The organism is Caulobacter sp. GW822-FHT01G02 (assembly GCF_058802865.1).
The window spans coordinates 507,309-618,924 of record NZ_JBXAON010000003.1 but is presented as its reverse complement, the minus strand read 5'-3'; the positions used below and the strand labels follow the sequence as shown (position 1 = coordinate 618,924).

The window sequence follows — 111,616 nt, the reverse complement described above, 5'->3', positions numbered from 1 at the left end:
GACCGAGCACGACCGGCTGAAGCAGATCCTCAAGTTCGTCGAGCGCAAGGCCGCCTACGTCGCTAAGGACGTGATCCAGGCCGCGGCCAATGTCTCCTCGGCGGTCGAGCTGGAAGCCTGCAAGGCGGGAGGGATCGCCTTCGTGCGCGGCCCCGCCGTCACCGACCTGCTGGAAAAGCCGGTCGCCAGCCCCGACGGCGCGACCCTGGCGGCGGCCAACGCCGCCTAGAGCCCGCTCATTTTAGGGCATTGACCCTCACGCCGCGTCAGACCTGACTGATCCTTCCATCGAAGAGGGAAGGTTCACCAAGGACACCGGATGAGCGTCTACACGGTCAAGCAGATGGCGAAGCTGTCGGGCGTCTCGGTGCGGGCTCTGCACCACTATGACGCCATCGGCCTGCTGCGGCCCCGCGCCGTCGGCGCCAACGGCTATCGCTACTATGACCGCCAGGATCTGCTGCGTCTGCAACAGATCCTGTTCCATCGCGCCCTGGAGACTCCGCTGAAGGACATCCAGGCCGCGCTGGACGACCCGGCCTTCGACCTCGCCGCCGCGCTTCGCGCCCATCGCGAACGCCTGGCGGCCGAGGCCGAACGCTACGCCAAGCTGGTGGACATCGTGGACCGCACCCTCGCCGACCTCACAGGAGACGAGACGATGGAAGACAAAGAGATGTTCAGGGGATTCGACCCGGCGAAGCAGGCCAGGCACGAGGCCGAGTTGGTCGAACGCTACGGCGACGGCATGGCGGAGAAGATCGCCCATTCGAAGGCGGGCATGGAAAGCTGGGGCAAGGGCGACTGGGCCGGCTTCCAGCAGGAAGCCCTGGCGATCGAGGCCGACATGGCCAAGGCGTTGGCTCAGGGCCTGCCCGCCGATAGCGCCGTCGTCAGCGCGATCATGCGCCGCCACTGGGCCTGGATCGCCAAGTCCTGGAACCGCGAACCGACCCCGGACGCGTTCATGGGGCTGGGGCGGTTGTACCTGGACAATCCGGAGTTCACGGCGCGCTACGAAGCGGTCGCGCCGGGACTGACCGAGTACTTGGCCGAGGCGATGCGCGCATTCGCGGAGAAGCGGGCAGCCTGAGGGGCCGAAAACCTCGTCCTTCGACAAGCTCAGGATGAGGTTTTCCACCGCGTCGACCCTGATCCTCACCCTGAGCTTGTCGAAGGGCGAGGATCATGCGCTACCGCCGTCCGAACAGCTTTTCGATGTCGGCCAGCTTCAGCTCGACATAGGTCGGCCGGCCATGGTTGCACTGGCCTGAGTGGGGCGTGGCCTCCATCTCGCGCAGCAGGGCGTTCATCTCGACCCCGTTGAGGCGGCGGCCGGCGCGGACGCTGCCGTGGCAGGCCATGGTCGAGCAGACCTCCTCCAGCCGCTCCTTCAGCGCCAGGGCCGCGCCGTTCTCGGCCAGGTCGTCGGCGATGTCGCGGACCAGGGCGGCGGCGTCGGTCTTGCCCAGCAGGGCCGGCGTCTCGCGCACCAGCACCGCGCCGGGGCCGAAGCTCTCGATGACGAGACCAAGGCTGGCCAACTCCTCGGACCGGGCGACCACGCGCTCGGCCTCGGCGGGATCGAGGTCGACCACCTCGGGCAGCAGCAGGGTCTGGCGGGAAACACCGCCGGCCGCCATCTCGCCCTTCATGCGCTCATAGACCAGGCGCTCGTGGGCGGCGTGCTGGTCGACGATGACCATGCCGTCGCGAGTCTGGGCGACGATATAGGTCTCGTGCACCTGGGCCCGGGCCGCGCCCAGCGGGAAATCCACGGGGTCGAATGGCGCGGCGGACGCGTAGTCCGGCGCGGGGCGGTCCTCGAAGGCGACATTGGCATAGGCCTCGCGCACCACCTCGGCCAGTTCGCCCCCCAAACCAGGCGAGTAGCTTGGCTCGACGCGGGCAGAGACCTCGTTCAGCCCCGGCAGATCCATCGGCCGCTGGGTCGGCGGCGTCCAGCCGCCTTCACGCCAGGCCGAGAATCCGGCGGGCGAGGGGCCGGGCTGGTATCCCGGTTGATAGCCAGGGAAGGGACTCTGCTGGGCGCGGATGCTGTCCAGCGCCTGGGTGGCGACGGTGGTCGAGGCCCGGTGGCCGGCCCCGGCCAGGGCGTGGCGCAGCGCCCCGACGATCAGGCCGCGCACCAGGGCCGGGTCGCGGAAGCGGACCTCGGCCTTGGCGGGGTGGACGTTGACGTCGACCTCGCTGGTGTCGAGCGTCACATACAGCGCCGCCGTCGGGTGGCGGTCCCTGGCGAGAAAGTCGGCATAGGCCGCGCGCAGGGCTCCTTGCAGCAGGCGGTCGCGCACCGGCCGGCCGTTGACGAACAGGTACTGGTGGGCCGCGTTGCCGCGGTTGTAGGTCGGCAGGCCCGCGAAGCCCGACAGCCGCACGCCGTCGCGCACCTGGTCGATTTCGATGGCGTTGTCCTGGAAGTCGCGGCCCAGCACGGCGGCCAGGCGCGCCAGTCGACCTTGCGGCCCCGGATGCTCGGGCGGCAGGCGCAGGATGCGGCGGCCGTCGATGTCCAGCGAGAAGCCGACGCTCTCGTTGGCCATGGCCTGGCGCTTGATCTCCTCGGTGATCGCCAGGGCCTCGGCGCGCTCGGACTTCATGAACTTCAGGCGCGCTGGCGTGGCGTAGAACAGGTCGCGCACCTCGATCCGCGCCCCATGCGGGCCGGGAAAGGCGGCGGGCGCGACATCGCCGACCTGACCGCCCTCGACCAGGATCGAATGGGCGTCGCTCGAACCCTTGGCGCGCGAGCTGATCTGGAGGCGCGCCACCGATCCGATCGACGGCAGGGCCTCGCCCCGGAAGCCCATGGTGTGGATGCGCAGAAGGTCCCAGAGACCATCCTCGTCGGGCGCCAGCTTCGAGGTCGCGTGGCGCTCAATGGCCACCGGCAGTTCCTCGGCCGACAGGCCACAGCCGTCGTCGGCGACCAGGATCCGGGTCAGGCCGCCGCCGTGGGCCTCGACCTCGATACGGGTCGCGCCGGCGTCGATGGCGTTGTCGACCAGCTCCTTGATCGCGCTCGCGGGCCGTTCGACCACCTCGCCGGCGGCGATGCGGTTGACGGTCTCGGGCGGCAGGCGACGGATGGGCATCACGGGGACTTTCACGAGGCAGGCCGGAGCGAAAGCGCCAGCATTGCAACTCCTTAAGTTGACCGACCTAACGCCGATCAGCCAACGACAGGGAGATCGCGGAGTTTATCTCGATTCCGCCGCCGTTCGAGGAAGACAGATAGTGACCCTTCGCCGTTTCGCCGCCGCCGGTCTCGCCCTTTCGCTGCTTTGCGGGGGATCGGCGCTGGCGCAGGCTCGCAATGAGGTGTCGATCCACCAGACGGCGCCGGTCGACCTGCACGCCGCCGACCCCGAAGGGACCTTGGTCGAGGAACTGGTCGTCAACGCCAAGCTGCCCGGCCCGGCCTGGTGGAAGGTGTCGGACGCCGACAGCACGGTCTATATCCTGGCCATCCCGGCCCTGTCGCCCAAGACCCTGACCTTCGACACCTCGGTGCTGGAGCGTCGCCTCGATGGCGCCAACCGCCTGATCATGGCGCCCGAGCCCGACGTCAGCGTCGTGCGGATCATCGCCCTGGCCGTGGGCGGCCGGCGCTATTTTCTGGCCGACAAGCCGATGCGCGACACGCTGCCGCCCGAACTGCGCGCCCGCCTGGAGACGCGCCTGGCCGACGGCGGCGAGAAGTTGGACAGCATGGACGACATCAAGCCGGCCTTCGCCGGTTTCCTGGTCGCCAACATGAAGAAGGGCGGTTCGATCAGCATCCAGAGCGGCGGCGTGGCCGACAAGGTCGAGGCGATCGCCAGGAAGAGCGACCTCAAGAAGCGGCCGCGCATCCAGAAGCTGGACGGCTACGACGTGATCGACGCCCTGAAATCGGTCGGTTCGCTGCCCAAGCCGATGCAGGAGTTCTGCCTGGACGCGGGCCTGCGCGAGGCCGACGCCGGCGGCTCCCGGACCGTCGAGACCGCTCAGCGCTGGGCCGAAGGCGACGTGGTCAAGCTCGCGGCGGCCGATCGCGGCTACCAGGCCTGCCTGTCGGCGACGCCGGGCGTGGCCTCGGAAATCCGCAAGACCATCGACCGCTCGACCAAGGCCATCGAGCAGGCCCTGAAGACGCCCGGCAAGTCGGTGGCGCTGGTCAACTTCCGACCGCTGCTGTCGGAGGAGGGCGTCTTGGCCAGGCTGAAGGCCAAGGGCTACACGATCACCACGCCGGCCGAAGTCCAGCCTTAGGGCGCCCGCTCAGGCCTTCGCCCCGGCCACGCGGCGACCCCTGTCCCGGCTCCGGGGGATTGACGCCGACACCGCTTCGGCCCGACATCATAACCTCACGTTGAGCCGTGGGGTCTCATGAGAGCCGTTCTGATCGCGTTGGCCTTGGCGCTAGCGGCCACGCCCGCCCTGGCCCAGGAGAGCAACGACGCCGTGCTGGTCGACGCCCTCGTCGTCAACGCCCGCACGCCCGGGCCGGCCTGGTGGAGCGTCAGCAAGGGCGACGCCAAGGTCTGGGTGCTAGGCGTCGGCGTCGCGGTGCCCGCCTCCGCGTCGTGGGACACCAGGGCGTTCGAACGCCGGGTTAAGGCCTCCAAGCGCGTCATCGCCATTCCGCGCAGCCAAACCAACTTCTCGCGAGAGTCCGTGCGGGCCGACCGCGACTGGCTGGCCGAACTGACCGACGCCGAACGCGCGCGCGTGGCCGATGTCGCCGCCATGGCCGGCCAGAAGGTCGAGGTCTACGGCAAGTTCCGGCCGAACTTCGCCGGCGTCCTGATCAAGACCGACCTGGAATCCCGTATCAAGCCCAAGCCTGGCCCATCCCAGGATCTCGAAGCCAAGGCGCGCCGCCTGGGCGCGAAGTTCGAGTTCGTCTCCGGTCAGGAGGCGCAGGCGATGAAGGCCGGGTTCAAGGCGGGCGGCAGCGACAATCTTAATTGCGTCCGCTGGGCGATCCGGCCGCGTGATCCTGTCGCCATGCGTGAGCAACGGGCTCAGGCCTGGATGCGCGGCGATGTGCGGACGCTGCTGATCGGCCCGGCGGCCTATGACCCTTGCGTTCAGGCGATGAAGACGCTGCAGGACGCGCTGGAGAACAATGAAACCGCCATGACCGACGCGATCGCCAACGTGTTGGACCGCAAGGAAGGGGCCGTGGCCTTCGTCACCCTGACGCCCTTGCTCCGCCAGGGCGGGGTGCTGGATCGGCTTCGCAAGCGCGGCTACGTCGTCGAGACGCCGGCGCAGCTGGAAGACGAGGACTGAAACGACAAACGGCCCAGAACCGCGAGGTTCCGGGCCGTTCGATTGTCTCGGCGCGCCTGAGCTTAGAGGCCCGGCAGCTTGATGCCGGTCTTCTTCTCGCGGCTGATGACCACGCCACCGGCGCCCACCAGCTTCTTCAGACGGGCTTCCTCGGCGGCGGCGTCGACCTCGGCCGGGGCGTTGGCGCCCGACTCGGCGGCGGTGGCGACGTTCGTCGTCTTGGGCTGGCCCTTCTTCCAGAACATCACCTTGCTGGCGAAGCTCTCGTCCTTGTGGGCCAGGTCGCCGTTCTCGTCGTCGACCACGAAGCGGATCAGCGGATCGGCCTTGTCGGTGCCGGCGCGGGCGACCAGCAGCTTTTCACCTTCCGAACGACCGGCGGCGTTGCTCTGGCCGATCAGGGCGGCGCGAGCGGCGCTTTCCGGCTGCAGTTCCTGCGGGCGCGGCTCGCCGGGCGCCGGCGGACGCAGGGCGTAGTCCGGCGGCACGACCAGCGGGGCCTTGCTGACGACGCGGAATTCGTCAGGCACGACCTTGTTCATGCCCAGGGCCTTTTTGGTCGAACCACAGCCGGCGAGGCCGATAACGGCCACGACGGTCAGGGCGCTCACGGTCGCGACCCGATTGAAACTCATCAAACCATGCTCCAGCAGGCCGACCCCCGGCCCAAATTTTGGACGCTCTCGATACGACATCCTCGCCCGGGCGCCAATCTCCCACGCGAATGCGGCGTCATTCGGTCTGAAGGCCTTGGCGGCTCTAAGTGTCTGTCGGCTCGGCCAGCTTCTTTTCACCATAGAGGAAGCTGTCGATCAGCAGCAGGGCCACCCCGATGTTGATCGCCGAGTCGGCGACGTTGAAAACCCACGGGAAGTTCAGGCGCGAGACGTCGATGAAGTCGACGACATAGCCGTACAGCACCCGGTCGATCAGGTTGTTGCCGATCGCCGCGCCGATGATCATGCCGACCCCGATGGCCGGCAGCAGCTTGTTGGCCTTGCGAGCCCAGAACGACAGGCCGATCACCACGAGAATTGAAAAGCCGATCAGCAGCCAGCGGCCCCAGTCGTGGTCGCGCAGCAGGCCAAAGCTCATGCCGTAGTTATGGACCATGGTCAGGCGCAGCGGGCCCAGCAGCGGCAGGGACGCGCCCTGCTCGCGGCCCAGCAGTCCCAGGACCCAGAGCTTGGAGATCTGGTCCAGAACCAGGGTGGCGGCGGCGACGGCGTAGGCGGTCCAGCCGAGGCGGGTGATCGATTTCATTCCGTTACCTAAGCCACGTTCCTAAAGCTTGTCATCCCGGCCGCAGCGAAGCGGAAAGCCGGGACCCAGGGGCCAATGCAGTGCGGTGGCCCCTGGGTCCCGGACAGCCTCTGCGAGGCTTCCGGGATGACAAGGATGGTTAGGCCGTCGCGTGCGTCGCGTCCCAATACGCCACAGCTTCGGCGTCGCGAAGGCTAAGCTCCGGATAGCGGGGATCGGTTCCCACCTCGGGGAGGATGCGCCACGAGCGGGCGCACTTGTTCCCCTCGGCCAGCTTGGGATCCACCGACACGCCCTTGACCTCGTCGGTCGTGAACGCGCCGCCTTCACCGGCGACCAGGGTCGCGGCGCTCGTGCGGAACACCTCGGCGGCGTCCAGGCCGTCGAAGGCGGCCAGCAGGTCGGCGTCGGCGACGTGGACGACCGGCGCCGCCTCCAGCGCCGAGCCGATCCGCTTTTCGCGCCGTTCGACTTCCAGGGCGCCGGTCACCACCGACATCACGGTCTCGACCTTGGCCCAGCGGGCGGCCTCGGCGTCGTTCTGCCACTCGGCCGGCGTCGCCGGGATCACCCGCAGGCTGTTGGAGCCCGCCTCGGGGAAGCGCGTCTGCCACGCCTCTTCCATGGTGAAGCTGGTCAGCGGCGACAGCCAGATGGTCAGGCGCTCGAACACATAGTCTAGCACCGTGCGATAGGCCCGCCGACGCAGGGCGTTCGGCGCGTCGCAATAGAGGCTGTCCTTGCGGATGTCGAAGAACAGGGTCGACAGATCGCCCTGGCAGAACTCGATCAGCGGACGGGTCACGTCGGAGAAGCGATAGGCCTCGTAGGCGGCGCGCACCTGGCCATCCAGTTCCCACAGGCGGTGCAGGATGTACTTCTCCAGCGGCGGGAAGTCGGCGTAGTCGGTGACCCGCTCGGCCTCATCGAAGCCGGCCAGGGCGCCCAGCAGGTAGCGCGTGGTGTTGCGCAGCTTGCGATAGGCGTCGGTCGTCGTCGCCAGGATGGTCTTGCCGATCCGCTGGTCTTCCGAATAGTCGACCATCGCCGCCCACAGACGCAGGATCTCGGCGCCGCTTTCCTTGGTGATGGTCTGCGGCTCGACGGTGTTGCCCTTGGACTTGGACATCTTCTCGCCGTTCTCGTCCTGGGTGAACCCGTGGGTGAGAACCGCCTTGTAAGGCGCGCGGCCGCGGGTGCCGCAGCCTTCGAGAAGCGACGACTGGAACCAGCCGCGATGCTGGTCCGAGCCTTCCAGATACAGATCCGCCGGCCAGTGACTGTCGGCCCGGCCCTCGATCGTGAAGGCGTGGGTGCAGCCGCTGTCGAACCAGACATCCAGGATGTCGCCGACCTTCTCGTACTGGGCTGGGTCATGGGCGTCGCCCAGGAAGTCGGCGTCGGGACGCGAGAACCAGGCGTCGGCCCCGCCCTCGCGGATGGCCGCCAGGATGCGGGCGTTGACCGCCGCGTCCATCAGCGGCGCGCCGGTCTCCTTGTCGACGAACATGGCCAGCGGCGTGCCCCAGGCGCGCTGACGGCTGACCAGCCAGTCGGGGCGCGTCTCGACCATCGAGCCGATGCGGTTGCGGCCGGCGTCGGGGTGGAAGGCGGTGTCGGCGATCGCCTGGATCGCCGTCTCGCGCAGGGTTTGGCCGCTCTCGAGCGGTTGATCCATGCGGATGAACCACTGTGGGGTGTTGCGGAAGATGATCGGGGCCTTCGAGCGCCAGCTGTGCGGATAGCTGTGCTCGACGCGGCCGCGCGCCAAGAGGGCGCCAGCCTCGATCAGCTTGTCCATCACCGCGGCGTTGGCGGGGCCGAACTTGCCGGCCTTCTTGCCCTCGGTCTCGATGACCTTCAGGCCCGCGAACAGCGGGACGTGCGGGTAGTAGGCCCCGTCCGGGTCGACGGTGTCGGGGATGGAGTCCAGCGCGTAGCCGCTCTTCAGCCAAACCAGATAGTCGTCCGCGCCGTGGCCCGGGGCGGTGTGGACAAAGCCCGTGCCGGCGTCGTCGGTGACGTGCTCGCCGGCGAGGAGGGGGACGTCGAAGCCGAAGCCCTCATCGAACTGGGCCAGCGGGTGGGCGCAGACCAGACCGGCAGGATCGACGGGCTCGACCCGGCGCCAGGTCGCGACCTTGGCGGCCTTGCGGACGTCCTCGGCCAGCTTGTCGGCGACGATCAGGCGGTCGCCGGCCTTCGACCACGGGGCGAACTCGAGGTTCTCCTCCATGGTTTCCACCTCATAGAGGCCGTACTCGACCTTGGGGTTGAAGCTGATGGCGCGGTTGGCGGGGATGGTCCACGGCGTGGTGGTCCAGATCACGACGCTGGCGTCGTTGGGGGCCAGACGGAAGATGTTATCGCCGGCCGGATTGCCCGACAGCGCGTAGTGCTCCTCGTCATAGACCTTGACCGGGAACTTCACCCAGATCGTGGGGCTGACGTGGTCGTGATACTCGATCTCGGCGTCGGCCAGGGCCGTGCGCTCGACCGGGCTCCACATCACCGGCTTGGAGCCGCGATAGAGCTGGCCGCTGGCGGCGAACTTGTGGAACTCGGCGACGATCGTGGCTTCCGAGGTGAAGTCCATGGTGGCGTAGCGGTTCCACCAGTCGCCCAGGACGCCCAGGCGCTGGAACTCGGTCTTCTGGGCCTCGACCCAGCCGCCGGCGTATTCGCGGCAGCGGGTGCGGAACTCCTCGGCCGGGACCTCGTCCTTGCGGCGGCCCTTGGCGCGGAACTCTTCCTCGATCTTCCACTCGATCGGCAGGCCGTGGCAGTCCCAGCCGGGCACGTAGTCGACATCGTAGCCCAGGGCGAAGCGCGAGCGGACCACGAAGTCCTTCAGCGTCTTGTTCAGGGCGTGGCCGATGTGGATCGCGCCATTGGCGTAGGGCGGGCCGTCATGCAGCACGAACAGCGGAGCGCCGTCGGCCTGGCGTTTGGCGCGCACGGCGCCGTAGAGGCCCTTGTCGGAGAGGGCGGCCCAGCCCTCCAGGATCTCGGGCTCCTTCTTGGGCAGGCCCCCGCGCATCGGGAACGGGGTGTCGGGAAGGAAGACGGTTTCGCGATAGTCGCGGGCGGTCGTGGCGTCGTCGGCCATGGAATAGGTGTCCGGCTTGAAAGGGGTCGGAAGAGGGCGGGAAAACCCGGCGCGCGCTGGAGGATCGTCCGGCGGCGTCACGCCGGGCGGATAATTCGCGAAATCTTCCGAACGAAATTCATGGCCAGCGGGATAGCAGAGGGCGGGCCGGGGCGCAAAGGCTTCGGCTAAGCCCCCGGCTTCCGCAGCTTCGGCGTGACGGTCACGGTCATCAGGCGGGCGTTGCGGATGATCAGAAACGCGGTGGCGCGGCCAATGCTGTGGTGGTCCAGCGCGCGCAGCAGGTCGTCGAGGCCGGTCAGGATCTGGTTTCCCGCCGCGACCAGCAGGTCGCCCTCCTTGATCCCCGCCTTGGCCGCTGGGCCGCCGAGATCGACATGGGCGACATAGACCGCATAGGGCTGCTGGACGCCCGTCGCCCGCGCCAGGGTCGGCGGGATCGGGGCCTGCTGGGCGATCAGGCCGATCGAGCCGCGTCGCACGTGGCCGTGCGCCAGCAGTTCGCCGATCACGAAGCGGGCGGTGTTGGCCGCCACCGCGAAGCACAGGCCCTGGTAGCCGGCGATGATGGCGGTGGCGATGCCGATCACCTCGCCAGTCGAATTGACCAGCGGGCCGCCGCTGTTGCCGGGATTGAGCGCCGCGTCGGTCTGGATCAGGTCCTCGATCAGCCGGCCGCGCTCGCCGCGCAAGGACCGGCCCATGGCCGAGACGACGCCGGTGGTCACCGTGGCCTCGAAGCCCAGCGGCGCGCCGATGGCGATGACCAACTGGCCGCGCCGCAGCTTCTTGGAGTCGCCCAGCCGGGCCACCGGGATGTCGGCGGCCTGGTCGATCTTGATGATGGCCAGGTCGGTGTCGGGATCGTCGCCGACGCAGCGGGCGGTGAAGTTGCGGCCCTCGGCCGTGATGACCACGAAGCGGCTGGCGCCCTGGATCACGTGGCTGTTGGTCAGGATCAGCCCGCCCCCAAGCTCCTTGTCGGCGCCGATGGCGAAGCCCGAGCCGACGCCGGACATCCGGGGGTCTTCCAGCATCGGATGGATGCGCACGACGCTGGGCCCGACTCGTTCGACGGCGCGGACCACGGCGTTGGAATAGGCGTCCAGCAAGTCACCGTCGGGCAGGGCGCAATAACCGCCCTCGATCTCGATGGCTTTGCCCGTGTCGAACACGAACTGCGCGCCCTCGGGATAGGCCAGGATCTCGTGGGCCCGCGCCTTCGCCGGCTGCCTGGCGCGCGCGAAATCCCGGTACTTGCGCCCCTTGAGCATGCGGTCCCCACCCAGCCGTTAAACAAGGTTAACGGGACGGGGGAAGAGGGGAAAGGGTTTCGTGCGCCGCGCGATCCCCCTCCACCGGCGTCCGCCGGTCCCCCTCCCCCAAAGGGGGAGGAGAGATTCTCCGCCACCCACTTTGGGGGCGGACAGACCACGCGGAGCGTGGTCAGGTGGGGGTTAGTGCTGAGTCAGAACCCCGGCGCCACGATCGCCCGCGCCGCCTGCTCGTCGCGGCGGATCTGTTCGATCATCAGCTCCAGGCTGTCGAACTTCAGTTCCGGTCGCAGGAAGGCGATCAGGTCGGTCTCGATGATCTGGCCGTACAGATCCTCGTCGAAGTCGAACAGCCAGGTCTCCAGCCGCGTCTCGACCATGCCGGTGGTGGGATTGTTGCCGAGATTGGCCACGCCGGGCACCTCGCGACCGTCGGGCAGACGGGTGCGGGTGGCGTAGACGCCCAGCTTGGGGACGACATAGTCTTCGACCTCGACATTGGCGGTGGGGAAGCCCAGTTGGCGGCCCAGTTGCTGGCCCCGGCGCACCACGCCCTCGATGGCGAAGGGGCGGCCCAGGATGCGGGCGGCCTGGGCCGGCTCGCCGTTGCGCAGCGCGTCGCGGACGCCCGTCGAGGAGAACTTGTCGCCGTCGCGGCTGGCCACGGGTTCGGCGATCGAAACGGTGAAGCCGTATTCGTCGCCATAGGTCTTCAGCAGGTCGGCGCTGCCGCTGCGGCCGCGGCCGAACGAGATGTCGAAGCCGGCGGCGACGTGCTTGACGCCCAGGCCCTCGACCAGCACCTTTTCGACGAATTCGCGGTCGCCGAAGCTGGCCATCTCGAAGTCGAACGGCAGCAGATAGAGCAGGTCGACGCCGAGGCCGCCCAACGCCCGGGCCTGCTGGCCGTGGGTCATTAGCTTGAAGGCCGGCTCGGTGGGCCGGAACAGGCGGCGCGGGTGCGGGTCGAAGGTGATCACCCCCAGCGGCGTGTGGTCGGCCAGCGCCGCTTTCGCGGCCTGGGCGATCACCTGCTGGTGGCCGCGATGCACGCCGTCGAAATTGCCCAGCGCCACGGCGGCGCCGCGCTCGTCGGCGGGGAGGTTCTTCCAGGCGTTGACAGTCTTGAGCGGCATCAGGCGGCCTTGCGCGGAACCATGACCACGGCCTCGCCGTCGACGACCGCCTTGCCGCCCACCTTGCAGACGGTGGCGAGGGTGACCTGGGCCTTGGCTTCGTTGATCTCGGAGATGGTGACCACGGCGGTGACCTCGTCGCCGATCCTGACCGGGCGTTTGAACTTCAGCGTCTGCGACAGGTAGATCGCGCCGGGCCCGGGCAGGGTGGTGCCCAGCACCGCCGAGATGTAGCCGGCCGACAGCATGCCGTGAGCGATGCGCCCGCCAAAGCTGGTCTTGGCCGCGTAGTCGGCGTCCAGGTGCACCGGATTGGTGTCGCCGGTCACCTGAGCGAAGGCGACGATGTCGGCCTCGCGCACCGTGCGGACCAGCTGCGCCGACTGACCGACGCTCAGCTCTTCGAGAAACTTGCCCTGCATGATGATCCCCTTGTTCTTGTTGCTTACCAGACCAGATCGCCGATGGCGTGGGTCGCGCCCACGGCCTCGGCGTCGAGCAGGGCCTGAACGGCCTCCGGGATCAGCAGGCCATCGGGCCCGACGGCCGCCTCGCCATGGATGCCCTTGGCGATGAACAGGCAGGCCAGCTTCTGGTCGCGGGCGCCCTTCACGTCGGTGATGACGCCGTCGCCGATGCACAGCACGCGGTCGCGATCGACGGGACGACCCAGCAGTTGCGCCGCCTCGGCCACGGCCAGGTCGTAGATCGCCGCATAGGGCTTGCCGGCCATGACCACCTTGCCGCCCAGGGTCTCATAGAGATCGGCCAGGGCCCCGGCGCAGAAGATCAGGCGCTCGCCGCGCTGCACGACGCGATCGGGATTGGCGCAGATGAACAGCAGGCCCCGGTCGGCGGCGACCTTCAGGCGATCGCGATAGTCCTCGGGGACTTCCTTTTCGTCCTCGTAGAGGCCCGAGCACAGGATGAAGTCGGCGTCCTCGGGGCCCGCCAGGGTCAGGTCGAAGCCCGCCCACAGCGGCCCGTCGCGCTCGGGGCCGATCTTCCAGACCTTGGTTCCCGTGTGCGGCGTCAGCAGCGCCCGGGTCGCGTCGCCCGAGGTGACGAAGCCCTGCCAGGCCGAGCGCGGTACGCCCAGGCCGTCAAGCTGCGCCACCACGTCGTACGAGGGCCGCGGCGAGTTGGAGATCAGCACCACCGGACCCTTGGTCTCACCCCATTGGGTCAGCGCCACACAGGCCTCGGGGAAGCTCTCCACCCCGTTGTGGATCACGCCCCAGACGTCGCACAGCACCACGTCGTAGCGGTCGGAAAGGTCGGAAAGGCCGGCGGGAAAGTCCATCATGGATTGGGCGGTAAAGCTCGCGGGAGTGGGCGTCAACCAGGAGCCATCTAGGCGCTCGCCCCCTCGGTCGCCAGGGCAAGGCTCATCTGTTCGGCCAGCCAGTCGTTCATGCGGGCGTCGATCACCAGGTGAACCCGGTCGATGTCGCCGCGATTGGCCACCGTATGAGGGTCGGACAGGCGCAGGTACCAGGCCTCGCCCGGAGCCAGTGGCACAGGGACGCCATTGACCTTGAACTCGACGTCCGGGTTGCTGGCGATCGGGACGTGGATACGCGCCTTGCCGTCCTCGGCGCACAGATCGAGGTCGGTATGCTCCTTGATCACCGAGCCGGGCGCCAGCTTCATCAGCCGCACGCTGGTCAGCGGGCATTCGAAAGCGGCCAGGACCGACTGGAAATAGGGGCAGGCCTCCAGGAACGGCGTGGGGACGTAGTCGGTGCGGACCGGGTCGGAATAGATCATCCGGATCGGATGGGTCTCGCCGGCCATGCAGCGCAGGGCGATGGCGCTCCAGTCGCCGTCATAGTTCTGGCGGACGAAATGCGAGACCCAGGTCGTGTCGGCTTCGACCCGCGCGAGATCCGCGCGCAGCCGGTCCGGATCGAAGGCCAAGGGCAAACGCACGCGGTCTGGAAAGCGCATGGTTTCAGCTTATGCTGGTGCTCCGCGTCGCCACAAGCGACGATCTGCCGGAGCCCGAATGACCCTCGCGCCGAGCCTGGCGGCCTTCGGGCGGCTGCTGTCCGATGCGGATCTTCGCGCGCGTCTCGCCGAGGAGCAGGACATCGGGGCGGCCGCGTTGGCGTTGGGTCTGGAGCAGCCCGGCTGGCAGGCTCAGCCGATCCGGCTCGACCAGGCGCCGCCGCCCGGCTGGCTGCCGGCCGCGATCGACGACGACCGGGTGTCTTGGCGGTGGTTCGGGCGCCGGGGGCTGCACGACGGCTTCTACGCGCACGAACTGCTGACGGCGGGTTTTCTGGCGATCAACCGGTTGTTCGCCGTCGAGACGCCGCTCTCGGCTTTGCCGTCGGGTTCGCGCGCGCCGGACGGTCTCGTCTTTCACATGTCCCGCTGCGGCTCGACCTTGATCGCGCGGATGCTGGCGGCCGATCGCGACGCCACCGTGATCTCGGAGGCCCAGCCGATCGACGCGGCGGCGCGGCGCGGCGATCCGGCCCTGCTGCGCGCCGTGGTCGCCGCCTTCGCCCGGCCGCGCGGGATCGGCGAGGCGCGGCTGTTCCTGAAGTTGGACTGCTGGAACAGCCGGGCGCTCCCGCTGTTTCGGGCGGCCTTTCCCGACACGCCCTGGATCTTCTCGTATCGCGAGCCCGTCGAGGTGATGGTCTCCCACGCCCGCCGCGCCGGAAGCCAGATGGTCCCCTCGCTGGTTCCGTCCTCGATCCTCGGGTTGGCGTGGGGGAACCCGCGGGATCCGCTCTATCATGCGGCCGTTCTGGCCAGCGTCTGCGAGGGCGCGCTGGACGGCTGGGCGGTCGGCGGCGGGATGCTGGTCGACTATCGCGACCTGCCGGAGGCGGTGTTCACGCGGGTGCTGCCGCATTTCGGACTGACGCCGGCTTGCGACGTCGAGGCGGCGACGCGGGCGGTCGCGGGCGTGAACGCCAAGGCTCCGGGCGAGGCCTTCAAGCCCGACAGCGAGGCCAAGCGCCGCGAGATCAGCCCCGCGATCCTGGCGGCGTGCGAGGGGCGCCTGGCGATCGCTCACGCGCGGTTGCGCCAGCTTTCGGAAATCGTCGTTCCGTGACTATGATCCCGGGATAAACGGGAGGGGCCGATGACGATACTGATCCTGGGGCTGATGCTGTTTCTGGGCGTCCATTCGGTGCGGATCCTGGCCGCGCCGTTCCGCAACGCCCAGGTCGCCGCCAATCCGGGGCGTTGGAAAGGGCTCTATTCGGTTATCTCGGCCGTCGGGCTGGGGCTGATCATCTGGGGCTGGATCCAGTTCCGGCCGATGGCGCCGCAGCTCTACGACCCGCCGCCCTGGGGCCTTCACGCCGCGATGGGCCTGGTCTGGATCGCTTTCGTGCTGCTGGCCGGCTCGAACGGGCCGGTCGGACGGATCAAGGCGACCGTGCGCCACCCGATGCTGCTGGGGACCATCCTGTGGTCGGCCGGCCACCTGCTGGCCAATGGCGACCAGGCCTCGGCGCTGCTGTTCGGGGCGTTTCTGGTCTGGGCGATCGTGGACCTGATCTCGGCCCTGGGGCGCGGAGAGCCGGCGCCGGTGGTGACCAAGCCGATCGCGGACGTGATCGCGGTCGTGGCGGGCACGGCGCTGTATGCGGTGTTCGTGGTCTTCCTGCACCGGCTGCTGTTCGGGGTCTCGCCGCTAGGCTAGGTCGCGTCGTGGAAGATGACGCCCAGGGTCCGCCGTCGGCCTGAGCGGATCTCGCTCACCCCATGCCGCAGCACGCGACGGTGGACGCCGCGCACGCCTTCGGCCGGCCGTTCGCGCACCGCGAAGATCACGGCCTCGCCTTGTCTCAGCGGCACGACCTGCGGCGCGCTCTGTTGGCGGGGCCGCTGCTCGACGATCACGAACTCGCCGCCGTCGAAGTCCCGGCCCGGCTCGTCCAGCAGGAACGCCGCCTGCAGCGGGAAGACGTGCTCGCCGTAGAGATCCTGGTGCAGGCAGTTGTAGTCGCCGGGGCCGTAGGTCAGCAGCAGGGGCGTGGGCCGCGCCTGGCCGGCCTCGCGGCAGCGCGCCAGCATGTCGTCCAGCGCTTCAGGGAAGCGGCGGTCTTCGTCCAGACGCTCGGCCCAGCGGTTAGCGATCGTCGACAACGGACCGTAGAGACCCTGCCGGAGCCGCTGCACGACGTCCGGCAGGGGATAGCTGAAGTATTTGTACTCGCCGCGTCCGAAGCCGTGGCGGGCCATGACCACCCGACTGCGGAAGCCCGCGTCCTGGAGATAGAGGTCGGCGATCCCCTGGCAGGTCTCGGGCTTCAGGATCGGACCGGTCAGGGCCCAGCCGCGCGCGTCGAGCTCGGCGCCGATGCGAATCCAGTCGAGTGTCACGCGGCCACGCGCGCCCCTTCACGCGCCAGGAGGGCCTGCTTGCGCTCGACGCCCCAGCGGTAGCCTGACAGGCCGCCGTCGGCGCGGACCACGCGGTGGCAGGGCGTGATCACCGCCAGCGGATTGGCCCCGCAGGCCTGGGCCACGGCGCGCGCGGCGCTGGGCCGGCCGATGGCGCGGGCGATCTCGGCATAGGAGGCGGTCCGGCCGGCCGGGATTTCGCGCAGGGCGGCCCAGACGGCCTTCTGCAGTTCGGTGCCCTGGGCGTCGATCGGCAGGTCCAGCGCGCGGTCGGGATGATCAACGATCCCGGCCACGGCCCCCAGGTCGGCGTTCAGGCCCTCATCGTCCGGCACGATCCGGGCGTGCTTGAAGCGTTTTTCCAGGTCGGCTCGCAGCGCCTCGACGTCGTCGCCCAGGGTGACCAGGCGCAGGCCGGCGTCCGATCGGGCCACGAGCGCCAGGCCCAGGCTGGTCTCGCCGACGGCCCAGCGCAGGGTCTCGCGATTGATGTCGGGCTTGCAGCGCAGGCAGGCGCGCAGGCCAGCGGCGCGGGCGTCTTCCCGGGTGGCGTAGAAGGCGACGTTCTTGCGCAGCGGACGGCCGCCGCAGCTGGCGACGCAATAGACGCCGGTGGTGCGCACGCCGATATAGAAGGCGCCCTCGGCGGCGCGGTCCTTGGCGCGCATGGCGTTCCAGCGCGCGTCATCATTGGGATAGGTCGAAGCGATCATGGGGATCTCCTTTCGTGAGGAGACCATGCGCCAGGCCACGCCGGCGATCATTCCGAAGCTTGCGGCCCAGCGCCCAAAGCTGTCAGCAGTCTAGTGTCCCGATTCCGAAGTTCGCAAGCGTTTGTGGCAAGCTCCGACGAACTTCGGAATCGATAAGGACACTAGTAAGTTTATGTTTCTAGTGTGCTTTTTTGGATTTGAAGTTCGCTCAGAGCCTGATCCAAGTACGGGCGAACTTCAAATCCAGCACACTAGGGGCCTACCAGCCGACGGCGCGACGGCGCAGGGCGCCGCGGATGAAGTCCTGCGGCGGCTCGGCCTCGGCCAGCACCGCGTCGCGGATGGCGCGCGGTTCGCCGAACAGGTGGCCCTGGCCGTAGCCGATATCGAGATCCAGGATGTCGACGATCTGCTTCTCGGCCTCGACCTTCTCGACGATGACCTCGATGCCATAGCGGCGGGTCAGGGCGGCGAAGTCGGCGGCGTTCAAGTCGGGCAGCGAGGCGATGACCAGCTTGCCGTCCTGCTCTTCCAGCTGGTCCAGCATCATCTGGGCGCCGACCTTCAGGTAACGGACGTCGGCGCGGGCCAGATCCTGGAAGTCCAGGTCCAGGTCGCTGACCTTGTCGAGGCTGAAGCTGAAGCCCAGGCTGGCCAGACGGGCCATGTGACGGGCCTCGACCGGACCCCGGCGATCGAACGCCGCCTGGCCCAGCTCGAAGATCACCGCGCCGGCCAGGTCCTTATTGGCCTGCATGAATTCGAGGAACTGCGGGAAGAAGCTCTCGTCGCCCAGGCTGGCCAGCGAGATGTTGCAGAAGATGCCGACCTTGCGGTCCTGCTTGGCCAGGCGACGGACGATCTGCACGCAGCGGAACAGCAGCAGGTTGTCGATGGCCGTCATCAGGCCCTCGGGCTCGGCCACGGCCAGGTACTCGGCCGGCATCATCACGCGGCCGGTCTCGTCGCGCAGGCGCGAGAAGCTTTCGTAGAAGACGGTGCGGCGCTGGGGCAGGCTGACGATCGGCTGCAGGTAGAGGTCGACGCGGTTCTCGGCCAAGGCGTCCTGCACGACCTGAAGCATGTGGCTGGCCTGCGGCGCGCGCTCGCGGCCCAGATTGTGGCTACGGGCCGAGGCGGCGGCGACCTGGTGGCTGAGCTGGTGCTCCAGCCGGTCGTTCATCTGTCCGATCAGGTCTTCCAGCTGATGGACCTCGGTCGACAGCTCTTCCGTACGGCGCTGGGCGTCGGCGGCGACCGATTCCACGAGGTCCGACACGCGGGCGTCGACCTTCTCGATCTGGTCCAGCAGGATGGCGTGAGCCTCGCGCACGGTGTCGATGTCGCCGCGCAGGGCGGCGGCCAGGAACGTCTGACCCAGCAGGCCGTGGAAGGCGAAACACAGGCCCAGCGCGCCGATGAAGGCCGAGACGCCGACAGCCGGGGTCGCGCCCATCCTCCAGAGGAAGAGGGAGACGATCAAAGCCAGACAAAGATAAGCCCCCGTCAGGAGCCCCAGCATCAGCCTACGCATCACTCGCCCACACGAATCGTAAGACGTAATCAGACCGGCCCACGGTCGAAGAGTCGAATCTATTAACGCCCCTGCGCCATTCGGTCCCAAAGCCCGCTAGCCTGCCCGGATCGGATGTTCCATCCGAGCCGGATAAGCAGGCGAGTTCTTCTCGGTCACGGATCTTCCGACCGCCGAACCGCGAACACTTCGGCGGAAGACCCTTAAGGACGATCATAACCCAAGACGCGCGGATCGCTGAATCGACATTGGTCTCTCCGACTGATAATCGTTCGCAATCTAATCGGAGCCATTATGTCCGAAGCGTTCGCGTTGTCCCCTCAATTCAACCCAGCCGATACTCTCGACGTGCGTCCCCTGGCCAAGGCCGGGCGGGGCGATCGCGGGGTGATCGTCAAGGTCACCGGCGCGTCCGGCGCGGCCGAGTCCGTGGCGGCGGAGGAGCTTGAGCGACGCCTGCTGGAGATGGGCTTCGTCGAGGGCGCGGCCATTGAGGTGCTGCACGAGGGCCTGTTCGGCCGCGACCCGATCGCCGTGCGCGTCGACGACACTCGGGTGGCCCTGCGCCGCCGCGAAGCCGGCGCCGTCACCGTGAAATTCGACGGACTCTAGACCTTGGCCCTAGACACCTCCTTGAGCCAGGACGGCGCGGCTGTTTCCGACGCCGCCGCCGAGCCCGCCCTGGTCGCCCTGGTCGGCAACCCCAACTCCGGCAAGACCGCGCTGTTCAACGCCCTGACCGGCAGCCGCCAGAAGGTGGCCAACTATGCCGGCGTCACGGTCGAGCGGAAGGAAGGCGTGCTGACCACGCCCTCCGGCCGACAGATGCGCGTGCTCGACCTGCCCGGCACCTATTCCCTGCGGGCCCGCAGCCCGGACGAGGTCGTCACCCGCGACGCGGTGATCGGCAAGCTGGAGGGCGAACTGGCTCCCGAGGTGCTGATCTGCGTGGCCGACGCCACCAACCTGCGCCTCGTTCTGCGCCTGGCTCTCGAACTGAAGCAGGTGGGCCGGCCGTTCGTGCTGGCCCTCAATATGTACGACATCGCCCAACGCCAGGGCTTGCGTATCGACCTGGAGCGCCTGTCCCAGGAACTGGGCGCGCCGATCGTCACCACGGTGGCGACCCGCAAGCGCGGCCTGCCCGAGCTCCTGGAAAAGGTCGAGGGCCTGGTCGCGGCCCGCAAGGTCGAGACCGAGAACGTCTGGCACGAGCCGGCCGCCGGGGAGATCCGGGCCGCCCACGCCGAGGCCCAGCGCATCTTCAAGGCCTGCGTGAAGCCGCCCGAGCGTCCGGACACCGTCACCGGCAAGATCGACGACGTGCTGCTGCACCCCGTCGCCGGCGTCCTGATCCTGATGACCCTGCTGTTCGTGATGTTCCAGGCGGTGTTCACCTGGGCCACGCCCGTCATGGACGGCATCGACGGGGCCTTCGCGGCTATCGCCGGCTGGACCAGCGCCCACCTGCCGGCGGGCCTGGTGACCAGCTTCATTTCCGACGGCCTGATCGCCGGCGTCGGCAGCGTGCTGGTGTTCCTGCCGCAGATCCTGATCCTGTTCTTCTTCATCCTGCTGCTGGAAGACAGCGGCTACATGGCCCGCGCGGCCTTCCTGATGGACAAGATCATGGGCGGGGCGGGCCTGCACGGCCGGGCGTTCATCCCGCTGCTGTCCAGTTTCGCCTGCGCCATTCCCGGCATCATGTCGACGCGGGTGATCGACAACAAGGAAGACCGGCTGACCACCATCCTGGTCGCGCCGCTGATGACCTGCTCGGCGCGGATCCCGGTCTACACCCTGATCATCGGCGCCTTCATTCCCAAGCAGACCGTCTGGGGCGTGCTGTCGCTGCAAGGCCTGGTCATGTTCGGCCTCTATGCCGGCGGCATCGTCAGCGCCCTGCTGGTCTCGTTCGTCATCCGCCGCGTGTTCTGGCGCGGCGCGGTCGAGCCCTTCATGATGGAGCTGCCGACCTATCGCTGGCCCGAGCCGCGTAACGTGCTGATGAACCTGTGGACCCGCGCCCGGATCTTCATGAGCCGCGCCGGCCGGATCATCCTGCCGCTGATGGTGCTGGTCTGGGTCCTGTCGACCTTCCCCTATCCGCCGGAAGGCGCGACGGGGCCGGCCATCGACTACAGCTTCGCCGGTCGCATCGGTAACTTCATCGCGCCCGTCATGGCCCCGATCGGCTTCAACTGGCAGATGACGGTGGCCCTGATCCCGGGCTTCGCGGCCCGCGAGGTCGCGGTGGCGGCGCTGGGCACGGTCTATGCGGTGGGCGGCGACGGCGACGCGGCCGCCACGACCCTGGGCTCGCTGCTGTCCCACCAGTGGTCGCTGGCCAGCGCCCTGTCGTTCCTGGCCTGGTACGTCTTCGCTCCGCAGTGCGCGGCGACCCTGGGCGTGGTCAAGCGCGAGACCAACGGCTGGACCTGGCCGACGGTGATGTTCGTCTACATGACCAGCCTGGCCTATCTGGCCTCGTTCGTGACCTATCACGTCGCCGTGGCGATGGGCGCGGGCTGAGGTCTGCTACAGGCCCTTTAGCCAGGCGAAGACATCGTCGGGGCGCTCCTGGGCCGACAGGCCCTCCTGGCGCGCCGCCTCGCCCAGCTTGCGCAGTCGGCCGGGCGTGACGCCGAACCGGGCCCGGAAGGCGCGACTGAAGTGGGCGTCCGACCGGAAGCCATGGCGATAGGCGACCTCTGCCAGCGTCATCTGCTCGGCGCGGTCCTGAAGGATCACGTCGAAGGCCTGGTCCAGTCGCCGCCGCTGGATGAAGGCGCTGACGCCGCCGGCGGGCTCGAACACCTTGTAGAGCTGGCTACGGGACACGCCCAGGTGCTCCCGCACCGTCTCCGGCGACAGGTCGGGATCGTCCAGCCGCCGCTCGACGAACTGCTGGCCAGCGATCAGCAGCACCTTCTCCAGCGGCCGCGGATCGGCGCCCATCGGTTCACCGCAGGCGAGTATCGCGCCGCTCACCAGGGCGGTCGTGGCCTTCGCGGCCATCGGCGTTTCAGCCGGTGTCATCGTCTCGATGGATTCCCACAGGGCGCGCAGATGCGAGGCCAGCATCCTCCCCGCCGGGGTGGCCTCCGAAACCACCCGGCCGTGGAAGTCGAGGCCGGCGGCCCGCGGGTCCAGCAGGCTGCGCGGCATCATGAGGTAAAGCGTGACGTAGGGGCTCTGGATCGTCGAGCGGTAGGGCCGCGCCATGTCCACCAGCCGGATCGCGCCCATGTCGCTGCTGGCCTCGCGGCCATCATAGTCGGCGCGCCAGACGTTCTTCCCCAGATCCAGCACCGCCATGACGGTGTCCGTCGCGTCGGCCATGATGTGGGTGAGCTTGCGCTCGAACCGCTGGGGAACGCCGACGCATCGCGCGAAGACGACATGGCCAAGCTGGTAGCCTTCCAGCCGGTTGTGGAAGTCGGCCTCGGGCGACAGCAGGGTGATGTCGAACAGATGCGCGCAGGCCTTGCGGTACAGTTCGACGGCGTCGGGCTGCTCGCGGGCGTCCAGCACCCATAGATCCCGACTCAGACGCTCATTCACGCAAAGGCCTCGCCGAACGGCCGAGACTCATCCCGGCGAAAATCCCAGAGCAATAGAATGTGGACCGTCGGTCAATGACAGAGCCACGACGCCGCGCGAGAACGAGGGGCATGTCGCGCGCCGGTGGGGTACAGGCGCGCCATGCCCAGAGCCTCCTCCTTCGCGGAACCCAGGAGGCGGTGGGGCGGTTCGTCGGCGCGCATACTGATCGCGCCGACGAAACGCTGGACCCTGTCGGGTCAAGCCTTGGCGGGTTTGGCCTTGGTGGCCCTAGCGGGTCGGAACCGGGACTTCGCCGCGATAGTCGTAGAAGCCGCGACCGGTCTTCTTGCCCAGCCAGCCGGCCTCGACATACTTCACCAGCAGCGGGCAGGGGCGGTACTTGCTGTCCGCCAGGCCTTCGTGGAGCACGTTCATGATGCTCAGCACGGTGTCCAGGCCGATGAAGTCGCCCAGTTCCAGCGGGCCCATCGGATGGTTGGCGCCCAGCTTCATCGCCGTGTCGATGGCGTCGACCGTGCCGACCCCTTCATACAGCGTGTAGATCGCCTCGTTGATCATCGGCACCAGCACGCGGTTGACGATGAAGGCGGGGAAGTCCTCGGCGTTGCTGGTGATCTTGCCCAGCGACTTGGCGAAGGCCACGGCCGTCTCGTAGGTCGGCACGTCGGTGGCAATGCCGCGGATGATCTCCACCAGCTTCATCAGTGGCACCGGGTTCATGAAGTGCAGGCCGATGAAGCGCTCGGGACGGTCCGTGGCCGAGGCCAGGCGCGTGATCGAGATCGACGAGGTGTTCGAGGCCAGCAGCGTGTCGGGCTTGAGGTGCGGCTGCAGGCTGCGGAAGATCGACTTCTTGACCTCCTCGTTCTCGGTGGCCGCCTCGATCGCCAGGTCGGTCGCGCCGATGGCCTCCAGGTTCTCGGCCGCCGAGATGCGGGCCAGGGCCGACTTCATCGCGGCGTCGTCGATGATGCCGCGGCCGACCTGACGGGCCATGTTCTTCTCGATCAGGGCCAGACCGGCGTCGATCCGCTCGCGCGAGACGTCATGGAGACGCACATCGTAGCCGGCGAGGGCGGCGACATGGGCGATGCCTGACCCCATCTGGCCGGCGCCGATGACGCCGACCGTCTTGATTTCACTCATAAAAGCCAAGCCTTCGCTTGAATTAGCGCCGGACCTGCGTGTCCGCGCCCTGGATGTGCCGACTTTTCTAGCACGAGAAACCGTGGCGCCGCCAAGGCTTTGCTGCGATGCAACGTGAGCTTGGTTGTCAGGCGGAGATCACGCTGTGGGCGGATAGGCGCGGACCGCGCCGTTCGGGTCCTCGACCGCGTCCCCTCCGGGTCCATGCGTGACATAGTTCGGTCCGACCGGGACCTTGCCGTGGCCGCCGGGGATGTCGAGGACATAGGTCGGCTGGGCCAGGCCCGAGACCGTTCCGCGCAGGGCTTTCATGATCGCCTGACCCTCGGCCAGCGTCGTGCGCAGGTGGGCGGTGCCCGGAGCGTGGTCGCCATGGTGCAGGTAGTAGGGGCGGATCCGCATCTCGACAAAGGCCCGCATCAGCGCGGCCAGCACCTCGGCGTCGTCGTTGACGCCCCGCAGCAGCACCGTCTGGCTCAGCATCGGGATCCCGGCGTCGACGATCCGGGCGCAGGCGGCGCGGGCGGCCGGGGTCAGTTCGCGGGCGTGGTTAGCGTGCAGGGCGACATAGACGGTCTTGGTCGTGCGTTTCAGCGCCGCGACCAGGTCGTCGGTCACCGCGTCCGGATCGACGGCGGGCACGCGCGTGTGGAAACGGACGATCCTGACGTGCGGGATCGCCTCCAGCCGGTCCATCAGATCGGCCAGGCGGCGGGGCGACAGGACGAAGGGGTCGCCGCCCGTGACGATGACCTCCCAGATCTCCGGCCGGCCGGCGATATAGGCGAAGGCGGCGTCCAGCTGGGCCGGGGTCAGGTTCGCCAGGCCCTCGGGGCCGACCATCTCGCGGCGGAAGCAGAACCGGCAATAGACCGCGCAGGTGTGGGTCGGCTTCAGCAGCACCCGGTCGCGATAGCGGTGGACGATCCCCTCGACGGGGCTGTGGACGGCATCACCGATCGGGTCGCCGTCCTCGCCGGGGCTGGCGACCAGTTCCTCGGGCGAGGGGATGAACTGGCGGGCGATCGGGTCGTCGGCGTCGGCGGGATCGATCAGCTCGGCCATGGCCGGGGTGATCGCCACGGCGTAGCGCGCCGCCACGGCCTCCAGCGCCGGCAGGCGCTCGGACGGGACCAGCCCGGCCTCGGTCAGGGACCGGACGTCGCGGTGGGTTTTCCCCGGGGGCGAAAAGGGGGGCGGCATGAGGCGCGGGGATATGCGGGATTTCCGGGCCGGAGGCAAATTACGGGTCTGTTCAACTCTGACCCTTAACCGTAGCCGCGAGGGAGAGGACCATCGTGACCCAGGACAGCGCGATCGCTCGCAATGTGACGCCACTGACGGCGGCCCTGGTCATGGCGATGGTCTTCCTGTTCCTGCCCCAGGTGCTGAACGACGGCGACACCTACTGGCACATGGCCACGGGCGAATGGATCCTGGCTCACGGCCGCGTCCCCGACCACGACGTCTTCTCCTACACCCAGGCCGGCCGGCCGTGGGTGGCGCACGAGTGGCTGTCCGAGACGCTGATGGCCCTGGCCGCGCGGCTGGCCGGCTGGGCCGGGGTGACGGCGTTGTTCGCGATCGCCGTCGGCGGGGCGACCTGGATGCTGGTCCGCCGGCTGTCCTTGCAACTGGGCGGCCTGACCCTGATCACGACGACGGTGCTGGCCCTGGCCTGCATGAGCGGCAGCCTGCTGGCGCGGCCGCACCTGTTCATGCTGCCGATGCTGATCGCCTGGACGATCGAGATGCTGGCGGCCCGCGACGAACATCGGGCGCCGCGCCTTTGGTTCGCCCTGCTGATGATCCTGTGGGCCAATCTGCACGGCAGCTGGGTGTTTGGCCTGGTGGTCGCCGGCGCCTTCGGGCTGGAGGCGCTGGCCGAGCCGAACGCCGACAAGCTGAAGGCGCTGCGCGGCTGGGGCCTGTTCGGCTTGCTCAGTCTGGTCTGCGCCGCGATCACCCCGCACGGGCCGGCGGCGTTGCTGTTCCCGTTCCAGGTGACCAGCATGGCGGTGCTGCCGCACATCACCGAGTGGCGGGCCGAGGACTTCTCGCACCTCTCGCCCTTCGCGATGGCGCTGCTGGCGACCCTGTTCGTCTGCCTGGGCCGTGGCGTGAAGGTTCCCACCTTCCGGCTTCTGCTGTTGCTGGCTCTGCTGTTGATGAGCTTGCAGCACATCCGCCATCAGTTGGTCTTGGCCGCCGTCGCGCCGCTGCTGCTGGCCGGGCCGTTGGCCGAAGCGCTGGGCCATGAGCCGGCCAAACCCAAGCTCTCACGGACTTTTCTGGCCGGCTTCGGCGTGGCCTGTGTCCTGCTGCTGGGCGTGCGTCTGGCCTGGCCGCTGCAACGGGTCGACGGCCTCAACAGCCCGGTCACGGCGCTCGACAGCGTGCCCGCCGAGTTGCGGAGTCAACCGGTGCTCAACGGTTACGGTCTGGGCGGTTACCTGATCTACAAGGGCGTGAAGCCCTTCATCGACGGCCGCGCCGACATGTACGGCGACGCGTTCAGCGCGCGCTATTTCGCAGCCGTCGAGCCCGACCCTGTCGCCCTGCGCAAGCTGCTGGCCGACTACGGCGTGGCCTGGACGATCTTCACGCCGGACGATCCGGTGGTGGCGCTGCTGGACAAGGATCCGGCCTGGCGTCGGATCCATGCGGACCCGTACGGCGTGGTCCACCGGCGGGTGAACTAGCCCTCCGCCACCAGCGTCCAGATCACGTCCTCGATCCGCCGGGCGCCCGTGGCCAGGAGGACCAGGCGGTCGAAGCCGAGCGCTGACCCCGACGCTTCGGGCATGTGCTCCAGGGCGGCCAGGAAGTCCTCGTCGAGCGGATAGCGCTCGCCGTAGATGCGGGCCTTCTCGTCCATCTCGATCATGAACCGGCGGCGCTGCTCGGCCGGGTCGGTGAGCTCCCCGAACGCGTTGGCCAGCTCGACCCCGCAGGCATAGAGCTCGAACCGCTCGGCCACCCGCGGGTCGGCGTCCTTCGGGCGGGCCAGGGCCGCTTCCGAGATCGGATATTCGCACAGCACCGTGGCGCGGCCTTTGCCCAGGCGGGGCTCGACCTTCTCGACGATGACGCGGCTAAAGACGTCGGCCCAGCCGTCGTCATCGGCCACCCGGATCCCAGCGGCGCGGGCGGCGGCGGCCAGGGCGTCACGGTCGGTCGAGCCATCGGTAGCGACGCTGGCCAGAAGATCGACGCCGGCGTGGCGCTGGAACGCCTCGGCCACCGACAGCCGCTCGGGCTCGGCGAAGGGATCGCAGGCCATGCCCCGGAAGTCGAAGCGCTTCGCGCCCGCCGTCTCGGCCGCCAGGGCCAGCAAGGTCGCGCAATCGTCCATCAGGGTCTGGTAGGGCGCGCCGGCCCGATACCACTCCAGCATGGTGAATTCCGGATGATGCAGCGGCCCGCGCTCCCGGTTGCGCCACACCTTGCCCAGGCTGAAGATCTTCTCCTCGCCCGCCGCCAGCAGCTTCTTGCAGGCGAACTCCGGCGAGGTGTGCAGGTAGAGCGGGCTGGCCTCGCCCGAGATCGTCAGGGCTTGCGTGGCGAAGGCGTGCAGATGCGCCTCGTTGCCAGGGGACACCTGCAGGGCGGCGGCCTCCACCTCCTCGAACCCTTCGGTCTCGAACCAGGCGCGGAACGCCTTGGTGATCCGGTTGCGGGCCAGCAGGAACGGACGGCGGTCGGCGTGGACGTCGGCGCGCCACCAGGTGGCGCCTGGGGGGGAAGAGCTCTGGGACAAGGACAGAAACCGAAGAAGCTGGAGATTTCGCCCCGTTCGCTATAGGAGGGCGGGCACGGATCAATAGCATGATCGCGCCCGCGGCCTCGCGCGCGCTTTCCACCGAGGACGAAATTTAAGTGAAGGTCGCAGCCAGCTCGCTCCGCAAAGGCGCCGTCGTCGACATGGACGGCAAGCTCTACGTCGTCCTGACGGTCGACAACATCCACCCCGGCAAGGGCACCCCGGTGACCCAGCTGAACATGCGCCGCATCTCGGACGGCGTGAAGGTTTCGGAACGCTACCGCACGACCGAGCAGGTCGAGCGCGCCTTCGTCGACCAGCGTGACCACACCTTCCTGTACCAGGATGGCGACGGCTATCACTTCATGAACCCGGAAACCTTCGATCAGGTCGTGGCCACCGAGGACGTGATCGGCGACGCCGCGCCGTACCTGCAGGAGAACATGACGGTCCAGCTGTCGACCCACAACGACGTGCCGATCGCCATCGAACTGCCGCGCACCATGATCCTCGAGATCGTCGACACCGAACCGTCGGTGAAGGGGCAGACCGCTTCGTCGTCCTATAAGCCAGCCCTGCTGAGCAACGGCGTCAAGACGACCGTCCCGCCGTACATCACGGTCGGCACCCGCGTCGTGATCCTGACGGAAGACAATTCGTATCAGGAACGCGCCAAGGACTAAGCGTCCTTCGGAGCCTTGAGACGCGAAAGGCCCGACGGGAAACCGCCGGGCCTTTTTGTTTGCGGGCTTCGGCCGGGCGGACCCGTCTCATAAGCCCAGGGGAGCGGCCTCCCGGGGCGTCTCGGTCGCTCGAGCTAGAGGCCGATGGCCTCCAGCTGCGCGACGCTCATGGCGTCCAGCTGGGCCGCGGTGAGCTTGTTGACCTGGGCGCGCGACAGGCCGCTCAGCTGGTTGGGACTGAAGGCGGCGATCTGCTCGCCGGTGAAGCCCGAGATCTGGCTGGGCATGATCTGGCCGATCTGCTCGCCGGTGAGGCTGCGAATGGCCACGGCGGGCAGCTGGCCGACCTGGGTGGTGGTCAGGGCCCCGAGCTGCGCGCCGGACAGCCGCGCCAGGCCCTCGGCCCCGAACGCCGTCAGCTGCTCTCCCGAGAAGCCGCGCACCTGGGTCGCCGACAGGCTGCCGAACTGTTCGTTGCTCATGCCGTTCACCGCCGCCAGCGACAGCGCGCTGATCTGGCTGTTGGTCAGGGCCGCGACCTGGGTGCGGTTGAGCTCGCCAATGTCGGCGGGCGTGAGGCCGCGCACCTGCACGGGTGTCAGCGCCGAGATCTGGCCGGCCGAGAGCGCCGCCACCTGGGTGACGTTCAGGGCCGAGATGTCGGCGGCCGAGAAGCCTTCCAGCTGGCCGGCGCCCAGGGCGCCGATCTGGCTGGCGGTGAACTCGCCGATGTCGGCGCTGCTGAACCGCTCGATCTGGCTGGTCGTCAGGCCGCGCACCTGGGCGGTGGTCAGGCGGGCGAACTGGGTGGCGTCCAGGGCCGAGAGAATGTCGCCGCTGACCGCGCCGATCTGGGTCCCGGACAGCACGGCCACCTGGGTGGTGCTCAGGGCCCCGAAGGCGGTGGCGTCGAGGCTGGCCACCTGGGTCGTCGACAGGCCCGTGATCTGGCTGGTGGTCAGGCTGGTCAGGCGCGAGGTCCCGAGGGCCGCGAAGGCCGTGGGCGACAGGGCGCCCAGCTGGGTCGGGTTCAGGTTGGCCACCTCGGTCGAGGTGAGGTTGGCGATGAACGTGCCGGAAAGGCCCGCCATCTGGGTGGCGCTGAGCGTGGGCAGCCGGCCCTTGAAGACGCTGTCGGGCAGCACCGCCAGTTGGGTGGGCGACAGGCCGGCGAACTGGGCGGCCGTGAGGTCCGCGATGGCGGTGGTCGACAGGCCGCCGATATTGGTCGTCGACAGCGCTCCCAACTGCGAGGGGGTCAGGCCGTCGACCTGGGTCGCGGACAGCTCGGCGAAGTCGGTGGTCGACAGGCTGGCGATCTGGGTGGTGCTCAGGCTCTGCACCTGCGCCGCCGACAGGCGGGCGACCTGGGTGGCGGTCAGGGCGGAGAAGGCCGTCGGCGTCAGGGCCGACAGGAACGCGCTCGAGAGGCTGCCGACCTGGGTGACGGCCAGGGCGGACAGCTGGTCGCCGGTCATGGATCCGGCCTGGGTGGTCGACAGGCCGGCCAACTGGGCGGAGGTGAACCCCGCCACCTGGGTGGCGCTCAACGCCGGCAGGGCTTCGCTGGCCAGGGCCCCGACCTGGATCGAGCTGAGCGCCGCCAGCTGGGTCGCCGACAGCCCGCCAACCTGGGTCGATTGCAGGGCCGAGATCTGCGACGGGACGAGCGCGCGGACCTGGGCGGTGCTCAGGGCGGCCAGCTGGTCCGGCTTGAGGGCCGCCACGTCGGTGGCCGAGAGGCCGCCCAACTGCGACGCGGCGATCGCGCCCACCTGGGTCGTGCTCAGCTCGCCCATGTCCTCGGCCGTCAGGCCGCGCAGCTGGGTGGCGTTCAGGCCGCCGATCTGTGTGGTCGTCAGGGCCGCGACTCGCGCGGCGTCCAGCGCCGAGAAGGCGGTCGCCGACAGGCCGCCGATCTGGGCGGGGCTCAGCGCGGTGAGGCGCGCGGTCTCGATCGCCGCCACCGCCGTACTGGTCAGGCCGGCCAGCTGGCTGGCGCGCAGGCCGGTCCACTGGGTGGTGTTGAGATAGGTGAGGTCGGTGGCGTCCAGGCCGCTCAGCTGGGTGGCGGTGAGACCCTGCACCTGGGTGACCGCCAGCCCCGCCCACTGGGTGGCGTTGAGATTGCCGATCGTCTCCGGCGACAGGGCGCCCAGCTGCATGCCGGTCAGGGCCGCGATCTGGGTGGGGGCCAGAACGCCGAACATCGTCGTGGCGAAGCCCTTCAGCTGCGTCGATGTCAGGCCGCGCAACTGAGAGGCGGTCAGCTGCCGCAGGCTTTCGGGGTTCAGGCGGCCCAGATTGGTTACCGACAGCGCGCCGAGCTGACTGGCGTTGAGGCTGCCCAGCTGGGTGGCGCTCAGGTTCGTGGCGATGTCGGACGGCAGGCCGGCCATCTGTTCGGTGGTGAGGCCGCGAAGCTGACCGGCGCCCAGGGCCGCGATCTGGGCGGCGCTGAGGCTGTCCAGCGCCGCGGTCGACATCTTGCTGATCTGGGTGCTGCCCAGCAGGCTCACGGCCGTGGTCGACAGGTGCGGAACCAGGACGCCCACCTGGGTCCCGGTCAGGGCGCCGATCTGGGCGCTGTTCAACTCGTCGACATCGTCGTCGGTCAGGCCCTTCAGCTGGGTGGTCGTCAGGCCGCGCATCTGCACGACGTTGAGCCGGGCCGTCTGGGTCGCGTCCAGGGCCGACAGCGACTCGGGCGTCAGGCCGCCGATCTGCGTGGCGCTCAACGCGGCGACCTCGGTGGCGGTCAGCCGGCCGATGTCGGTGGGCGTCAGCACCTTCATCTGCGTGGCGGTGACCCCCTTAAGCTGCAGGCTGCTGAGCGAGGCGACGCCGCGCAGCGTCGCGAACTGGGTCCCCGACAGCGCGCCGATCTGGTCGAAGGTCAGGGCCCCGACCTGCTCGGCCGTCATGGCGGCCAGGTCGCTGGTCGACAGGGCTTTCACCTGCAGCGGCAGCAGGGCCTTGATCTGGGTCGGGGTGAACGCGGCGAAGTCCTCGTCCGACAGGGTCGCCAGCCGCTCTGGCGGAAGCTCGCGGATCTGGGCGGCGGTGAAGGCCTTCAGCTGGGCGCGGGTGAACTCGTTGAAGTCGGCGCCGTTCAAGCCCTTCAGCTGATCGGGCCGCAGGCGGGCGATCTGGCTGGCGCTGAGCGCGGCCACGTGGGTGGCGTCGAGGCTGGAAAAGGCGGTGACCGACAGCCCGCCGACCGCCACCGGGTCCATGGCGGCCAGCAGTTCGGGCTTGAGGGCGTGGACCGCCGTCACCGACAGGCCGCCCGTGTGGTTGCCGGACAGCCCGGCGATCTGGGTCGGCGTCAGCTGGTTGAGGAAATCGGCGCCGGCGCGGCCGATCTCTACGGCGGGCAGGCTGCGGATCTGGGTCGGCTTCAGCGCGGCGATCCGCTCGGGACCAAGGGCGGTCAGCTGGGTGGCGGCGAGGGCCGACATCTGTAGGGCGCTGGCGCCGGCCCACTGTTCGGGAGTCGTCAGAGTGATGGCGTCGGCGCCCAGGCCTCTAAGGGTCTGCACCGACAGGCCCGCGAACTGGGTTGGGCTCAGCGCGCCGACTTGATCGGCGGACAGGCCGGCGAACTGGGTCTGGGTCAGGCCGCCGATCTGGGCGGCGGTGAGGGCCGACAGCTGCTGGTTGGTGAACTCGCGGATGTCGGATGCGGGCAGCTGTCGCAGCTGGGTCGGGGTCAGGGACCGCACCTGGGCCAGGGACAGGCTCTGGACCTGGTCGCGCGACAGGGCCGAGACCGCCGACGACGACAGGGCGACGATCTGGGTCAGGGCCAGGCTATCCAGGGTGGTGGTGCTGAGCTGCGCGATCGTCGTGCCCGACAGGGCCTGCACCTGGACGGCGTTCAGCAGCTTCAGCTGCTCGGCGCTGAAGGCGACGGCCGACGACAGGCGCGGCAGCTGGGCGGTGGTCAGGGCCGACAGCTGGGTCTTGTTGAACCTGGCGAACTGCTCGGCGGTCAGGCCGCTGATCGCCGTGGCCGAGATCGCCGCGACCTGGGCCTTGGTCAGCTTGGCGAATTCGGACGGCGGCGCCTCGGCCAGCGCCGCGGCGCTCAGCGTGGCGATGCGGGCGGCGGGCAGGCTGGACAGGGCCGAGGTATCGGAAACGCCGGCGACCATCTCTACTCCACCCACTCCGCGCGCCAGAGGCGCCGCCAGCACGATCGCACGAATCGCAAATCCACTTTAAGTGGAAATTCGTACAGTTTAAACTATATTTCCAATTCGCGCGTAGCGGGTCAAGCCTTCGACCAGGGCGTCGAAGACCAGGCGGACCCGGCGAACGTCCTTCAGGTCCTCGTGGGTGACCACGAAGGTCTCCAGGTCGATGGCGAACAGATCGGCCATTACACGCTCCAGCATCGGATCGCGCGCGGCCAGGCCGACCTGGCAGATGCCCAGCCCCAGGCCGGCGCGGATCGCCGCCAGCTGGGCCACGTCGTTGTCGGTGCGGAAGGAAAAGTCCTCGACCCGCAGGTCGAGACCCAGGCCCATGGCCTTGACCGCCCGCACGCCGATCGTCTCGCTCTCATAGCCGATCAGCGGCATTCGGCGAGCGTCTTCCATCGTCGTCGGCCGGCCCCAGGCGTCCAGCACGCGCTTGTGGGCGAACATGCCGAGGCTGATATTGCCGATCCGCTTGGCGACCAGGGCCTCCTGGGTGGGCCGCACCATTCGCACGGCGATGTCGGCCTCGCGGCGCAGCAGGTCCTCGCTGCGGTTGGTCAGGGCCAGCTCGAAGACCAGGCCCGGATGGGTCTCGCGCAGCTCCGCCAGCATCGCCGGCAGCACCTCCATGCCGACTACCTCGCTGGCGGTGATCCGCACCACGCCCGAGGCGGCGCCCGCCTCGGCCGAGGCGGCGCGGGCCAGGGAGGCGGCGGCCAGCGCCATGGCCCGGGCGTGCTGCGCCAGGTCCTTGCCCAGCGCCGTGGGCGTCAGGCCCGAGGGCGAGCGGGTGAAGAGGGCCACGCCCAGTTGGGCCTCCAGGTCCTCGATCCGTCGCCGCACCGTGGGCTGAGCCGCGCCCAGCTGGCGGGCGGCGGCCGACAGGCTGCCAGTGTCGATCACGGCCAGGAAGGCGCGCTGGCGCTCCCAGTCTACGGCGATGGGCGGCTCGAGGCTCATTCATTTTTGATAAGCCAATCAATCATTCTTAGCAATTTCTATCGAGGTGTGCGCGGCGCATCTTCCGGTCATCGACTTTCACGGAGACCCTGATGACCCCCTCCAATCGCATCGCTCTCGTCCTCGGCGCCAATGGCGGCGTGGGCGGAGAGACCGCCGCCGCCCTTGTCCGCCACGGCTGGACCATCCGCGCCCTGGTCCGCGACCTGGCCAAGACCGCCCGTCCGGGCTTCGACTACATCCAGGGCGACGCCCTCGACCGCGACGCCGTGGTCTCCGCCGCGAAAGGCGCGTCGATCATCGTCCACGCCGTCAATCCGCCCGGCTATCGCGGCTGGAAAAAGCTCGTCCTGCCGATGATCGACAACAGCATCGCCGCCGCCCGCGCCAGCGGCGCGCGGATCCTGCTGCCGGGCACGATCTACAACTACGATCCCGCCGCCCACGCGCTGATCGACGAGACCACGCCGCAGCGCGCCTTCACCCGCAAGGGCAAGATCCGCGTCCAGATGGAGGCGCGCCTGGAAGCGGCCGCCGCCCCAGGGAGCGAAAATGGCGGCGTGCGGTCGCTGACCCTGCGGGCCGGCGACTATTTCGGGCCGCGTTCGACGACGAACAGCTGGTTCGCGTCGGGCCTGGTCACGCCCGGCAAGCCGGTGAAGACTATCCTCTATCCCGGTGACTGGGGTGTCGGTCACGCCTGGGCCTATCTGCCCGACGTCGGCGAGACCTTCGCGCGGCTGGCCGATCGCGAGGCCGAGCTGCCGGCCTTCGCCCGCTTCCACTTCGGCGGGGTCTGGGACGCCGACGGGACCGCCATGGTCCGCGCCATCGCCCGCGCCGTCGGCGACGAACGCCCGAACGTCCGCCGCCTGCCCTGGGGGCTGCTGCCGTTGGCCGCGCCGTTCAACGAAACCCTGCGCGAACTCCTCGAGATGAGGCCGTTCTGGCGCGAACCTGTCCGCCTCGACAACCGCCGTCTCGTCGCCTTCCTCGGCGAGGAGCCGCGCACCCCGCTAGACGTGGCCGTGGCGGCGACCATGCGCGGCCTGGACGTGCCGGTGGCGGAGCAGGGCGCGCCGTCGCGGTTGGCGCGGGCCGCCTAAGCCCGCGCGAGCCGCCGGTCGAACTGTCCGATGGTCGAGACCAGGGTCGCCATCTCGATCGGCTTCTCGATGAAGGCGTTCATGCCGGCCGAGAGGGCTTCGGAGCGCTCGTCGTCCATGACGCCGGCTGTCAGGCAGATGATCGGCAGTCGCTCCCAGCGGGGCTCGGCGCGGATGCGGCGGGTGGCTTCCAGCCCGCCCATCCTGGGCATGTTGAAGTCGATCAGCACGATGTCGAAGTCGGCCTTGCCCAAGGCGTCGATCGCGGCCTGGCCGTCGCCGGCCTCGACGATCTCGCAGCCCAGAGGAGCCAGCATCATGCCGATGACCTTGCGATTGACCGGATAGTCGTCGACGACCAGCAGCCTCAGCGGCGGTCCCGCCGGCGTCCCGCTGGGCTCGACCACGGCGGCGGGCGGGTCGCAGAGGAAGGTCAGGACGAAAGTCGAGCCCTTGCCGACTTCGCTTCGGGCCGTGACCGCGCCGCCCATCATCTGCGCCAGGCGGCGCGTTATGTTCAGGCCCAGGCCCGTGCCGCCCGTGCGTCGCGCCGTGGTCGGATCGGCCTGGACAAAGGGCATGAACAGCCGCTCCAGCACCTCGGGGCGGATGCCGACGCCCGTGTCGGAGACGGTGATTTTCACCCGTAGGCGACCCACCTCGGGCGCGGGCGCGCAGCCGACCCGCACCAGGATCTGTCCGAAGGGGGTGAACTTCACGGCGTTGGAGATCAGGTTGGTCAGGCACTGGCGCACCCGCAGCGGGTCGAAAGTCAGGGCCGCGGGCACGGCGTCGTCGACCTGCAGGATGATGCTCGAACCCTTCTCGCGGGCCTGCGACTGGTTCAGTCGAACCACGCGGTCGGCCAACTGGGCCAGGTCGCCGACGATCGGAGCGATCTCCAGCTTGCCGGCCTCGATCTTGGCGAAGTCCAGCACGTCGTTGAGAAGGGCCAGCAGGGTGCGGCCGGACTCTTCCAGCAGTTCGACCTGCTCGCGCTCGCCGGGCTCCAGAGGCTCCAGCTTCAGGGCCTGGGAGAGGCCAAGCATGCCGTTCAGCGGGGTGCGCAATTCGTGGCTCATCAGGGCCAGGAACTCGGACTTGGCCTGGCTGGCGATCTCGGCCCGAGCCTTGGCCTCCTCCAGGGCGCGACCGTTGCGCATGCTGGTCAGGGAGGCCTGGGCGGTGTAGGCGGTCAGCATCAGCGCGGCGAGGAACAGCACCAGCCGCTGGCCCGGCGGGAACGGGTTGAAGACTGCGGTCAGGGCCAGCAGCAGCAGGGCCGCGCCACCGCCGACGATCAGCAGCAGGAGCTTGGATCGCGCCGTGAACGCCTGGGCGTGGACCAGCAGGGCCGACAGCAGGCACACGGCCGCCAGGCGCATGACCTCCTGGTCCAGGGTCCACAGCAGAACGACCAGCGCCCACCAGACCAGGTTCATCCAGACGACGGCCGCGACATAGGCCTGGCGCTGTCTGGCGGTGGTCGCCTGGTCGGCGCGCTGGGGCTTGCTGGCGACCCAGACCGCGGCCTCGGCGCTGGCGAAGACCAGGCCCCAAAGCAGGCCTGCAAGCGGATCGACGAACAGGGCGTAGCACGTCGCGCTAAGCGCCCCGATGGCCAAGCGCAGGCCCAGCGTCGGCAGGCTGCGCACCGTGACCGTGGTGACGCCTTCATCGAACCATTTCGACCAGCCCGGCACGATCGTTCTCCCCCGCTGCCCGCGCCCCTCGGGTTGCGGTCACGCTTTCGCACCCGAGCGCGGCGTGAGGCAACCGGCGGCGCCGGGAGCGGAACCGAAATTGGGTGTTTCGCTCAGCGGGTCCGCTCGTATCACCGCGCAACAAGAAAGGCCCGGAGTCTCCTCCGGGCCTTTCCGATGTTCGCGAGCCAGGGAGGCTGGGCTTATTTGCCCGCCGCCGTCAGGGCGTCCATCAGTTCCGGGACGGCCGTCTTGTAGTCGGCGACCAAGCCGAAGTCGGCGACCTGGAAGATCGGCGCGTCGGCGTCCTTGTTGATCGCGACGATCACCTTGGAGTCCTTCATGCCGGCCAGGTGCTGGATGGCGCCCGAGATGCCGATGGCGACGTAGAGCTGCGGGGCCACGACCTTGCCCGTCTGGCCGACCTGGTAGTCGTTCGGGGCGTAGCCGGCGTCGACGGCCGCGCGCGAGGCGCCGACAGCGGCGCCCAGCTTGTCGGCCAGCGGCTCGATCACGCGCTGGAACTCTTCGGCCGAACCCATGGCGCGACCGCCCGAGACGACGATCTTGGCCGCGGCCAGTTCCGGACGGTCGGACTTGACCATCTCTTCGCTGACGAAGCGGGTCTTGGCCGCATCGGCGCCGCCGACCGTTTCGACCGAGGCCGAGCCGCCTTCCGCCGCCGCCGCGAAGGCGGTCGGACGGACGGTGATGACCTTCTTGGCGTCCGACGACTGGACGGTCTCCAGCGCGTTGCCGGCGTAGATCGGGCGCGTGAAGGTGTCGGCCGAGACGACCTCGACGATGTCCGAGATCGGGGCCACGTCCAGCTTGGCCGCGACGCGCGGGGCGAAGTTCTTGCCGCCCGAGGTGGCCGGAACCAGGATCGCGTCATAATTGCCGGCCAGCGCCAGGACGGCGTCGGCCTGGGCTTCGGCGATGCCGTGACCGAGGGCGTCGCTCTCGGCCAGCAGCACCTTGCGGACGCCGGCGATCTTGGCCGCTTGGTCGGCCACGCCCTTGGCGCCCTTGCCCAGGACCAGGACGTCGACGTCGCCCGAGATCTTCAGGGCGGCGGTGACGGTCTTGTGGGTGGCGTCGCGCAGGTGCGCGTTGTCGTTATCGGCGACGACGAGAACAGCCATTACAGCACCCCCGCGGTGTTGAGCTTGGAGACCAGATCGGCGGCGGTTTCGACCTTGATGCCGGCCGAGCGCTTGGCCGGCTCGGCGACCTTGATCACCTTCAGGCGCGGCGCGATGTCGACGCCGTAGTCGGCGACCGTCTTGCTGACGATCTCCTTCTTCTTGGCCTTCATGATGTTGGGCAGAGACGCATAGCGCGGCTCGTTCAGGCGAAGGTCGGCGGTGATGATCGCCGGCAGGTCGACGTCGAGGACCTGCAGGCCGCCGTCGACTTCGCGGGTGACCTTGGCGGTCGAGCCCGAGACTTCCACCGCCGAGGCGTAGGTCGCCTGCGGCCAGCCCAGCAGGGCCGACAGCATCTGGCCGACGGCGTTGTTGTCGCCGTCGATCGCCTGCTTGCCCATCAGGACCAGGTTGGGGTTCTCTTCAGCCATGACGGCCGCCAGCAGCTTGGCCACGGCCAGCGGCTCGGGATCGGCGTCGGTGGTGATCAGGATCCCGCGGTCGCCGCCCATGGCCAGCGCCGTGCGGATCGTCTCCTGGGCTTGCGCCGGACCGATGCTGACGATGACGACCTCGGTCGCCACGCCCTTCTCCTTGAGACGCACGGCTTCTTCGACCGCGATCTCGCAGAAGGGATTCATCGACATCTTGACGTTCGCAAGGTCGACACCGGTCTGGTCCGCCTTTACGCGGGCCTTGACGTTGTAATCGATAACCCGTTTGACCGGGACTAGGACCTTCATCGGTTTCCACCGCCTCCAGGCTGCTTTTTATCCTGCTTGGCCTCCGACTTACCGTTTCGGCGCCGCAATGCAAGTTTCCCTTTGCGTAAGCGTAATGCATTAGGTCGGGCAGGGTTCAAACAGTTGTACGATTTCCGGCGCTTCGCTGCCCGATGACGCCGGCGACGCCAATTCCCTTACGCGCGGAAAGACGGTAAGGGGCGCCCATGAACAAGACTTTCACGCGCCTGAAGTACATCTTCCTCGGCCTGTTCGTGCTGCTGAGCGGCGCCGCCCTGACCTACCACGTCGTGTGGGTATGGCCGAAGGAGAAGTGCGAGAAGCAGGGTCGCCCCTGGGCGGGCAAGTGGATGAAGTGCGGGCGGGTCTATTCGATCGAGACCCTGACGCGCCGCCCGTTGAACGTGCCGCCGATCAATGGCGAGGCGGCGGTTCCGGCTCCCGCGGCTGCTCCGGAAAAGAAGTAGGCTCTACCGCGTCGCGCCCGGCTTCCACAGGACGTCGGCGCGCCCCTGATCGTTGCTCCACCGCGCCGCGACGAACAGAAGGTCCGACAGCCGGTTCAGATACTTGATCGCCGGCTTGCCCACGATCTCGCCCTCCATCTCCGACAACGCCACGCAGGTCCGCTCGGCTCGGCGGCAGACGGTGCGCGCCACGTGCAGGGCCGCCGCCGCCGGCGACCCAGCGGGAAGCACGAACGACGTCAAAGGCGCCATCTCGCCGTTCAGCAGGTCGATCTCGCGCTCCAGACGTTCGACCTGGCCGTCGAGGATGCGCAGGGGCTCCCAATCCGGCTTGCCGTGCTGCTCGGGCGTGGCCAGATCCGCGCCCAGGTCGAAAAGGTCGTTCTGGATGCGCTCCAGCATGGCGTCGAGCTGGGGATCGTTCGCCGTGTGCTGGCGAGCCATCCCGATCGTGGCGTTGGTCTCGTCCACCCCGCCATAGGCTTCCACCCGCGCGGAGGCCTTGCTGACCGGCGCGCCGGTGGCCAGCCGCGTCGAGCCGCCGTCGCCCGTGCGGGTATAGATGCGATTGAGCGTGACCATAGGTCGCGGACTCCGGTTCGACGAAGCAGGTTACCTACGCGCCGCCACGCCGCCACCAGAATGCGGCGGCGACCAGCACGATGATGGCGATGAACTGCAGCAGCACGCGCAGGCGCATCAGCTTGTTCGAATAGGAGCGGCCGAAGTCGCCGCCGCGGAACAGGGCGTAAAGCCCGGCGGCCAGAGCGATCAGGACCGCCAGCAGGGCGGCGGGAACGAGGAAATCGAACAGGTGGCTCATGGCCTCGGAGAATAAGGCGTCGCGTCAAGTCGCGCCATAGAGGCCGGAGCCGTAAGGGCGTCCGTGGCGAGGCGTCGCGCGTTCACCCGCTCCAGGGCGAGGACTTGGTTCGATGACTGTCGTCCGTTGAGCCAATTCGCCGAACCTGTTCGGTGAGCGAATTTGTCGCAGTGACGCTCTGAGAGCGCTCCCATATCTATACCATACGCCTTTGTCCGGCGATTTGAGTTCGCTTTTGCGGTTGCAATGGCCTCCCCCTAGCGTTATTGCGCCCGCTTCCTATTTTTCAGTGTGCGTTCGTTGAACATGATCAACCTCCCCCACCGCGGATCGTTCAACGCCTTTCACTCACCCCAGCGGGGGTAGGAGTTACCTGCAATGGCCCAGAGCGCTCTGCTCTCGACCAACGCTGCGCTCTCCGCGTCCGATCGCGAAGAAGCCATGGCCGAAGTCCGCCAACTGATCACCGACCTGCGCGACGCCGCGCAGGATGGCCGTCAGCTGGCCCGCCGTTACGCCGACGTCCTTCAGAACGTCGTCGATGAGTACTGCATTGAGTTCGAGAAGCGCGCTGAAGCCGCTCTCGCCCGCCTGGAGGCCGCCGCATGAGCTTTGTGTCCGTTAATATCGAGTCCGCCACCGACTCTCCGGTGAAGCTGACCCGCCGGGCCCTGGCCAAGCAGCGCACCCGCGAACGCGTCCTGGCCGCCGCCCGCAGTCTGTTCAGCGAGCGCGGCTATGAAGGCGCGACCATCAGGGATATCGCCCAGGTCGCCGGCATGTCGACCGGCGCCGTGTTCGCCAGCTTCGCCGACAAGTCGGAGCTGTTCGAAGAGATCCTGACCGCCGACTACGAGGTCATCTACGCCCAGATGATCCAGGCCTCGCGCAACGCCAAGACGGTCGACGAAGCCCTGCTGGGCCTGTTCGGCGTCGCCTACGGCTTCCACGTCGAGCAACTGCCGCTGCTGCGCGCCAGCATCGCGGTGTCCTGGACCCGGTCGGAAGCCGCCGAGCGCCGCGCGCGCGGCGATATCAAGCACCTGTTCCATCTGATCGCCGACGCTCTGCAACGGGCCATCGATCAGGGCCAGTTGAAGAAAGATATCGACGTCAAACTCTTGGCTGAAATGAGCTGGGACGTGTATGTCGCCAACTATCGCCGCGCCGTCTACGACGGTTGGTCGGTGGAAGCTCTGCTGGCGCGGCTTTCGGATCAACTGAAGGTGATCTTCGCGGGCGCTCGCGCCTGACGAACGAAACTGGGCGCTCCGTTCGGGGGAACGGAGCGCCTTTGTCACAGCGACGCTAGCGTGTTCGAGGGGGACGTGCGTGGGCGTAAGAGATGATCAGAAGGCGGCGACCCGGGAACGGGTGCTTGAGGCCGCCAGGGACCTCTTCAATGAGGTCGGCTACGACGAGACGACGATCCGCGCCATTGCTGAGCGCGCGGGGGTCTCCGTCGGGAGCGTGTTCACCACCTTCGCCTCCAAGGCCGAGGTGTTGAGCCATGTGATGAACCACCGGCTGGCCGAGCTCTATGCCGAGCTCGACCGCGTGGCGCCGCTCCTGCGCGGCGGCACCGCCGACAAGCTGTGCTCGATCTTCGCCATCCACTACGAGTTCGAGACCCGGCGAGTGAAGCTGTTCCTGGCCCACATCGCCGCCTCATACAATCCGAACAACGATCCGGGCGTTACGCCCTATGGCCGCAATCCGCGTCTGTCCCAGATGCTGCTCGACGTCCTGGAAGAGGGCGTGCGCAAGGGCGAGGTGCGGGGCGACCTGGATCTGCGCCTGATCATCGACACCCTGAAGGCCTCGTACGCCTGGAATTACCGCATGGCCGCCGCGGCTGGCGGGAACATGCCAGCGGCCGAGATGTCGGCGGTCATGGACAAGCAGATCGCGGTGATCGCCGAGGGATGGAAGCCACGGTAACGGGGCGCTTTTTGATCTAGATCATCCGGAACAGGGTGTCCGTCTGGGAATTGTTAACGCGCCACCCAGGAGCGTCGGCATGCGTGTCCCGATCTCGTCCGCCGTCTCTTTCGCCCTTCCGCTGATGGTCGCGGTTCTGGCCGCGACGCCGGCCCTGGCTTGTTCGGCGCGGGCGGCGGCGGGAGACACCATCGCCGGGCCGGTGCTCGAGGTTCCCGCCGCTGGCGTAATCTGCGTGGCCTTGGGCCCCGAGCCGTCGGACTGGGTGCTGGTGCGCCTGGGCGGCGGCGCATCGATCGACCGCAAGGTCCTGATGGCCGCGGTCTTCGCCCGACGGGTGGAGTGCGTGATGGGCGCCGAGGGCCGGGGCCATTGCCGCCTCGACGGCGCCGACGTCGTGAGCCTGGCCCAGACGCCGACCGTGCAGCAGGCCGCGCTCAGCTGGCGCTGAGCACTCCTTTTTTCCTACTGCGGTCCCGCCCCTGGGTTCTGGAACTCGAAGCCGGGATCCTTGCGTCCCTTGCCCGTTCCGAAGGTCCAGGCCAGGGTGATGCGGATATTGCGGGCGTCGGGATCGCGGACGACCAGGCTCTTCAGCGACGGGGTGTCGATCACCTGCTTATCGCGGTAGAGGCCGAGGGCGTCCTGGACGGAGACCAGAAGCGACAGCTGCTCGCTGATCTTGCGGCGGTAGCCGAGGTCTATGCCCGCGAACGGCTTGGCGTAGCCTTGCGGCGTCAGGCGCTTGCCGACCAGGAAGCCGTTGACCTGCAGAAGATCCTTGGGCGTGGCCTGCCAGCTCAGGCTGGCGCGGCCCTGGGCCGTCGTGCCGGTGCGTTTGTCGGTGAAACCCAGGTTGGAGCCGTCCAACTGCGCCCAGAACAGGGTGCTGCTGAGGTTATAGGTCAGCTTGGGCGTCAGCTTGCCGTTCAGGACCAGCTCCAGGCCGCCGTTGCGGGTCTGGGCGACATTGGCCTTGGTGGTGACGAAGACGCCGCCGCCCCGGTCGGTGACCACGTCGGTGACCACCTTGTCGTTCTCGCGGTAGAACAAAGTCGCCAGGGCCATCATCGGCGCCTTGCGGTATTGCCAGCCAAGCTCGAACGAGTGGGTCTGCTGGGGCTTCAGGTTCGGATTGCCGATCCGGTAGTTCAGCGGGTCCAGCAGGAACGGCGCGGGATTGAGGTCGAACGGACCGGGACGCTGCAGCCGCTCGCTGTAGCTGGCGGTTAGTTTCTGCTGGTCGTTCAGCTTGTACGACAGGTGCAGGCTTGGCATCAGCCGGGTGGTGTCGTTGTCGTCCTTGCGGCCGGTCGAGGTCAGATCCAGCTTCGACTGCTCGTAGCGCAGGCCGGCCAGCATCGTCAGGTCGCCGAGCGGGCGCTCGTAAGTGACATAGGCCTGGCTCAGCCGCTGTTCGTAGAAGAACGTGTTGGTCAGGCCAGGATCGATCGCGAGGCCGCTCAGCGCGCCGCCGCGCAGGCCGATATTGTCATAGACGTTGTCGTCGAACTGCAGATCAAAGCCCAGCTTCAGCGTCTGGCCCGGACCCATCGGCCGGACATAGTCGCCCTTGAGGTCGGTCTGGCGGGTGTCGTAGCCCAGCCGCTGCTGGTCGTAGGCGCTGGACGCCGCCGGCGCGGTCGCCGAGGTGTGGCCCGTGCGCGTGCGGTTGTCGTCGGTGACGTCGTAGCTGAGCCTCAGCGAAAGCTCGTGGCCGTCGCCGTCGAACTTGCGGCGCAGACTGCCGACGATCGCGGCGTTGTCGCGGCGCTGACGGAGCGTCATATCGCGCCGATAGGCCTGGATGAGCGCTCCATTGGCGTCCTCGCGCGTGGTGTCGGCGGCGCTGTCGAGCGCCAGGTTGAAGCGCGACAGCCGCGCCTCGCCGCCGATCCGCAGCTTGTCTGAGACGTCGTAGTCGACCGTGGCCTGGCCGGTGACGCCATCGATGTCGAAGTCGGTGGTCCCCTGGGTTTCGCTGTCGAGATTGGCCTGCCGGCGGCGCTCGTAGTCGACCTCGTCGAAGACGTCGCGGCGATAGTTGATGTCGCCGGCGGCCGACAGCTTGCCGCTGTTGTAGCCGATATTGCCCGAAAGGCCGTTGCGGCCGTGGTCGCCGCCCGTGACGCGGATCGAGCTGGTCCGGCCCGCGCCCTTGGCCTTCTTGGTGATCAGATTGATGACCCCGCCCGTGCCGTCGGCGCGGAACTCGGCCGAGGGGTTGGTGATCACCTCGACGCGATCGATGCGCTCGGCCGGCATCTGCTGCAGCGCCTGGCCGCGACCGTCGCCCTGGAACAGGCCCGAGGGCTTGCCGTCGATCAGGATGGTGACGTTGGGATCGCCGCGCATGCTCACATTGCCCTGCACGTCGACCTCGACGGACGGGACGTTGCGCAGGGCGTCGGCGATGCCGCCGGACTGAGCGGCCAGATCGCCCGAGACGCTGTAGCTGCGGCGATCGATCGAGGTGCGCACCGCCGGAGCGTCGGCGGTGATGGTCACGGCGCTGACGCCGTTGGCGGCCTCGGCGGCGGGGGACTTCGCGGCCGGCGCCTGGGAAACGGGCGGTTGCGCGGCGGGGGAGGCCGCGGCGGCGGCTTGGGCGGCGAGCGCGATCCAGACGGTAGGCACTTGAAATTTCCCCTTAGGTCGTTGGCGTCAGCGACGGACTTGGCTAGGATACAGCTGTATTCTGCCTTAGAATACAAGTGTACTTTCGGTAATGGAGTTGGGCGCATGCGGATTTCGGGCGCCGAGAGCCAGATCATGGAAGCGCTGTGGCGCCGCGGTCCGTTGACGCCCGAGGGCGTCGTCGCCGAAGTGGGCGTGGCCCACGACTGGGCGCCGGGCACGGTAAAGACCCTGATCACCCGCCTCCTGAAGAAGGGCGCGATCGCCGGGGCGCGTGAGGCGGGCGGCTATCTCTATCGGCCGCTGGTGTCGCGCGATGACTACGTGCAGTCCGAGAGCCAGAACCTGGTCGACCGGCTTTTCGGCGGCGAGGTAGCGCCCTTGGTCGCACACTTCGCGCAGCACCGGGCGTTGACGGCTAAGGACGTCAAGCTGCTGAAGGACCTGATCGCGGACATCGAGGACGATGGCTGAGCTGTTCGCCGACCTGCTGGACATGAACCTCGCCCTGGCCGTCGCGGTCGCGGCGGTGATGGTCCTGCGCCTGCCGGCGCGGCGGCTGTTCGGGGCGCGAGTGGCGTATGGTCTGTGGAACCTGCCGGTGTTGGCCGTGCTGGCCATGCTGCTCCCCGCGCGAGTGCTGACGGTCCGGGTTCCGGCGGCGTCGGTCGAGGCGGGGCAGACCTCGGTCATGTCCGGAATGACCTCGGCCAATGCTCCGGTCGACATCCGGCCCTATCTGGCGGGGCTGTGGCTGCTGGGCGTGGCCGCCAGCCTGGCCTGGCTGGCCTGGAACCAGCTCCAGTTCGCCCGCGCGGCGAAGGCGGGGAAGGCCGGGCCGGCGGTGATCGGCGTGCTGCGGCCGCGCGTGGTGGTTCCCGACGACTTCGAGGGCCGCTACACCCCGCGCGAGCGCGAGGTGGTGCTGGCCCACGAGCACGCCCACCTCCAGCGCCGCGACCCGCCGGTCAACGCCCTGGTGGCGCTGGCGACCTGCATCAACTGGTTCAACCCGGCCGTCCACGTGATGGGCCGCTGGCTGCGCATCGACCAGGAACTGGCCTGTGACGCCGGCGTGGTCGCCGCCTATCCGAAGGCGCGCCGCGCCTATGCCGAGGCGATGCTGAAGACCCAGCTGGCCGCCCGACCGCTGCCGCTGGGGTGCCACTGGGCGACCCATCCGCTGGCCCAGCGCGTACGGCTGCTGTCGCGCCCGACGCCCAGCCGCTTCCACCGCCTGGCGGGTCTTTCCTGTATCGCCCTGCTGGTCGCGGGCGGCGCCGCGGCCGTCTGGGCCTCGCGGCCGCCGGAGGTGGTGATGGCCTTCGACCCGCCGCGCGTCGTCGAACCGCCACGGCAGGCCCCGCGTCCGGCCAGCGCTCCGGTCGCGCCGCTCGCGCCCAAGGCCGCGCCGCATCGTCCCGTCGCGCCCCCCGCGCAAGTCGCCGTCACCGAGCCGATCCTGGAGCCCGTGGCCGAGCCGCCGCCGGTCGCGATCGAGCTGCCGATGCAGATGCGCCGTGTACGGATCATCCGCGCCGTGGCCGACCGTTCGCAGGTGCGGCCTGGCTCGGCGGTGCGGGTGGTGGCCAGCGGCGTCGCGCCGGACGGCGCCCACCTTTGGGCCGACTTCACCGCCTTCGGCTCGCAGCGGCTCTATCGCAAGGGCGCCTATGAGCGGGGCGGCAGCCGCTATTCGCTGTTCACCAGCGTCGTCCAGCAGGGCGAGCGCCTGCTGGTCACGGTCAGCCTGGGCCGGGGCTTCCGGCCCGACCAGACGGGCTCGATCGATCTCCTGCCCAACCAGACCGGCGTGGTGCGTCTGCCGACCGGCCAGGACATCGTCGTCACTACCAGTGTCCGCGCCGAGACGCCGGACGAGATCGAGGAGGGCCGCCAGCTGACGGCCTACCAGGCGATGTTCGAAGGAATGCGGCGCCCTGAACGGGGTTAGGCTTCCTTGGTCAGCCGCAGGTCCTGGTAGTCGAAGCTGAAGTCGGCCAGCGGCGAGACCGCCTTGACCAGGGCCGAGACCACCTTGCCGTCCTTGAGGTCGAAGGTGAGGAAGGCGTCCTCCTGGGTGCGGTCGTCGAAGACCGTCTTGAAGGTCTCGCCGTCGAAGACCTCCAGCTTGCCCTTCAGGAGCGGGGTCTTGTCGAAGGCGACGTGCAGGCCCTGCTTCTTGCCCCCTTTTCCCTTGGTTGGGCCGACGACCGTAATCGTCACCGTGCCGTACCAGGGGTCGCGATAGACCCCGGCATAGGCGGCCAGCGGCAGGCTGGGTTTGGCGCCGGACGATGGCGTCGTGGCCTTGGCCGCGTCCTTGATCGTATCGGCGTCGGCCTGGGCCTGGACACGCTTGGACGAGGCGATCCAGTCGAAGTCGCCGCGGCCCTGCAGGCGGTCCGGCCCGCCGTAGCGCATCGAGCGCAGGACCGGGTTCTCCTCGGCGTTGGTCATGACCATGATGCCGGATTTCCGGCCCGGCAGCAGGCCCGTGTAGGAGATGAAGCCGGCCAGGCCGCCGGTGTGCCACAACAGGCGCTCGCCGCGATGATCCTGCACGAACCAGCCCAGGGCGTAGGCCTGGATCGACGGACGGACCGGGTTCTCCGTGATCGGACCATCGGTCGAGGTGGTGATGGTCTGCGGCTTCCACATCTCCCTGGCCGAGGCCTCGCTCCACAGGCGCTTGCCGTTGGGCGACAGCCCCAGGCCCAGCTGGACCATCAGCCACTGGGCGATGTCCTTGGGCGTGGAATTGACCCCGCCGGCCGGACCCGCCGCGTCGAAGCTGCCGTCGAACGGCAGCACGGTCTGCGGACCCAGGCCCCGCACGGGCGGGCCCAGGCGGCAGTGCGGCTCGGCGCGGCGGGCGCGGTCGACCAGGGCCGGGCTCGAGACGGTGTCGTTCATGGTCAGCGGCTGGAAGATCCGGGTCTTGATGACCTCTTCCCACCTCGTCCCGGTGACGGTCTCGATCAGCACGCCGGCGGCCACATACAGCACGTTGTCATAGGCGTAGCCGCCCCGGAACTGGCCGCCGATCGGCAGGTACTTCAGCCCCGCCACGATGTCGGCGCGGGTGTGGGTGGGCGAGGGCCAGATCATCAGGTCGCCGGCCCCCAGCGTAAGCCCGCTGCGGTGGACCAGAAGGTCGCGGACGGTCATCAGCTTGGTGACCACCGGATCGCTCATCTGGAACGACGGCATGTACTTGGTGACCGGCGCGTCCCACTCCAGCTTGCCTTCCTCGACCAGCATGGCGATCAGGGCGGCGGTCATGGCCTTGGTGTTGGAAGCGATGCCGAAAGCGGTGTTTTCGTCGACCTTGTCCTGGCCCCCTAGGCGCTTGACGCCATAGCCCTTGGCCAGGGTGACCTTGCCGTTCTCTACCACCGTGACACCCAGACCCGGCTGATCGGGGAAGGCGGCCATGACCTCCTGGGCGAACTTGTCGACCGCCGCGCCGACCGCGCCGGTGTCCTGGGCAAGGGCGCGGTTGCCGAACGCCGCCAGACCCCCGGTCGCGAGCGCGGAGACGAGGGCGGTGCGTCGGGTCGTGGCGATCATGGAGACGTCCTTGTTTGAGGGCGCGAGGCTAAGCTGAGCCTCGGCCTATGGACAAGCCTCAGTTCCCGCCATCCAGAAGCCGGCGCGCGATCACCTGGGCCTGAATCTCGCCCGCGCCCTCGAAGATGTTGAGGATCCGGGCGTCGGCCAGCAGGCGGCTCGCCGCATATTCCATGGCGAAGCCGTTGCCGCCGTGGATCTGCAGGGCGTTGTCCGCCGCCGCCCAGGCCACGCGGGCGGCGATCAGCTTGGCCATGCCGGCCTCGAGGTCGCAGCGCTTGCCCTCGTCCTTCTGGCGGGCGGCGTAGTAGGTCAGCTGGCGCACGCCCATGATCTCGGCGGCCATCATGGCCAGCTTGTTGGCCACGCGCGGGAATTCGAAGATCGCCTGGCCGAACTGCTGGCGGTCGAGCGCATAGCCGAGGCCGGTCTCCAGCGCCGCCTGCGCGACGCCCACGGCGCGGGCGGCGGTCTGGATGCGGGCGCTCTCGAAGGTGGCCATCAGCTGTTTGAAGCCCTGGCCCGGGACGCCGCCCAGCAGGTTCTCGGCGGGGACCGTGAAGCCGTCGAAGGCGAGCTCATATTCCTTCATGCCGCGATAGCCGATCACCCCGATCTCGCCGCCGCTCATGCCCTGGGCAGGGAAGTCATCGCCCGGGGCGCCGCGCGGCTTGGGCGCCAGCAGCATGGAGAGGCCGCGATAGTCGGTGGTGGCCGGGTCGGTGCGGACCAGCAGGGTCATGACGTCGGCGCGGGCGGCGTGGGTGATCCAGGTCTTGTTCCCGGTCACGACGTAGTTCTCGCCATCCAGCGTCGCGCGGGTGCGCAGGGACCCCAGGTCGGAGCCGGTGTTCGGCTCGGTGAAGACGGCGGTCGGCAGGATCTCGGCGCTGGCGATGCGGGGCAGCCAGTACTGCTTCTGCTCTTCCGTGCCGCCGGTCAGGATCAGCTCGCCGGCGATCTCCGAGCGGGTGGCCAGCGAGCCGACGCCGATCCAGGCGCGCGACAGTTCCTCGGAGACCACGCACATGGCGGTCTTGCCCATGCCCGAGCCGCCATATTCCTCGGGGATGGTCAGGCCGAACACGCCCAGGGCGCCCAGCTCCTCGACCAGCTCGATCGGGATCAGCTGGTCCTTCAGGTGCCATTCGTGGGCGAAGGGGGTGACCTTTTCCTCGGCGAAGGCGTGGAACTGGTCGCGGATCATCTCGAAGGTCTCTTCGAGACCGGTATGCTCCAGCGTCGGGCGGCCGCGCGCCTCGGCCAGGCGCTGGGCGACGCGGGTCTTCACGGCCTGCGTGCCGCCCTCGACCATCAGCTTCATCAGGCCGTTGGAGTAGAGCCGGTTCAGCACGGCCCGGTCTTCGACCAGATGGGCCGGGCGGACGATCTCGCCCTGGTTCATCGGCACGCCGCCGACCAGTTGGGCGCAATATTCGCTGAACAGCAGCTGGGCCAGCAGGGCCTCGATCTCGCCGAACCGGCCCTCGTCCTGTAGCCGCTCGGCCCAGCCGGCGACCTGGTTCAGGAGCTCGGCATAGGCGGCGTACCAGCCATAGCCATGGACTCGGTGCTGGTGGACGTCGGCCAGCTTGCGGTCGATCTTGCCACCGTCCGGCGCGATGTGGGCCAGCACCTGCGGCTTGGCCTCGGCCACGAACAGCTGGGCCGCATCGGCGGCCTCGCGCAGCAGGCCGATCAGGCCCGGCAGGATCAAGGTATCAGTCGTGTTCCGGCTGACCGTATCGGTCATGGCTTGCTCCCCTGCGCCAAACAGTTGTTTTCTTTCACCCTGACGCCTTTCGCATCTGCGAGCAATGCCGCAGCGCAACATGCGGTTCAAAAATCGGGGAAGAAACCATGCTGACGGTCCACCACCTGAACGAGTCGCGCTCGCAGCGGATCCTGTGGCTGCTTGAGGAGCTAGACCTCCCTTACGAGATCGTCTTTCACACCCGTGACCCCAAGACCCGCCTGGCGCCGCCGTCGCTGACCGCCATCCATCCGCTGGGCAAGTCGCCCGTGATCGTGGATGGGGATCTCACGATCATCGAGTCCGGCGCGATCATCGACTACGTCATCCGCCGTCATGCCGAGGGGCGCCTGGCCCCCGATCCGGCCAGCGCCGACTACGACCGCTACCAGCAGTGGCTGCACTATGCCGAGGGCTCGGCCATGCTGCCGCTGATGCTCAACATGTATGTCGGCCGCCTGGGCGAGGCCGGCGCGCCGCTGCACCCGCGCATCCAGGGCGAGATCGCCAACCACCTGGCGTTCGTCAACGACCACCTGGCGGGGCGCGAATATTTCGTCGGCGAGACCCTGACCGGCGCCGACATCCAGATGAGCTTCGTGCCTGAAGTGGCCAAGGCCATGGGGCGTCTCGCCGACTATCCGAACATGGCCGCCTGGATCGAGCGGATGCACGCGCGCCCGGCCTGGAAGGCGGCGCTGGACAAGAGCGGGCCTTACGCTCTGGGGGCGTAAGCCGGCTCAGCCGCCGACGGCGATAACTTCGATTTCCAGCGAAGCGCCGCCGGCGGCGATCGCCAGCAGGCGGTCGACATTCGGATGCGCGCCCGGGCGCTCGCGCGCATCCGCCGTGTGCTCGGCGAACACGATCAGGCCCTGTTCGGCCGCCCGCGCGTCCAGGGCGCCGAAGCGCTGCTTCAGATACTGATAGACGGCCAGCGAGCCTTGCTGGCCCGGCTGGTTCTCGATGCTGGCGACCACGGCGCCGTCGGCGTCGACGAGATCGATGCGCCGCACGCCGTCGATGGGCGGCAATCGCCGAAGGTTGTCCTTGAACGTCGCGCCCGGTTGAATCATCGCCCGCTTTTCTCAACTGCCTGAGCCATCGCGGGCGGGCCTGTAGCACCGCTCGCGGATGTTCGCCACGGGGGGCGCGAAGCCCGGTCCCGGAACTTTTTTCAACATGAACGAAATCTGCTGAAGCCGTCCGCGCTACCGTTCAGCTTCACCCTGTCATGGTCTGTCTCACGGGGTTGCTGACCCCGGACACCTTCAAAGGGACATGAGACCATGACCATTTCGACGAAGATCAAGACCATCGCCCTGACCCTGGGCGCCGCCGCCACCGCTCTGTCGCTGGCCGCCGCCCCGCAAGCCAGCGCCGGCGTCGTCGGCTGCAAGGCCTCGGGCTCCAAGCAGGAAGTCGGCGCGGTCGTGGGCGGCCTGCTGGGCGCTCTGGCCGGCAACAAGATCGCCGGCAAGGGCGATCGCGGCACGGGCACGGCCATCGGCGCCGTGGTCGGCGCGGGCGCCGGTTCGGCGGTCGGCTGCGGCATGCAGAAGAAGGACGCGGCCCAGGAGGTCGGCGGCATCTACAAGTCGGGCGGCTATCGCTACGCCCAGACCGTCCAGGCCGCTCCGCTGATCGCGACCAAGGGCAAGTATGTCGCCCGTTCGACCCTGAACCTGCGCGCCTCCGCCTCGACCCGCGGTGAACGCCTGGGCGCGGTCGCCTCGGGTGAGACCTTCCAGGCCCTGGGCCGCACCGGCGACGGCAAGTGGATCCTGGTCGGCCAGGACGGCGTCGGCGTCGGCTATGTCAGCAGCGCGTACGTCTACCGCGCCTAACCAGGCCTAGCGTTTCGGGGCGCGTCCGCTCCGTCCCTCTGGCCGCGCCTTCGAGGAGAGCCCGTTCGGTCGCCCCCATGACCGGACGGGCTTTTTCGCGCGCGTTACGAGAGGGCGCTGACCCCGCCCAGCCAGGTCTGCCAGATCACCACCAGCGCCCAGTGCAGGATCACCGCCGGCCAGAGGGAGCCGGTCTGGCGCTTCATCACCGCGCAACCCAGGCCCAGCACGGCGCAGCACAGCAGGAAGTCGGGGCGGAGGAAGATCGAGGCGGCGGATTTCAGGAAGGTCAGGCCCTCGACGACGTGCCAGAGCGTATAGAGGCCGGTGGAGACGGCGATCTCCAGCCTCGGGCGGGCGCTTCCGTTGGGGCCGGGCGTCAGCATACCCCGGAACGGGATCTCCTCGCCGAGGGCGGGGATGAGGAACACCACCAGCATCCGCAGGGCGAGGCCCGGTTCGGTCGGCTGCAGGCGGTAGAGGCCGGTGACGAAGCCGATGGCCATCATCGGCGCCAGGGTGGCGGCGGAGACGGCGAGGCAGAACAGCCAGCCGCGCGGGGACGGCAGGGTGCTGAGGCTGGTGAGGAGGCGGTGGCGGTAGATCGTCAGACTCAGCGTCATTCCCAAGCCCTCCTCTCGTTCGTCATTCCCGCCCTTGTGGCGGGAACCCCTCTATCCGCCGCAGGTGTGGAGGGGGCGGACTGCTGAGCAGTCCGCTTGCATCTCACGTGTCAGCTGACCCAGGGGTTCCCGCCACAAGGGCGGGAATGACGGTGTTTTGGGGGCTAGGTCCGCCACCGCAGCGTCTGATCCTTCACCGGATTGACGAACGCCCGGCCCCCTTTCCGGCTGGCGGCCCACTCGCGCTTGCACTGGTGGTACCAGCGGGCCTGCTGGTCGGCGTCACCCACCCACATCAGCGGCGGGTTCTGTCGCAGCCCCGGCGTCTGGGCCGCGACGATGGCGCCGTCCTGGCGCAGGAAGGCGCGGGCGGCCACGCGGATGATCGGATAGAGCGCCGTGAACGCCCAGTGATCCGACCACATGATCTGATTCATCCGGGTCTTGTGGGCGTTGATCGGCGTCATGGCCGACAGGGCCAGCACCTGCTTGTCGCCGACCGTCACATGCTCCCAGCGCAGCCCCGGCAGGCGGAAGGTGATCTCGGTCAGCGGTTCGCCGCCCAGGATGGCGTAGGCCTTGGAGTTCTTGGACGGCTCATGCCGCACCATGGTGAAGCCGGCCTCGGACGGGCTGAAGGTCTTCTTCTTCTCGTGCTGGCTGGTCTTGGTCCGCCACCACCATTGCTGGTGCACGAACGGTCCGTGGGCTGGGTCGATCAGGCCCAGCACGGCGTGGTCGATGTGGATGTCGTAGTCCAGATGGTCGACCAGCTTGGGCTTGCCGCCCACGATCCCGGGGATGGTCGGCGGCGGCTCGGGCGGCTGGCCGTCGAAGCGCGGGTCCGACGACATCCAGATCCAGACCATGCCCTGCTGCTCGACGGTGGGATACTTACGCACCCGCACCTTGGAGATGTCGAAGTCGCTGTCGGCGGTCAGGGACGGGATCGACTTGCACGCGCCGTCCGGCCCGAAGCGCCAGCCGTGATAGGGGCACTCGACGCTTTCGGTCCCGTCGGCCTCGCGGTGGACGCGGCCGGCCGAGAGGGCGGCGGCGCGATGGGGGCAGATGTCGCGAATGGCGTAGACCTCGCCCGCCCGGGTACGGCCCAGCAGCACCGGCTCGGCCAGATACTCCCGCTTCTCCATCCTGCCCGGCTTAAGGTCGGGCGACAGGGCGGCGACGTACCAGGCGTCCCAGACGAAGCCTTCGCCGAACTTGTCGCCAAGGGGCTGCTTGGCTGGACTGGCGCCGGGCTTGGCCTTCAGGAGCGGAACGTCGTCGGGCATGCGAGGGTTTCTAGCGGGCTTGGGTGAACGCTGTAACTTGAGGCGCAGTGTCGCAGCCGATTGCGACATCCGTGCTTGGACTCAGAAAAGCGTCAGCCAGAAGCCTGGACGGTCTCCCACCGCCAGGCGCGCCCAACCGAGTTCCCCCAAACTCACGCCCTGCCCGACGGGCTCACCGCGACGCGGCGGTCTCCACCAGGCGCTGATAGAAGCGCACCATTCGCCCGACATTGTCCAGGCTGATGTGTTCGTCGGTGCCGTGGATGATCTTGGTCTCGTCGACCTTCAGCACCAGCGGCTGGAAGCGGTAGACGTCGCTGGCCACGCCGGTCAGGTAGCGGCTGTCGGTGCCGGCGGTGACCAGGCCGGGCACCACCGGAGCCTTGCTCTCGTCCGCCGCCAGGCCCGCCAGGGTCTTCCAGGCGTCGGAGCTGGTCGAGGAGATCGGCGAGGGCTCGTCGGTTTTGGTCCAGCTGAGCTCGACCGGCAGTTTGCCGACCGCGTCCTTGGCCCGCGCCATGACTTTGGCCGAGCTGTCGCCCGGCGCGATGCGGTAGTTGATCCAGGCGGTGGCGTCCTGCGGCAGGACGTTTTCCTTGGGCGAGCCCTTCAGCATGGTCGGGGCGATGGTGGTGTGCAGCATGGCCGCGCCCGCGGGCGTCTTGGCCGTGACCTTCACCAGCAGCGGCGCGAACAGCCAGGTGTTGGCCGCGAAGACCTTGACCACGGGCGAAGCGTGCGGGGCGATGGCCTTCAGCATGTCGGCGCCGGGGCCCTGGAACTTCATCGGCGCCTGGTGCTCGTCGATCGCCTGCACCGCCTTGGCCAGGGTGACGACGCCGCCGCCGTCGGCCGGCGGGGCCGAGGAGTGGCCGCCGACCGCGGGGGCCACGACCTTCATGGTGCCATAGCCCTTCTCGGCCGTGCCGATGATGGCGGCGGGCTTGCCGGTGACAGGATGGTCGGCGACCACGGCCATGCCCTCGTCCAGCACGAACTGGGCCTTGATGTCGCGCGACTTCAGCAGCGCCGCGGCGGCGCGAGCGCCCACGCCACGCACCTCCTCGTCATGGCCGCTGACGACGATGACGGTGCGCACGGGCTTGAAGCCGCTGGCGGCCACCGCGTCGATCGCCTCGAACAGGGTGACCAGAGAGCCCTTGTCGTCGATCGAGCCTCGGCCCCAGACCGCGCCGTCGGCCACCACGCCGTCGAACGGCGGATGGGTCCACTGGCCCTCGCTGCCCGGGGTGACCGGCACCACGTCCTGGTGGGCCATCAGCACGATCGGCGGCAGGGCCGGGTTCGAGCCGGGCCAGGTGTAGACCAGGGTGTGCTCGGCCACGACCTCGCGGGTCATGACCTTGTGGGCTTCCGGATAGGTCGCCTGCAGCCAGGCGTGCAGCTTGTCCCACTCGGCCGGCTGGTCCTCGGCCCTGTCCTGGTGGCTGATGGTCTGGAAGCGGACGGCCTGCGCCAAGTGGCCGGCGACCCTGTTGACGTCCACCGGACGCGCGGCGGCCAGCTTGACGCTGGCGGGATCCACCACGGCCGGCGCCTTGAAGGTGGCGGTCCGCACCGCGACCACGGCCGTCACGGCCAGGACCAGACCCACGGCCGTCAGCGCGACCTTACCCCCGACACCCATCCGTCACTCCCCAGGCGCTTTGGCCGAACACTTGTTGGAGGCGACTGTGCGTCGGGCGGGCGCGGCTGGCAATGGCGCCGTTGGGGAGCCTTGAGGTCAGGCCGCCCCTTCGCTCAGCTCCTGCACCTCCTCGAACGTCCGCAGGCCCGGCCGCTGCGCGCAGACCAGCACGGCCATGTTCCCCGGCAGGTGCTGGTTGGCCAGCATCTTCTCGTGGGCGGCGGGGATGTCGTTCCAGGGGAAGACCTCCGACAGGCACGGGTCGACGCGGCGGTCGATGACCAACTGGTTGGCCGCCGAGGCCTGCATCAGGTTGGCGAAGTGGCTGCCCTGCACGCGCTTCTGGCGCATCCACAGGAAGCGGGCGTCCATGGTCAGGTTGAAGCCGCTGGTGCCGGCGCAGATGGCGACCATGCCGCCGCGCTTGACCACGAACACCGAGACCGGGAACGTCGCCTCGCCCGGGTGCTCGAACACCAGGTCCACGTCGCGGTTGCCGGTGATCTGCCAGATCGCCTTCCCGAACTTGCGGCTCTCCTTCATGTAGTCGGTGAACTCGGGGCCGTTGACCTTGGGCAGCTGGCCCCAGCAGTTGAACTCGTTGCGGTTCAGCACCGCCTTGGCGCCCATCGACAGCACGAACTCGCGCTTGTCCTCGGACGAGACCACGCCGATGGCGTTGGCCCCGGCCACGGCGGCCAGCTGCACGGCGAAGACGCCCAGCCCGCCCGACGCGCCCCAGACCAGCACGTTCTGGCCGGGCTTCAGCTCATGCGGCTTGTGGCCGAACAGCATGCGGTAGGCGGTGGCCAGGGTCAGGGTGTAGCAGGCGCTCTCTTCCCAGGTCAGGTGCTTGGGGCGCGGCATCAGCTGGCGCGACTGCACCCGGCAGAACTGGGCGAAGCTGCCGTCCGGCGTCTCGTAGCCCCAGATGCGCTGGCTGGGCGAGAACATCGGGTCGCCGCCGTTGCACTCCTCGTCGTCGCCGTCGTCCTGGTTGCAGTGGATGACGACCTCATCGCCCAGCTTCCAGCGCTTGACCTTCTTGCCCACCGCCCAGACGATGCCCGAGGCGTCGCTGCCGGCGATGTGATAGGGCTGCTTGTGGGCGTCCAGCACGCTGATCGGCTCGCCCAGGGCGGCCCAGACGCCGTTGTAGTTGACGCCGGCGGCCATCACGAGGACCAGCACCTCGTCCTCGCCGATCTCCCAGGTGGGCACGACCTCGACCTGCATGGCCTGGGTCGGCTTGCCGTGGCGCTCCTTGCGGATGCTCCAGGCGTACATGGTCTTCGGGACATGGAAGGCCGGCGGGATCTCGCCGATCTCGTAGAGGTCCTTCAGGACCGGCGTTTCAGACGTCTCGAGCGTCGCGGTCGTCATCTCCACTCCCCATTCCTTGGCCGTCTTTCGCGCTGCAACAACGCATGAGGGCCAAACTCGGCTATGCGCGCCCGCTTGTTTTCGGGTCTCCCGAGCAAGGCTGAGACAACTGTTTGAAACTGGCAAGCGGAATCTTGTGCGTCGCAGCATCGCGTTGGGGAAGGTTGCCGGCGCCGACGCGCCGGGCCACGGTGGCGGCATGATCCACCTGTCGCATCCGCACCCCGCCATCGCCCTCGTCGAACTGGACACCGCGCCGGCCAACGTCCTGGCCATGGCCGAGCGGGCGCGGCTGCTGGAGGCCTTCGCCGCCATCGAGGCCGACCGGGCGGTGCGCGTCGTGGTGCTGACCGGCCGCAACGGCGCGTTCTGCACTGGAGACGATCTGGCCGAGTCGCTGTCGCGCGACGTCCCGACCCAGAGCGCGGCGATCCTGCACTTCCTCGACATGTGCGATCGCGTGGCGGCCTGCCGCGTCCCGGTGATCGCGGCGGTGGATGGCTGGTGCATCGGCGGCGGGCTGGAGCTGGCCCTGGCCGCCGACATCCGCCTGGCCAGCGACCGCGCCAGCTTCGCCTGCTCGGCGGTGCGGATGGGGCTGACCGCCTCGGCCGAGCGCCTGACGCGTCTGATCGGCGAAAGCCGCGCCAAGCCCCACCTGCTGACGGGCGCGCCGTTCGACCCGGCGCGGGCGCTGGCGGACGGGGTTGTGGCGGAGGTCCATCCGGCCGAGGGGTTGCTGGACGCGGCGCTGGCGATGGCGCGGGTCATCGCCTCGCGCGCGCCGCTGGCCGTGCAGGCGACCAAGCGCGTGGCGTCGGGGGTGTCGACGACGGAGGCGGAGACGCCTAGCCTCGCGGCGAGCGCCGACCATGCCGAGGCGCGGGCGGCGTTCATGGCCAAGCGGGCGACGGTGTTCGAGGGGCGTTAGTTCGCACCCGCGAACTGCATATTGCGTCGCAGCAAATCCCGGCTCATGATCACCGGTAAGTAAGGCCGCCAGAGCCGCCCCCGGGAGCCCGCCATGTCCTCGACGCCGTACCAGCATGCGCCCGATCCGCCGTGGATCTTCCGCACCTATGCCGGTCACTCGACGGCGGAGAAGTCCAACGCGCTCTATCGGGCCAATCTGGCGCGCGGCCAGACGGGGCTGTCGGTGGCCTTCGACCTGCCCACACAGACGGGCTATGACCCCGACCACATCCTGGCGCGGGGCGAGGTCGGCAAGGTCGGGGTGCCGATCAGCCATCTGGGCGACATGCGCCAGCTCTTCAGCGAGATCCCGCTGGAGAAGATGAACACCTCCATGACCATCAACGCCCCGGCCGCCTGGCTGCTGGCGATGTACGTGGCGCTGGCCGACGAGCAGGGGGCGGATCGGGCCCTGCTGCAGGGCACGACGCAGAATGATCTGATCAAGGAGTATCTGTCGCGCGGCACCTACATCTTCCCGCCGGGGCCGAGCCTGCGGCTGATCGGCGACATGATCGCCTGGTGCTATCGCGAGGTTCCCAAGTGGAACCCGATGAACGTCTGCAGCTACCACCTGCAGGAGGCGGGCGCGACGCCGGAGCAGGAGCTGGCCTTCGCCCTGGCCACCGCCATCTCGGTGCTCGACACGGTCAAGGCCGGCGGCCAGGTGCCGGATGAGGACTTCGAGATCGTCGCCTCGCGGATCAGCTTCTTCGTCAACGCCGGCGTGCGGTTCGTCACCGAGCTGTGCAAGATGCGCAGCTTCACCAAGCTGTGGGACCAGATCCTGCTGGAACGCTACGGCGTGCAGGACAAGAAGGCCCGCCGCTTCCGCTACGGGGTGCAGGTCAACAGCCTGGGCCTGACCGAGCAGCAGCCCGAGAACAACGTCTACCGTATCCTGATCGAGGCCCTGGCCGTCACGCTCAGCAAGGACGCCCGCTGCCGGGCCCTGCAGCTGCCGGCCTGGAACGAGGCCCTGGGTCTGCCGCGTCCATGGGATCAGCAGTGGTCGCTGCGGCTGCAACAGGTGCTGGCCTACGAGACCGACCTCTTGGAATACGAGGACCTGTTCGACGGCTCACACGTGGTCGAGGCCAAGGTCGCCGAGCTGTCGAAGGGGGCGCTGGAGCAGCTGGCCCTGATCGACGCGATGGGCGGGGCGCAGAACGCCATCGACTACATGAAGACCGAGCTGGTTGGCTCCAACGCCAGGCGGGTGCGCTCGGTCGAGACCGGCGACCTGACCGTCGTGGGCGTCAACCGCTGGACGGACACCGAGGTTTCGCCGCTGTCGGCCGGGGAGGGCTCGATCGAGACGGTCGACCCGCGCCTGGAGGCCGATGTGGTCGCCCGCCTCAAGGCTTGGCGCGAAGCCCGCGACGACGGCGCCGTGCAAGCGGCGCTGGCCGACCTGCAGGCCGCCGCCCGCGACGGCCGCAATGTCATGGAGCCCTCGATCGTCGCCGCCAAGGCCGGTGTCACCACCGGCGAATGGGCCGGGGCCCTGCGCGCGGTGTTCGGCGAATATCGCGGCCCGACCGGCGTGGCGGTGGTGGTCTCGACCGGCGAGGCCGAGGATGTCGAGGCGGTGAAGGCCGAGGTCGAGCGCGTCTCGCAACTGCTGGGCCGCACGCTCACCTACCTGGTCGGCAAGCCGGGCCTGGACGGCCACTCCAACGGCGCCGAGCAGATCGCCACCCGCGCCCGCGCCTGCGGGATGGAGGTGGTCTATGACGGCATCCGCTCGACGCCCGAAGAGATCGTCCGCCGCGCCAAGGAAAGTCGCGCTCACGTGGTCGGCCTGTCGATCCTGTCGGGCTCGCACCTGGACCTGGTGCAGGAGGTCATCCGCGTGATGCGCGCCGAGGGCCTGGGCGATATCCCCGTCGTGGTCGGCGGCATCATCCCCGACGCCGACGCCCTGATCCTCAAGCAGATGGGCGTGGCGCGGATCTACACGCCCAAGGACTTCAAGATCACCGAGATCATGGGCGATGTGGTGCGGTTGGTGGAGGCGACGGCGCTGGAGCGGGCCTAGGCTCGCCCCAGCCGCCAGGCCGCGGCGAACCCGACCACGGCCAGCGGCAGGAACGCGCCGAACAGCAACGGGCCGTTGGTCGGGGCCAGGGCCAGGTCGACGCCGTGGCTGAAGCCGAGGACGTTGGCGATCGCGCCCGCGCCGGCCGAGCCGGCGGCGCCGCCGATCAACTGGGCGGTGGGGACGGCGCCGGAAGCCGTGGCCTGTTCCTCGGCCGGGACAGCGGCGATGGCGCGGCGGGCGATGAAGGCGTGGCAGAGGCCAAAGCCGGCGCCGAGAACGCAAAAGGCGGCGGCGATCTCCATCAAGGTTCCGCGCGGCACGGCCCAAGCCGAGAGGGTGGCGCCGAGCAGGATCACCCCGGCCCCCAGGCGGACCAGGCGACCGTCTTTCTCGGCCGGCGTGTGGCCGACCAGCATGGCGCACAGCGTCCAGCCGGCCGCGATCGCGCCGGTGACATAGCCCGCCGTCAGGGGCGAGGCATGGTGAATGACCTGGATGAAGGCCGGGCCATAGACGGTGAAGCCGATCACGGCCGCCTCGCAGGCGAAGATGGTCAGCAAGCCGAGGCCCGTGGCGGTGCGCAGGTCGGCCGCCGTTCGGGGCAGCAGGCGGTGGTGGGTCCTGGCGTTGGCGGCCAGCATGGCGGCCATGCCGATGACGCCGCCGATCGCCAGGCCGATCGCCCATCGCGGCGAGGCCACGACGCCGGCCGCGCCGATCAGGCTGACGCCGACCACCAGCAGGAAGAGCTGCAGGCTGGGAATGCGGCTCTGACCCTTTTCGTTCTTGTCGGCCGGCAGCATGACCATCACCGCGCCGACGAAGATGATCGCTTGGACCACGAACAGCCAGAACGCTCCGCGCCAGAAGCCGGCGGCGGCGAACAGTCCGCCCAGCAGCGGGCCCAGCAGGGTCGCCGCGCCCCAGATCCCCGCCACCGCGCCATAGACCCGCGGCCACAGGCTTTCGGGGAAAAGGGCGGTGATGGCGACGTAGCAGAGGGCCACGACCGCGCCCGCGCCCAGGCCCTGGATCAGGCGGCCCAGGATGAAGGTGACGAACTCCGGCGCCAGGGCGCTCATCGCGCAGCCGATGGCGTAGACGAGGCCCGTCAAGGCCGTGGCGGTGCGCAGGCCCAGCGCCATGGAAAGCTTGCCCGAACAGGCCCCGGCGACGATCGAGCCGGTCAGATAGGCCGCCACCGACCAGCCGAAATACTGGTAGCCGCCGATCTCGTTGGCGACGCTGGGCATGATCGTCGCCGTCACCAGGGTGTCGGCGGCGTTCAGCCAGATGCCCAGGCACAGCAGGGCGAAGCGCGGCGCCAGGGTCTTGTCGACCAGGCGCCCGGAGGAGGCGGGCGTGTTCATGCCCGGGCACATGGCCTTTTTCCGCGTCCTAGCCAAGCCCGGCGGAGCGTTGACGGTTGAACCCGTCGCCTTGGTCGTGCTTGGTGACCGGCGTTAACCTTTTCCTTCGGGGCGCTTTCCCAGTTCCATGCGCTATCGCGTTCCGCACAATCCGCGCATCGAGCACGAGGTCCGTCATCGGGCGCGCCTGGCCCGTTACGCCGGCCTCGTCATCCTGTGGCTGATCGTGCTGCTGATGACCTTCGTGGCCGAGCGGAAGATCCCTGATCAGCACCTGCCGTGGAAGCCGCTCAGCGTCGTCGATCCGGTGGGCCTGGCCACCCGGGTCAAGGCGGCGCGGGCCGGGGCCGACCCCAAGCTGTGTCGCGGGATCATGGCCAAGGCCGGGGTTGTCTATGCCGAGGTTCCCGAACGCGCGGAGGGCGAGTTCTGCGAACTGCGCGACGCGGTCCTGCTGCGGTCGGGCCTGGCCAGGCTGGAGCCGGCCGAGGCGCCGCTGGCCTGCAAGGAGGCCCTGGCCCTGACCATCTGGGAGCGCCAGGTCGTGCAGCCGGCCGCCGACGAACTGCTGGGCCAGGGCGTCGTGGGCATCGAGCACTATGGCAGCTATGCTTGCCGGCGGATGTACGGCCAGAAGGATGGGCCGGTCAGCGAGCACGCCCGCGCCGACGCCATCGACATCGCCGGCTTCCGGCTGATCGACGGCCAGGTCGTCAGCGTGGCGTCGGACTGGACCGATCCGGGTCCGCGCGGCCAGTTCCTGCGGCGAGTGCGCGACGGCGCCTGCCGGGTGTTCCTGACCACGCTGAGCCCGGACTACAACGCCGAGCACCGCGACCACTTCCACCTGGATATGAGCGGGTGGACGAAGTGTTCGTGAAGGGGCGTCAGAGCGTGGCCGCCAGCGCCGCCAGCTGATCCGCCACGATCCCCCAGCCTTCGTGGAAACCCATCTGCTCGTGGGCGGTCTTGTCCTCGGCGGTCCAGTGGCGGGCCACGGCGCGGTAGCGGGTTTTGCCGTCGCCCAGGTCCTCGAGGGTGACGGTGGCCACCATGAACGGCTTGGCCGAGGGCTTCCAAGTTTCGGTGAAGGCGTCGGTGAAGACGATCTTCTCGTTGGGGATCACTTCCAGATAGACGCCCGGCTGCGGCACGACCTCGCCGTTCGGCCCGTTCATCTCCAGATAGGTGTTGCCGCCGGTGCGGACATCCATGCGGACATTGGAGACGGTCCAGGGCTTGGGGCAGAACCATTGCGGCATCAGCTCCGGCGTGGTCCAGCACGCGTAGAGCTTCTCGCGCGGCGCATCGATGATCCGTTCAAGGACGAGTTCGCGGTCAGCGGGGAAGTCGGCGGCGTGGGCGGTGTCGAGCGGCATTGAGCGTCTCCTGTTGATCCGAAGTCTCGCCGCAAGGACGGGCGCGATCCAGGCGTCCCGACATCGGTCGCTAAAAATTCCAAAGAACGATGTTCCGTGGTTGAATTCGCCAAATCCCGGCGACTCCAGCACAGAGGCGCGGGTCCGAAAGACGGATGGTCGCCGTCAACGGTCGGACGGTCCGACCCGCCAAGGATAAGACCATGACCCGCAAGCTCGCCGGCGCGCTCGCCGCCCTGACTGTCTCGACCCTGTTCGCCACGACCTCGGCCCATGCGGTCGAGCCGTTCCCCGCCGGCTTCAAGGCCAGCGACATCGCCGCCAACGGCACGACCCTGCACGTCCGCGTCGGCGGGACGGGTCCGGCGGTGGTGCTGCTGCACGGCTTCGCCGACACCGGCGACATGTGGGCTCCGGCGGCCAGGGAGCTGGCCAAGACCCACACGGTCATCGTGCCCGACCTGCGCGGCATGGGCCTGTCGGCCCATCCGGAAGGCGGCTACGACAAGAAGACGCAAGGCGAGGACATCGCCGCGGTGATGGACGCCCTGAAGGTCCAGAAGGCCCAGCTGGTCACCCACGACATCGGCAACATGGTCGGCTACGCCCTGGCCGCCGAGCATCCCGATCGCATCACCAAGTGGGTGGTGATCGACGCTCCGCTGCCGGGCATCGGCCCCTGGGACGAAATCCTGAAGCTGCCGATGCTGTGGCACTTCAACTTCCGCGGCCCGGACATGGAGCGCCTGGTCGCCGGCCGCGAGCGCATCTATCTGGACCGCTTCTACAACGGGCTGTCGTTCAAGCCGGCCTCGATCACGGAAGAGACCCGCCAGCACTACGCGGCGCTCTACGCCCGCCCCGGCGCGATGCATTCGGCCTTCGAGCAGTTCAAGGCCTTCACTCAGGACGCCGTCGACAACCAGGCCTTCGCCGCCAAGGGCAAGCTGCCCATGCCGGTGCTGGCGGTCGGCGCCGACCACTCGTTCGGCGAGCGCCAGGCCGAGGTGCTGCGCTTCGTGGCCAGCGACGTGACGGCCAAGGTGCTGCCCGACTCCGGGCACTGGGTGATGGAGGAACAACCCGCCGCGACCACGGCGATCATCACGGGGTTCCTGGACTAGGATCGCCCGTTCCCTGTCTTCCCGGCCGCGGCGCCGCCGAGAGCCGGGATGACAGGATCGCTTGACCCATCGCCGGCTTCCCGCCAGTTTGAGCTCAAATTCAAACAAACGTTTAGGGTGGCGCGATGAACCTCTTCGACCTGACCGGCAAGGTGGCGATCATCACCGGGTCCTCGCGCGGCATCGGCAAGGCGATCGCCGAGCGGATGGCCGAGCACGGGGCCAAGGTGGTGATCTCCTCGCGCAAGCTGGAACCGTGCGAGGAGGTCGCCGCCGCGCTCAACGCCAAACACGGACCGGGGACGGCCATCGCGGTTCCGGCCAATATCGCCTCGAAGGAGGATCTCCAGCACCTCGTCGACCAGACTCGCAAGGTCTTCGGCCAGGTCGACATCTGCGTCTGCAACGCCGCCAGCAATCCCTACTATGGTCCGCTGGCCGGGATCAGCGATGACCAGTTCCGCAAGATCCTGGACAACAACATCATCAGCAATCACTGGCTGATCGGCATGGTCGCGCCGGAGATGCGGGAGCGGAAGGACGGCGCGATCATCATCGTCTCGTCGATCGGCGGCCTGCGCGGCAACGCCATCATCGGGGCCTACAACATCTCTAAGGCCGCCGACTTCCAGCTGGCCCGCAACCTGGCGCACGAGTTCGGGCCGGACAACGTGCGGGTCAACTGCATCGCGCCGGGCCTGATCAAGACCGACTTCGCCCGGGCGCTTTGGGAGAACCCCGAGACCCTGAAGCGCGCCACGACCGCCGTACCGCTGCGCCGGATCGGCGAGCCGGACGAGCTGGCCGGGGCGGCGGTCTATCTCGCCTCCAAGGCCGGCAGCTTCATGACCGGCCAGGCGCTGGTGGTGGATGGCGGGGCGACCATTTGAGCGGGGACGAACCCGAAGTCGCTCAATCCCAGCGACAAGCTTAACTGGTCCTACATCTATCGCCTCGAAGGGTGGCCGTAGTCTCCAGGGAACCGGACTTGCGGCGCCTTCTCGTCTTTCTTGCTCTGATCGGGTCCCTCGTGGCCGGCGCCGCGCACGCGCAAGGGTCCGTGCCCCTGGCTCAGCGCCTGGACCAACTGGCTCGTGAGATCGGCGCGCACGAGGTTCGCAATCCTCCCCGCGACAACGAAGACATCGAACGGGCCGGCCGCCGCGCCCTGCGTGATCGCGGCGAGGCCCGGCTCTACGGCCTATGGCGGGTGCTCTACGCCTACAAGAGCAACCAGATCGAAGGCCGCTTTGGCGCCTGGGCCAAGCTGGCCCGCGAGGCGGCCGCCCATGACCACGACACCCAGCTCGCCACGCTGGTCGAGCTGGAGGTCCTGGCCTATCGCCACGAGACCCACGGTTTCCGAGCCTTCACCGATGGCGACTGGCGCAAATATCTGAGCGGATCCGGCCCCGACATCCGCGTGATGGCCGGCGTCGAGCGCGTGCGGCACCTGGGGCAGATGGGCCGCTGGGCCGAGGCCGCCCGGCTGGCCGCCGATCTGCAGGTCGATATCGAGCGGCGCGGCCGCGTCGCCGAGCCGGTGCTGGCCGAGCTGCATCAGGTGCACAGCTACACGCTGTCGGACATCGGCGACAAGGAAGGCGCCTTGGACCACATGGCCCAGGCCGTGCGGCTGGACGAGCGCGACTCCTTCCACATCCGTAAGATCGAGCGGATCTACGACATCGCCTACACCGCCGCCGACCTTGGCGAGATGGGCGCCGCTCAGCGCATGGCCGACCTGCATCATCGGATGGTGCTGGCCGAACGCGACAAGGACCTGCTGACCTGGGATCAGCACCTGTGCGCCCGCATCGCTCTGCTGCTGAACCAGCCGCGCAAGGTGCTGGCGTGCCTCAGCGGCGCCCAGACCGAGTTGGACAACCCTAGTCGCCGGCTTCAAGTCATCATGCTGGGCCAGCGCGCCCAGGCTCTGGCCCAGCTGGGCATGGCCGTCGAGGCCCGCGCCGACCTGGAGCGGCTGAAGACCATTCCCACCGTGCTGACCCAGCGCGATCCGAGCACCGAGGCGCTGGTCCAGGCCTATATCGATCAGGCCGAAGGCCGCGGCGACCTGGCTTTCCGCGAGCTGGACGCCTGGCGGCGGGCCAATAGCGCCGAGACCGAGAAGGCCCATGCGCGCAGCGTGACCGAGATATCCTCGGCCCTGGACAGCGAGCTGCGCGCCAAGCGCGACGAGAGCCGCCGCCTGACCGAGGAGGTGCGGCTCAGCCGCAGCCTGGCGCGGGCGTCGGTCGTCATCGCGCTCTTGCTCGGCGTGCTGGTCGCCGGGGGTGTCGCCTGGGCCCTTCACCAGCGCCGCGCCTCTCGCCGCCTGAAGGGCGCCCAGGAGCACGCCGAGGCCGCCAGCAAGGCCAAGTCGGCCTTCCTGGCGGTGATGAGTCACGAGCTGCGTACGCCGTTGAACGGCATGCTGGGCCTGGCCCAGGCGTTGCGCGCCGGGACCCTGACGCCGGAGCAGCGCGAGCAGGTCGACCTGATCATGGACAGCGGCGACACGCTGCTGGTCCTGCTGAACGATATTCTCGACCTCTCCAAGATCGAGGCCGGCAAGCTGGAGATCGCGCCCACGGTTGGCGATCTGGTCCAGACCTGCGCCCGTCTGGTCGGCGGCTACCAGCCGACGGCGCGCGAAAAGGGCGTGCTGCTGACCTTCAAGGTGGAGAGCGAGGCGCCTGGGCCGCTGATGTTCGACGGGGTGCGGGTGCGCCAGTGCCTGACCAACCTGGTCTCCAACGCCCTGAAGTTCACCACGGAGGGCAAGGTCGAGGTGGCCCTGGCCTGCTACCCGGAGGAGGAGGGGCGTGTCCGCGTGCGGCTGCGGGTGGCGGACACCGGCATCGGCATGAACGAGTCCACGGTCGCCAAGCTGTTCCGCCCCTTCGTCCAGGCCGACGCCTCGACCACCCGCAACTTCGGCGGCACGGGTCTTGGCCTGAACATCACCCGCCGGCTGGTCGAGATGATGCGCGGCGAGATCCGCGTCGAGAGCGAAGCGGGGCGGGGCTCGGTCTTCACCATCGAGATGCTGGTCGACGCGGCCGACGCCTCCGAACTGCCGGTCAGCCAGGCCGAGGCTGGCGAGGACAATGTCCGGTTCGCCGCCCTGCATGGCCGCCGCGTGCTGGTGGTCGACGACCATCCGGTCAACCGCCGCGTCATCCGCCTCTTCCTCGAGCCGTTCGAGTGCGAGCTGGTCGAGGCCCAGAACGGCCAGGAGGCGCTGGATGTGCTGGAGCGCGAGCTGGTCGACCTCGTCCTGATGGACGTCAACATGCCGGTGATGGACGGGCTTGAGGCCACGCGTCGGCTCCGCGCGGATTCGCGTTTGGCGCGGCTGCCGGTGATCGCGCTGACGGCCGACGTGATGTCGGCGCAGATCAAGACGTGCCTGGAGGCGGGCTGCGACGCGCACGTCGCCAAGCCGATCGACCTGCGGAACTTGCTGTCGGTGATGGATACGTGCCTGGCGCGGGGTGTGGCGCGCGAGGTGATGGCGGGACTGAGCGCGCTGTAGCCTATCGGCTTTATCAGCTGAAAGCAGTCCGGGCCCTCGCCAGCCGCTCCACCGCCGCATCCAGCGTCGCGTCCGCCTTGGCGAAGCATAGCCGCACCACGTTGCGCACCGGCGTCTCGGCGAAGAACGCCGACACTGGGATCGCCGCGACGCCGAACTCGACGACGATCCGCTCACAGAAGGTCATGTCGTCGACCATGATCCCCGACGCCGTCAGGTCGACGTTGAGGAAATACGTCCCCTGGCTATCCAGCACGACATAGCCCGCCGCGCGCAGGCCGGCGGTCAGGCGGTCGCGGGAGCGCTGCATCTCGGCGGGCATCTGGTCGAACCAGGCGCGGTGGTTGTCGAGGCCCCACGCCACGCCGGCCTGCAGGTTCGGCGGCGTGGTGAAGGTCAGGAACTGGTGGGCCGCCGCCAGAGGCCCGATCAGGGCGGGCGCGGCCATCAGGAAGCCGACCTTCCAGCCGGTCATGCCGAACAGCTTGCCGGCCGAGCCGATCTTCACCGTTCGCTCGCGCATGCCTGGGAAGGTCATCAGCGGCCGATGCTCGCGCCCGTCGAACACCACCGCCTCCCACACCTCGTCGCAGACCGCGATCGTGTCGTGCTCCACGCAGAACTCGGCCAGCAGGGCGAGGTCCTCGGCGGGGGTGACGATCCCGGCCGGGTTCAGCGGGCTGTTCAACACCACCATCCGGGTCCGGTCGCTGAACGCCGCCTCCAGCATCGCCCGGTCGAAGCGCCAGTGCGGCGGGGCCAGACGGACCAGGCGGGGAATCCCGCCCGCGCGGCGGACCAGCGGCAGGTAGGCGTCGTACAGGGGCTGGAACAGCACCACCTCGTCGCCGGGCGAGATCAGGGCCGTGAACGCCGCCGCCAGGGCCTCCGTGGCGCCGGAGGTGACGACGATCTCCGTGTCTGGATCAAGTTCCAGGCCTTGCGTCCGGCCATAGTGCCCAGTCACGGCGGCGCGCAGCTCCGGCAGGCCGCGCATCGGCGGATACTGGTTGGAGCCCTCGATCAGCGCCCGCGCCGCGGCCTCGCGGACGGGCAGGGGGCCTTGGTCGTCGGGAAAGCCCTGGCCCAGATTGATCGCGCCGTGCTGGCGCGCCAGCCCGCTCATCCGCTCGAAGATCGTGGTGGGCAGGTTGTCGAAGACGGGATGGACCATGCCCTTGCCTAACACGGCGCGGGAATTCTGAAACCCGGCGGCCGCTCGCGCATTCTCATGGCTCAGCTTTTAGAGGAGGGCATCATCATGCACGGCGTCGGTTTCATCGGAGCCATCATCATCGGGATCTTCGCCGGCTGGATCGCCGAGAAGATCATGAAGCGCGACCACGGCCTGCTGACCAACCTGATCGTCGGCCTGGTCGGCGCGCTGATCGGCGCGTTCCTGGCCGGCATGCTGGGCATCCACTTCTGGGGCTGGGTCGGCAGCCTGCTGATCTCGACCCTGGGCGCGGTGCTGCTGCTGTGGCTGCTGGGGCTGGTGAAGAAGAACTAGGACGGGATCGTCGGAGGGGGAGGAAGGTCGGGCGTCTACCCCACCGCCGTCTCTTCTTCCTCCGCGCCGTCGTCCGCGCCTTCCCGCCGCATCCGCCGCGCCAGGTTCGACAGCAGGAAGCTCGGGATGTCACCCACCGGCATCGGCCGCCCGTACAGGAAGCCCTGGAAGGTGTCGCAGCGCATGTCGGACAGCAGCCGCGCCTGGGCGGCGGTCTCGACGCCCTCGGCGGTGACTTCCAGGTTCAGGGTCTGGCCCAGCAGGGCGATGGTGCGCAGGATGTCGGCGATGGCCGTATTGTCCTGCATTTCCGCCACGAACGAACGGTCGATCTTGATCTTGTCGAACGGGAACCGCCACAGATAGGCCAGGCTGGAATAGCCGGTGCCGAAGTCGTCCATGGCGATCTTGACGCCCAGGGCCTTCAGGGCGGCCAGCTGTTCCAGGGTTTTGGCGCTGTCGTGCAGCAGCAGGCCCTCGGTGATCTCCAGCTCCAGGCGGCTCGGCGCCAGGCCCGACCCGGCGAGAGCGGCCTTGACCTGGGCGACCAGGTCGCCCGAGGCGAACTGGTTGGGCGACAGGTTGACGGCGACGGTCAGGTGCGAAGGCCAGCCGGCGGCGGTCCTGCAGGCCTCGTGCAGCACCCACTCGCCGATCTTGCCGATCAGGCCCCATTGCTCGGCGGACTCGATGAAGTCGTCCGGCGGCACCAGGCCCCGGCGCGGATGCTGCCAGCGCAGCAGGGCCTCGAAGCCGGTGGTTTCGTGCTCATGAGCGCCGATCAGCGGCTGGAAGAACAGCTTCAGCTCGTTGTTGGCCAGGGCGTCACGCAGGTCCAGTTCCAGCGCCCGGCGCTCCTGGGCCCAGACGTCCATGGCGGTCTCGAAGAAGCGATAAGCCCCGCGTCCGTCACCCTTGGCGCGGTAGAGGGCCAGGTCGGCGTTCTTCAGAAGGCCGTCCGGATCGTCGGCGTCGAATGGCGCGACGGCGATGCCGACGCTGGCTCCGATCAGCACGTTGTGGCCACGCACGTCGTAGGGATGCGAGAGCGCGTCGACGATGGTCATGGCCAGGACACCCAGCGCCTCCGCGCCCGGCGAGGGGGCGATGACCACGGCGAACTCGTCGCCGCCGAGGCGCGAGACCAGACCTTGGGCTCCGACGCAGTCGCGCAGGCGGGCGGCGGCCTGGACCAGCAAGGCGTCGCCGATCGGGTGACCCAGGCTGTCATTGACGCCCTTGAAATGGTCGAGGTCCAGGCACAGCACGGCGCAGCCTTTGCCGCTTCCGCCATGGGCCTTGGGCTTGCCATGCTCGGTCCAGGCCTTACCCAGGGCCTGCAGGAACGACAGGCGGTTGGGCAGCTGGGTCAACACGTCGTAGTGGGCCAGGCGCGAGATGCGGGCCTGGTCCTCGCGGGCCCGGGTGATGTCGGCGCCCACGCCTCGGAAGCCGATAAAGGCCCCGTCCATGTCGAGCACGGGCTTGGCCGACAGCGACCACCAGTGGGTCTCCTCGCCGACGCCGATCGAGACGACCACGTCGCGGAAGGTCTTCTGTTCGGCGAACAGGGCCGAGAGGGAGGCGACCGGGCCGCTCGGAGCCTCGGCCGCGCCGCACAGCTCGGACATCGGCCGGCCGATCAGCGCGTCCTTGTCGGCGCCGGCCGCGGCGGCCATGCGGTCGGAGACATAGGTCATGGCCCCGGAAGCATCGACCTCCCACAGCCAGTCGCTGGCGCCTTCCTCGAAGTCGCTGAGCAGCAGCGACACGACCAGCCTCTGCTGTTCCAGCTCGTCGGCGGCGACGAGGCGTTCGACGAAGATCTTGGCGTGCGACAGGCACGAGACGCTGACCACCAGGTGGCAGAAGATCAACAGGCCGCCCAGGGCGTACAGGACCGGGTCGTTGCTGGTGGCCAGCACCCACAGGGCGCCGATGACCATGGGAGTCGAATAGGCGATGGCGGCGGCCGGCAGGGTCAGCATGGCGAAGCCGCCACAGCCGATCATGCCGGCCAGGACCGAGGCGACCAGCATCGGCATGGCGTCCGAGAAGCCCTGCGCCTTGGGCATGGTCAGGACTGGCAGCACGCTCCACAACAGGCCCAGCAGGCCCGCCTGGATGACGATGCGGCGCACGCCGCGCGCGGAAACCGTGGACTTGGCGCTCTTGCGGCGTCGGGCGGCGTACCAGCCACGCAGACCCAGCAGCGCGTAGCTCATCACCAGCGCCGCCCAGATCGTCAGGATGACACGGTGCGGGCCGGTCAGGCCGGCCAGATTGACCAGCAGGGCGATGACGATGTTGGCGCTCATCATCACCGGGGTCATCCGCAGGATGCTTTGCACCTGCTCCATGCGCACGCGTCCGGCCATGGCCTCGGGCACGGCGGGAGTCACCCGCTCGGCGAGCGCGGCCAGGCCGCGGCCGATCCTCGAGCTGGCGATGGCGCGCACGCGCGGTCCTCGTCTCATCCGGAGTGGAGATCCCCTGGGCAAATTATCGCTCGCCCGGGTAAACCTCCGGTTAAGTCGACGTATCATTTGAGCAAACCGTGCGATGGATTCGCATGCGCGCCCGTATTCGCGCGCGGCGCTTCAGATGACGCCGTCGCGTCAACCGCAAAGAAAAAGGCCGCCGTCCTTTCGAACGGCGGCCCAATTTTCGAAGGGTGAAGAACCCTACTCTTCCTTGACGCGACGCTTGCGGAACGACGGGTTCAGGATCTGCTTGCGCAGGCGGATGCTCTTCGGGGTCACCTCGACCAGCTCGTCTTCCTCGATATAGGCGATGGCCTGTTCGAGGGTCATGCGGCGCGGCGGGGTCAGGCGGATCGACTCGTCCTTGCCCGAGGCGCGGACGTTGGTCAGCTGCTTGGCCTTCATCGGATTGACGTCGAGGTCGTCCTGACGGGCGTTCTCGCCGATGATCATGCCGAGGTAGCACTTCTCGTTGGCGCCGACGAACATCACGCCACGCTCTTCCAGGTTCCACAGCGCGTAGGCCGCGGTCTCACCGTCCGAGTTCGAGATCAGCACGCCCTTGCGCTGCTGGTCGAAGGCGCCCTTGTACGGCTCGTAGTGGCTGAACACGCGGTTCAGCACGCCCGAACCGCGGGTGTCGGTCAGGAACTCGCCCTGATAGCCGATCAGCGAGCGCGAGGGGGCGACCAGCTGGATGCGGGTCTTGCCCGCGCCCGACGGGCCCATGTCCTTCAGCTCGGCCTTCCGCAGCGACAGCTTCTCGATGACGATGCCCGAGAACTCGTCGTCGACGTCGATCATGACGTCTTCCATCGGCTCCAGGCGCTTGCCGGTTTCCGGATCGGTCTGGAACACGACGCGCGGACGGCTGATCGACACCTCGAAGCCTTCGCGGCGCATGTTCTCGATCAGGACGCCCAGCTGCAGTTCGCCGCGGCCCGACACTTCATAGGCGTCGCCTTCGGCCGTCTCGGTGACCTTGATGGCCACGTTCGATTCGGCTTCCTTCAGCAGGCGGTCGCGGATGACGCGCGACTGGACCTTGTCGCCTTCGCGGCCGGCCAGCGGGCTGTCATTGACCGAGACGGTCATCGAGATGGTCGGCGGATCGATCGGCTGGGCCGGCAGGGCCTCGGTCACTTCCAGGGCGCACAGGGTGTCGGCGACGGTGGCCTTCGACATGCCGGCGATGGCGACGATGTCACCAGCCTCGGCGCCTTCGTCGACCGGCGAACGCTTCAGGCCGCGGAAGGCCAGCACCTTGGTGATGCGGCCGCGCTCGATTTCCTTACCGTTACGATCCAGGGCCTTGATGGCCATGCCCGGGATGGCCTTGCCGCTCTCGATGCGGCCGGTCAGCAGGCGGCCCAGGAACGGGTCGCTTTCGATCAGCACGTTCAGGATCTGGAACGGCTCGTCGGTCTTGGCGATCTGCTTCGGCTCCGGCACGTGGCGGACGATCAGGTCGAACAGCGGAGCCAGGTTGTCGTTGGGCACGTTCATGTCGAGCGTGGCCCAGCCGGCGCGGCCCGAGGCGTAGATGTGCGGGAAGTCCAGTTGCTCGTCCGTGGCGCCGATGGCGGCGAACAGGTCGAAGGCGGCGTTGTGGACGCGGTCCGGATCGGCGTGGGCGCGGTCGACCTTATTGATGCAGAGGATCGGCTTCAGGCCCATCTTCAGCGCCTTGGTCAGCACGAACTTGGTCTGCGGCATGACGCCTTCCTCGGCGTCGACCAGCAGGACGCAGCCGTCCACCATGCCCAGGATGCGTTCGACTTCGCCGCCGAAGTCGGCGTGGCCGGGGGTGTCGATGATGTTGATGCGGGTTTCGCCCGCTTCACCGTTCCACAGCACGCTGGTGCACTTGGCCAGAATGGTGATGCCGCGCTCGCGCTCCTGGTCGTTGGAGTCCATGGCGCGCTCGGTGGTGGCTTCGTTGGCGCGGAAGACGCCCGACTGGGCCAGCAGCTGGTCGACGAGGGTGGTCTTGCCATGATCGACGTGCGCGATGATGGCGATATTTCGCATGGACATGGGAACGGACGGACTTTCGGGAGGAATAGGAGATGACGCTCTACGCGTCAGGCGCGCGGCTTTTACGCGACTGCGGCCGATTTATCCACCCCTGACGCTCGGAAAGACTTGTCGCAGGTAACCGGTGTCATCAACGAAGCCTTATGAGGCTTGGGTTTGCGAGGTGTTCTCGCCAGAGACCGTTTCAAACGCAACAAATTGTGCGCCGCAACATGCCCAAAGTTAAGGCAGTTCTAAATAGCGCCGTTCCGCGATCCTTATCCCACAACGGGTTGCGCGATACTCCTGTCAAAAAATCGACATTAACGCCGACTTTTTTACTTGCCTGTTTTTGCGCCGCACCCTATAAACATTCCTGTGAGGCGGCGCTGCCGCTTCTGCCCTTCCTGGGCGTTTCCTCCCTAATGAACTGGCCCGGCGGTTTCGCCGGGCTTTTTTTTCGTCCGAGCGGCCGCGGGCGTCTTTGATCGATGACAACGCGTGTCGAGCGATAGGTTCGGATCAAATTCGAGCGCCGGGCGCCGTGGCCCTTCCCGCCTTAACGCAGCTCCGCCAGATCCAGCCGCGCCAGCGCCCTGGTCAGCGACTCGGCGTCGGCCGTGAGTCGCGCCAGGCCCTCGGTCGGCTCGCGGGTTGTCTCATTCATGTAGAGCGCGCGGTTGATCTCGATCTGCAGGGCGTGGGTGCGGCGGGCCGGGCGGCCGTAGTGCTCGGTGGTGTAGCCGCCCGCATAGGGGGCGTTGCGGACGACGCGATAGCCCAGGGTCTCCAGCTCGCGCTCGACCAGGCCGGTCAGCTTGGGGGAGCAGGCCGCGCCGAAGCGGTCGCCCAGCACGATGTCGCACGGTCCCCCGTTGCGGGCCCGCTGGCCGTGCGCGGCCGCCGCCGGCATCGAGTGCCAGTCGATCAGGATCGCCGCCCCGTGCGCCGCGCGCGCCGCCGCCAGTTGGCGGTCCAGGGCGTCGTGATAGGGGCGGTGGGTCAGCTCCACCCGCGCCCTGGCCTCGGCGAAGGTCAGCTTGCGGGCGTAGATCGGCCGGCCCTCGCCGGCGATGCGGGGAATCGTGCCCAGCCCCGCCGCCACCCGGGCCGAGCGGCCGTGGGCGTAGTCGGGCAGGGCCTCGGCGAACATCGAGGGGTCCAGCTCCCACGGCTCGCGATTGAGATCGACATAGGCGCGGGCGAAGCGGGCGCGGATGACGCTGGCCCCCAGGGCCGGCGCGCCGCCGATGATCCGATCGACGAAGGCGTCCTCCGAGGCGCGCAGCGTCTCGAGCGGCAGGCGGGCGGCGGCGATCATGTCTTCCGGATAGATCCCGCCCGAATGGGGCGAGGCGAACACCAGGGCCGTGGGCGGGGCGGCCCCGGCCGGGGCGGCGCGCGTCACTTCGAACGCCGGGCCGCCGAACGTCTCAAGAGGCGCGGTCATTCCCCCGTCCTTTGGGACGTCGTCCGCCGAGAGGGGCCGCCAAGCGCTCATGCCTCGCATCATCGAAGCCCGACCGCGCCGGGTCAAACGACAAACAGCGCGACGGCGGTTCGTCCACAGCCCGCGACACTTAGGTTCATCCCCGATTTACGCTCATCGCGCTAAGATGACCGCTTACGATCGACGACTTTCCTTGGAACGTGACCTCATGGCCCGCATCCTTCTCGCCGAAGACGATGATTCCCTCCGCGGTTTCCTGGCGCGGGCGCTGGAACGCGCCGGCTTCGAAGTCCAGGCCTGCGCGGATGGCGAGGAAGCCGTCCAGCACCTGGAACATCCCTGGGACCTGCTGCTGACCGACATCGTCATGCCGGGCATGGACGGTATCGAGGTGGCCCGCCAGGCCGCCGCCCGCGACCCCAGCCTGCGCATCATGTTCATCACTGGCTTCGCCGCCGTCGCCCTCTCGGCCCAAGACCGCGCGCCGGCCGGCGCCAAGGTTCTGTCCAAGCCGGTCCACCTGCGCGATCTGGTCGCCGAGGTGGAAAAGATGATGGCCGCATAGGGCCTTCAAAAAGTTTCGCTAAAAGTTTTCGGGGCGGCTTGCGCACCGGCCAAGCCGCCGCTATACCCCCACACCTTCCCGGCCGGGACGTCTTCACGGAGACGCTTCGGATCGCTTCGGCGGACGCGTAGCTCAGCGGGAGAGCACTACGTTGACATCGTAGGGGTCACAGGTTCAATCCCTGTCGCGTCCACCATCCTCTTCCTGATAAATCAGTGACTTGCGGCGATACCGAGGATTCGATCCTCGACCGTCTTCCGCTGCCTCCTCTCTGCCTTCGCGCGCGCCCGCCGTCGGTGACGATCACGGCCGGCGCTGGGGCCGGGCTCCCGGGACCGGGGGTGTTTCAGCGCGCGACCGCTTCGAGTTCGGCGGCGTCGACGTGGTCGACGTGGCCGAAGCCCTTGCGGTAGTCGAGCACCGAGATCACCAGGGGCGTGACGCAGAACACCGCCATCGCCTGGTCGCCGACCGCGAAGGCGCTCTCCAGTTGAGGAAATCTGGCCAGGAAGAGGCGGCCGATGGCGATGAGTTGGTCGGGATCAGCCAGTCTGGCGGCCGAGCCGCTCATCGACAGGCCCCGGATCTCGCTCCAGTCGCCGTAAGGCAGGTTGATGGTGAGGGCCACGCGCGAATCGCGCGCCAGATTGTGGGCTTTCTGAGAGTCGGCCGAACAGCCGAAGTAGATCGAAAGTCCGTCGCTGACATAGGACACCGTGGTGGCCTGGGGCGCCCCGTCGTCGCGAAGGGTCGCCAGGGTCAGGTCTCTGCCAGCCTCCAGGACTGTCAGAATCTCGTGTCGCAGGGCGTGATCCATGGTGACCTCCAAGGCTGTCGGAAGATGATGCGCGTCGTTATCCTGTTGATCGTGGCGTCGGACGGCGCGGCCGGGGGGCGACGAGGTCCGCCCCAACCAGGGTGTCAGCGGGAGTCCGGGCGGCGCCTCGCCGGCGCTTCCGGCTCGTCGATGTCCAGAGACTTGATATAGGCCGTCAGGGCCGCGATCTCGGTCGACGAGAGGGGCTTGCGGGGCATGCGATAGTGGCCGACGGCGGAGATCGTCTCGAGCTCCCAGTCCAGACGCGTGTCCTGGTACCGGCGCGCGACCTCCTTGAAGGTCGGCGGCGCGCCGGTGGGCGATGCGCCTTCCAGTTGATGGCAGGTCAGGCACTTGTTGCTCGCCAGGACGCGGCCGGTATCGACGGCGCGCCCGCGCGCGACCTCGGCGGGAGAGACCCGGTCCAGGGCCGCGCAGCCCGCGAGGGTCGCCAGCGCCAGGGCGCCGAAAAGCATTCGATAGTTTCGCATGAAGCCTCCCATGCCGCTCCACGGCCTTGACGCGGTTATCATCGCCCGCCTGACCGGCGGAGATTTGACATGGAGCAACGCGCCTACGGGAAACTGCGGATGTCGGCCTGGCTGGCGCGGCGCCACAACGGCGCTGACCAAAAGGACCGCTGGTGGCCCGCTCCCTTTGCTTCCCAGGAGAACGGCAGTGAAGAACATTCTTTTGCTCGTCCACGGCGACAAGGGTCTGGAGGCCCGGCTGCAGGTGGCGCTGGATCTCGCTCGGGCGTTCGAGGGCCACATTCAGTGCGCCGACGTCACGCCCCTGACCCTCTATCCCGCCGATCCGATGGCATGGTCGAGCGGCATGCCGCTGGACGAGGACCGAAAGCTCGAAGTGGAGCTTCGCCAACGCCTTGAGCCGCGCCTGGCGGGCGAGGGCGTTTCCTGGAACTGGACCGAGAGCGTCGGCGACATCGGCGTCTGCCTGACCAACCAGTCGCTCCTGTCCGATCTCATCGTGGTCAATTGTCGGCGCGACGCTTTCCTCGCGGATCATCGTCGCGGCCTTGTCGGCGATCTGGCCGTCCACGCGCGTCGCCCGATCATCGCCGCGCCCGAGACGGCGGCCGGGATCAAGCTGGGCGGGGCGGCGATCGTGGCCTGGGACGGCTCGGCGCCCGCCGCGGCCGCGCTGCGCTCGGCGATTCCGCTGCTGTGCCTGGCCTCGGAGGTCCACCTGGTGACCGTCGGAGAACTGGATAGCGGGCCTTCGGCCGAGGACGCGGCCGTCTACCTGTCGCGGCATGGCGTGCGGCCCCAGGTTCATGCGATCGCGCGGGGCAAGGCCTCGCCGGACCGGGTGCTGCTGGACCTGGCCGACAATCTCCGCGCCGGCTACTGCGTGATGGGGGCTTACGGGAAGGGACGTCTCTCCGAAGCGCTGTTCGGCGGCGTGACGCGGCGCATGGTCGAGGCGGCCGCCCTGCCGCTGGTCCTCGATCACTAGACGCGTCGTCCGTCACAAATGTGTCAGGCAGGGCCGCTAGGTCAGCGCGGGGCTTGGCAGGGCGGGCGTAATGTTCAATTTCTCGGACGAGCGGACGCGATGGTTCATGAACCACGTCCTGCCCCACGAGCCTCGATTGCGGGCCTGGCTGCAAGGTCGGCGCAGCGCGGTCTTCGACGTCGATGACGTGATCCAGGAGACCTATACGATCCTGGCCGCCCGCGAGACGGTCGAGGATATCCGCAATCCTCGCGCCTATCTCTTCCAGGTGGCGCACTCGATCATCGTGCATCATGTGCGGCGGGCCCGCATCGTTTCGATCCGGGCGGCCGACGACCTGGAAGGCTTCGATCCCGCCGATCAGGCCGCCTCTCCCGAGCAGACGGCGATCGACCGCGATGAATTGCAGCGCCTGGCCGAGGCCATAGCGGCCATGCCGGGGCGAATGCGCGAGGCGTTCATCCTGCGCCGCGTGCATGACTTGCCGCAGCAAGAGGTCGCCAGGCGCATGAAGCTGTCGGAGAGTACGGTCGAAAAACATATCGGCCGAAGCTTCAAGTTCTTGATCCAGCGGTTCGGTGATAGCGGAAGACCCGGGTCTCGAGCCTCTAGGACTGTGAAAGCGGAGACCGCCGTCTTTGATCGCGCGAAAAACCAACGAGGACATTGACGACGTCGCGGTCGCGTGGGTCGCGCGGGAGGATCGCGCGCCGCTTTCCGAGGAGGACAAACAGGCCCTGCGGGTCTGGCTGGACGGGGACCCCCGCCGGCCGGGAGCCTACTTGCGCGCCAAGGCGGTGGCGATGCGCACCCTGTCCGCGCGCGCTCTGGGCGCCCACTACGATCCGGCCGGCTTCGGCGGCGCCGAGGGCGAGCAGAGGCCGTCGCGGCGGAGGATCATGGCCTGGGGCGGCGCGGCCCTGGCGTCCGCGGCCGTCGTCGGCGTCGCCATGGGCCTGCAGGCGCCCAGAGCCTACGCCACGGCCCGGGGCGAGATCCGGCTGACGCCTCTGGCGGACGGGTCGACGATGATGCTGAACACCCAGACCCTGGTGCGGGTGAAGTACGATCGCGACCGTCGGTTCGCGAGCCTCGATGAGGGCGAAGCCTATTTCACGGTTCTGCCAGATCCGGCTCGCCCGTTCGTGGTCGAGGTCGCTGGGCGGCGATTCAGCTCCACGAGCGGGGCGTTCCGAATCCGCAAGCTGAAAGGCGAGCCGCTCGACGTGCTCGTCCACGGCGGACGCCTCGACCTGACCAGCCACGCGCCGACCGGAGCCGAACGCGCCTTGGTGCTGGAGGCCAATATGCGGCTGACCGCGGCGGACAACGCCGCGGCTGTTCCGCGTCGCGCCTCGCAGGATGAGGTCCGGCGGGATCTCTTGTGGCGGGAGGGCCAGATCGCCTTCGAGGGGGAGACCTTGGCGCAGGCGGCGGCGAGTTTCGCGCGCTACAGCGACGTCCGCGTGGTGGTGCCGGATCCGGCCCTGGCCCGCGAGCCGGTGGTCGGACTGTTCGCCGCCAACGATCCCGTCGGCTTTGGCCATGCGGTCGCCGAGATGTTCGGCGCCACCGCGGAGGTCAGGAACGGCGCCGTCGTTCTCCAGCGAGGCTCCGGCGAAGAATAAAGTTTTGTGACGTATGGAGGGGCGACGCGCCGCCGAGCCTCTCTGCCCCCGAACACCGCGCCTTCAGCGGTCATCGGGGATAGAGACCATGGTTTCCCAACGCGCCCTCCTGGCGTGCGCCGCCGCCGGGGCGATGCTGTGCATTACGTCGCCCGCGCTCGCCCAGACACGAACCTTCAACGTTCCCGCGCAACCCGCCTTCAAGGCGCTTCCCGAATTCGCCCGGCAGGCTCGGATGCAGATCGTCGCGCCCGGACGCGACCTGGCGGGCATCCAGACGCCGGCGGTCGTGGGTGAACTGGACGTGCGTCTGGCCTTGGCCCGCCTGCTGGAGGGCACGCCGCTCGAGGTCGCGCGGGACAACGGCCAGGTGATCGTCCTGCGCTCGACAGCGCGCGGTTCTCGCGGCCAGGCCGGACGCGGGGCCATTTCCGGCGCGGTGATCGACCCGGCCACCGGCGAATATCTGCGCGACGCCACGATCCGGATGGTGACGAGCAACGGCGAGCATCGCGCGGCCGCTTCCGGGGAGCGGGGCGAGTTCCGGCTGACGGACGTGCCGGCCGGCGAGGCGCAGGTCACGGTCAGCTTTACCGGCTATCCCGACAGCAGCGTGTCGGTGACCGTCGAGGCCGGCAAGAGCCTGCAACTCGACCTGCGGCTCTCGCGGTCCGGCGCGGACGACGCGACCAAACTGGGCGAGGTCGTGGTCATCGCCTCTCAGCGCGACGGCGACGCGCGGGCGATCATGAGCCAGCGTCAGTCGATGGACATCAAGAACAGCCTGTCCTCCGAATCGTTCGGCGACATCGCCGAGGGCAATGTCGGCGAGTTCATCAAGCTCATGCCGGGCGTCGACACGAACGGCGAGGGCGACGACACGGTGCGCTATGTCCGCCTGCGCGGCCTGCCGTCGGAATATACCTCGGTGACCGTCAACGGGGTCAGCATGGCCGCCGCCGACGCCAATGACGGCTCGACCACCTCGCGCTCGTTCAGTTTCGAGCAGGTGTCGCTGAGCAGCATCGACTCCATCGAAATTTCCAAGACCATTAGCGCCGATGTCGACGCCAACGCGCCGGCGGGCGCCCTCAACCTGCGCACCAAGCGCGCCTTCGACCGCAAGGGCCGCCGGGTCTCCGCCCAGCTCAATGCGTTCACGCATTCGGATCTGTGGAACGACAGGGAAACCGGCCCGGACGAAGGCCGACGCGGCGGCAAGTTCCTGCCGAGCGGCCAGATCGAATATTCGGATGTTTTCTTCAACCGTCGTCTGGGCGTCGTCGCCAGCGTCAGTCAGTCCAGAACCTACACGGAAATGGAGCAGACCTACTATCCGCGCAGCTACGTCCCGACCGCGGTCAGCCCGGAGCCGATGGCGCCGAACACCATCTACGCCCACATGCGCGGACAGGAGGTGTCGCGTTTCGCTTCATCCCTGACGCTGGATTTCAAAGCGACGGACCGGCTTATCCTGTCCTTGGCCGGCATCTACAATCAGTCCTATCTGTGGTCGGGCCAGCGCACCTGGATATTCACCACCGATGCGCGGACTCGCGGCGTCATCGGCGACGCCATGACTGATTTCACGACGAAAAAGACGGCGTCGGCCACCGCGATTACCGCTCAGAACAACGCTATTTCCAAGGAGGGAAAGGGTAAGACCTTCATTCCCAGCTTCGAATATCAAGGCGATCATTTCGGGCTCGACGGCAACCTGTCCTATTCGGACTCGACGTCGACCTATGATCCCCTGGGCAAGGAAGGCTCCATCTTCAACCTGGTCACCTCGCCCACGGCGACCGGCAATTTCGCGGTGAAGCGTTCCGGCCTTATGGCCCAGGACTGGCGGATCACCCAGATCGACGGCCCGGACTGGAATGATCCGACCAGTTTCAAGGCCGCCAATATCACTCTCAACACACAGGACGGCCGTTCCGCCCGCACCGAACTGGTCGGCGGCGCGTTGAACCTCACCGTCCCGGTAAAAATCCGCTCGACCCAACTGACGATCAAGACCGGTCTGAAGGCCAAACGCGCGGTCTATGATTTCAAGAATGAACGCAGCGCCTATCAATACCGCTATACGGGCCCCTTGACCGTGGCGCAGTTTCTCGCCGACACGTCCAGTATAAACGAACTATCCTTCAATGATCTCGGTATCAAAGTCGCGTCGATTTCGGGCGACTCGGCGCTCTATACCCCCAGTAATATAAAGATGGGGCAGTTCTTCCTCGCGCACCCCGACCAGTTCACGCAGGCATTGACGGCGGACAACTACTATACCGCCTTTATCGCCAACACCCGTCATTTCGAAGAAGACACTAACGCCGCCTATCTGATGGCGACGGCGGAAATCACCGACAGGATCACCGGACGGCTGGGCCTGCGGTGGGAGGAAACCGAGACGCGCGCGCGCGAGTTCGATCCGTTGACCGCGGCCGTGGTCAAGGCGGCTGGATACGCGGTGTCGGCTTCGACCGGGCGCGCCACGACGATCGACGGCCTGAAGTATCAGTACGAGAGCCGGCCCAGGATCGACCGGGAGGGCTCCTATGACTATTTCTTCCCCAGCGCCTCGCTGAAGGTCGCCATCAACGACAGCACCGATTTCCAGCTGGGCTACAGCCGCACCATTCGCCGGCCGGAAGTCAACGTGCTGGCCGGCGTGTGGTCGGTCAATGACGATCTGCAGATCGTCACGGCGCCGAACCCGGGGCTGAAGCCCGAACTGTCGGACAACATCTCCGTACGCATCGCCCACTACTTCGAGCCCATCGGGGTGGTGGCCATCAACTATTACCGCAACAAGGTCAAAGGCCTCTTCCAGACCGAGGATCTGACGGCGGAAGAATTCGGCTACGCGGGCACGGACTACGCGAACTATATGTTCCGGACCACCAGGACCGCCGGCGGCGACGCCATCAACATCAATGGCTTCGAGATCGAATTCAATCACGCGCTAGCCTATCTGCCGGGCGTGTTGAGCGGTCTTTCGGTCAAGGGCTCCTATACCCAGACCAATCCGGAAGCGCCGATCGCTCTGTCGGCGCGTCACTTCGGTTCGCTGGCCTTGGCCTACAAGAAGGGGCCTCTCAGCTTCAACCTCAACACCGTCATGACTGGGCGCAAGCTGAACAGTGTTTCGACGGGGTCGTTCATCGAGCCGCGTACGGACATGAGTTTCTCGGGAGCCTACGCCGTGCGCCAGAATGTGCGCCTCTTCCTGTCGATGCGTAACCTGCTGAACGAGAACACGAACATCATACTGCCGGGCGTCGACACGCCGAACGGTCCGATTGGCGACCATGCCGGCGACTACCGCGCCTATGGCCGGAGCGCCACGCTTGGCCTTCGGCTGACCTTCTGAGGTGGCGGCGATGCGTCCGCAAAGATCCGGCCTTGATCGCCGGAAGTTCCTCGCGGCGGCGGGCGGTCTGGCGCTATTCGCGGGGCCGGATCGCGATGCTCGGGCCTGGGTCGCGCCGAGGTTCGCCGACTATCCGTTCTCGCTCGGCGTGGCCGCCGGCGACCCCTGGCCCGACGGCTTCGTGATCTGGACCCGCCTGGCGCCCCGGCCTCTGGAGGCGCATGGCGGGATGCCGACCCTGGCGGTCCAGGTTCGCTGGGACGTGGCGGAGGACGAACGGTTCGAGCGGATCGTCCGGTCGGGCGAAGCCATCGCGCGGCCCGAACTCGCCCACAGCGTTCATGTCGAGATCGACGGGCTGCGGCCCCGCCGCCCGTACTGGTATCGCTTCCGGGTCGATGGCGCCGAGCCCAGCGCGGCGGGCCTGGCCTGGACGGCGCCGGCGTCCGGCGACCAGCCCGAGCGGATCCGTCTCGCCGTGGCCGGTTGCCAGGCCTATCCCAACGGCTGGTACGACGCCTGGCGCCACATCAGCCGCGAGCCGGATCTCGCCGCGGTCTTCCACTACGGCGACTACATCTACGAGGGCGGCCGCAGCGACTACGTCATCACCGACGCGGCCGGCGCCGTCGTCGAGCGCAACCACCTCGGCGGCGAGGTCTACAGTCTCGACGACTACCGGCGGCGCTACGCCCTCTACAAGACCGACCCGGACCTGCAGGCGGCCCACGCCGCCGCGGCGTTCATCGTCTCGTTCGACGACCACGAGGTGGACAACAACTGGGCTTCGGCCTTCGACCAGGATGGCACGCCGCCCGAGGTGTTCCTGCTGCGCCGCTACGCGGCGATGCAGGCCTGGTACGAGCACATGCCTGTCCGCAAGGCCCAGTTCCCGCGTCCCGACGGCCTCGTCATGCACCGGCGGCTGGACTACGGGCGGCTCTTGCGGATGCACGTTCTGGACACGCGCAGCTACCGCAGCGACCAGCTCTGCGACCGGGCGGGACAGGCCCATTGCCGGGCCGAGGACGGATCGGACGCCACCATGCTCGGCGCCGCCCAGGAGGCCTGGCTGGGCGAGGGACTGAACAACGGCGCGCGCTGGAACCTGATCGCCCAGCAGGTCTTCGTGATGCCCTTCGTCCGGCGCGGATCGGCCGGCGAACGCATCGTCTCCAATGACACCTGGAACGGCTATCCGGCGGCCCGGGCGCGACTGGTCCGCGCCATCACCGAACGCAGCCTGACCAATGTGGTGATCGCCACGGGAGACGCGCATATCCACGCGGTCGGTTCGGTTCCGCTACGCGATGAAGAGCCGGGCGGGCCCGCCGCGGCGACCGAATTCCTGGCCACTTCGATCTCATCCGCCGGCGATGGCGCGCCGATGACGCCGAACCTGCGCTCCGCGCTCGAGAACAGCCCCAATCTCGCCTTGGCCAACGCGCAGCGCGGCTACCAGACTTTCGACATCACGCCGAACGCGTGGCGAACCGACGTCAAGGTGCTGGACAAGGTGCAGTCGCCTGGCGGCGCGCTCGACACCCTGGCGCGGTTCGCCGTCATGCCGGACCGGCCCAAGCTGCACAGGCTGTAGTGTGCTGGATTTGAAGTTCGCCCGCGCTTGGATCGGGCTCTGAGCGAACTTCGGAATCGGGACACTAGCCTGTCGCTGGCCGTTCCTGTCGCCCCGGACGGAGCGGCCTTGCATCATCAGGATTCCTGTTGACCCCGGGAGCGGGTGACGCGGGCGGTGTTGGCGACCGCGGAAAGCAACTCATAGGCATTGATCGGCTTGCCGACGAAGCCGTCCATTCCCGCGTCGAGGCACTCGGCGATCTCTTCGCTGGAAGCGTTGGCCGTCACCGCGATGATCGGGGTTGCGGCGACCTCTCCGCCGAGCCTCCTGATCCGTCGCGTGGCCTCCAGTCCGTCGAGCTGGGGCATGTGAACGTCCATCAGGATCAGATCGAACCGCCCCGACGCGGCGGCCGCGACCGTCGACAGGCCGTCCTCGGCGAACTCGTAGCGGAGACCCGCCTCGTCCAGCAGGATCGCGATCACGCGGCGATTGAGCGGATGATCCTCGGCCACGAGGATCAGGGGATCGAAGTCGATGGAGTCGGGCGAAGCGGATGGCGTGGGCGTCTGGCTCGACGGACTGACGCGTGGAAGGATCACGTCGACCGTGAAGGTCGAGCCCGTCTGGAGGCCGGGCTCGGCTCGGATGTCGCCGCCCATCATGGCGACCAGCTCCCTGCAGATCGCCAGGCCCAGTCCGGCGCCGCCATGACGGCGCGTCGTACTGGCGTCGCCTTGCACGAACGGCTCGAACAAGCGCTCAAGCTCGCATGGCGCGATGCCCGGGCCGCTATCGGAGACGGAGAAGGTGACGCGATCCGAATTCCTGTCCCCGGCGGCGCGCAGGCTGACGGCGCCGCGCTCGGTGAACTTGATCGCGTTGCTCAGGAGGTTCGAAAGCACCTGCCGCAGTCGATGGCCGTCGGCGAGAGCGGCTTCAGGCAGATCCACGCACTCGACATGGAGCTTCAGATCCTTGGCCTCGGCCGCGAAGCGCCAGACCTCGGTGATGGCGAGCACCAGCTGGCCAAGGTCGATCGGCGCCGGGTCCAGCGAGAGGGCGCCCGACTCGACGCGCGCCAGGTCCAGCACTTCATTGAGGATCGACAGAAGGGCGTCCCCCGACGACTTGATGAGCTTGGCCATCTCGAGTTCCGCGGCGGGCAGAGGGCGCTTGGCCAAGGCGTCGGCGACGGCCAGGACCCCATTGAGCGGCGTTCGCAGCTCGTGACTCATGATCGCCATGAACCGGGACTTGGCCTGGCTGGCTTGCTCGGCCTCCTGCCTGGCGGCCTGGGCCTCTCGCGTGCGCTCCTGGAGGTCACGCTTTCGCGCCGTCAGGTCCTGGCCCAAGACGCGAAGCTCTTCGACCTGCTGGCGCAGACGCTGATTGGCGAGCGTCAGGGCGGCGTCGACCCGGAGGCGCTCGTCGATGTCCCGACAGACGCCGATGAACTTCCGGGCGCCGCCGATCGTCGCTTCACCAACCGACAGCTCGATGGATACGCGGCCGCCATCGCGTCGTGTCAGGCTAAGGGGCCTTGGACCCGCGTTCAGAATGCCGCTGCCGCCCGTCTCCAGGTAGCGTGTGACACGGACCTGATGCGTGTGGGCGTCGTTCGAGCTCATCAGCACCGACAGGGGCTCGCCGACGAGCGAACCTGGCGGCCAGCCGCCCAGGGTGTGAGCCGCGGGGTTGGCGTTCTCGATGACGCCATTCACGTCGATCACGAAGATCGCATCGGCGGCGTTGTCCAGGATCGCGTTCAGGCGGTCCTCGGCGGCGGAATGGGTCTCTCGCGGAAAGAGCACGATCTGGGTGGCGGCGTCGTCGCCCTCGGCCTGGCGGCAGGAGAGGGCCGACCAGCCCAATGCGGTCAATGCCTCATCGTTCGCCGGTCCCGTGGGCGCGCGCGCGAGCCTGCGCAAGAGCGTCCGCGCGGTCCGCTCTGGAACCTTCAAGCGCTGGCTGACCAGAGCGATCGCGTCCGTGGTGTTCAGGATATCTCGGTCGCCCGCTATACAGCGAACCAGCGTTCCGGCGCTCTCGAACTGTAAGACGATCGGCGCGATAGCGCCCGATCTTGCCGCGTCCTCAGAGGTATAGTTAGCGCTAACTACAGGGCAATTTCGAGCGGGTCTTGTCGCCATAACTTCCTCGAATCGGCTCTCGACACGAGCGTGACACGGTGACGTCTGGCGTTGCTCATCCCTATGGCTAGGCGCCGTACCGTAAGTTGCGGCAGATCAATTCCTTGCGGTTCGATTTCGTCAAAATACTAGCCAGAGGGCTAGGTGACGCGCCAGGATAGATTCCCTATTTGCTGTGGGGGTATTTGGCGGCGCCACTAAGTTTATCGACGTAGGTCAGCAATGAGGGTGGCGATCTTAGGCTCGGACATGGAGCGCGCGGCGATGCTGCGGAACATGGTGGCCGAAGCGATCGGAGGCGAGATTTTCATCGGCGTCCAGACCGCCCAACTCCCGGCCGACGTGACATTCGACTTGCTTCTCCTGGACGTGCCAGCCACCGCCGACCCGGCCGACAGCTTCGCACAGGTCGCGAATCTGCGGGCGCGACAGCGTGTCCTGTTCGCCCCTCGATGTGACCTGGACCTCGCCAAGCTCGCCTATGCGCAGCGTTTCCAGGGCTTTATTGGAGAGCAGATCACCCGGGAGATGCAGCACGCGATATTGCGGTTCATCGTCGCCGGCGGCGAATATTTTCCGTGGGTCGACAAGGGTAAACTGCAGGAGCGGCCGTCGGTGGAGCGGCTGTCCAAACGGCAACGCGAAGTGCTTGGTCATTTGCTGAACGGCAAGACCAACAAGCAGATCGCCGACGCGCTCAGCATCTCTCTGGCGACCGTGAAGCTGCACGTCCAGGCCATCCTGAGCGAGGCGGGCGCCCGCAACCGCACGGAAGCCGTCGTCCGGTTCGGTGGGCTTGGCCGAGCGGGTCTCGGGAAGGACGTCTGACTGTCCGAGTTTGCGGATGCGCGAGCCGCCCGCGGCAAGGGGGCGCGCTTCCCAGGATTCCGTCGGCGAGACCACCTTCCGGCGTCGCCATGGGGCTCTAGGTCATGTCCGGGGTCTGGTTCCACATCATGCGGCTGATCTTGACGGCGCCCGCGACGTCTCGAAACTCCCAGATCTCGCGGGAGTGATCGACCTGGGTGGGGGCGCCGCTGTCGAAGCGTATCGTCTGCGTGCCGTGCAGGGCCGCCAGGCCGAAGTCGTCGCGGACGACAAGCTCCGCGGCCTCGAACACCGGCTCGATGTGGCAGCCGCTGATCACGCCCGCGAAGCCTTCGGCGATTTCCCGCCGGCCGATCCGCGTCTCGCGGCCAAGGGGCCACCAGACCCCGTCCTCGGTGAACAGGCTGGCATAGCCCTCGACGTCGCCCGTGCGCACGAAGTGGGGCTGCACCTCCTTGAAGATGCGCTCGATCCGCTCCCTGGTGATCATGCGGCCGCCTCCCGACGCCGGCACGATGCGCCTAGTAGCGACTTTCGATAAAGTTGTATCGAGAATATATTCCCTTTTAAGGGGTGTGCGTCCCGGCCAACGCGAGGCTGACGTCTAGATGGGCTCGCTGATCGGCTGGAAGCTGGCCGGGTCCAGCCCCTCGTCGACGCCTTTGACGTAAAGGCCTTCGGCGTGGTGATGGTAGTCCTCGACCTCGTAGACCTGGCCCGAATAGACGCCCAGATGCGGCAGGCTCACCCCGGTGCGCAGCAGCATGTCGCCCTGGCGGAAGATGCGTTCGCTCATGGTGGCTCCCTCGTGTGACGACGAAGCGTGCGGCGCCGGAGGCGGCGGCGCCAAGACACGAGTTCGTCAGCTTCCGGAACGGAACGTCTATGAAGGGCCGAGGCGCTCGCGCAGCTGCTGGTTTTCCGCCTCCAGGGCGGCGAGTCGGTCGCGCAGCGGCGCGACCGCGCGGGCGATCTCGGCCTCGGTGAAGCGCGGGACGATGTGCTGCGGACAGTTCCAGTCGAAGGCCGCCAGCCGCAGGCGGAAGATCCGCTCGGGGCGGGCGCGGTAGCCGGGGACGCTGACCCGCGCCAGCAGGTCGGGCTCGGCGTCCAGCGCCAGGCGCTCGGCGTGGGCCAGGATCTTCAGGCGGGCGCGGCGGGGATAGTCGACCAGGATCAAGGCCACGCGGTCGTCGGCGTCCAGATTGCCCGTGCTGATGTACTGGCGATTGCCCGCGTAGTCGGCGAAGGCCAGGGTCGTCTCGTCGAGCACCTTGAGGAAGCCGGGCGGGCCGCCGCGGTGCTGGACATAGGGCCAGCCGGTCTGCGAGACGCTGGCCATGTAGAAGCTGTCGCGCTCGGCGATGAAGGCGACCTCGTTGGGCGTGAAGGCCTCGGAGACGCGATCGACCGCGCCGGGCGTCCACAGCTGGTCGACGCCCATCTCGGCCTGGACCGCGCGCACGCTGGGCGAGCTGGCCAGGTCCAGGAAGCTGTAACGGTTCACGGCGCGATCTCCCGGCGTCGCGCCCGCCCGGAAGGGGAGGCGCGCGACACCGGGCAGGATCCTATTCGATCAGGCTGGCGTCGAGGGTGATCTCGGCCTTCAGCAGCTTCGAGACCGGGCAGCCGGCCTTGGCCTTGGCGGCCAATTCCTCGAACTGGGCCTGGTCGGCCCCGGGGATGCTGGCCTTCAGGGTCAGGTGCGAGGCGGTGATGGCGTAGCCGCCCTCGACCTGTTCCAGGGAGACCTTGGCGGAGGTGTCCATGCGGTCGGCCTTCAGGCCCGCCTCGCCCAGGATCAGCGACAGGGCCATGGTGAAGCAGGCCGAGTGGGCCGCCGCGATCAGCTCCTCGGGGTTGGAGCCGGGCTGGCCCTCGAAGCGGCTGGCGAAGCCGTAGGGATAGTCCTGCAGGGCGCCGCTCTCGGTCGAGATCGAGCCCTTGCCATCCTTGATGCCGCCGCTCCAGGCGGCCGAGCCGCTTCTGACGATCTTCATGTCGGTCTCTCCAGGTCAGGGGAATATCGGGACGATCCACCACGGCGCGGCTGCGGCGGCTTGAAGGAAACGGCTCTTCTTGTGTTCAGGCTCCGGCGCAGGGCTCGGTCTCGCCGGTCGCCAGGTCCACCCGGAAGCACTGCTCGCGCCCGGTGTCCTCGTCGCGGACGAGGATCGCCAGGTCGCCGCCGCCAGCGTCGCTATCGGGGGCGTCGTGGGCGAACTCCTCGACATAGGCGAGCGCCGCTGCTTCCGGGCTGGCCTCGTCGATCAGGCGGGCATGGTGGCCGTGCAGATGCAGGGCGCGGGCGGTGAAGGTCATGCCAATCTCCTCGGGGCTATCTCCTCGGCCAGGAGAAACGCGCCGGGGCCGCTTTCGGATTCACCGAACGCGAAAACGGCGGCGAGCCGTGAGGCCCGCCGCTGCGTCGTGTCGCCGGATCGGAGGCCCGGAGGGCCTCAGATCAGATTGTATTCCGGCTTGGCGTAGGTCCCGATCAGGTCGACGCCATAGACGTTGTGCGTCACCTGGTCGGCGAAGAAGACGTCGGCCGACTTGGCGTAGACGCCCACGTGCTCGGTCTCGGCCGCCGCCAGCAGCCACCCGACCACGGCCGCCTTGGTCCCCTGACCATTCGCGCCGTCCTGACCGTAATAGGCCATGTAGCTGGCGCGGGTCATGGTCGAGCCGCCCACGGCGACGGTGGCGTCCAGCAGGTCGTGGACCTTCTGGTCGGTCGGCGTCGCGCCGAAGATGGCCGCATAGGCTTTCTTGGTGGCGTCGAAGAGCGTCAGGGACCCGTAGGTCGCCGTGAAGCCCGAGGCGCCTTCGCCGTTCTTGCCCAGATTGACGGCGAAATTGATGAAGCGGTTCACCGTGTCGAACGACTGGTAGTAGGCGCTGTTCAGGGTGTTGGGGTTCGCGCCGTTCGGGTCGACCAGATAGTCCATGCCCGCGGCGGTCGGGGTCTTGCCCGTGAAGAACTGGTAGGAGAGGGCGGCGACCGCGCTGGTGTTCACCGTCGCCTTGACGACCAGGCCGATGGCGTCCGTGTAGCTGGTCCCGGAGGCCATGGCGCCGGCGATCGACTTGGTCATGGCGTCGGCGCCGGTGCTGAAGGTCTGCAGGCGCAGGACGCTGGCCATGGCCGAGGCCACGCGGCTGTCGACCATGGCGACCGCGCGGTCCGAAAACTGCAGGTTCTCGATATTGATGGCGGTGTCCGTGCCGTCGGTTCCGGCGTTGTCCTTGATCTGCCAGCCGCCGTTGGCCAGGGCGCTGAAGGCATAGGACGCGAACTTGCCGGCGTAGGCGGCGGTGTCCAGGCCCGCGCCGCCGTCCAGGATGTCATTGCCCGAGCCGCCAGTGATGCGGTTGGCTACCGCGTTGCCGGTGATGGTGTCGGCCGCGGCGCCGCCGATGGCGTTCTCGATGACCGCGCCGATGGCGATGGTGACGTTGCCGGTCAGGCCGCCGACGCTGGAGAAGAAGCCCTCGCGCAGTTCGATCGTCTGGGCGACCTTGTAGCCGGAGAAGTCGAAGGTGTCGGTCCCGCCGGCGTCCCAGGCGGCGAACACCAGCTTGGTCGACGACGAGGTCGCCGAGAACCAGTCGCGCCCGGCGTTGGCGTTGAAGCCGTAGATGGTGTCGCCGGTGCGGGTGGTCATGTTGGCGCCATAGGCCAGCTGGGCCGCGGCGATGTCGTCCAGCAAGGGCGAGGCGGCGTAGGCGCCGCCGAACGCGCCGCCGGTGTTGGACTCGCCGAAGTAGGACATCACCGTATACTGACGGCTGTCCTCGTAATAACCGGCGTTGGCGCTGTAGGTGATCGCGGCGGCCGCGCCGTCGGCGTCGTATTTGGACGGGTGGGCCAGGCCGATGGCGTGACCGATCTCGTGGACCAGCACCATGCCGCCATAGTTCGAGCCGCTTGGGCTGCTGTTGTAGCCGAGGCTGGAATTGACCCAGACATCGCCCGAGTCGCTGCTGGGCTGGGCGTTGCCCGGATAGTAGGCGAGGGCGGCCGAGCCGGACTCGCCGGTGCTGTAGTCGCCGAACAGAATGGCGGCGTTGTCGCTGTAGGCGGCCGCGCCGGTGGTTCCGGTTCCGACGCGTACGAACTTGATGTCGGCCACGTCCGACCAGGCCTGCAGAGCCTTCTCGGTCTGGACGATCTGGGCGGCGTTGAACTGCGAGAAGCCCGAGGTGTCGCTGGGCATGGTGGTCGGCGCGGTGGCGCGATAGGCGTAGGTCACCGTCGCTCCGACATGCAGGGCCGGACCCCAGCCGGGCGCGCCGCGCAATAGCTGCGAGGCCGCCTCGGCCACCGTCAGGCTTTCCTTGCCCGCCACGACCCCGTCGCGAGCGTCGGCGTTGACGAAGGCGTTCGGAGCCTCGCCACCCGTGATCCTCACGGGTTCCTGGCCGGCCTGTGAAAACGCTTCAATGCTCACGGACATACTCCACCCGACCAAGCCCGCAGTATGTAGAAATCGAATTTCTCCTTCAATCTCCGTTACTTGCGACATGAGCGCACAGTTTTCCGGCCAAGCTAAGCGCTGCCGGAACACCGGTTGGTCCGCGCCTATTTCACAATTGATCGGCCTTTGTGGCGTTTCTGCCACACCTAAATCCGCTGAGTGCGCGTTTGTCGTGCTGAGGTCCCGGGGCCGTGTCGGGCCCGCGACATACTACTAGAGACTAGAGAGGGTTTTAGAGATGAATATGCGGTTGCTTGCCGGCGTCGCCTTGGTCGCGCTCGGCGCGGCCTCGGGCGCTTCGGCTCAAAGCGCCTTGAGCGGCTTCTATGTCGCGGGCGATGTGGGCTACCACGAGCCGAGGGACGTCAAGGCTACGTCCTCGAACGGCTATCAGTGGAATTTCTCGGGCGACAAGGACTGGGCCGGCTTCGCCCGCTTGGGCTACAAGTTCTCGCCGAACTGGCGCGTGGAAGCCGAATACGGCTATCGCCCCAGCGACCTGAAGAGCGTCCGCGGCAATGGTCTGGCCGGCGCTCAGCCGATCGGCCTCTGCACGCCTGGCGTCGGCCGCTCGCCGGCCTCGCCGGATTGCGGTGAGCTGGACGGCAGCCTGAAGGCCACCACCCTGATGGCCAATGTCATCTTCGACCTGGCTCCCGGTGGCACCTTCAACCCGTATATCGGCGCCGGCGCCGGTACGGCCTGGGTGCACAACAAGGCCTATGGCCAGCTGTCGGGCGTTCCCGCCGGCGGCGCTCGCTTCCAGAACACCAACTTCGACGACGTCGACCAGGCCTTCGCCTATCAAGGCATCGTGGGCGTGGGCTGGAACTTCGCCGAGAACTGGTCGATGGACCTGACCGGCCGTTACCTGGAAACCAAGAACCTCAAGTGGGGTTCGGTGACCCAGAACACGGGTCCGGCCGGTGGCTCGATCACCGACGTCGGCACCTTCTCGGGCAAGTACAAGGACGCTTCGGTGACCCTGGGTCTGCGCTACACCTTCGGGTCCGCGCCGCCCCCGCCGCCCCCGCCGCCTCCCCCGCCGCCCCCGCCGCCCCCGCCCCCGCCGCCTCCTCCGCCCCCGCCGCCGATGCCGGCCGCTCCGGCCTATGAAGCGCGCGAGTTCGTGGTCTACTTCCCGTTCGATCAGTACGTGCTGACGCCGGAAGCTCAGGCCGTGGTCCAGCAAGCCGCCGAATACGCCAAGGGCGGCAACGCGACCAAGGTCGTGGTGACGGGTCACACCGACACCTCGGGCTCGGATCGCTACAACCAGAAGCTCTCGGAACGCCGCGCCAAGGCCGTCGCCGATGGCCTGGTCAGCCAGGGCCTGGCCGCCACGACCGTTGCGGTCGACTGGAAGGGCGAAAGCGCTCCGGCCGTCGCGACTGGCGATGGCGTCAAGGAACCGCTGAACCGCCGTTCGACGGTCTCGATCAACTTCCAATAAGGAAGTCCGGATCGGTGGAATTGGGGCTGGCCGCGAGGCCGGCCCCTTTTTCTATGGGCGGCGCTTTCTATGGGCGGCGCTCGGGACGCGTGGCGCTCAAATGGAAAGACGCTCCCGATGGGGCGTCGGGAGCGTCCGATCCGGCGGACCAAGAGGGCGGAGGACCGCCGTCATGCGGCCGGCAAGAAGGGGGCGCCGGCCTCATCGGTAGATTTGAGCGGATAGGAAGCACGGGCGGCAAAGGGTCCGTCGCGCGCTCCGATAACCGTGTTCGATTATACGCCGATACCCGTGTCAGGCGAGTCGAAACGGCCGGCCTCGGTCAGATGCGACAATCGGCGCGGCAAGGGCGAGGGATGGCCCAGGAGGTTGGCGATCAGGTGCTCGGCCAGCAGCGGGGCCAGGCAAAAGCCGCGCGAGCCGAGGCCGGCGAGGACCAGCAGGCCATCGTCGCCAAGGCCCGCCAGCGGCAGACGGTCCGACGTCGTGGCGCGCACGGCCGCGCGGCCTTCGAACGTCTTGCCCGCCAGGCGCGCGGCCAGATCCGGCAGACCCTTGGCCAGGATGTCGAGGTTGCGGGCGTGGTCCTCGGGACGGACGTCCACGGCGGTCTGGTCGCGGTCGTGGGTGGCGCCAAACAGGACACCATCGCGGGTCGGCACGGCATAGCCGCCGAAGGCCGTCGCCCGGGTCGTCTCGCCTGCGGTCCAGCTGGCCTGGCCGCGCACGGGTTTCAGGCGGATCTGGGGAAGAAGTTCAGCGCTCGCCGCGCCGGCGGCCAGGGCCACGCGATCGGCGGTCAGGATAAGGTCGCCGGCCTCGTCGAGGAGTCGCCAGGCCCCATGGCGTCCTGGGCCGGCGCGCTCCAGGCGGGCGACGCGGCGACGGATGATCTCGCCGCTCCAGGCGGCGGTGACCAGGGTCGGCTCGATGACCAGCGCGCGGGTCATGGCCAGGGCGTCGTCGCGCAGGAGCATGGCTCCTGGCTCGAACAGGTCCTGTCCGGCCACGGTGGCGAAGCGGGCCGGATCGCGTTCGCTGGCGGGCAGCTGCAGCACCTCGCGGGCGATGATCGCGCCGGGCTCGGCCTCGTACAGCGTGACCGCGCGCGCGAAGGCCTGGGCGTAGAGCGCCGCGCGCGGGCCGCCGCCGGCGTCGAGCGCGGGGGTGACCAGGGCGGCCGGATTGCCCGAGGCGGCGACATGGTCCGGATCATCGACGACGGTGACGCCGAGGCCTTCGGCGCGGGCGGCGCGCGCCAGGGACGCGCCGGCGATACCGCCGCCGATGATCGCCAGGGTCTGGGGCCGCGGCGCGGGCGCATGCTCGCCCATTTCTCTTGAGGGGGGCAGCCAAGCCTCCAGCCGTTCGCGCTTACGGCCGAAGCCGGGGCGCTTGGCGATCTCGAAGCCGGCGGCTTGCAGGCCGCGCCTTACCGCGCCGGCCACGGTGAAGGTCGCCGCGCGGGCGCCCGGGGCCGAGCGGCTGGCGACGGCGGCCAGCACCTCCTCGCGCCACATGGCCGGGTTCAGCGCCGGGGAGAAGCCGTCCAGGAACCAGGCGTCCGCCGCGCCGTCCCAGGCCTGCAGGGCCGGGATCACGTCCATGACCGCCAGGTCCAGCACGGCGTCGAAGCCGGGCAGGTCCACGCGGTGGAAGCCCCGCGCGCGACCCGGCCAGTGGTCCAGCAGCACCTGGGCCGCCTCGCCCAGCTCCGGCCAGTGGGCCAGGATCCGGGCGGCCTCGTCGCGCGCCAGCGGGTGGGCCTCGATCGAGAAGATATGCAGGCGGCCGGCTTCTTGCTTCTCCCGCCGCCAGAGGTCGAGCAGGGCGGCGATGTTCAGGCCCGAGCCAAATCCAAGCTCGCCGACCGTGAAGTCTGGCTGCGCCCCGAACCGTTCGGGAAGACCGCAGCCGGTCAGGAACACGGCCCGCGTTTCGGCCAGGCCGTCGACGCTGGAGAAGTAGACGTCGCCGTACAGGCTGGACTGCGGCAGGCCGTCCTCGCGCCAGACGAGGGGCGAACCGTCGGGAGGTGTAGTGACGCTCATGGGGCTGCTAGAGCGCTGGGGGAGGTCAAACGTCAAGACCGCTCTCCAACCCGATCCCCCCGGCGAAGGCCGGGGCCCAGATTCATCCTGAGCGTCAGATGTGAAAGCGCCCTCCGCCGAGGTTCGACGAAGGGCGCTCTGGGCTCGACCTGGGCCCCGGCCTTCGCCGGGGAGATCGGATCTTGAATTTTAGGCGAGACCCCTAGTGCCCCGCCTTCTTCTCTTCCGGCTTGGCGGCGGTCGCCGCGTCCGCAGCGGCGGTGGCCGAGGTCTCGGACGGCGTCGAGGTGGCGCCCGTGGCGGCGGCGTCCGCGGCGGTATCCGCCGGGTCGGCCGGCGCCGCGGCCGCGTCGGCGGCGGCCTTGTTGGCGTCGGCGGCGGCCTGGTCCTTGGCCGAGGCGGCGTCGGTCACGGTGCTGGCGTCGGCGGCGGCGGCCTTGGCGGCGGCGCTGTCGCCTTCGGCTTCCTCATGCTTGCCGCAGGCGGCCAGCGACAGGGCCGAGACGGCCACGCCGGCGATCAGGAGTTTGCGAAGCATCGTGGTGTTCATGCGGATTTCCCCTAGCGGCGGACGCCGTCGCCTTGTCGACGACGACTTTGCGCAGAAGGAATACCGGTTCGAAAGCGCGTGCAAGTTACGACGCGCTAACGTGCGACTACTCGTTCGGGATCTGCGACAGCGCCTCTTCCAGCTCGGCGAAGCTGGGCTGGGCGGGCGAGGGTACGTTGCCGCGGCCGATCTCGACCGAGATCTGGGCGGCGTTGCCGTGCAGGTGGGCGACCAGGACGGCCTGGATGATCTTGTAGAAGGCGCCGTCCTCGTTGACGACCGCCTGCAGGCGCGTGGCCATCGGGCCGACGATGCCATAGGCGATGAACACGCCGAGGAAGGTGCCGACCAGGGCGCCGCCGATCATGCCGCCGAGGACGGCCGGCGGTTCGGTGATCGAGCCCATGGTCTTGATGACGCCCAGCACGGCGGCGACGATGCCCAGGGCGGGGAGGGCGTCGGCCATGTTTTGCAGAGCGTGAGCCGGCTCGAGCGCCTCGTGGTGGTGCTTCTCGAGCTGCTTTTCCATCGCGTCCTCGACCTGGTGGGGGTCCTCCAGGTTCATGGTCATCATCCGCAGGGTGTCGCAGATGAAGTCGACGGCGAAGTGGTCGTGGGTGATCTTCGGGTAGCGGGCGAAGATCGTGCTCTCACCCGGTTTTTCAATGTGGCTTTCCAGGGCGATGACGCCCTTGGACTTCATCGTCTTGGTCAGCAGGAACAGCAAGGACAGCAGGTCGCGATAGTCAGACGGCTTCCACTTGGGACCCTTGAAGATCTTGCCGAAGCCGCCGGCCGTGCCCTTGATGACGACCATGGAGTTGGAGATCAGGAAGGCGGCGACGGCCGCGCCCAGAATGGCCATCAGCTCGTGTGGGGCGGCTTCGATGATCACGTCCAGCTTGCCGCCACCCATCAGGTAGCTGCCAAACACCATGCCGAAGAGCATGACGATGCCGATGATCTGGAACATGGTGGAAGACCGACCCCGAGAATGAAGCCGCATGATCGCGATTAATGATTAAGCCAACGTTTTCACGCGCTCATCCAAGCCGTCCGTGATCCGCGACACATCGCGCGCGCGACCCAAAAATCGCGTCTTTCCGGTTCTGATGCTTCCCTCGGAACAGGAGGGGGCCTAACAAGTGTTTGATGACTGGGGAGTCCAAAGAGGCCCGGGATAACCGGGCGCCGTTCGCGATCCTCTTTGGCGTGTCCGTGGCGACCGCCATGGGGAACAACGGCATGCTGTCGGTGCTGCCGGCCATCGGCCGCCAGATCGGCATCCCGGACGCCATGGTCGCGGCCATCTTCTCGCTGTCGGCTGTGCTGTGGGCCATCACCTCGCCGCTGTGGGCTCGCCAGTCGGACCTGCGTGGGCGCAAGCCGCTGATCCTGCTGGGCCTGGGCGGCTTCTGCGTGTCGATGCTGCTGTGCGCCCTGGTGGTGTCGGCCGGCCTGCATCACCTGGCCCCGCCGCTGGTCATCTTTGTCGCCTTCCTGCTGTGCCGGGCGCTGTTCGGGACCTTCGGCTCGGCCGCCAATCCGGCCACCCAGGCCTATATGGCCGAGCGCACTAGCCGCGAGGAGCGCACCCAGACCATGGCCACCCTGGCCGGAGCCTTCGGCCTGGGCACGGTGGTCGGTCCGCTGCTGGCCCCGCTGTTCGTGCTGCCGGGCGTGGGCCTGGCCGGACCGATGTTCGCCTTCGCCCTGCTGGCGGCGGGCATGATGGTGGTCGTGCATCGGGGCCTGCCCGAGACCTTCAAGCCCGGACGCGGCGAGACCCCGCCCCGCCGCCGGATCGGCCTGTCCTGGCGCGGCGGCGATGCGGCCCTGTGGCGGGATCCGCGTCTCAAGCCGTTCCTGATCTTCGGCTTTCTCGTGGCCGCCTGCCAGACCGCCCAGACCCAGACCCTGGGCTTTCTGATCATCGACAAGCTGGGCCTTCCGCCGATCAAGGCGCAGGGCTTCATCACCCTGGCCATGGCCGCCGGCGCGGTGGCGGCGCTGCTGGCCCAGTGGGGCCTGATCCGCATGTTCCGCATGGGGCCACGCGACCTGATGCGCTGGGGCGTGGGCTGCGCGGCGATCGGCAACATCGTCGTCGCCTTCGCGCCGGACTACGCCGCCGTGGCCATCGGCTACGCCATCGCCAGCCTGGGCTACGGCTTCGCGCGCCCGGGCTTCACGGCCGGCGCCTCGCTGTCGGTCGAGGCCAAGGACCAGGCCGGAGCGGCCGGGGCCATCGCCGCCATCAACGGCCTCAATGTCGTGGTCGCGCCGCTGTTCGTGCTGCTTTACGAGCGCATCGGCTGGGGGCCGTTCGTCCTGAACGCGGCCATCCTGGCGGCGCTGGTCGTCTACGCCCTGCGCCAGGCGACCCTGCGCGCGGTCGACAAGGGCGGCGCGCGGGAAGAGGCGACGATCGCGGGGCTCGAGCGGACGGACGAAGGCGGGGTTTGAGCGGGCTTAAAGCCTAGTCGACCATCCGCTCCAGGGCCTTGCGATCCTGCAGCACCACGCACCGCACGCTGGGCAGGGCGATCAGACCCTCGTCCTGCAAGGCCGTCAGTGTCCGCGACACCGTCTCGATCGTCAGGCCCAGATAGTCAGCCATGTCCTGGCGGCCCATCGGCACGTTCAACTCGGCGCGGGCGTGAGTGCGGTCAGCGATGTCCAGCAGCAGGCCGACGACCCGCTCCTGGGCTGAGCGACGGCCCAGCATCAGCACGTGGTCCTGGCTGCGCTGCAGGACCTCGGCGGTCAGGCGGAACAGAGCCCGGGCGGCGTCGCTGCGCGTCGCGGCCAGATCGCTGAGCGCCCCGCGCCGGATCATCCGGATGCTGGCGTCGGTCAGGGCCTCGGCCGTGATGCGGTGAGCATCGGCCATCTCCAGGCCGAAATACTCGCCGGCGAAGTGGAAGTCGTCGATCTGGCGGCGACCGTCGCGCAGGATGCGGTAGGTCCGCACCGCGCCGGTGACGACTTGGTAGACATAGTCGGCGGCCTCGCCCTCGCCGAAAATCTCCTCGTCGCGCGAGAAGCGCGAGCAGGCGCCCGGAATGGCCAACACGGAATCGAGGGCGCCCGGAGCGGCGTCGATGCGAAGCGGAGACAGCATGGAAAGACCCTTCTGATAGTGGGGTCATGCGCCTATTCCCGACGCCGCGATATTCGGGAGCCGCGCCTAAGGAAACCCCCTTACGCGGGCGTGCGGGTGGCGAGTGTTTGAGGCGGATCAACCCGCGCGGACAGGTGTCCAGGCAAGATGGCGCCATGTCGGATCGTCCCCTCATCCTGCTGCTCGTCGAGGACGAGCCCCTGCGCGAGGCGCTGCGCTTCTCGCTGGAGACCGAGGGTTATGCGGTGGGAACGCGGCCGGATGGGAGACCGGCCGCGGCGGTGGTCATCGACGATGATCGAGAGGACTGGCCGGCCGTGGGGGAGAGCCCGACGATCGTGCTGACCGGCGATGCGGAGCGGCTGCTGCGGCGAGGCGTGCGCGGCGTGTCGCTGGTGGAGAAGCCGCTGCTGGGGGATGCGTTGAGCGTGAGGCTGAGCGAAGTCCTGAAATTCAACCAAAGCCTGTTATCGCGGCCGTAGCGAAGCGGACAGGAGCATCTGGAGCCCTTTGCGCTTCGGATGATTCCATCCAACGCTACAGGGCTAGGTCTGCCCCCGCACCGACAGCGTCATCCGCACCAGCGCCGCCAGGTTGTCGGCCTGCATCTTCGTCATCAGCTTGGCCCGATAGATCTCCACCGTACGCGGACTGATGCCCAGTTCGCGGGCGATGACCTTGTTGGCGTGGCCGGCGACGACGCCGTCCAGCACCTGGCGTTCGCGTTCGGACAGGGTTTCCAGGCGATGCAGGATGGCGGCCTGGTCGTCGGTGACCGGGGCGGCCTCGGCGGCCTTGATGGCGCGACCGAGCGCATCCAGCATGCGGGCGTCCGAGAACGGCTTCTCGATGAAGTCCACGACACCCGAACGCATGGCCTCGACGGCCATCGGGATGTCGCCGTGGCCGGTGATCATCACGATCGGCATCTTGACCTTCAGGGCCGCCAGGCGCGCGACCAGCTCCTGGCCGCTCATCTCCGGCATGCGCACGTCGGTGATCACCACACCCGGCTTGGCGTCTGGCAAAGCCTCGAGGAAGGCCGGGGCGCTGGCGTAGGCGACGACCTCGAAGTCGGCGGACTCCAGCAGGAAGGCCAGAGACTCGCGGGCGCTCTCGTCGTCGTCGACCACGTGCACGACGGCGGTCGGGGTCGCCAGGGGGGCCTCACTCATCGACGGTTTCCTTCTTATGATCGGCGGGCGGCAGGGTGAAGCGGAACAGCGCCCCGCCGCCGGGATTGGCCTCGGCCCAGATGCGGCCGCCATGGGCTTCGATGATCGAACGCGAGATCGACAGGCCGACCCCCATGCCCTGCGGCTTGGTGGTCATGAAGGGCTGGAACAGACGCTCCAGCACCTCGGGCGCGATGCCGGGGCCGGTGTCGGCGACGCTGACCTGCGACCAGCCCTGGTCGGTCACGGCGCTGGTGATGGTCAGCGCCTTCCGCCGCGCGCCGTTCTCCTGCATGGCGTCGATGCCGTTGCGGATCAGGTTCAGCAGCACCTGCTGCACCTGGACCCGGTCGGCATAGACGGCGTCGGCCGCCGGATCCAGGGAGAGGCGCACATCGACCTGACGGTCGCGCTCGCCGATCAGGGCCAGGGCCGAAGCCTCCTCGATCAGCTTGGACAGGCTCTCGTCGACCCGCTCGCTGGCCCCGCGGCGGACGAAGTCGCGCATGCGGTGGATCACCTCGCCGGCCCGCAGCGCCTGGGCGGCGGCGCGGTCGATGGCGTCGCGGACCTTGGCCTGGTCGGCCTCGCGGCCCCGGTCGATCAGGCGGCGCGAGCCGGTCAGGAGGTTGGCGATGGCCGACAGCGGCTGGTTCAGCTCGTGGGCCAGGGTCGAGGCCATCTCGCCCATGGCCGTCAGTCGCGAGACGTGGACCAGCTCGTTCTGCAGCTCCTGCAGGCGGGTCTCGGTCTCCTGGCTCTGGGTCAGGTCGCGGATGAAGCCGGTATAGGAGGGCATCGGCCCCTTGGTCTCGCCGACCGCCAGCTCCATCGGGAAGGTCGAGCCGTCCTTGCGCAGGCCGACCACGACGCGGCCGACGCCGATGATCCGCTTGTCGCCGGTGCGGTGGTAGCGCTGGATATGGTCGTCGTGGGCGGTCGCATGCGGCTCGGGCATCAGCAAGCCGACGTTCTTGCCGAGAACCTCGGCGGCGGTCCAGCCGAACATCCGCTCTGCTGCGGGGCTGAACGAGGTCATCAGGCCGTCGCGGTCGATGACCACCACCCCGTCGGGCACGGTGTCGAGGATCGAACGCAGGTGGTCGTTGACCGCCGCCTCGCGCCGCCGCGCGGCGTGGAACCAGCCGCCGCCCACGGCCATGCCGAAGCCGACCGACAGGAAGATCGCCGCGCACAGGCCGCTGACCAGGTTGAACGGGATCTCGCGCGTCACCCACCAGACGCTGGCCCAGGCGAAGGTGGTGGCGAAGGCGCCAGGGCCCAGGCCGCCGAGCGCGGCGCTGACCAGCACCGCCGGCACGAACAGCAGGAACGACGAGGGCGCGGTGAACGCCGCCGGCAGGTACAGGCGCGCCACCGCCGTCGCCATCACCGCCGCGAGGGCGGCCAGGTAGGCGGTGGGATGTGGATCGCTATAGAGCGTCGAGGACAGGCCCCGGGCTGGCTTCATGGGTGTTCTCAGTCTCGAAGTCCTTATAGCCGGACGGGTTTGAGCCAGGTCAAGGCGCGGTTATTGCGTAGGTCGGAGGCTGGAGGTTCCAAGCAATCGGAGCGTTCGAATGTCTGACGGGCAAATGGCGTACCTGGGTCTGGTGATCGCGGCGTTCTCGGCGTTCGCCGTGGTGCTGTTCGTGACCTACATCCGCGTGAACATGAAGTAGGGGATCCCAAGTCGAGCTGGGAGTTCCCCCAAAGCCCGATTTCCCCGGCGAACGCCGGGGCCCAGATTCATCCGGAGCCCTTGGGGTTTTCGCGACAGCGCTCGCGTCCAATCCTCAAACTTTGGTGAGTTCGATCTGGGCCCCGGCGTTCGCCGGGGAGATCGGGTTTTTGTTTGCATTCATCTCCAGCCGCCGCCCGCAGATCGCCGCCGGCGCCGCGCGGTGGCTGACCAGCACCAGGCCCTGGCCGGTGCGGTCCAGACGCTCTCGCAGCCGCTCCACCACCATCATCTCGGTCGCCGCATCAAGGCCCTCGGTGGGCTCGTCCAGCAGCAGCCACGGCGCGTCCCGCAGATAGGCCCGCGCCAGGGCCAAACGCCGGCGCTCGCCGCCGGACAGGCGCTCGCCGTCGTCACCGAGATAGGCGTCCAGACCCCGCGGCGCGGCGCGGATGCGGTCGGCGAGGGCGGCGGCTTCCAGGGCCTCCCACAGCTGCGCGTCGGTCGCCTTGGGCGCGGCCAGGCGAAGGTTGTCGCGCACCGCGCCGGCGATCAGGCCGGCGTCCTGCGGCAGCCAGGCGAAGGTCGAGCGGGGGAGGGCGGCTTGGCCGCGCAGGCCCAGCAGGGCCTCGATGGCGCTGGTCTTGCCGCAGCCGGACGGGCCGACGACGGCCAGACGCTCGCCGGGACGCAGGGTCTGGCCGAGGATCGTCACGCTGGGCGGCGTCTCCGGCTTCGGCGCGATCACCTGAGGGCGATGCCGCAGGATCGCGTCCAGCCGGTCCCGAGCCTCGCGCGCCGCGCCGTCCTGGTCGAAGGCGTGGGCCAGGCCGGCCAGGGCGTCGACGCTCATGGCGGCGGCCAGGCCCGCCAGGGCGGCCAGAGGCGCGCCGGCCGGGGCGGCGCTGGCGACGGCGGCGGCGACCGCGACGCCCAGCAGGGCGGCCTGGCTCATCAGGATCAGGCCCTGGGCGCGGGCGGCGGCCAGTCGCGCGGCGTCGAGTTCGGCGGCCTTGGCGTTCAACGCCTCGCCGGCCCAGGCGTCCAGGCCGTAGGCGCGCAGCTCGGCCGAAGCGGCGACGAGGGCGGCGGTGGTCTCCTTCAGCGCTCCGACCTTGGTTTGAATGGCGGCGCGGGCGGGCGTGGAAAAGCGCTTGGCCAGGGCGCGGGCGATCAGGATCGCGGCACCGGCGGCCAGCAGAATCAGGACGGCCGGGAGCCAGCCGGCCAGGGCGGCCATCACCAGGCCCGAGCCCAGGCCGGCGACCGCGCTCCAGGGGGCGGAAAGACGGACGAAGCGGGTCTCGATCGCGTCGACGTCCTGCACCAGGCGGGCGGAGGCCTCGCCGCGCGACAGGGTCAGCGACTGGGACGGCGGGGCGGCCGCCAGGCTCTCGAACACCGCCGGGCGGATGGCGGCCAGGGCGCGCAGGGCGGCGGCGTGGCCGCTCAGGCGCTCGCCATAGCGGGCGGCGGTGCGCAGGATGGCCAGCAGCCTGATCATCGCGCTGGGGATCAGCACGTTGAAGGCATGGGCCGCGGCCAGCCCCGCCAGGCCGGCGGCGGCGCTGGAGACGATGAACCAGCCGGACAGTCCTAGCAGGATCGTCGAGGCTCCGCCCACGACCACGGCGCTGGCGATCGCCAGCCGCAGGGCGCCGGCGCGCTGGCGTTTCTGGGCGCGGATCAGGTCGTCTAGGGGGCTGGTCAAAGGCGGATCACTTGGTCGGCGAGGGCGGCGACGGCCTCGGAGTGGGTGGCGATCAGGGTCGTGCGGCCCTTGGCGGCCGCGCGGATGGCGGCCAGCATCCGCTCTTCCGCGAGCGCGTCGAGATTGGCCGTCGGCTCGTCCAGCAGCAGGATCGGGGCGGGCTTGAGCAGGGCGCGGGCCAGGGACAGCCGCCGCCGCTCGCCGCCGGACAGACCGCTGCCGCGCTCGTCGAGCACGAAGTCGAGGCCGCCCGGACGGTCGAGGGCCAGACCGACGGCTTTCGCCGCCGCCTCGATCTCGGCGCGGGTCGCGTCGCGGCGGGAGAGGGCGATGTTGTCGGCGATCGAGGCGGGCAGGATCAGCGGCGACTGGCCGGCCCAGGCGATGTCGGCGGCGCGGGGCGCGGCGCCGTCGATCAGGATTTTCCCGCCGGTCAGGGGCGCGAGATCCAGCAGCAGGTTCAGCAGCGAGCTCTTGCCCGCGCCACTGGGACCCACGAGGGCGGTGATGGTTCCGGCCTCGGCGGTGAGGTCGAAGGCGTCCAGCGCGGGGGCGTCGGTGTCGGCATAGCGGACGGTGACGCCCTCGAAGCGGATGGTGGGGGCCTGGGTCAGCGGCGTCGTGGCGGGCCTGGCGGCCGGGAGCTTGAATGTCGCGAGACTGGCCGAGGCCGCCTCGGCGGCCTGGCGGTCGTGATAGGCGGCGGCCAGGCGGCGCATCGGGGCGTAGATCTCCGGCGCCAGGGCCAGGACGAAAAAGGCGCGCTTCAGGTCCAGGGTCTCGGGAACCGGGAAAGGCAGAAGGCGCAGCAGGTTGAAGCCGCAATAGACCGCCACCAGCGCCACGGACAGGGCCGCGAAGAACTCCAGCGCCGCCGAGGAGATGAAGGCCACGCGCAGCACGCGAATGGTGCGCTCGGCCAGTTCGGAAGCCGATCGGCGCAGGGCGGCGGTCGTCGTTCCCTCGGCCTGGAAGGCCAGGACCACCGGCAGGGCGCGAACGCGGTCGAGGAACAGGCCCGACAGGCGCTCCAGGGCCAGGAACTGGGCGCGGCTCTCGGCGGCGGCGGCCGTGCCGGACAGGATCATGGCGGCGATGAAGGGAATGAGCGTGGCCAGCAGAATGCCGGCGCCGATCGGGCTGGCGATCGCGGCCACGGCGATCATCACCAGCGGCAGCACGGCGGCCGACAGCCGCGCGGGCAGGAAGCGGGCGAAGTGGCCGTCCAGCGCCTCGACGCCCTCGACCAGGGCGGTGACGGCCTGGCCCGTCGGGCGACGCGGGCCGGCGAACACGGAACGGGCCAGGTCGGCGCGCGCGGCGGCCTTGACCTGGGCGGCGGCCCGCGCGCCCGCTTCACCCGCCGCGCGGGCCAGCCAGCCTCGCAGGGCCCCGGCCACGACGATCGCCAGCAGGGATAGGCTCAGAGCCAGCGTTCCGCGCTGGCTGGCTATCGCATCGACGCTGAACGCCAGACCCGCGGCGAAGCCGATCGCGGCCAGGCCGTCCAGCAGTACGAACGTCCGCGCGCGGCCCATCGCGGACCCGCCGCGCCGGCCGGCCTGCTCGAGCCACGTCCTTGGTTCAACGGAACCATCAATCTGCACTATGTCGGCGCCCATGGGTTGAGTGTAGGCTGGTTTGGTCCGCGAGCCTTGATCCCGATCAAGGAGTGGGCGGTCGCGGCGGTCTAGGGGAAAGTCCTCGAACGGCGTGATCATCGGCCGTTCGTTTGGGAGCTGTCCATGGACCCCGCCGTCATTGATCTATCGCGACTGCAGTTCGCGCTGACCGCCTTGTACCATTTTCTGTTCGTGCCCCTGACGTTGGGGCTCAGCATCATGCTGGTCATCATGGAGAGCATCTATGTGATGACCAAACGGCCGATCTGGCGGACCACCACCCGCTTCTGGGGCGCGCTGTTCGGCATCAATTTCGTGCTCGGCGTGGCCACCGGCATCACCATGGAATTCCAGTTCGGCATGAACTGGTCGTACTACTCGCACTATGTCGGCGACATCTTCGGCGCCCCATTGGCGATCGAAGGGCTGATGGCCTTCTTCATGGAAGCCACCTTCGTCGGGCTGATGTTCTTCGGCTGGGACAAGCTCAAGCCCGTCGGCCACCTGTTCGTGACCTTCATGGTCGGTCTGGGCACCAATCTGTCGGCCCTGTGGATCCTGGTCGCCAACGGCTGGATGCAGAACCCGATCGGCGCGGCCTTCAATCCCGACACCATGCGCATGGAAGTCTCCAGCTTCCGCGACGTGCTGTTCAACCCGGTGGCCCAGGCCAAGTTCGTGCACACGGTCAGCGCCGGCTACGTGATCGCCGCCGTGTTCGTTCTGGGGATCTCGGCGCTGTATCTTCTGAAGGGCAAGTACGCGGGCGTGGCCAAGCGCTCGATGACCGTCGCCGCCGCCTTCGGCCTGGCCGCCTCGCTGTCGGTGGTCGTGCTGGGCGACGAGAGCGGCTACGCCCTGACCGACAACCAGAAGATGAAGCTCGCGGCCCTCGAGGCCATGTGGGAGACCGAGCCCGCCCCGGCCGGCCTGACCGCCTTCGGCATACCGGACCTGAAGGAACGCAAGACCCACTACGAGGTCAAGATCCCCTATGTCCTGGGCCTGATCGCCACTCGCAGCTTCGACACGCCGGTGGAGGGCATCTTCCAGCTGGTCGCCAAGGCGCAGGACCGCATCGAGAGCGGCGTCGTCGCCTATGGCGCGGTCGAGGCCCTGAAGGCCAATCCCAAGGACATGACCGCCCGCGCCACCTTCGAGGCGCACCGCCGCGACCTGGGCTACGCCCTGCTGCTGAAGCGCTATGTCGCCGACCCGCGCCAGGCCTCGCCCGAGCTGATCCAGAAGGCGGCCTGGGACACCGTGCCGCCGGTGCCGGTGATGTTCTGGGCGTTCCGGATCATGGCCGGGATCGGCTTCCTGATGATCGCCCTGTTCGCCACGGCCTTCCTCCTGGTCACCCTGCGCAAGCACGACACCAAGTGGTTCCTGGTCATCGCCGTGGCGGCCATCCCGCTGCCGTGGATCTCGACCGAGCTTGGCTGGTTGCTGGCTGAGGTCGGCCGGCAGCCCTGGGCGGTGGACGGCGTGCTGCCGACCTTCCTGGGCGCCTCCAGCCTGTCCGTCCCGCAACTGCTGACCAGCATCGCGGCCTTCACCCTTCTGTACGGCGCGCTGGCCGTGGTCGAGATCGGCCTGATCATCAGGACCGTCAAGAAGGGCCCCTTCGCCCCGCATGAGCCGGTGCTCGACGGATCCGTCGAAGCCGAACCGGCCGTCGCTTAAAGGAGCGCTGAATCATGGATATCCCCGTCGATTTCGCCACGCTTCGCGTCATCTGGTGGGCTCTGGTCGGGATCCTCCTGATCGGCTTCGCCTTGACCGATGGCTTCGACATGGGCGTCGGCGCGCTGCTGCCCTTCGTCGCCAAGACCGACCAGGAACGCCGGATGGTCATCAACACCGTCGGCGCGACGTGGGAAGGCAACCAGGTGTGGTTCATCCTGGGCGGGGGCGCGATCTTCGCGGCCTGGCCGTTCGTCTACGCCATCAGCTTCTCGGGCTTCTATCTGGCGATGTTCGTGGTCCTGGCGGCGATGATCATGCGACCGGTGGGCTTCAAGTATCGCTCCAAGCGGCCGAATCCGAAGTGGAGGGCGTTCTGGGACTGGGGTCTGTTCGTCGGCGGCTTCGTGCCGGTGCTGGTGTTCGGCGTGGCCATGGGCAATGTGCTGCAAGGCGCGCCCTTCCGCCTGGATAGCGACCTGCGGGCCTTCTACGAGGGCGCCTTCATCGGTCTGTTCTCGCCCTTCGCCCTGGTGTGCGGCCTGCTGTCGGTCTCGATGCTGGTGCTGCACGGCGCGGCGTGGCTGACCATCAAGGCCGAGGAAGGGCCGGTCACCGAGCGCGCCCGCCTGTTCGGCGAGATCGCGGCCCTGGCCAGCATCGTGCTGTTCGCGGCCGGCGGCTTCTGGGTGGCGTTTGGCGGCCTGGGCTTCCGGATCGAGGGCTTGGCCGACGCGGCTGGTCCGTCCAACCCGCTGCGCGGCGCCGCCGCCGTGCGGGCTCCGGGCGCCTGGCTCGACAACTACGGCCGCCATGGCTGGATGGTCATCGCCCCGGTCCTGGGCTTCGTGGGCGCGGCCCTGGCCCTCTATGGCCTGCGGTTCAACAAGGCCTGGGCGGCGTTCAGCGGCTCGTCCGCCTCGGCCGTCGGCATCATCTCCACCGTTGGCCTGTCGATGTTCCCGTTCATCCTGCCCAGCAGCTTTGATCCGCGCTCCAGCCTGACGGTGTGGAACGCCTCGTCCAGCCACATGACCCTGTTCATCATGCTGATCGTGACGTTGATCTTTCTGCCGCTGGTCCTGATCTACACCGCCTGGGTCTACAAGGTGCTGTGGGGCCGCAGCACCACCGGCGCCCTCGCCACCAACCCCGACCTGTACTGAGGAGCTAGAAAGTCATGTGGTACTTCACTTGGATCCTCGGCCTCGGCCTCGCGGTCGCCTTCGGCGTGCTGAACGGCGTCTGGTACGAGTTCAACCTGTCGGACGACGGCGACGAGGGTCTCTCCGAGCCGTAAGGACTCGGTTTGAGGGGGCGCGACAATCCGGCGCGCCCCTTCGAGCTCAGCCTTAACGGTTGTTAAAGGCCCTTCGGGCTCTTGTAGACAGGAGCCCGAGAGCGCGTCGAACACGCCGCCCCGGGACCGCTGAATTCGACCCGGGGATATCGCATGACCGACAACACCGCGCCCGCGCTGGAGCTGATCTCGTTCTGCATCGGCGAGCAGGAATTCTGCATCGACGTGAAGACGGTTCGCGAAATCCGCGGCTGGACCCCGGCCACCCCGATCCCGCACGCGCCGGCCTATATGCGTGGCGTCATCAATCTGCGCGGCGCGATCATGCCGGTCATCGACCTGCGCAACCGCCTGGGCCTGGGCGTCACCATCCCCGAGACCCGCCACGTGATCGTGGTGGTCGAGTGCCAGGATCGCCTGGCCGGCATCCTGGTCGACGCCGTGTCGGAAACCTTCACCGTGCCGCGCGACAGCCTGCAGCCGGCCCCCGATGTCGGCGTGGAAGAGCTGCGCTACATCCAGGCCATCATCTCGATGGAAAACCGCCTGATCACCTATCTGCGCATGGACGACGTGTTCCCAGCCGTGGTTCGCGAAGCGGCGTAGGCTTCGTCTCTCCGGACAAAAGAAAAGCCGCCGAGGGTGACCTCGGCGGCTTTTCTCTGTCTGGTGCTCGGCGATCAGCTCTTGCGGACGATCCGCGCCGCTGCGGCATGGAAGCCGGCTTCGGCGGCAGCCAGGTCGGCCACGGCGCCTTGGCGCTCGGCCGCGACGCCCATGTTGCTCGCCGCGTAGCTCTCCGAGACCTTACGGGCCCCCTGGGCGCGCAGGGCCGCGTTGGAGGCGGCGGTCTCGTGCCAGGTCGCCAGGCTTTCGACGGTGACCTCGGCGGCGGCGTCCGGGTGCGGAGGGACCTCGCCGAAGCCGATGGCCACGAAGCCGTGGATCACGCCTCCATAATCCTCCTCCGACAGCAGGAAGGTGATCTGGCGCTCTTCGCTCTGGCCGGTATAGGCGTCGTCCTCCGGATCGAACTCGCGCAGCACCAGGATGTCGCCGACCTTGAAGTCACGGTCGTTGCGGCGGATCTCGAAGCGCTTCTGGCCCGAGCGCACGGCGGCGAAGTATTTAGGCCAGGTCTTGAGTTCGTGGCGGGTCATGGGCGGCGGACTTTCGAAACTAGAAAGCGGGCGGTTCTGGCGGCCGAAGCCTAGCGCAGGGTTAACCGTCCAAACATATCCCCAAATTCCGATTTCCCCGGCGAAGGCCGGGGCCCAGATTCATCCGGGCCGGCTTGGGTGAGCGCGCCATCCGCCTCATCAGCTTCCGACGCGCTCGTGGGCTCGATCTGGGCCCCGGCCTTCGCCGGGGAGATCGGATTATTGTTGTCTCACTCGTCGATACACAACCGGACGATCTCGGCCCGCAGCTCCGGCATGCCCAGGCCCTTTTCGGACGAGGTGGCTAGCACGCGCGGGAAGGCGGCGGCGCGCTTGGAGATCGCCTTCAGCGTCTCGGCCACGACCTTGTCGACCTCGTGCGGCTTGATCTTGTCGGCCTTGGTCAGGACGATCTGGTACGAGACCGCCGCCGTATCCAGGGCGTCCAGGGCCTCCAGGTCGACCTTCTTGAGGCCATGGCGGGCGTCGATCAGCACATAGACGCGCTTCAGGTTCGGCCGGCCGCGCAGATAGGCTCGGCCCAGGTCCTGGAACTTGTCGGCGATCGAGCGCGAAACGCGGGCGAAGCCGTAGCCGGGCAGGTCGACCAGGCGCACCTGCTCGGCCAGCAGGAAGAAGTTGATCTCCCGCGTGCGGCCCGGCTCGTTCGAGGCGCGGGCCAGGTACTTCTGGCCGACCAGGCCGTTGATCAGGCTGGACTTGCCGACGTTGGAGCGGCCGGCGAAGGCCACTTCCGGCAGATCCGCGGCGGGCATGGCGTCCATGCGCACCGCGCCCATGATGAACGAGACCGGCTGGGCGAAGAACACCCGCGCCGTCTCGATCTGCTCGTCCGTGAAATCGGCCGCGCCCGGCAGGACGCTGGGGAGCTCGGGGGGAAGGTTGGGTTCGTCGCTCATCAGGTGGCGTTAGCAGGTTTGCCCTGCAAGCGGGCGATGATCTTGTCGATCGGGTTCTCGACCTTGTAGCGGCGCATGATGATGTACTGCTGGATGATGGTCAGGACGTTGCTCCAGCACCAGTAGATCACCAGGCCCACGGCGAACTGCGACAGGGTGAAGGTGAAGACGATCGGGAACAGCTGGAAGATCCGCTGTTGCATCGGGTCGCCCGCCGGCGGGTTCATCGCCGTCGTCAGCCACATGGTGAAGCCGTACAGCAGCGGCCAGACGCCGATGTGCAGGGTGGTCGACAGGAAGGCGCCGATCAGCGGGGCGTGGGCCGGGTCCCAGGGGATCAGGCCGAACAGGTTGAAGATCGTCGTCGGGTCGCGCGCGGACAGGTCGTGGATCCAGCCGAAGAACGGCGCGTGGCGCATCTCGATGGTGACGGTCAGCACCTTGTACAGCGAGTAGAAGACCGGGATCTGCACCAGCATGGGCAGGCAGCCCATCATCGGGTTGATCTTCTCCTTGGCGTACAGGGCCATCATCTCCTGCTGCTGTTTGGCAGGATCGTCCTTGTGCTTGGCCTTCAGCTTCTCGACCTCGGGGGAGATCTTCTTGATCTTGGCCATGCTCTCATAGCTCTTGTCCGCCATCGGATAGAGGATGAGCTTGAGCAGGACGGTCAGCGCCATGATGGCCAGGCCGAAGTTGCCGACCATACGATAGAAGATCTCCAGGATGTTGAAGATCGGGCGCGTGAAGAAGCTGAACATGCCCCAGTCCACGGCCCAGTCGAAGCGCGGGATCTCGGCCTTGCTGTTATCCCAGAACTTCCACCAGTCGGGCGCCTGGCCGTTGTATTCGTACTTGCGCAGCAGCGGCACGGTCTTGGCGCCGGCGAACAGGCGGGTCTTCTGGGTCAGGGTGGCGCCCGGGTTCAGGGCCTGGGTCGGGCCGACGAAGTTGACGTCGTAGATGTCGGCGCCGCCGGCCTGGGTGACGCGGTACTGGGCCTTGATGGTCTGGTCCTGGTTGGGGATCAGGGCCGCCAGCCAGTACTTGTCGGTGATGCCGGCCCAGCCGCCGACCGAGTCGAAGGTCGAGAGCGGCTTGTCCTTCTTCCACTTGCCGTACTTGGCCACCTCCAGCTTCTGGTCCTTGCCGGAGCCCAGCACGCCGATGGCGCCTTCGTGGACGATCTGGGTCTTGCCCAGGTGGTCGGTGATGCCCTGGCGCTGGACGGTGGCGTAGGGGGCCAACTGGAAGGCGGCGGTCCCGTTGTTCTTGACGCTGTCGGTGACGGTGAACATCGCCTGGTCGTCCACGCCGATCACACGGGTGAAGGTCAGGCCCATGCCGTTGTCATAGGTCAGGGTGACGGGAGAATTAGGACGCAGCACCTGGCCCGGCGCGGCGGTCCAGACGGTGCGGCTGTCGGGCAGGCCCGGCAGGTTGGCGCCGGCCCAGCCGAAATCGGCGAACCAGGCGTGCTCGGCGCCCTCGGGGCGGAACAGCTCGACCGGCGGCGAGCCCTTGTCGGTGGTCTCGGCGTACTTGCGCAGGAACAGGTCGTCGATGCGGCCGCCCTTCAGGGCGATCGAGCCCGACAGGGCCGGAGTGTCGACCACGATGCGCGGGCTCTGAGCCTTGGCGGCGTCGCGCGACAGGCGCAGCGGGGCCGGATTGCCGTTGGCGTCCAGGGTCACGCCCGGCTGCGTCGCGGCCTGGACCTGGGCGGCCTTCTTGGCGCGCGCCTCGATCTCGGCGCGCTTCTGCTGCGGACCCAGGATGAAGAACTGGTACCCGATCAGGATCACGAACGCGCTGACAATGAACATCAGCGTGTTTTTGTTGTCGTTCTGCATGGAGCGCTTAACCGGAAACTTTGAGATCGGGTTGTTGGGAAGTGGCGTCTTGAGCGGATGCGCCGGATGACGGGCGGGGAACCTTGGGTCCTCCGCGATCATGCTCGGCGGCGAGGCTTATCAGCGCTGTTTTAACGTCGTCAAGCAAACGCCCCCATTCGCGCGTCGTGGTTCCTCCGCGCGCGATGAACACATAGTCGTGCGAAGGGCGCGCATGAAGGGGCAGGACCAGCCGGGCGGCCTCGCGGAGGCGGCGCTTGGCGCGGTTGCGATCGACGGCCCCGCCGATCTTCTTGGTGGCCGTGAAGCCGACCCGGACGACCGGATCCTCGTCGGGGCGCTTGCGCATCTGGATGAAGACGGCGCCGCGCGACAGGGCGGGGGCCTTGGCCGCCAGCAGGAAGTCGGGGCGCTTGCGCAGCCGCTCGAAGCGAAGGGGGGCGAACTTGGGTTCAGGCATGAAAAAAGCCGCCTTTCCGGCGAGAACCTGAAACCAGGTCTGTGGAAAAGGCGGCTTTGATCATCGTCTAACCTCCCGAGGGAGGAAGAGAAATTAGGCGGTCAGGCGCTTGCGGCCCTTGGCGCGGCGACGCGCGACGACCTTTTGGCCATTCTTGGTGGCCATACGCGCGCGGTAGCCGTGACGGCGGGCGCGCACGAGCTTCGACGGCTGGAAGGTGCGCTTCACGACGTGGCTCCGAAATGCAAATACGTTGAACGCGGTGACCAGGTCCCCGCGAGTGAGGGGCGGTGGATAAAAGAACGGACGAGGGATGTCAACCTGAGTCGGTTCAATCACTTGCCCGTGGGGTCACGGAACGATCAC

At 68.4% G+C, this 111,616-nt stretch carries 102 protein-coding genes, 1 tRNA gene and 1 pseudogene (2 of these 104 only partly in view); 44 read left to right on the top strand and 60 right to left on the bottom strand.

Annotated features, from left to right (window positions below; translation table 11 throughout):
• The 3 genes and pseudogenes from AC1RNC_RS11840 to AC1RNC_RS11830 all read left to right on the top strand — a co-directional run.
• Positions 1–229, top strand: the final stretch of a protein-coding gene (locus AC1RNC_RS11840) for a hypothetical protein (RefSeq protein WP_492886408.1). The gene continues 1,139 nt to the left of window position 1, outside the view; only the last 229 of its 1,368 coding nucleotides appear in the window; its start codon lies off the left edge, out of view; its stop codon occupies positions 227–229.
• A gap of 90 nt (positions 230–319) precedes the next feature.
• A complete protein-coding gene (locus AC1RNC_RS11835) occupies positions 320–1,093 on the top strand; it encodes a MerR family transcriptional regulator (RefSeq protein ID WP_492886407.1) in 774 nt (257 codons plus the stop codon).
• Between the two features lie 6 nt (positions 1,094–1,099).
• A pseudogene (locus tag AC1RNC_RS11830) lies at positions 1,100–1,186 on the top strand (hypothetical protein); the annotation flags it as partial.
• A gap of 7 nt (positions 1,187–1,193) precedes the next feature.
• Here AC1RNC_RS11830 and mutL read toward each other — a convergent pair.
• Complete coding sequence (mutL, locus tag AC1RNC_RS11825) at positions 1,194–3,116, bottom strand: DNA mismatch repair endonuclease MutL (protein ID WP_492886406.1); 1,923 nt, start codon at positions 3,114–3,116, stop codon at positions 1,194–1,196.
• 142 nt (positions 3,117–3,258) lie between these two features.
• Here mutL and AC1RNC_RS11820 point away from each other — a divergent pair, with 142 nt between their 5' ends.
• Both AC1RNC_RS11820 and AC1RNC_RS11815 read left to right on the top strand, forming a co-directional pair.
• Positions 3,259–4,275, top strand: a complete 1,017-nt coding sequence (locus tag AC1RNC_RS11820; protein WP_492886404.1) for a TraB/GumN family protein — start codon at positions 3,259–3,261, stop codon at positions 4,273–4,275.
• Positions 4,276–4,392: 117 nt separating this feature from the next.
• Positions 4,393–5,301, top strand: a complete 909-nt coding sequence (locus tag AC1RNC_RS11815; protein WP_492886402.1) for a TraB/GumN family protein — start codon at positions 4,393–4,395, stop codon at positions 5,299–5,301.
• 62 nt (positions 5,302–5,363) lie between these two features.
• On the opposite strand, the gene AC1RNC_RS11810 is transcribed toward AC1RNC_RS11815, so the two are convergent.
• Positions 5,364–5,936, bottom strand: coding sequence for a DUF3035 domain-containing protein (locus tag AC1RNC_RS11810; RefSeq protein WP_492886400.1), 573 nt, complete (start codon positions 5,934–5,936; stop codon positions 5,364–5,366).
• Between the two features lie 124 nt (positions 5,937–6,060).
• On the bottom strand, positions 6,061–6,564 hold the full coding sequence (lspA, locus tag AC1RNC_RS11805) for a signal peptidase II (protein WP_492886398.1): 504 nt from the start codon (positions 6,562–6,564) through the stop codon (positions 6,061–6,063).
• Here lspA and AC1RNC_RS11800 point away from each other — a divergent pair.
• Positions 6,558–6,707 carry a hypothetical protein gene (locus AC1RNC_RS11800; RefSeq protein ID WP_492886583.1) on the top strand — a complete coding sequence of 50 codons (150 nt, stop codon included), beginning with the start codon at positions 6,558–6,560 and terminating at the stop codon, positions 6,705–6,707. The genes lspA and AC1RNC_RS11800 overlap by 7 nt on opposite strands.
• Here the strand turns inward: AC1RNC_RS11800 and ileS are convergent.
• From ileS to AC1RNC_RS11770, 6 genes are all read right to left on the bottom strand, one after another.
• The gene (gene ileS, locus AC1RNC_RS11795) at positions 6,704–9,673 is read right to left on the bottom strand and encodes an isoleucine--tRNA ligase (protein ID WP_492886396.1); all 2,970 of its coding nucleotides are present in this window, start codon (positions 9,671–9,673) and stop codon (positions 6,704–6,706) included. The genes AC1RNC_RS11800 and ileS overlap by 4 nt on opposite strands.
• A gap of 167 nt (positions 9,674–9,840) precedes the next feature.
• Positions 9,841–10,947 (bottom strand): S1C family serine protease, encoded by a 1,107-nt coding sequence (locus AC1RNC_RS11790; RefSeq protein ID WP_492886395.1) that lies wholly within the window; start codon positions 10,945–10,947, stop codon positions 9,841–9,843.
• 194 nt (positions 10,948–11,141) lie between these two features.
• Complete coding sequence (locus tag AC1RNC_RS11785; RefSeq protein WP_492886393.1) at positions 11,142–12,083, bottom strand: bifunctional riboflavin kinase/FAD synthetase; 942 nt, start codon at positions 12,081–12,083, stop codon at positions 11,142–11,144.
• On the bottom strand, positions 12,083–12,508 hold the full coding sequence (locus AC1RNC_RS11780) for a MaoC family dehydratase (protein ID WP_492886581.1): 426 nt from the start codon (positions 12,506–12,508) through the stop codon (positions 12,083–12,085). The genes AC1RNC_RS11785 and AC1RNC_RS11780 overlap by 1 nt, the downstream gene beginning before the upstream one ends.
• A gap of 20 nt (positions 12,509–12,528) precedes the next feature.
• Positions 12,529–13,389 (bottom strand): TIGR01459 family HAD-type hydrolase, encoded by an 861-nt coding sequence (locus tag AC1RNC_RS11775; protein WP_492886579.1) that lies wholly within the window; start codon positions 13,387–13,389, stop codon positions 12,529–12,531.
• 47 nt (positions 13,390–13,436) lie between these two features.
• Positions 13,437–14,033, bottom strand: coding sequence for an aspartyl/asparaginyl beta-hydroxylase domain-containing protein (locus AC1RNC_RS11770; RefSeq protein ID WP_492886391.1), 597 nt, complete (start codon positions 14,031–14,033; stop codon positions 13,437–13,439).
• Positions 14,034–14,091: 58 nt separating this feature from the next.
• Here AC1RNC_RS11770 and AC1RNC_RS11765 point away from each other — a divergent pair, with 58 nt between their 5' ends.
• A complete protein-coding gene (locus AC1RNC_RS11765; RefSeq protein WP_492886389.1) occupies positions 14,092–15,156 on the top strand; it encodes an aspartyl beta-hydroxylase in 1,065 nt (354 codons plus the stop codon).
• Between the two features lie 30 nt (positions 15,157–15,186).
• Entirely contained in the window at positions 15,187–15,753 is a 567-nt protein-coding gene (locus tag AC1RNC_RS11760; RefSeq protein WP_492886388.1) for an NnrU family protein, read from the top strand.
• Here the strand turns inward: AC1RNC_RS11760 and AC1RNC_RS11755 are convergent.
• The 3 genes from AC1RNC_RS11755 to tipF all read right to left on the bottom strand — a co-directional run bounded on the left by AC1RNC_RS11755 (position 15,750) and on the right by tipF (position 18,704).
• Complete coding sequence (locus AC1RNC_RS11755) at positions 15,750–16,436, bottom strand: 2OG-Fe(II) oxygenase (RefSeq protein WP_492886386.1); 687 nt, start codon at positions 16,434–16,436, stop codon at positions 15,750–15,752. The two genes, AC1RNC_RS11760 and AC1RNC_RS11755, sit on opposite strands and share 4 nt — an antisense overlap.
• On the bottom strand, positions 16,433–17,170 hold the full coding sequence (locus AC1RNC_RS11750; RefSeq protein WP_492886384.1) for a methylated-DNA--[protein]-cysteine S-methyltransferase: 738 nt from the start codon (positions 17,168–17,170) through the stop codon (positions 16,433–16,435). Before AC1RNC_RS11750 ends, AC1RNC_RS11755 begins: the two co-directional genes overlap by 4 nt.
• Positions 17,171–17,429: 259 nt before the next feature.
• Entirely contained in the window at positions 17,430–18,704 is a 1,275-nt protein-coding gene (gene tipF / locus AC1RNC_RS11745; RefSeq protein ID WP_492886382.1) for a flagella assembly cyclic-di-GMP phosphodiesterase TipF, read from the bottom strand.
• A 294-nt stretch (positions 18,705–18,998) separates the two neighbouring features.
• On the opposite strand from tipF, the gene AC1RNC_RS11740 reads away from it, so the two are divergent.
• Together AC1RNC_RS11740 and feoB are read left to right on the top strand one after the other, a co-directional pair.
• The gene (locus tag AC1RNC_RS11740; protein WP_492886380.1) at positions 18,999–19,316 is read left to right on the top strand and encodes a FeoA family protein; all 318 of its coding nucleotides are present in this window, start codon (positions 18,999–19,001) and stop codon (positions 19,314–19,316) included.
• A 21-nt stretch (positions 19,317–19,337) separates the two neighbouring features.
• Positions 19,338–21,236 carry a ferrous iron transport protein B gene (gene feoB / locus AC1RNC_RS11735; protein ID WP_492886577.1) on the top strand — a complete coding sequence of 633 codons (1,899 nt, stop codon included), beginning with the start codon at positions 19,338–19,340 and terminating at the stop codon, positions 21,234–21,236.
• 6 nt (positions 21,237–21,242) lie between these two features.
• Here feoB and AC1RNC_RS11730 read toward each other — a convergent pair whose 3' ends face one another.
• The 3 genes from AC1RNC_RS11730 to AC1RNC_RS11720 all read right to left on the bottom strand — a co-directional run bounded on the left by AC1RNC_RS11730 (position 21,243) and on the right by AC1RNC_RS11720 (position 24,620).
• Positions 21,243–22,268 (bottom strand): AraC-like ligand-binding domain-containing protein, encoded by a 1,026-nt coding sequence (locus tag AC1RNC_RS11730; protein ID WP_492886379.1) that lies wholly within the window; start codon positions 22,266–22,268, stop codon positions 21,243–21,245.
• Positions 22,269–22,538: 270 nt separating this feature from the next.
• Positions 22,539–23,417: a 3-hydroxybutyryl-CoA dehydrogenase gene (locus AC1RNC_RS11725; protein ID WP_492837227.1), complete on the bottom strand. Its 879-nt coding sequence runs from the start codon at positions 23,415–23,417 to the stop codon at positions 22,539–22,541.
• Positions 23,418–23,555: 138 nt separating this feature from the next.
• Positions 23,556–24,620 carry a lysine-2,3-aminomutase-like protein gene (locus AC1RNC_RS11720; RefSeq protein WP_492886377.1) on the bottom strand — a complete coding sequence of 355 codons (1,065 nt, stop codon included), beginning with the start codon at positions 24,618–24,620 and terminating at the stop codon, positions 23,556–23,558.
• Between the two features lie 95 nt (positions 24,621–24,715).
• On the opposite strand from AC1RNC_RS11720, the gene AC1RNC_RS11715 reads away from it, so the two are divergent.
• Entirely contained in the window at positions 24,716–26,119 is a 1,404-nt protein-coding gene (locus AC1RNC_RS11715; protein WP_492886375.1) for a hypothetical protein, read from the top strand.
• Here the strand turns inward: AC1RNC_RS11715 and epmA are convergent.
• Positions 26,116–27,177, bottom strand: a complete 1,062-nt coding sequence (gene epmA / locus AC1RNC_RS11710) for an EF-P lysine aminoacylase EpmA (RefSeq protein WP_492886373.1) — start codon at positions 27,175–27,177, stop codon at positions 26,116–26,118. The two genes, AC1RNC_RS11715 and epmA, sit on opposite strands and share 4 nt — an antisense overlap.
• 119 nt (positions 27,178–27,296) lie before the next feature.
• On the opposite strand from epmA, the gene efp reads away from it, so the two are divergent.
• Positions 27,297–27,863, top strand: a complete 567-nt coding sequence (efp, locus tag AC1RNC_RS11705) for an elongation factor P (RefSeq protein ID WP_492886371.1) — start codon at positions 27,297–27,299, stop codon at positions 27,861–27,863.
• Positions 27,864–27,997: 134 nt separating this feature from the next.
• Here the strand turns inward: efp and AC1RNC_RS11700 are convergent, their stop codons facing one another.
• Both AC1RNC_RS11700 and AC1RNC_RS11695 read right to left on the bottom strand, forming a co-directional pair.
• Complete coding sequence (locus tag AC1RNC_RS11700) at positions 27,998–32,020, bottom strand: ice nucleation protein (RefSeq protein WP_492886369.1); 4,023 nt, start codon at positions 32,018–32,020, stop codon at positions 27,998–28,000.
• 87 nt (positions 32,021–32,107) lie between these two features.
• On the bottom strand, positions 32,108–33,028 hold the full coding sequence (locus tag AC1RNC_RS11695; RefSeq protein ID WP_492886367.1) for a LysR family transcriptional regulator: 921 nt from the start codon (positions 33,026–33,028) through the stop codon (positions 32,108–32,110).
• A gap of 92 nt (positions 33,029–33,120) precedes the next feature.
• On the opposite strand from AC1RNC_RS11695, the gene AC1RNC_RS11690 reads away from it, so the two are divergent.
• A complete protein-coding gene (locus AC1RNC_RS11690; RefSeq protein WP_492886366.1) occupies positions 33,121–34,134 on the top strand; it encodes an NAD(P)H-binding protein in 1,014 nt (337 codons plus the stop codon).
• Here AC1RNC_RS11690 and AC1RNC_RS11685 read toward each other — a convergent pair.
• The 3 genes from AC1RNC_RS11685 to AC1RNC_RS11675 all read right to left on the bottom strand — a co-directional run bounded on the left by AC1RNC_RS11685 (position 34,131) and on the right by AC1RNC_RS11675 (position 37,728).
• Positions 34,131–35,837 (bottom strand): ATP-binding protein, encoded by a 1,707-nt coding sequence (locus tag AC1RNC_RS11685; RefSeq protein ID WP_492886364.1) that lies wholly within the window; start codon positions 35,835–35,837, stop codon positions 34,131–34,133. The genes AC1RNC_RS11690 and AC1RNC_RS11685 overlap by 4 nt on opposite strands.
• A gap of 203 nt (positions 35,838–36,040) precedes the next feature.
• Positions 36,041–36,982 (bottom strand): electron transfer flavoprotein subunit alpha/FixB family protein, encoded by a 942-nt coding sequence (locus tag AC1RNC_RS11680; protein ID WP_492837218.1) that lies wholly within the window; start codon positions 36,980–36,982, stop codon positions 36,041–36,043.
• On the bottom strand, positions 36,982–37,728 hold the full coding sequence (locus tag AC1RNC_RS11675) for an electron transfer flavoprotein subunit beta/FixA family protein (protein WP_492886362.1): 747 nt from the start codon (positions 37,726–37,728) through the stop codon (positions 36,982–36,984). Before AC1RNC_RS11675 ends, AC1RNC_RS11680 begins: the two co-directional genes overlap by 1 nt.
• Before the next feature lie 206 nt (positions 37,729–37,934).
• Between AC1RNC_RS11675 and AC1RNC_RS11670 the strand changes: the two genes are divergently transcribed.
• Positions 37,935–38,195 (top strand): hypothetical protein, encoded by a 261-nt coding sequence (locus tag AC1RNC_RS11670; protein ID WP_492837216.1) that lies wholly within the window; start codon positions 37,935–37,937, stop codon positions 38,193–38,195.
• A gap of 3 nt (positions 38,196–38,198) precedes the next feature.
• Here the strand turns inward: AC1RNC_RS11670 and AC1RNC_RS11665 are convergent, their stop codons facing one another.
• Entirely contained in the window at positions 38,199–38,777 is a 579-nt protein-coding gene (locus AC1RNC_RS11665) for a cob(I)yrinic acid a,c-diamide adenosyltransferase (protein ID WP_492886360.1), read from the bottom strand.
• Between the two features lie 34 nt (positions 38,778–38,811).
• A complete protein-coding gene (locus AC1RNC_RS11660; protein WP_125155340.1) occupies positions 38,812–39,018 on the bottom strand; it encodes a twin transmembrane helix small protein in 207 nt (68 codons plus the stop codon).
• Positions 39,019–39,396: 378 nt separating this feature from the next.
• On the opposite strand from AC1RNC_RS11660, the gene AC1RNC_RS11655 reads away from it, so the two are divergent.
• The 4 genes from AC1RNC_RS11655 (at position 39,397) to AC1RNC_RS11640 (ending at position 41,410) form a co-directional block, all read left to right on the top strand.
• Positions 39,397–39,627 (top strand): CC0731 family SpdR-regulated protein, encoded by a 231-nt coding sequence (locus AC1RNC_RS11655; protein WP_492837214.1) that lies wholly within the window; start codon positions 39,397–39,399, stop codon positions 39,625–39,627.
• Complete coding sequence (locus AC1RNC_RS11650) at positions 39,624–40,271, top strand: TetR family transcriptional regulator (protein WP_492837213.1); 648 nt, start codon at positions 39,624–39,626, stop codon at positions 40,269–40,271. Before AC1RNC_RS11655 ends, AC1RNC_RS11650 begins: the two co-directional genes overlap by 4 nt.
• A gap of 79 nt (positions 40,272–40,350) precedes the next feature.
• Positions 40,351–40,959 carry a TetR/AcrR family transcriptional regulator gene (locus AC1RNC_RS11645; RefSeq protein ID WP_492837212.1) on the top strand — a complete coding sequence of 203 codons (609 nt, stop codon included), beginning with the start codon at positions 40,351–40,353 and terminating at the stop codon, positions 40,957–40,959.
• A 79-nt stretch (positions 40,960–41,038) separates the two neighbouring features.
• Positions 41,039–41,410, top strand: coding sequence for a hypothetical protein (locus tag AC1RNC_RS11640; RefSeq protein WP_492837211.1), 372 nt, complete (start codon positions 41,039–41,041; stop codon positions 41,408–41,410).
• A 14-nt stretch (positions 41,411–41,424) separates the two neighbouring features.
• Here the strand turns inward: AC1RNC_RS11640 and AC1RNC_RS11635 are convergent, their stop codons facing one another.
• Entirely contained in the window at positions 41,425–43,596 is a 2,172-nt protein-coding gene (locus AC1RNC_RS11635) for a TonB-dependent receptor domain-containing protein (protein WP_492886357.1), read from the bottom strand.
• A 105-nt stretch (positions 43,597–43,701) separates the two neighbouring features.
• Here AC1RNC_RS11635 and AC1RNC_RS11630 point away from each other — a divergent pair, with 105 nt between their 5' ends.
• Together AC1RNC_RS11630 and AC1RNC_RS11625 are read left to right on the top strand one after the other, a co-directional pair.
• Positions 43,702–44,070 carry a BlaI/MecI/CopY family transcriptional regulator gene (locus AC1RNC_RS11630; protein ID WP_492837209.1) on the top strand — a complete coding sequence of 123 codons (369 nt, stop codon included), beginning with the start codon at positions 43,702–43,704 and terminating at the stop codon, positions 44,068–44,070.
• Entirely contained in the window at positions 44,063–45,550 is a 1,488-nt protein-coding gene (locus tag AC1RNC_RS11625; RefSeq protein WP_492886355.1) for a M56 family metallopeptidase, read from the top strand. Before AC1RNC_RS11630 ends, AC1RNC_RS11625 begins: the two co-directional genes overlap by 8 nt.
• Here AC1RNC_RS11625 and AC1RNC_RS11620 read toward each other — a convergent pair.
• The gene (locus tag AC1RNC_RS11620; protein ID WP_492886353.1) at positions 45,547–47,169 is read right to left on the bottom strand and encodes a serine hydrolase; all 1,623 of its coding nucleotides are present in this window, start codon (positions 47,167–47,169) and stop codon (positions 45,547–45,549) included. The genes AC1RNC_RS11625 and AC1RNC_RS11620 overlap by 4 nt on opposite strands.
• 58 nt (positions 47,170–47,227) lie before the next feature.
• On the bottom strand, positions 47,228–48,922 hold the full coding sequence (locus AC1RNC_RS11615; protein ID WP_492886351.1) for an acyl-CoA dehydrogenase family protein: 1,695 nt from the start codon (positions 48,920–48,922) through the stop codon (positions 47,228–47,230).
• Positions 48,923–49,029: 107 nt separating this feature from the next.
• On the opposite strand from AC1RNC_RS11615, the gene AC1RNC_RS11610 reads away from it, so the two are divergent.
• Positions 49,030–49,656, top strand: a complete 627-nt coding sequence (locus AC1RNC_RS11610) for a glutathione S-transferase family protein (RefSeq protein WP_492886349.1) — start codon at positions 49,030–49,032, stop codon at positions 49,654–49,656.
• A gap of 6 nt (positions 49,657–49,662) precedes the next feature.
• Here the strand turns inward: AC1RNC_RS11610 and AC1RNC_RS11605 are convergent, their stop codons facing one another.
• Positions 49,663–49,998: a DUF2322 family protein gene (locus AC1RNC_RS11605; RefSeq protein WP_492886347.1), complete on the bottom strand. Its 336-nt coding sequence runs from the start codon at positions 49,996–49,998 to the stop codon at positions 49,663–49,665.
• A 213-nt stretch (positions 49,999–50,211) separates the two neighbouring features.
• Here AC1RNC_RS11605 and AC1RNC_RS11600 point away from each other — a divergent pair, with 213 nt between their 5' ends.
• Positions 50,212–50,769, top strand: a complete 558-nt coding sequence (locus AC1RNC_RS11600) for an SH3 domain-containing protein (RefSeq protein ID WP_492886345.1) — start codon at positions 50,212–50,214, stop codon at positions 50,767–50,769.
• A gap of 104 nt (positions 50,770–50,873) precedes the next feature.
• Here AC1RNC_RS11600 and AC1RNC_RS11595 read toward each other — a convergent pair whose 3' ends face one another.
• The 4 genes from AC1RNC_RS11595 to ccrA all read right to left on the bottom strand — a co-directional run bounded on the left by AC1RNC_RS11595 (position 50,874) and on the right by ccrA (position 55,715).
• Positions 50,874–51,392 carry a CPBP family glutamic-type intramembrane protease gene (locus AC1RNC_RS11595; RefSeq protein WP_492886343.1) on the bottom strand — a complete coding sequence of 173 codons (519 nt, stop codon included), beginning with the start codon at positions 51,390–51,392 and terminating at the stop codon, positions 50,874–50,876.
• A gap of 164 nt (positions 51,393–51,556) precedes the next feature.
• Positions 51,557–52,684, bottom strand: coding sequence for a Rieske 2Fe-2S domain-containing protein (locus AC1RNC_RS11590; protein ID WP_492886341.1), 1,128 nt, complete (start codon positions 52,682–52,684; stop codon positions 51,557–51,559).
• Between the two features lie 172 nt (positions 52,685–52,856).
• Positions 52,857–54,332, bottom strand: coding sequence for a M20 family peptidase (locus AC1RNC_RS11585; protein ID WP_492886339.1), 1,476 nt, complete (start codon positions 54,330–54,332; stop codon positions 52,857–52,859).
• Between the two features lie 96 nt (positions 54,333–54,428).
• Positions 54,429–55,715 carry a crotonyl-CoA carboxylase/reductase gene (ccrA, locus tag AC1RNC_RS11580; RefSeq protein ID WP_492837199.1) on the bottom strand — a complete coding sequence of 429 codons (1,287 nt, stop codon included), beginning with the start codon at positions 55,713–55,715 and terminating at the stop codon, positions 54,429–54,431.
• A 199-nt stretch (positions 55,716–55,914) separates the two neighbouring features.
• Between ccrA and AC1RNC_RS11575 the strand changes: the two genes are divergently transcribed.
• Both AC1RNC_RS11575 and AC1RNC_RS11570 read left to right on the top strand, forming a co-directional pair.
• Complete coding sequence (locus tag AC1RNC_RS11575) at positions 55,915–56,646, top strand: enoyl-CoA hydratase/isomerase family protein (protein WP_492886575.1); 732 nt, start codon at positions 55,915–55,917, stop codon at positions 56,644–56,646.
• Positions 56,647–56,739: 93 nt separating this feature from the next.
• Entirely contained in the window at positions 56,740–58,728 is a 1,989-nt protein-coding gene (locus tag AC1RNC_RS11570) for a methylmalonyl-CoA mutase family protein (protein ID WP_492886337.1), read from the top strand.
• Here the strand turns inward: AC1RNC_RS11570 and AC1RNC_RS11565 are convergent.
• Positions 58,725–60,101: an MFS transporter gene (locus tag AC1RNC_RS11565; protein ID WP_492886573.1), complete on the bottom strand. Its 1,377-nt coding sequence runs from the start codon at positions 60,099–60,101 to the stop codon at positions 58,725–58,727. The two genes, AC1RNC_RS11570 and AC1RNC_RS11565, sit on opposite strands and share 4 nt — an antisense overlap.
• Positions 60,102–60,228: 127 nt before the next feature.
• Here AC1RNC_RS11565 and AC1RNC_RS11560 point away from each other — a divergent pair, with 127 nt between their 5' ends.
• Positions 60,229–60,981, top strand: a complete 753-nt coding sequence (locus tag AC1RNC_RS11560) for an extensin-like domain-containing protein (RefSeq protein WP_492886335.1) — start codon at positions 60,229–60,231, stop codon at positions 60,979–60,981.
• Positions 60,982–60,988: 7 nt separating this feature from the next.
• Here the strand turns inward: AC1RNC_RS11560 and AC1RNC_RS11555 are convergent, their stop codons facing one another.
• Positions 60,989–61,480 carry an SRPBCC family protein gene (locus tag AC1RNC_RS11555; protein ID WP_492886333.1) on the bottom strand — a complete coding sequence of 164 codons (492 nt, stop codon included), beginning with the start codon at positions 61,478–61,480 and terminating at the stop codon, positions 60,989–60,991.
• Between the two features lie 203 nt (positions 61,481–61,683).
• Between AC1RNC_RS11555 and AC1RNC_RS11550 the strand changes: the two genes are divergently transcribed.
• The 3 genes from AC1RNC_RS11550 (at position 61,684) to AC1RNC_RS11540 (ending at position 66,145) form a co-directional block, all read left to right on the top strand.
• Entirely contained in the window at positions 61,684–62,604 is a 921-nt protein-coding gene (locus tag AC1RNC_RS11550) for an alpha/beta fold hydrolase (protein WP_492886331.1), read from the top strand.
• Positions 62,605–62,729: 125 nt separating this feature from the next.
• Positions 62,730–63,494 (top strand): SDR family oxidoreductase, encoded by a 765-nt coding sequence (locus tag AC1RNC_RS11545; protein WP_492886329.1) that lies wholly within the window; start codon positions 62,730–62,732, stop codon positions 63,492–63,494.
• Positions 63,495–63,592: 98 nt separating this feature from the next.
• Positions 63,593–66,145, top strand: coding sequence for a hybrid sensor histidine kinase/response regulator (locus AC1RNC_RS11540; RefSeq protein WP_492886327.1), 2,553 nt, complete (start codon positions 63,593–63,595; stop codon positions 66,143–66,145).
• A 13-nt stretch (positions 66,146–66,158) separates the two neighbouring features.
• Here the strand turns inward: AC1RNC_RS11540 and AC1RNC_RS11535 are convergent, their stop codons facing one another.
• Positions 66,159–67,319 carry an aminotransferase gene (locus AC1RNC_RS11535; RefSeq protein WP_492886325.1) on the bottom strand — a complete coding sequence of 387 codons (1,161 nt, stop codon included), beginning with the start codon at positions 67,317–67,319 and terminating at the stop codon, positions 66,159–66,161.
• A gap of 87 nt (positions 67,320–67,406) precedes the next feature.
• Between AC1RNC_RS11535 and AC1RNC_RS11530 the strand changes: the two genes are divergently transcribed.
• On the top strand, positions 67,407–67,655 hold the full coding sequence (locus AC1RNC_RS11530) for a GlsB/YeaQ/YmgE family stress response membrane protein (protein WP_492837237.1): 249 nt from the start codon (positions 67,407–67,409) through the stop codon (positions 67,653–67,655).
• 35 nt (positions 67,656–67,690) lie between these two features.
• Here AC1RNC_RS11530 and AC1RNC_RS11525 read toward each other — a convergent pair whose 3' ends face one another.
• The 3 genes from AC1RNC_RS11525 to AC1RNC_RS11515 all read right to left on the bottom strand — a co-directional run bounded on the left by AC1RNC_RS11525 (position 67,691) and on the right by AC1RNC_RS11515 (position 73,655).
• Positions 67,691–70,114: a putative bifunctional diguanylate cyclase/phosphodiesterase gene (locus AC1RNC_RS11525; protein WP_492886323.1), complete on the bottom strand. Its 2,424-nt coding sequence runs from the start codon at positions 70,112–70,114 to the stop codon at positions 67,691–67,693.
• 225 nt (positions 70,115–70,339) lie between these two features.
• A complete protein-coding gene (gene typA, locus AC1RNC_RS11520; protein WP_492837187.1) occupies positions 70,340–72,175 on the bottom strand; it encodes a translational GTPase TypA in 1,836 nt (611 codons plus the stop codon).
• A gap of 538 nt (positions 72,176–72,713) precedes the next feature.
• Positions 72,714–73,655 carry an N-formylglutamate amidohydrolase gene (locus AC1RNC_RS11515; protein ID WP_492886322.1) on the bottom strand — a complete coding sequence of 314 codons (942 nt, stop codon included), beginning with the start codon at positions 73,653–73,655 and terminating at the stop codon, positions 72,714–72,716.
• Between the two features lie 157 nt (positions 73,656–73,812).
• On the opposite strand from AC1RNC_RS11515, the gene cpdR reads away from it, so the two are divergent.
• Complete coding sequence (gene cpdR, locus AC1RNC_RS11510; protein ID WP_004616083.1) at positions 73,813–74,169, top strand: cell cycle two-component system response regulator CpdR; 357 nt, start codon at positions 73,813–73,815, stop codon at positions 74,167–74,169.
• A gap of 121 nt (positions 74,170–74,290) precedes the next feature.
• Positions 74,291–74,365: transfer RNA gene (locus AC1RNC_RS11505), tRNA-Val, on the top strand.
• Between the two features lie 150 nt (positions 74,366–74,515).
• On the opposite strand, the gene AC1RNC_RS11500 is transcribed toward AC1RNC_RS11505, so the two are convergent.
• Both AC1RNC_RS11500 and AC1RNC_RS11495 read right to left on the bottom strand, forming a co-directional pair.
• A complete protein-coding gene (locus AC1RNC_RS11500) occupies positions 74,516–74,986 on the bottom strand; it encodes a pyridoxamine 5'-phosphate oxidase family protein (RefSeq protein ID WP_492886320.1) in 471 nt (156 codons plus the stop codon).
• Positions 74,987–75,090: 104 nt separating this feature from the next.
• Entirely contained in the window at positions 75,091–75,477 is a 387-nt protein-coding gene (locus AC1RNC_RS11495) for a c-type cytochrome (RefSeq protein ID WP_492886318.1), read from the bottom strand.
• Positions 75,478–75,664: 187 nt separating this feature from the next.
• On the opposite strand from AC1RNC_RS11495, the gene AC1RNC_RS11490 reads away from it, so the two are divergent.
• The 5 genes from AC1RNC_RS11490 (at position 75,665) to AC1RNC_RS11470 (ending at position 83,060) form a co-directional block, all read left to right on the top strand.
• Positions 75,665–76,465, top strand: a complete 801-nt coding sequence (locus tag AC1RNC_RS11490; RefSeq protein WP_492837183.1) for a universal stress protein — start codon at positions 75,665–75,667, stop codon at positions 76,463–76,465.
• A gap of 70 nt (positions 76,466–76,535) precedes the next feature.
• Entirely contained in the window at positions 76,536–77,135 is a 600-nt protein-coding gene (locus AC1RNC_RS11485) for an RNA polymerase sigma factor (protein ID WP_492886315.1), read from the top strand.
• The gene (locus AC1RNC_RS11480) at positions 77,104–78,093 is read left to right on the top strand and encodes a FecR family protein (RefSeq protein ID WP_492886313.1); all 990 of its coding nucleotides are present in this window, start codon (positions 77,104–77,106) and stop codon (positions 78,091–78,093) included. Before AC1RNC_RS11485 ends, AC1RNC_RS11480 begins: the two co-directional genes overlap by 32 nt.
• A gap of 88 nt (positions 78,094–78,181) precedes the next feature.
• On the top strand, positions 78,182–81,463 hold the full coding sequence (locus AC1RNC_RS11475; RefSeq protein ID WP_492886311.1) for a TonB-dependent receptor: 3,282 nt from the start codon (positions 78,182–78,184) through the stop codon (positions 81,461–81,463).
• 10 nt (positions 81,464–81,473) lie between these two features.
• Positions 81,474–83,060: an alkaline phosphatase D family protein gene (locus AC1RNC_RS11470; RefSeq protein WP_492886309.1), complete on the top strand. Its 1,587-nt coding sequence runs from the start codon at positions 81,474–81,476 to the stop codon at positions 83,058–83,060.
• Positions 83,061–83,176: 116 nt separating this feature from the next.
• Here AC1RNC_RS11470 and AC1RNC_RS11465 read toward each other — a convergent pair whose 3' ends face one another.
• Positions 83,177–84,925 (bottom strand): ATP-binding protein, encoded by a 1,749-nt coding sequence (locus AC1RNC_RS11465; protein ID WP_492886307.1) that lies wholly within the window; start codon positions 84,923–84,925, stop codon positions 83,177–83,179.
• Between the two features lie 492 nt (positions 84,926–85,417).
• Here AC1RNC_RS11465 and AC1RNC_RS11460 point away from each other — a divergent pair, with 492 nt between their 5' ends.
• On the top strand, positions 85,418–86,023 hold the full coding sequence (locus AC1RNC_RS11460; RefSeq protein ID WP_492886304.1) for a helix-turn-helix transcriptional regulator: 606 nt from the start codon (positions 85,418–85,420) through the stop codon (positions 86,021–86,023).
• A gap of 97 nt (positions 86,024–86,120) precedes the next feature.
• On the opposite strand, the gene AC1RNC_RS11455 is transcribed toward AC1RNC_RS11460, so the two are convergent.
• The 6 genes from AC1RNC_RS11455 to sapA all read right to left on the bottom strand — a co-directional run bounded on the left by AC1RNC_RS11455 (position 86,121) and on the right by sapA (position 90,477).
• Complete coding sequence (locus tag AC1RNC_RS11455) at positions 86,121–86,513, bottom strand: YybH family protein (protein ID WP_492886302.1); 393 nt, start codon at positions 86,511–86,513, stop codon at positions 86,121–86,123.
• 114 nt (positions 86,514–86,627) lie between these two features.
• Entirely contained in the window at positions 86,628–86,819 is a 192-nt protein-coding gene (locus AC1RNC_RS11450) for a hypothetical protein (RefSeq protein ID WP_125155443.1), read from the bottom strand.
• 87 nt (positions 86,820–86,906) lie between these two features.
• Positions 86,907–87,530: a pyridoxamine 5'-phosphate oxidase family protein gene (locus AC1RNC_RS11445; protein WP_492886300.1), complete on the bottom strand. Its 624-nt coding sequence runs from the start codon at positions 87,528–87,530 to the stop codon at positions 86,907–86,909.
• Positions 87,531–87,591: 61 nt separating this feature from the next.
• The gene (locus tag AC1RNC_RS11440) at positions 87,592–88,023 is read right to left on the bottom strand and encodes an OsmC family protein (protein ID WP_492837174.1); all 432 of its coding nucleotides are present in this window, start codon (positions 88,021–88,023) and stop codon (positions 87,592–87,594) included.
• An 85-nt stretch (positions 88,024–88,108) separates the two neighbouring features.
• A complete protein-coding gene (locus AC1RNC_RS11435; protein ID WP_492886298.1) occupies positions 88,109–88,345 on the bottom strand; it encodes a DUF5961 family protein in 237 nt (78 codons plus the stop codon).
• A gap of 137 nt (positions 88,346–88,482) precedes the next feature.
• Complete coding sequence (gene sapA / locus AC1RNC_RS11430; RefSeq protein ID WP_492886296.1) at positions 88,483–90,477, bottom strand: protease SapA; 1,995 nt, start codon at positions 90,475–90,477, stop codon at positions 88,483–88,485.
• Positions 90,478–90,742: 265 nt separating this feature from the next.
• Between sapA and AC1RNC_RS11425 the strand changes: the two genes are divergently transcribed.
• Positions 90,743–91,957 (top strand): OmpA family protein, encoded by a 1,215-nt coding sequence (locus tag AC1RNC_RS11425; RefSeq protein WP_492886294.1) that lies wholly within the window; start codon positions 90,743–90,745, stop codon positions 91,955–91,957.
• A 275-nt stretch (positions 91,958–92,232) separates the two neighbouring features.
• Here the strand turns inward: AC1RNC_RS11425 and mnmC2 are convergent, their stop codons facing one another.
• From mnmC2 to motA, 3 genes are all read right to left on the bottom strand, one after another.
• The gene (gene mnmC2 / locus AC1RNC_RS11420) at positions 92,233–94,008 is read right to left on the bottom strand and encodes a tRNA (5-methylaminomethyl-2-thiouridine)(34)-methyltransferase MnmC2 (protein ID WP_492886292.1); all 1,776 of its coding nucleotides are present in this window, start codon (positions 94,006–94,008) and stop codon (positions 92,233–92,235) included.
• A 202-nt stretch (positions 94,009–94,210) separates the two neighbouring features.
• On the bottom strand, positions 94,211–94,558 hold the full coding sequence (locus tag AC1RNC_RS11415) for a hypothetical protein (protein WP_492886290.1): 348 nt from the start codon (positions 94,556–94,558) through the stop codon (positions 94,211–94,213).
• A 106-nt stretch (positions 94,559–94,664) separates the two neighbouring features.
• Positions 94,665–95,531: a flagellar motor stator protein MotA gene (gene motA, locus AC1RNC_RS11410; protein WP_099575759.1), complete on the bottom strand. Its 867-nt coding sequence runs from the start codon at positions 95,529–95,531 to the stop codon at positions 94,665–94,667.
• 179 nt (positions 95,532–95,710) lie between these two features.
• Here motA and AC1RNC_RS11405 point away from each other — a divergent pair, with 179 nt between their 5' ends.
• Positions 95,711–97,024 (top strand): MFS transporter, encoded by a 1,314-nt coding sequence (locus AC1RNC_RS11405; protein ID WP_492886288.1) that lies wholly within the window; start codon positions 95,711–95,713, stop codon positions 97,022–97,024.
• A 13-nt stretch (positions 97,025–97,037) separates the two neighbouring features.
• Here AC1RNC_RS11405 and fixK read toward each other — a convergent pair whose 3' ends face one another.
• Positions 97,038–97,682, bottom strand: coding sequence for a transcriptional regulator FixK (gene fixK, locus AC1RNC_RS11400; protein WP_492886286.1), 645 nt, complete (start codon positions 97,680–97,682; stop codon positions 97,038–97,040).
• Between the two features lie 155 nt (positions 97,683–97,837).
• Between fixK and fixT the strand changes: the two genes are divergently transcribed.
• The gene (gene fixT / locus AC1RNC_RS11395) at positions 97,838–98,164 is read left to right on the top strand and encodes an oxygen-responsive sensory/signaling system negative regulator FixT (RefSeq protein WP_492837166.1); all 327 of its coding nucleotides are present in this window, start codon (positions 97,838–97,840) and stop codon (positions 98,162–98,164) included.
• 63 nt (positions 98,165–98,227) lie between these two features.
• On the opposite strand, the gene fixJ is transcribed toward fixT, so the two are convergent.
• The 4 genes from fixJ to cydD all read right to left on the bottom strand — a co-directional run bounded on the left by fixJ (position 98,228) and on the right by cydD (position 103,871).
• Positions 98,228–98,857, bottom strand: coding sequence for a response regulator FixJ (gene fixJ / locus AC1RNC_RS11390; protein ID WP_492837165.1), 630 nt, complete (start codon positions 98,855–98,857; stop codon positions 98,228–98,230).
• The gene (locus AC1RNC_RS11385; RefSeq protein ID WP_492886284.1) at positions 98,850–100,328 is read right to left on the bottom strand and encodes a PAS domain S-box protein; all 1,479 of its coding nucleotides are present in this window, start codon (positions 100,326–100,328) and stop codon (positions 98,850–98,852) included. Before AC1RNC_RS11385 ends, fixJ begins: the two co-directional genes overlap by 8 nt.
• A gap of 325 nt (positions 100,329–100,653) precedes the next feature.
• The gene (locus AC1RNC_RS11380) at positions 100,654–102,249 is read right to left on the bottom strand and encodes an ATP-binding cassette domain-containing protein (protein WP_492886283.1); all 1,596 of its coding nucleotides are present in this window, start codon (positions 102,247–102,249) and stop codon (positions 100,654–100,656) included.
• On the bottom strand, positions 102,246–103,871 hold the full coding sequence (cydD, locus tag AC1RNC_RS11375; protein WP_492886281.1) for a thiol reductant ABC exporter subunit CydD: 1,626 nt from the start codon (positions 103,869–103,871) through the stop codon (positions 102,246–102,248). The genes AC1RNC_RS11380 and cydD overlap by 4 nt, the downstream gene beginning before the upstream one ends.
• A 123-nt stretch (positions 103,872–103,994) precedes the next feature.
• On the opposite strand from cydD, the gene AC1RNC_RS11370 reads away from it, so the two are divergent.
• From AC1RNC_RS11370 to AC1RNC_RS11355, 4 genes are all read left to right on the top strand, one after another.
• Positions 103,995–105,557 carry a cytochrome ubiquinol oxidase subunit I gene (locus tag AC1RNC_RS11370; protein WP_492886279.1) on the top strand — a complete coding sequence of 521 codons (1,563 nt, stop codon included), beginning with the start codon at positions 103,995–103,997 and terminating at the stop codon, positions 105,555–105,557.
• A 14-nt stretch (positions 105,558–105,571) separates the two neighbouring features.
• A complete protein-coding gene (gene cydB / locus AC1RNC_RS11365; protein WP_492886278.1) occupies positions 105,572–106,723 on the top strand; it encodes a cytochrome d ubiquinol oxidase subunit II in 1,152 nt (383 codons plus the stop codon).
• A gap of 14 nt (positions 106,724–106,737) precedes the next feature.
• The gene (gene cydX / locus AC1RNC_RS11360; protein WP_035043223.1) at positions 106,738–106,857 is read left to right on the top strand and encodes a cytochrome bd-I oxidase subunit CydX; all 120 of its coding nucleotides are present in this window, start codon (positions 106,738–106,740) and stop codon (positions 106,855–106,857) included.
• 153 nt (positions 106,858–107,010) lie between these two features.
• On the top strand, positions 107,011–107,463 hold the full coding sequence (locus AC1RNC_RS11355) for a chemotaxis protein CheW (protein WP_125155460.1): 453 nt from the start codon (positions 107,011–107,013) through the stop codon (positions 107,461–107,463).
• Positions 107,464–107,537: 74 nt separating this feature from the next.
• On the opposite strand, the gene AC1RNC_RS11350 is transcribed toward AC1RNC_RS11355, so the two are convergent.
• The 6 genes from AC1RNC_RS11350 to AC1RNC_RS11325 form a co-directional block, all read right to left on the bottom strand.
• Positions 107,538–108,017 (bottom strand): ASCH/PUA domain-containing protein, encoded by a 480-nt coding sequence (locus tag AC1RNC_RS11350; RefSeq protein ID WP_492886276.1) that lies wholly within the window; start codon positions 108,015–108,017, stop codon positions 107,538–107,540.
• Between the two features lie 230 nt (positions 108,018–108,247).
• Positions 108,248–108,937 (bottom strand): ribosome biogenesis GTP-binding protein YihA/YsxC, encoded by a 690-nt coding sequence (gene yihA, locus AC1RNC_RS11345; protein WP_492886274.1) that lies wholly within the window; start codon positions 108,935–108,937, stop codon positions 108,248–108,250.
• Complete coding sequence (yidC, locus tag AC1RNC_RS11340) at positions 108,937–110,790, bottom strand: membrane protein insertase YidC (protein ID WP_492886272.1); 1,854 nt, start codon at positions 110,788–110,790, stop codon at positions 108,937–108,939. The genes yihA and yidC overlap by 1 nt, the downstream gene beginning before the upstream one ends.
• A 7-nt stretch (positions 110,791–110,797) precedes the next feature.
• A complete protein-coding gene (gene rnpA / locus AC1RNC_RS11335; RefSeq protein ID WP_492886270.1) occupies positions 110,798–111,250 on the bottom strand; it encodes a ribonuclease P protein component in 453 nt (150 codons plus the stop codon).
• Positions 111,251–111,343: 93 nt separating this feature from the next.
• Positions 111,344–111,478, bottom strand: coding sequence for a 50S ribosomal protein L34 (gene rpmH / locus AC1RNC_RS11330; protein ID WP_004622337.1), 135 nt, complete (start codon positions 111,476–111,478; stop codon positions 111,344–111,346).
• A gap of 123 nt (positions 111,479–111,601) precedes the next feature.
• Positions 111,602–111,616, bottom strand: the end of a protein-coding gene (locus AC1RNC_RS11325) for an NADPH:quinone oxidoreductase family protein (RefSeq protein WP_492886267.1). It continues 984 nt past the right edge of the window; only the last 15 of its 999 coding nucleotides appear in the window; the start codon falls outside the window, past its right edge; its stop codon occupies positions 111,602–111,604.

Bases quoted from the DNA above. Each gene is read 5' to 3' on its own strand.
- AC1RNC_RS11810 (WP_492886400.1), bottom strand. From the start codon at position 5,936: ATGAGTTTCAATCGGGTCGCGACCGTGAGCGCCCTGACCGTCGTGGCC.
- AC1RNC_RS11415 (WP_492886290.1), bottom strand. From the start codon at position 94,558: ATGAACACCACGATGCTTCGCAAACTCCTGATCGCCGGCGTGGCCGTC.
- rnpA (WP_492886270.1), bottom strand. From the start codon at position 111,250: ATGCCTGAACCCAAGTTCGCCCCCCTTCGCTTCGAGCGGCTGCGCAAG.
- AC1RNC_RS11760 (WP_492886388.1), top strand. From the start codon at position 15,187: ATGACGATACTGATCCTGGGGCTGATGCTGTTTCTGGGCGTCCATTCG.
- AC1RNC_RS11385 (WP_492886284.1), bottom strand. From the start codon at position 100,328: ATGAAGCCAGCCCGGGGCCTGTCCTCGACGCTCTATAGCGATCCACAT.
- AC1RNC_RS11575 (WP_492886575.1), top strand. From the start codon at position 55,915: ATGATCCACCTGTCGCATCCGCACCCCGCCATCGCCCTCGTCGAACTG.
- AC1RNC_RS11460 (WP_492886304.1), top strand. From the start codon at position 85,418: ATGAGGGTGGCGATCTTAGGCTCGGACATGGAGCGCGCGGCGATGCTG.
- AC1RNC_RS11695 (WP_492886367.1), bottom strand. From the start codon at position 33,028: ATGAGCCTCGAGCCGCCCATCGCCGTAGACTGGGAGCGCCAGCGCGCC.
- AC1RNC_RS11775 (WP_492886579.1), bottom strand. From the start codon at position 13,389: ATGATGGACTTTCCCGCCGGCCTTTCCGACCTTTCCGACCGCTACGAC.
- AC1RNC_RS11610 (WP_492886349.1), top strand. From the start codon at position 49,030: ATGCTGACGGTCCACCACCTGAACGAGTCGCGCTCGCAGCGGATCCTG.
- fixK (WP_492886286.1), bottom strand. From the start codon at position 97,682: ATGCTGTCTCCGCTTCGCATCGACGCCGCTCCGGGCGCCCTCGATTCC.
- AC1RNC_RS11625 (WP_492886355.1), top strand. From the start codon at position 44,063: ATGGCTGAGCTGTTCGCCGACCTGCTGGACATGAACCTCGCCCTGGCC.
- yihA (WP_492886274.1), bottom strand. From the start codon at position 108,937: ATGAGCGACGAACCCAACCTTCCCCCCGAGCTCCCCAGCGTCCTGCCG.
- AC1RNC_RS11405 (WP_492886288.1), top strand. From the start codon at position 95,711: ATGACTGGGGAGTCCAAAGAGGCCCGGGATAACCGGGCGCCGTTCGCG.
- ccrA (WP_492837199.1), bottom strand. From the start codon at position 55,715: ATGACGACCGCGACGCTCGAGACGTCTGAAACGCCGGTCCTGAAGGAC.
- AC1RNC_RS11835 (WP_492886407.1), top strand. From the start codon at position 320: ATGAGCGTCTACACGGTCAAGCAGATGGCGAAGCTGTCGGGCGTCTCG.
- AC1RNC_RS11350 (WP_492886276.1), bottom strand. From the start codon at position 108,017: ATGACCCGCCACGAACTCAAGACCTGGCCTAAATACTTCGCCGCCGTG.
- ileS (WP_492886396.1), bottom strand. From the start codon at position 9,673: ATGGCCGACGACGCCACGACCGCCCGCGACTATCGCGAAACCGTCTTC.
- AC1RNC_RS11675 (WP_492886362.1), bottom strand. From the start codon at position 37,728: ATGAAGGTCCTAGTCCCGGTCAAACGGGTTATCGATTACAACGTCAAG.
- AC1RNC_RS11455 (WP_492886302.1), bottom strand. From the start codon at position 86,513: ATGATCACCAGGGAGCGGATCGAGCGCATCTTCAAGGAGGTGCAGCCC.
- typA (WP_492837187.1), bottom strand. From the start codon at position 72,175: ATGTCCATGCGAAATATCGCCATCATCGCGCACGTCGATCATGGCAAG.
- AC1RNC_RS11425 (WP_492886294.1), top strand. From the start codon at position 90,743: ATGAATATGCGGTTGCTTGCCGGCGTCGCCTTGGTCGCGCTCGGCGCG.
- AC1RNC_RS11670 (WP_492837216.1), top strand. From the start codon at position 37,935: ATGAACAAGACTTTCACGCGCCTGAAGTACATCTTCCTCGGCCTGTTC.
- fixJ (WP_492837165.1), bottom strand. From the start codon at position 98,857: ATGAGTGAGGCCCCCCTGGCGACCCCGACCGCCGTCGTGCACGTGGTC.
- AC1RNC_RS11495 (WP_492886318.1), bottom strand. From the start codon at position 75,477: ATGCGAAACTATCGAATGCTTTTCGGCGCCCTGGCGCTGGCGACCCTC.
- AC1RNC_RS11740 (WP_492886380.1), top strand. From the start codon at position 18,999: ATGTCCGAAGCGTTCGCGTTGTCCCCTCAATTCAACCCAGCCGATACT.
- AC1RNC_RS11570 (WP_492886337.1), top strand. From the start codon at position 56,740: ATGTCCTCGACGCCGTACCAGCATGCGCCCGATCCGCCGTGGATCTTC.
- AC1RNC_RS11530 (WP_492837237.1), top strand. From the start codon at position 67,407: ATGCACGGCGTCGGTTTCATCGGAGCCATCATCATCGGGATCTTCGCC.
- AC1RNC_RS11615 (WP_492886351.1), bottom strand. From the start codon at position 48,922: ATGACCGATACGGTCAGCCGGAACACGACTGATACCTTGATCCTGCCG.
- AC1RNC_RS11555 (WP_492886333.1), bottom strand. From the start codon at position 61,480: ATGCCGCTCGACACCGCCCACGCCGCCGACTTCCCCGCTGACCGCGAA.
- AC1RNC_RS11600 (WP_492886345.1), top strand. From the start codon at position 50,212: ATGACCATTTCGACGAAGATCAAGACCATCGCCCTGACCCTGGGCGCC.
- AC1RNC_RS11590 (WP_492886341.1), bottom strand. From the start codon at position 52,684: ATGCCCGACGACGTTCCGCTCCTGAAGGCCAAGCCCGGCGCCAGTCCA.
- AC1RNC_RS11565 (WP_492886573.1), bottom strand. From the start codon at position 60,101: ATGAACACGCCCGCCTCCTCCGGGCGCCTGGTCGACAAGACCCTGGCG.
- mutL (WP_492886406.1), bottom strand. From the start codon at position 3,116: ATGCCCATCCGTCGCCTGCCGCCCGAGACCGTCAACCGCATCGCCGCC.
- AC1RNC_RS11485 (WP_492886315.1), top strand. From the start codon at position 76,536: ATGTTCAATTTCTCGGACGAGCGGACGCGATGGTTCATGAACCACGTC.
- AC1RNC_RS11815 (WP_492886402.1), top strand. From the start codon at position 4,393: ATGAGAGCCGTTCTGATCGCGTTGGCCTTGGCGCTAGCGGCCACGCCC.
- cpdR (WP_004616083.1), top strand. From the start codon at position 73,813: ATGGCCCGCATCCTTCTCGCCGAAGACGATGATTCCCTCCGCGGTTTC.
- AC1RNC_RS11550 (WP_492886331.1), top strand. From the start codon at position 61,684: ATGACCCGCAAGCTCGCCGGCGCGCTCGCCGCCCTGACTGTCTCGACC.
- AC1RNC_RS11355 (WP_125155460.1), top strand. From the start codon at position 107,011: ATGACCGACAACACCGCGCCCGCGCTGGAGCTGATCTCGTTCTGCATC.
- AC1RNC_RS11630 (WP_492837209.1), top strand. From the start codon at position 43,702: ATGCGGATTTCGGGCGCCGAGAGCCAGATCATGGAAGCGCTGTGGCGC.
- AC1RNC_RS11545 (WP_492886329.1), top strand. From the start codon at position 62,730: ATGAACCTCTTCGACCTGACCGGCAAGGTGGCGATCATCACCGGGTCC.
- AC1RNC_RS11470 (WP_492886309.1), top strand. From the start codon at position 81,474: ATGCGTCCGCAAAGATCCGGCCTTGATCGCCGGAAGTTCCTCGCGGCG.
- fixT (WP_492837166.1), top strand. From the start codon at position 97,838: ATGTCGGATCGTCCCCTCATCCTGCTGCTCGTCGAGGACGAGCCCCTG.
- AC1RNC_RS11750 (WP_492886384.1), bottom strand. From the start codon at position 17,170: ATGATCGCTTCGACCTATCCCAATGATGACGCGCGCTGGAACGCCATG.
- tipF (WP_492886382.1), bottom strand. From the start codon at position 18,704: ATGCGTAGGCTGATGCTGGGGCTCCTGACGGGGGCTTATCTTTGTCTG.
- AC1RNC_RS11435 (WP_492886298.1), bottom strand. From the start codon at position 88,345: ATGACCTTCACCGCCCGCGCCCTGCATCTGCACGGCCACCATGCCCGC.
- AC1RNC_RS11650 (WP_492837213.1), top strand. From the start codon at position 39,624: ATGAGCTTTGTGTCCGTTAATATCGAGTCCGCCACCGACTCTCCGGTG.
- AC1RNC_RS11500 (WP_492886320.1), bottom strand. From the start codon at position 74,986: ATGGATCACGCCCTGCGACACGAGATTCTGACAGTCCTGGAGGCTGGC.
- AC1RNC_RS11560 (WP_492886335.1), top strand. From the start codon at position 60,229: ATGCGCTATCGCGTTCCGCACAATCCGCGCATCGAGCACGAGGTCCGT.
- cydX (WP_035043223.1), top strand. From the start codon at position 106,738: ATGTGGTACTTCACTTGGATCCTCGGCCTCGGCCTCGCGGTCGCCTTC.
- yidC (WP_492886272.1), bottom strand. From the start codon at position 110,790: ATGCAGAACGACAACAAAAACACGCTGATGTTCATTGTCAGCGCGTTC.
- AC1RNC_RS11720 (WP_492886377.1), bottom strand. From the start codon at position 24,620: ATGCCGCCCCCCTTTTCGCCCCCGGGGAAAACCCACCGCGACGTCCGG.
- AC1RNC_RS11790 (WP_492886395.1), bottom strand. From the start codon at position 10,947: ATGCTCAAGGGGCGCAAGTACCGGGATTTCGCGCGCGCCAGGCAGCCG.
- AC1RNC_RS11450 (WP_125155443.1), bottom strand. From the start codon at position 86,819: ATGAGCGAACGCATCTTCCGCCAGGGCGACATGCTGCTGCGCACCGGG.
- AC1RNC_RS11665 (WP_492886360.1), bottom strand. From the start codon at position 38,777: ATGGTCACGCTCAATCGCATCTATACCCGCACGGGCGACGGCGGCTCG.
- lspA (WP_492886398.1), bottom strand. From the start codon at position 6,564: ATGAAATCGATCACCCGCCTCGGCTGGACCGCCTACGCCGTCGCCGCC.
- AC1RNC_RS11640 (WP_492837211.1), top strand. From the start codon at position 41,039: ATGCGTGTCCCGATCTCGTCCGCCGTCTCTTTCGCCCTTCCGCTGATG.
- AC1RNC_RS11765 (WP_492886389.1), top strand. From the start codon at position 14,092: ATGACCCTCGCGCCGAGCCTGGCGGCCTTCGGGCGGCTGCTGTCCGAT.
- AC1RNC_RS11515 (WP_492886322.1), bottom strand. From the start codon at position 73,655: ATGAGCGCTTGGCGGCCCCTCTCGGCGGACGACGTCCCAAAGGACGGG.
- motA (WP_099575759.1), bottom strand. From the start codon at position 95,531: ATGTTCCAGATCATCGGCATCGTCATGCTCTTCGGCATGGTGTTTGGC.
- AC1RNC_RS11370 (WP_492886279.1), top strand. From the start codon at position 103,995: ATGGACCCCGCCGTCATTGATCTATCGCGACTGCAGTTCGCGCTGACC.
- AC1RNC_RS11595 (WP_492886343.1), bottom strand. From the start codon at position 51,392: ATGACGCTGAGTCTGACGATCTACCGCCACCGCCTCCTCACCAGCCTC.
- AC1RNC_RS11690 (WP_492886366.1), top strand. From the start codon at position 33,121: ATGACCCCCTCCAATCGCATCGCTCTCGTCCTCGGCGCCAATGGCGGC.
- AC1RNC_RS11655 (WP_492837214.1), top strand. From the start codon at position 39,397: ATGGCCCAGAGCGCTCTGCTCTCGACCAACGCTGCGCTCTCCGCGTCC.
- AC1RNC_RS11725 (WP_492837227.1), bottom strand. From the start codon at position 23,417: ATGAGTGAAATCAAGACGGTCGGCGTCATCGGCGCCGGCCAGATGGGG.
- AC1RNC_RS11785 (WP_492886393.1), bottom strand. From the start codon at position 12,083: ATGCCGCTCAAGACTGTCAACGCCTGGAAGAACCTCCCCGCCGACGAG.
- AC1RNC_RS11660 (WP_125155340.1), bottom strand. From the start codon at position 39,018: ATGAGCCACCTGTTCGATTTCCTCGTTCCCGCCGCCCTGCTGGCGGTC.
- cydD (WP_492886281.1), bottom strand. From the start codon at position 103,871: ATGGGCGCCGACATAGTGCAGATTGATGGTTCCGTTGAACCAAGGACG.
- AC1RNC_RS11475 (WP_492886311.1), top strand. From the start codon at position 78,182: ATGGTTTCCCAACGCGCCCTCCTGGCGTGCGCCGCCGCCGGGGCGATG.
- AC1RNC_RS11620 (WP_492886353.1), bottom strand. From the start codon at position 47,169: ATGATCGCCACGACCCGACGCACCGCCCTCGTCTCCGCGCTCGCGACC.
- AC1RNC_RS11700 (WP_492886369.1), bottom strand. From the start codon at position 32,020: ATGGTCGCCGGCGTTTCCGATACCTCGGCCCTGTCCAGCCTGCCCGCC.
- AC1RNC_RS11535 (WP_492886325.1), bottom strand. From the start codon at position 67,319: ATGGTCCATCCCGTCTTCGACAACCTGCCCACCACGATCTTCGAGCGG.
- AC1RNC_RS11770 (WP_492886391.1), bottom strand. From the start codon at position 14,033: ATGCGCTTTCCAGACCGCGTGCGTTTGCCCTTGGCCTTCGATCCGGAC.
- AC1RNC_RS11440 (WP_492837174.1), bottom strand. From the start codon at position 88,023: ATGAAGATCGTCAGAAGCGGCTCGGCCGCCTGGAGCGGCGGCATCAAG.
- AC1RNC_RS11605 (WP_492886347.1), bottom strand. From the start codon at position 49,998: ATGATTCAACCGGGCGCGACGTTCAAGGACAACCTTCGGCGATTGCCG.
- AC1RNC_RS11585 (WP_492886339.1), bottom strand. From the start codon at position 54,332: ATGGGTGTCGGGGGTAAGGTCGCGCTGACGGCCGTGGGTCTGGTCCTG.
- AC1RNC_RS11680 (WP_492837218.1), bottom strand. From the start codon at position 36,982: ATGGCTGTTCTCGTCGTCGCCGATAACGACAACGCGCACCTGCGCGAC.
- cydB (WP_492886278.1), top strand. From the start codon at position 105,572: ATGGATATCCCCGTCGATTTCGCCACGCTTCGCGTCATCTGGTGGGCT.
- mnmC2 (WP_492886292.1), bottom strand. From the start codon at position 94,008: ATGAGCGTCACTACACCTCCCGACGGTTCGCCCCTCGTCTGGCGCGAG.